Annotated in this window: 117 protein-coding genes, 1 tRNA gene and 1 pseudogene (1 of these 119 cut by a window edge); 52 read left to right on the top strand and 67 right to left on the bottom strand. The window is 64.0% G+C overall.

Annotated elements, in window-relative coordinates; all coding sequences use genetic code 11:
- A protein-coding gene (locus ACFR99_RS00920; RefSeq protein WP_390283401.1) for a hypothetical protein crosses the window boundary here: on the top strand, positions 1-47 show its final stretch. The gene continues 169 nt to the left of window position 1, outside the view; only the last 47 of its 216 coding nucleotides appear in the window; its start codon lies beyond the left edge, outside the window; it ends in the stop codon at positions 45-47.
- Between the two features lie 141 nt (positions 48-188).
- On the opposite strand, the gene gvpM is transcribed toward ACFR99_RS00920, so the two are convergent.
- The 8 genes and pseudogenes from gvpM to ACFR99_RS00880 form a co-directional block, all read right to left on the bottom strand.
- Positions 189-506 (bottom strand): gas vesicle protein GvpM, encoded by a 318-nt coding sequence (gene gvpM / locus ACFR99_RS00915; protein ID WP_390283399.1) that lies wholly within the window; start codon positions 504-506, stop codon positions 189-191.
- A complete protein-coding gene (gvpL, locus tag ACFR99_RS00910) occupies positions 503-1354 on the bottom strand; it encodes a gas vesicle protein GvpL (protein ID WP_390284148.1) in 852 nt (283 codons plus the stop codon). Before gvpL ends, gvpM begins: the two co-directional genes overlap by 4 nt.
- An 80-nt stretch (positions 1355-1434) precedes the next feature.
- Entirely contained in the window at positions 1435-1779 is a 345-nt protein-coding gene (locus ACFR99_RS00905; protein ID WP_390283396.1) for a gas vesicle protein K, read from the bottom strand.
- A 112-nt stretch (positions 1780-1891) separates the two neighbouring features.
- Positions 1892-2207 (bottom strand): annotated as a pseudogene (gene gvpJ, locus ACFR99_RS00900) (gas vesicle protein GvpJ); the annotation flags it as partial.
- 77 nt (positions 2208-2284) lie between these two features.
- Positions 2285-3202, bottom strand: a complete 918-nt coding sequence (locus ACFR99_RS00895) for a hypothetical protein (protein WP_390283394.1) — start codon at positions 3200-3202, stop codon at positions 2285-2287.
- Positions 3199-3789 (bottom strand): Hsp20/alpha crystallin family protein, encoded by a 591-nt coding sequence (locus ACFR99_RS00890; protein ID WP_390283391.1) that lies wholly within the window; start codon positions 3787-3789, stop codon positions 3199-3201. The genes ACFR99_RS00895 and ACFR99_RS00890 overlap by 4 nt, the downstream gene beginning before the upstream one ends.
- Complete coding sequence (gene gvpF / locus ACFR99_RS00885; RefSeq protein ID WP_390283388.1) at positions 3789-4043, bottom strand: gas vesicle protein GvpF; 255 nt, start codon at positions 4041-4043, stop codon at positions 3789-3791. The genes ACFR99_RS00890 and gvpF overlap by 1 nt, the downstream gene beginning before the upstream one ends.
- 3 nt (positions 4044-4046) lie before the next feature.
- Entirely contained in the window at positions 4047-4667 is a 621-nt protein-coding gene (locus ACFR99_RS00880; protein ID WP_390283385.1) for a GvpL/GvpF family gas vesicle protein, read from the bottom strand.
- 380 nt (positions 4668-5047) lie between these two features.
- Here ACFR99_RS00880 and gvpA point away from each other — a divergent pair, with 380 nt between their 5' ends.
- From gvpA to tsaA, 5 genes are all read left to right on the top strand, one after another.
- Complete coding sequence (gene gvpA / locus ACFR99_RS00875; RefSeq protein ID WP_390283382.1) at positions 5048-5335, top strand: gas vesicle protein GvpA; 288 nt, start codon at positions 5048-5050, stop codon at positions 5333-5335.
- Positions 5336-5341: 6 nt separating this feature from the next.
- Positions 5342-6364: a gas vesicle protein GvpN gene (gvpN, locus tag ACFR99_RS00870; protein ID WP_390283379.1), complete on the top strand. Its 1023-nt coding sequence runs from the start codon at positions 5342-5344 to the stop codon at positions 6362-6364.
- Positions 6365-6420: 56 nt separating this feature from the next.
- The gene (gvpO, locus tag ACFR99_RS00865) at positions 6421-6963 is read left to right on the top strand and encodes a gas vesicle protein GvpO, halophile-type (RefSeq protein WP_390283377.1); all 543 of its coding nucleotides are present in this window, start codon (positions 6421-6423) and stop codon (positions 6961-6963) included.
- 200 nt (positions 6964-7163) lie between these two features.
- Positions 7164-7502 (top strand): CHY zinc finger protein, encoded by a 339-nt coding sequence (locus ACFR99_RS00860; RefSeq protein WP_390283374.1) that lies wholly within the window; start codon positions 7164-7166, stop codon positions 7500-7502.
- 147 nt (positions 7503-7649) lie between these two features.
- A complete protein-coding gene (gene tsaA / locus ACFR99_RS00855; RefSeq protein WP_390283372.1) occupies positions 7650-8141 on the top strand; it encodes a tRNA (N6-threonylcarbamoyladenosine(37)-N6)-methyltransferase TrmO in 492 nt (163 codons plus the stop codon).
- 197 nt (positions 8142-8338) lie between these two features.
- On the opposite strand, the gene ACFR99_RS00850 is transcribed toward tsaA, so the two are convergent.
- Positions 8339-9595 carry a helix-turn-helix domain-containing protein gene (locus tag ACFR99_RS00850; RefSeq protein WP_390283369.1) on the bottom strand — a complete coding sequence of 419 codons (1257 nt, stop codon included), beginning with the start codon at positions 9593-9595 and terminating at the stop codon, positions 8339-8341.
- A 131-nt stretch (positions 9596-9726) separates the two neighbouring features.
- Between ACFR99_RS00850 and mutS the strand changes: the two genes are divergently transcribed.
- The 3 genes from mutS (at position 9727) to ACFR99_RS00835 (ending at position 13269) form a co-directional block, all read left to right on the top strand.
- Complete coding sequence (gene mutS / locus ACFR99_RS00845; RefSeq protein WP_390283366.1) at positions 9727-12447, top strand: DNA mismatch repair protein MutS; 2721 nt, start codon at positions 9727-9729, stop codon at positions 12445-12447.
- 98 nt (positions 12448-12545) lie between these two features.
- The gene (locus ACFR99_RS00840) at positions 12546-12689 is read left to right on the top strand and encodes a hypothetical protein (RefSeq protein ID WP_390283363.1); all 144 of its coding nucleotides are present in this window, start codon (positions 12546-12548) and stop codon (positions 12687-12689) included.
- Positions 12690-12813: 124 nt separating this feature from the next.
- Complete coding sequence (locus tag ACFR99_RS00835; RefSeq protein ID WP_390283360.1) at positions 12814-13269, top strand: YbhB/YbcL family Raf kinase inhibitor-like protein; 456 nt, start codon at positions 12814-12816, stop codon at positions 13267-13269.
- A gap of 27 nt (positions 13270-13296) precedes the next feature.
- On the opposite strand, the gene nucS is transcribed toward ACFR99_RS00835, so the two are convergent.
- The gene (nucS, locus tag ACFR99_RS00830; RefSeq protein WP_390283358.1) at positions 13297-14040 is read right to left on the bottom strand and encodes an endonuclease NucS; all 744 of its coding nucleotides are present in this window, start codon (positions 14038-14040) and stop codon (positions 13297-13299) included.
- A 127-nt stretch (positions 14041-14167) separates the two neighbouring features.
- On the opposite strand from nucS, the gene ACFR99_RS00825 reads away from it, so the two are divergent.
- Complete coding sequence (locus ACFR99_RS00825) at positions 14168-14722, top strand: hypothetical protein (protein ID WP_390283355.1); 555 nt, start codon at positions 14168-14170, stop codon at positions 14720-14722.
- A 417-nt stretch (positions 14723-15139) separates the two neighbouring features.
- Here the strand turns inward: ACFR99_RS00825 and ACFR99_RS00820 are convergent, their stop codons facing one another.
- Positions 15140-15634 (bottom strand): hypothetical protein, encoded by a 495-nt coding sequence (locus tag ACFR99_RS00820; RefSeq protein WP_390283352.1) that lies wholly within the window; start codon positions 15632-15634, stop codon positions 15140-15142.
- A 438-nt stretch (positions 15635-16072) separates the two neighbouring features.
- On the opposite strand from ACFR99_RS00820, the gene ACFR99_RS00815 reads away from it, so the two are divergent.
- On the top strand, positions 16073-18007 hold the full coding sequence (locus tag ACFR99_RS00815; RefSeq protein ID WP_390283349.1) for a beta-CASP ribonuclease aCPSF1: 1935 nt from the start codon (positions 16073-16075) through the stop codon (positions 18005-18007).
- 218 nt (positions 18008-18225) lie between these two features.
- On the opposite strand, the gene bluB is transcribed toward ACFR99_RS00815, so the two are convergent.
- From bluB to ACFR99_RS00785, 6 genes are all read right to left on the bottom strand, one after another.
- Complete coding sequence (gene bluB, locus ACFR99_RS00810) at positions 18226-18927, bottom strand: 5,6-dimethylbenzimidazole synthase (protein WP_390283347.1); 702 nt, start codon at positions 18925-18927, stop codon at positions 18226-18228.
- Positions 18928-19111: 184 nt separating this feature from the next.
- A complete protein-coding gene (locus ACFR99_RS00805; RefSeq protein ID WP_390283345.1) occupies positions 19112-19924 on the bottom strand; it encodes an endonuclease III domain-containing protein in 813 nt (270 codons plus the stop codon).
- 73 nt (positions 19925-19997) lie between these two features.
- The gene (locus tag ACFR99_RS00800; protein ID WP_390283343.1) at positions 19998-20411 is read right to left on the bottom strand and encodes a DUF371 domain-containing protein; all 414 of its coding nucleotides are present in this window, start codon (positions 20409-20411) and stop codon (positions 19998-20000) included.
- Positions 20412-20493: 82 nt separating this feature from the next.
- Complete coding sequence (locus ACFR99_RS00795) at positions 20494-21837, bottom strand: alkaline phosphatase family protein (protein ID WP_390283341.1); 1344 nt, start codon at positions 21835-21837, stop codon at positions 20494-20496.
- A gap of 192 nt (positions 21838-22029) precedes the next feature.
- Positions 22030-22164 (bottom strand): hypothetical protein, encoded by a 135-nt coding sequence (locus tag ACFR99_RS00790; RefSeq protein WP_390283339.1) that lies wholly within the window; start codon positions 22162-22164, stop codon positions 22030-22032.
- A gap of 135 nt (positions 22165-22299) precedes the next feature.
- Positions 22300-22833, bottom strand: coding sequence for an inorganic diphosphatase (locus ACFR99_RS00785; protein WP_390283337.1), 534 nt, complete (start codon positions 22831-22833; stop codon positions 22300-22302).
- Positions 22834-23039: 206 nt separating this feature from the next.
- Here ACFR99_RS00785 and ACFR99_RS00780 point away from each other — a divergent pair, with 206 nt between their 5' ends.
- Positions 23040-23399 (top strand): PadR family transcriptional regulator, encoded by a 360-nt coding sequence (locus tag ACFR99_RS00780; RefSeq protein WP_390283335.1) that lies wholly within the window; start codon positions 23040-23042, stop codon positions 23397-23399.
- Here ACFR99_RS00780 and ACFR99_RS00775 read toward each other — a convergent pair.
- From ACFR99_RS00775 to rnhA, 3 genes are all read right to left on the bottom strand, one after another.
- Positions 23396-24013: a DUF7108 family protein gene (locus tag ACFR99_RS00775; RefSeq protein ID WP_390283333.1), complete on the bottom strand. Its 618-nt coding sequence runs from the start codon at positions 24011-24013 to the stop codon at positions 23396-23398. The genes ACFR99_RS00780 and ACFR99_RS00775 overlap by 4 nt on opposite strands.
- A gap of 222 nt (positions 24014-24235) precedes the next feature.
- Positions 24236-26401, bottom strand: a complete 2166-nt coding sequence (locus ACFR99_RS00770) for a PAS domain S-box protein (RefSeq protein ID WP_390283331.1) — start codon at positions 26399-26401, stop codon at positions 24236-24238.
- Positions 26402-26482: 81 nt separating this feature from the next.
- Positions 26483-27076 carry a ribonuclease HI gene (gene rnhA, locus ACFR99_RS00765; RefSeq protein ID WP_390283329.1) on the bottom strand — a complete coding sequence of 198 codons (594 nt, stop codon included), beginning with the start codon at positions 27074-27076 and terminating at the stop codon, positions 26483-26485.
- 162 nt (positions 27077-27238) lie between these two features.
- Here rnhA and ACFR99_RS00760 point away from each other — a divergent pair, with 162 nt between their 5' ends.
- On the top strand, positions 27239-28201 hold the full coding sequence (locus ACFR99_RS00760) for a transcription initiation factor IIB (protein WP_006184711.1): 963 nt from the start codon (positions 27239-27241) through the stop codon (positions 28199-28201).
- An 89-nt stretch (positions 28202-28290) separates the two neighbouring features.
- Here the strand turns inward: ACFR99_RS00760 and gfcR are convergent, their stop codons facing one another.
- Positions 28291-28944 (bottom strand): transcriptional regulator GfcR, encoded by a 654-nt coding sequence (gene gfcR / locus ACFR99_RS00755; protein ID WP_390283327.1) that lies wholly within the window; start codon positions 28942-28944, stop codon positions 28291-28293.
- Positions 28941-30065, bottom strand: a complete 1125-nt coding sequence (locus ACFR99_RS00750) for a glucose 1-dehydrogenase (protein ID WP_390283325.1) — start codon at positions 30063-30065, stop codon at positions 28941-28943. The genes gfcR and ACFR99_RS00750 overlap by 4 nt, the downstream gene beginning before the upstream one ends.
- Before the next feature lie 161 nt (positions 30066-30226).
- Between ACFR99_RS00750 and ACFR99_RS00745 the strand changes: the two genes are divergently transcribed.
- The 3 genes from ACFR99_RS00745 (at position 30227) to ACFR99_RS00735 (ending at position 33429) form a co-directional block, all read left to right on the top strand.
- Complete coding sequence (locus tag ACFR99_RS00745; protein WP_390283323.1) at positions 30227-31492, top strand: HAD family hydrolase; 1266 nt, start codon at positions 30227-30229, stop codon at positions 31490-31492.
- Between the two features lie 198 nt (positions 31493-31690).
- Entirely contained in the window at positions 31691-32371 is a 681-nt protein-coding gene (locus ACFR99_RS00740) for a helix-turn-helix domain-containing protein (protein WP_390283321.1), read from the top strand.
- A 134-nt stretch (positions 32372-32505) separates the two neighbouring features.
- Positions 32506-33429, top strand: a complete 924-nt coding sequence (locus ACFR99_RS00735; protein ID WP_390284146.1) for a dihydrodipicolinate synthase family protein — start codon at positions 32506-32508, stop codon at positions 33427-33429.
- Here ACFR99_RS00735 and ACFR99_RS00730 read toward each other — a convergent pair.
- A complete protein-coding gene (locus ACFR99_RS00730) occupies positions 33426-34259 on the bottom strand; it encodes a hypothetical protein (RefSeq protein ID WP_390283319.1) in 834 nt (277 codons plus the stop codon). The genes ACFR99_RS00735 and ACFR99_RS00730 overlap by 4 nt on opposite strands.
- On the opposite strand from ACFR99_RS00730, the gene ACFR99_RS00725 reads away from it, so the two are divergent.
- Entirely contained in the window at positions 34248-34412 is a 165-nt protein-coding gene (locus tag ACFR99_RS00725; RefSeq protein WP_390283317.1) for a hypothetical protein, read from the top strand. The two genes, ACFR99_RS00730 and ACFR99_RS00725, sit on opposite strands and share 12 nt — an antisense overlap.
- Positions 34413-34705: 293 nt before the next feature.
- Entirely contained in the window at positions 34706-35245 is a 540-nt protein-coding gene (locus ACFR99_RS00720) for an HAD family hydrolase (protein WP_390283315.1), read from the top strand.
- 110 nt (positions 35246-35355) lie between these two features.
- On the opposite strand, the gene ACFR99_RS00715 is transcribed toward ACFR99_RS00720, so the two are convergent.
- Positions 35356-35589, bottom strand: coding sequence for a DUF5822 domain-containing protein (locus ACFR99_RS00715; RefSeq protein ID WP_390283313.1), 234 nt, complete (start codon positions 35587-35589; stop codon positions 35356-35358).
- 101 nt (positions 35590-35690) lie between these two features.
- On the opposite strand from ACFR99_RS00715, the gene panB reads away from it, so the two are divergent.
- Positions 35691-36503 (top strand): 3-methyl-2-oxobutanoate hydroxymethyltransferase, encoded by an 813-nt coding sequence (gene panB / locus ACFR99_RS00710; RefSeq protein ID WP_390283311.1) that lies wholly within the window; start codon positions 35691-35693, stop codon positions 36501-36503.
- Between the two features lie 212 nt (positions 36504-36715).
- The gene (locus ACFR99_RS00705; protein ID WP_390283309.1) at positions 36716-36910 is read left to right on the top strand and encodes a DUF7511 domain-containing protein; all 195 of its coding nucleotides are present in this window, start codon (positions 36716-36718) and stop codon (positions 36908-36910) included.
- A gap of 156 nt (positions 36911-37066) precedes the next feature.
- On the opposite strand, the gene ACFR99_RS00700 is transcribed toward ACFR99_RS00705, so the two are convergent.
- A complete protein-coding gene (locus ACFR99_RS00700; protein WP_390283307.1) occupies positions 37067-37843 on the bottom strand; it encodes an alpha/beta fold hydrolase in 777 nt (258 codons plus the stop codon).
- 234 nt (positions 37844-38077) lie between these two features.
- On the opposite strand from ACFR99_RS00700, the gene ACFR99_RS00695 reads away from it, so the two are divergent.
- From ACFR99_RS00695 to ACFR99_RS00685, 3 genes are all read left to right on the top strand, one after another.
- On the top strand, positions 38078-38326 hold the full coding sequence (locus tag ACFR99_RS00695) for a DUF7127 family protein (RefSeq protein WP_390283305.1): 249 nt from the start codon (positions 38078-38080) through the stop codon (positions 38324-38326).
- A complete protein-coding gene (locus tag ACFR99_RS00690; RefSeq protein ID WP_390283303.1) occupies positions 38323-40584 on the top strand; it encodes a CDC48 family AAA ATPase in 2262 nt (753 codons plus the stop codon). The genes ACFR99_RS00695 and ACFR99_RS00690 overlap by 4 nt, the downstream gene beginning before the upstream one ends.
- A gap of 505 nt (positions 40585-41089) precedes the next feature.
- Positions 41090-41458: a hypothetical protein gene (locus ACFR99_RS00685; RefSeq protein WP_390283301.1), complete on the top strand. Its 369-nt coding sequence runs from the start codon at positions 41090-41092 to the stop codon at positions 41456-41458.
- Between the two features lie 388 nt (positions 41459-41846).
- On the opposite strand, the gene ACFR99_RS00680 is transcribed toward ACFR99_RS00685, so the two are convergent.
- A complete protein-coding gene (locus tag ACFR99_RS00680) occupies positions 41847-42464 on the bottom strand; it encodes a hypothetical protein (protein ID WP_390283299.1) in 618 nt (205 codons plus the stop codon).
- A gap of 427 nt (positions 42465-42891) precedes the next feature.
- Positions 42892-43623: a helix-turn-helix domain-containing protein gene (locus ACFR99_RS00675; RefSeq protein ID WP_390283297.1), complete on the bottom strand. Its 732-nt coding sequence runs from the start codon at positions 43621-43623 to the stop codon at positions 42892-42894.
- Positions 43624-43767: 144 nt separating this feature from the next.
- On the opposite strand from ACFR99_RS00675, the gene ACFR99_RS00670 reads away from it, so the two are divergent.
- The 3 genes from ACFR99_RS00670 to ACFR99_RS00660 are packed head-to-tail and all read left to right on the top strand — an operon-like array spanning position 43768 to position 45953.
- Positions 43768-45171: a selenium-binding protein SBP56-related protein gene (locus ACFR99_RS00670; RefSeq protein WP_390283295.1), complete on the top strand. Its 1404-nt coding sequence runs from the start codon at positions 43768-43770 to the stop codon at positions 45169-45171.
- Between the two features lie 6 nt (positions 45172-45177).
- Positions 45178-45495, top strand: a complete 318-nt coding sequence (locus ACFR99_RS00665) for a 2Fe-2S iron-sulfur cluster-binding protein (protein WP_390283293.1) — start codon at positions 45178-45180, stop codon at positions 45493-45495.
- Complete coding sequence (locus tag ACFR99_RS00660) at positions 45492-45953, top strand: hypothetical protein (protein WP_390283291.1); 462 nt, start codon at positions 45492-45494, stop codon at positions 45951-45953. The genes ACFR99_RS00665 and ACFR99_RS00660 overlap by 4 nt, the downstream gene beginning before the upstream one ends.
- Positions 45954-46024: 71 nt before the next feature.
- Here ACFR99_RS00660 and ACFR99_RS00655 read toward each other — a convergent pair.
- Both ACFR99_RS00655 and ACFR99_RS00650 read right to left on the bottom strand, forming a co-directional pair.
- Positions 46025-46099 (bottom strand) — tRNA-Glu (locus tag ACFR99_RS00655).
- 98 nt (positions 46100-46197) lie between these two features.
- Complete coding sequence (locus ACFR99_RS00650; protein ID WP_390283289.1) at positions 46198-47409, bottom strand: helix-turn-helix transcriptional regulator; 1212 nt, start codon at positions 47407-47409, stop codon at positions 46198-46200.
- Positions 47410-47586: 177 nt separating this feature from the next.
- Between ACFR99_RS00650 and ACFR99_RS00645 the strand changes: the two genes are divergently transcribed.
- Positions 47587-48165, top strand: a complete 579-nt coding sequence (locus ACFR99_RS00645; RefSeq protein ID WP_390283287.1) for an MBL fold metallo-hydrolase — start codon at positions 47587-47589, stop codon at positions 48163-48165.
- Between the two features lie 7 nt (positions 48166-48172).
- Here ACFR99_RS00645 and ACFR99_RS00640 read toward each other — a convergent pair whose 3' ends face one another.
- The 3 genes from ACFR99_RS00640 to ACFR99_RS00630 form a co-directional block, all read right to left on the bottom strand.
- A complete protein-coding gene (locus ACFR99_RS00640; RefSeq protein ID WP_390283285.1) occupies positions 48173-49003 on the bottom strand; it encodes an ATPase in 831 nt (276 codons plus the stop codon).
- The gene (locus ACFR99_RS00635) at positions 49000-49266 is read right to left on the bottom strand and encodes a DUF5827 family protein (protein WP_008012466.1); all 267 of its coding nucleotides are present in this window, start codon (positions 49264-49266) and stop codon (positions 49000-49002) included. Before ACFR99_RS00635 ends, ACFR99_RS00640 begins: the two co-directional genes overlap by 4 nt.
- A gap of 155 nt (positions 49267-49421) precedes the next feature.
- Positions 49422-50549 carry an RNA ligase gene (locus ACFR99_RS00630; RefSeq protein WP_390283282.1) on the bottom strand — a complete coding sequence of 376 codons (1128 nt, stop codon included), beginning with the start codon at positions 50547-50549 and terminating at the stop codon, positions 49422-49424.
- A gap of 102 nt (positions 50550-50651) precedes the next feature.
- On the opposite strand from ACFR99_RS00630, the gene ACFR99_RS00625 reads away from it, so the two are divergent.
- On the top strand, positions 50652-51338 hold the full coding sequence (locus tag ACFR99_RS00625; protein WP_390283281.1) for an RNA ligase partner protein: 687 nt from the start codon (positions 50652-50654) through the stop codon (positions 51336-51338).
- A 13-nt stretch (positions 51339-51351) separates the two neighbouring features.
- Here the strand turns inward: ACFR99_RS00625 and ACFR99_RS00620 are convergent, their stop codons facing one another.
- On the bottom strand, positions 51352-52224 hold the full coding sequence (locus ACFR99_RS00620) for a UbiA family prenyltransferase (protein WP_390283279.1): 873 nt from the start codon (positions 52222-52224) through the stop codon (positions 51352-51354).
- A 193-nt stretch (positions 52225-52417) separates the two neighbouring features.
- Between ACFR99_RS00620 and sucC the strand changes: the two genes are divergently transcribed.
- Complete coding sequence (sucC, locus tag ACFR99_RS00615; protein WP_390283277.1) at positions 52418-53566, top strand: ADP-forming succinate--CoA ligase subunit beta; 1149 nt, start codon at positions 52418-52420, stop codon at positions 53564-53566.
- Complete coding sequence (gene sucD / locus ACFR99_RS00610) at positions 53566-54438, top strand: succinate--CoA ligase subunit alpha (RefSeq protein WP_390283275.1); 873 nt, start codon at positions 53566-53568, stop codon at positions 54436-54438. Before sucC ends, sucD begins: the two co-directional genes overlap by 1 nt.
- Before the next feature lie 375 nt (positions 54439-54813).
- Here sucD and ACFR99_RS00605 read toward each other — a convergent pair whose 3' ends face one another.
- Positions 54814-55653, bottom strand: a complete 840-nt coding sequence (locus ACFR99_RS00605; RefSeq protein WP_390283273.1) for a hypothetical protein — start codon at positions 55651-55653, stop codon at positions 54814-54816.
- Positions 55654-55925: 272 nt separating this feature from the next.
- Between ACFR99_RS00605 and rbcL the strand changes: the two genes are divergently transcribed.
- The 7 genes from rbcL (at position 55926) to bioD (ending at position 63748) form a co-directional block, all read left to right on the top strand.
- Positions 55926-57176, top strand: a complete 1251-nt coding sequence (rbcL, locus tag ACFR99_RS00600; protein ID WP_390283271.1) for a type III ribulose-bisphosphate carboxylase — start codon at positions 55926-55928, stop codon at positions 57174-57176.
- 117 nt (positions 57177-57293) lie between these two features.
- On the top strand, positions 57294-57791 hold the full coding sequence (locus tag ACFR99_RS00595) for a hypothetical protein (protein ID WP_390283269.1): 498 nt from the start codon (positions 57294-57296) through the stop codon (positions 57789-57791).
- Between the two features lie 113 nt (positions 57792-57904).
- Positions 57905-59431: an amidase gene (locus tag ACFR99_RS00590; protein ID WP_390283267.1), complete on the top strand. Its 1527-nt coding sequence runs from the start codon at positions 57905-57907 to the stop codon at positions 59429-59431.
- A gap of 67 nt (positions 59432-59498) precedes the next feature.
- Positions 59499-60602: a biotin synthase BioB gene (bioB, locus tag ACFR99_RS00585; protein ID WP_390283265.1), complete on the top strand. Its 1104-nt coding sequence runs from the start codon at positions 59499-59501 to the stop codon at positions 60600-60602.
- Between the two features lie 27 nt (positions 60603-60629).
- The gene (locus tag ACFR99_RS00580) at positions 60630-61682 is read left to right on the top strand and encodes a Gfo/Idh/MocA family oxidoreductase (RefSeq protein ID WP_390283263.1); all 1053 of its coding nucleotides are present in this window, start codon (positions 60630-60632) and stop codon (positions 61680-61682) included.
- A 147-nt stretch (positions 61683-61829) separates the two neighbouring features.
- Positions 61830-63053 carry an aminotransferase class I/II-fold pyridoxal phosphate-dependent enzyme gene (locus ACFR99_RS00575; RefSeq protein ID WP_390283261.1) on the top strand — a complete coding sequence of 408 codons (1224 nt, stop codon included), beginning with the start codon at positions 61830-61832 and terminating at the stop codon, positions 63051-63053.
- Complete coding sequence (gene bioD / locus ACFR99_RS00570) at positions 63050-63748, top strand: dethiobiotin synthase (protein WP_390283259.1); 699 nt, start codon at positions 63050-63052, stop codon at positions 63746-63748. The genes ACFR99_RS00575 and bioD overlap by 4 nt, the downstream gene beginning before the upstream one ends.
- Positions 63749-63762: 14 nt before the next feature.
- On the opposite strand, the gene ACFR99_RS00565 is transcribed toward bioD, so the two are convergent.
- Together ACFR99_RS00565 and ACFR99_RS00560 are read right to left on the bottom strand one after the other, a co-directional pair.
- Positions 63763-63960 carry a hypothetical protein gene (locus ACFR99_RS00565; RefSeq protein WP_390283257.1) on the bottom strand — a complete coding sequence of 66 codons (198 nt, stop codon included), beginning with the start codon at positions 63958-63960 and terminating at the stop codon, positions 63763-63765.
- A 140-nt stretch (positions 63961-64100) separates the two neighbouring features.
- On the bottom strand, positions 64101-65573 hold the full coding sequence (locus ACFR99_RS00560) for a replication factor C large subunit (protein WP_390283255.1): 1473 nt from the start codon (positions 65571-65573) through the stop codon (positions 64101-64103).
- 209 nt (positions 65574-65782) lie between these two features.
- Between ACFR99_RS00560 and ACFR99_RS00555 the strand changes: the two genes are divergently transcribed.
- Positions 65783-67297 carry a glutamate-cysteine ligase family protein gene (locus ACFR99_RS00555; protein WP_390283253.1) on the top strand — a complete coding sequence of 505 codons (1515 nt, stop codon included), beginning with the start codon at positions 65783-65785 and terminating at the stop codon, positions 67295-67297.
- 65 nt (positions 67298-67362) lie between these two features.
- Here the strand turns inward: ACFR99_RS00555 and ACFR99_RS00550 are convergent, their stop codons facing one another.
- The 4 genes from ACFR99_RS00550 to ACFR99_RS00535 all read right to left on the bottom strand — a co-directional run bounded on the left by ACFR99_RS00550 (position 67363) and on the right by ACFR99_RS00535 (position 72006).
- A complete protein-coding gene (locus tag ACFR99_RS00550; RefSeq protein WP_390283251.1) occupies positions 67363-68025 on the bottom strand; it encodes a hypothetical protein in 663 nt (220 codons plus the stop codon).
- Between the two features lie 126 nt (positions 68026-68151).
- A complete protein-coding gene (locus ACFR99_RS00545) occupies positions 68152-69495 on the bottom strand; it encodes a hemolysin family protein (RefSeq protein ID WP_390283249.1) in 1344 nt (447 codons plus the stop codon).
- A 226-nt stretch (positions 69496-69721) separates the two neighbouring features.
- Complete coding sequence (locus ACFR99_RS00540) at positions 69722-70366, bottom strand: metal-dependent hydrolase (RefSeq protein WP_390283247.1); 645 nt, start codon at positions 70364-70366, stop codon at positions 69722-69724.
- A gap of 71 nt (positions 70367-70437) precedes the next feature.
- A complete protein-coding gene (locus tag ACFR99_RS00535; RefSeq protein ID WP_390284144.1) occupies positions 70438-72006 on the bottom strand; it encodes an ABC1 kinase family protein in 1569 nt (522 codons plus the stop codon).
- A 186-nt stretch (positions 72007-72192) separates the two neighbouring features.
- Here ACFR99_RS00535 and ACFR99_RS00530 point away from each other — a divergent pair, with 186 nt between their 5' ends.
- On the top strand, positions 72193-72903 hold the full coding sequence (locus ACFR99_RS00530) for a helix-turn-helix domain-containing protein (protein WP_390283245.1): 711 nt from the start codon (positions 72193-72195) through the stop codon (positions 72901-72903).
- Positions 72904-73199: 296 nt separating this feature from the next.
- On the opposite strand, the gene ACFR99_RS00525 is transcribed toward ACFR99_RS00530, so the two are convergent.
- The gene (locus ACFR99_RS00525; protein ID WP_390283243.1) at positions 73200-74063 is read right to left on the bottom strand and encodes a 2-oxoacid:ferredoxin oxidoreductase subunit beta; all 864 of its coding nucleotides are present in this window, start codon (positions 74061-74063) and stop codon (positions 73200-73202) included.
- A complete protein-coding gene (locus ACFR99_RS00520; RefSeq protein ID WP_390283242.1) occupies positions 74060-75817 on the bottom strand; it encodes a 2-oxoacid:acceptor oxidoreductase subunit alpha in 1758 nt (585 codons plus the stop codon). The genes ACFR99_RS00525 and ACFR99_RS00520 overlap by 4 nt, the downstream gene beginning before the upstream one ends.
- A gap of 385 nt (positions 75818-76202) precedes the next feature.
- Between ACFR99_RS00520 and ACFR99_RS00515 the strand changes: the two genes are divergently transcribed.
- Together ACFR99_RS00515 and ACFR99_RS00510 are read left to right on the top strand one after the other, a co-directional pair.
- Positions 76203-76841 carry a ferredoxin--NADP reductase gene (locus tag ACFR99_RS00515; protein WP_390283240.1) on the top strand — a complete coding sequence of 213 codons (639 nt, stop codon included), beginning with the start codon at positions 76203-76205 and terminating at the stop codon, positions 76839-76841.
- A gap of 171 nt (positions 76842-77012) precedes the next feature.
- Positions 77013-77903 (top strand): hypothetical protein, encoded by an 891-nt coding sequence (locus tag ACFR99_RS00510; RefSeq protein ID WP_390283239.1) that lies wholly within the window; start codon positions 77013-77015, stop codon positions 77901-77903.
- Between the two features lie 84 nt (positions 77904-77987).
- Here ACFR99_RS00510 and mce read toward each other — a convergent pair whose 3' ends face one another.
- From mce to ACFR99_RS00470, 8 genes are all read right to left on the bottom strand, one after another.
- A complete protein-coding gene (gene mce / locus ACFR99_RS00505; RefSeq protein WP_390283237.1) occupies positions 77988-78374 on the bottom strand; it encodes a methylmalonyl-CoA epimerase in 387 nt (128 codons plus the stop codon).
- A 189-nt stretch (positions 78375-78563) separates the two neighbouring features.
- Positions 78564-78959: a hypothetical protein gene (locus tag ACFR99_RS00500; protein ID WP_390283235.1), complete on the bottom strand. Its 396-nt coding sequence runs from the start codon at positions 78957-78959 to the stop codon at positions 78564-78566.
- 277 nt (positions 78960-79236) lie between these two features.
- Entirely contained in the window at positions 79237-80922 is a 1686-nt protein-coding gene (locus tag ACFR99_RS00495; protein WP_390283233.1) for an acyl-CoA mutase large subunit family protein, read from the bottom strand.
- Positions 80923-81007: 85 nt separating this feature from the next.
- Positions 81008-81337 carry a DUF7967 family protein gene (locus tag ACFR99_RS00490; protein ID WP_390283231.1) on the bottom strand — a complete coding sequence of 110 codons (330 nt, stop codon included), beginning with the start codon at positions 81335-81337 and terminating at the stop codon, positions 81008-81010.
- A gap of 86 nt (positions 81338-81423) precedes the next feature.
- A complete protein-coding gene (locus ACFR99_RS00485) occupies positions 81424-82008 on the bottom strand; it encodes a GNAT family N-acetyltransferase (protein ID WP_390283229.1) in 585 nt (194 codons plus the stop codon).
- Positions 82009-82736: 728 nt separating this feature from the next.
- The gene (locus ACFR99_RS00480; protein ID WP_390283227.1) at positions 82737-83663 is read right to left on the bottom strand and encodes a M48 family metallopeptidase; all 927 of its coding nucleotides are present in this window, start codon (positions 83661-83663) and stop codon (positions 82737-82739) included.
- 111 nt (positions 83664-83774) lie between these two features.
- On the bottom strand, positions 83775-84701 hold the full coding sequence (locus ACFR99_RS00475; protein WP_390283225.1) for a DUF7983 family protein: 927 nt from the start codon (positions 84699-84701) through the stop codon (positions 83775-83777).
- Between the two features lie 111 nt (positions 84702-84812).
- Positions 84813-85466, bottom strand: a complete 654-nt coding sequence (locus tag ACFR99_RS00470; protein ID WP_390283223.1) for an HAD family hydrolase — start codon at positions 85464-85466, stop codon at positions 84813-84815.
- A gap of 120 nt (positions 85467-85586) precedes the next feature.
- Here ACFR99_RS00470 and ACFR99_RS00465 point away from each other — a divergent pair, with 120 nt between their 5' ends.
- On the top strand, positions 85587-87257 hold the full coding sequence (locus tag ACFR99_RS00465; RefSeq protein ID WP_390284142.1) for an aldehyde ferredoxin oxidoreductase C-terminal domain-containing protein: 1671 nt from the start codon (positions 85587-85589) through the stop codon (positions 87255-87257).
- 29 nt (positions 87258-87286) lie between these two features.
- Here ACFR99_RS00465 and ACFR99_RS00460 read toward each other — a convergent pair whose 3' ends face one another.
- From ACFR99_RS00460 to ACFR99_RS00450, 3 genes are all read right to left on the bottom strand, one after another.
- On the bottom strand, positions 87287-87577 hold the full coding sequence (locus tag ACFR99_RS00460) for a MoaD/ThiS family protein (RefSeq protein WP_390283221.1): 291 nt from the start codon (positions 87575-87577) through the stop codon (positions 87287-87289).
- A 61-nt stretch (positions 87578-87638) separates the two neighbouring features.
- The gene (locus tag ACFR99_RS00455) at positions 87639-88148 is read right to left on the bottom strand and encodes a YciE/YciF ferroxidase family protein (RefSeq protein ID WP_390283219.1); all 510 of its coding nucleotides are present in this window, start codon (positions 88146-88148) and stop codon (positions 87639-87641) included.
- A gap of 108 nt (positions 88149-88256) precedes the next feature.
- Positions 88257-88829 carry an FAD-dependent oxidoreductase gene (locus ACFR99_RS00450; RefSeq protein WP_390283217.1) on the bottom strand — a complete coding sequence of 191 codons (573 nt, stop codon included), beginning with the start codon at positions 88827-88829 and terminating at the stop codon, positions 88257-88259.
- 213 nt (positions 88830-89042) lie between these two features.
- Between ACFR99_RS00450 and ACFR99_RS00445 the strand changes: the two genes are divergently transcribed.
- Together ACFR99_RS00445 and ACFR99_RS00440 are read left to right on the top strand one after the other, a co-directional pair.
- Positions 89043-90182: an MFS transporter gene (locus tag ACFR99_RS00445; protein ID WP_390284140.1), complete on the top strand. Its 1140-nt coding sequence runs from the start codon at positions 89043-89045 to the stop codon at positions 90180-90182.
- Positions 90183-90272: 90 nt separating this feature from the next.
- Positions 90273-91820, top strand: coding sequence for an FAD-dependent oxidoreductase (locus tag ACFR99_RS00440; RefSeq protein WP_390283215.1), 1548 nt, complete (start codon positions 90273-90275; stop codon positions 91818-91820).
- A gap of 23 nt (positions 91821-91843) precedes the next feature.
- Here the strand turns inward: ACFR99_RS00440 and ACFR99_RS00435 are convergent, their stop codons facing one another.
- From ACFR99_RS00435 to ACFR99_RS00415, 5 genes are all read right to left on the bottom strand, one after another.
- The gene (locus ACFR99_RS00435) at positions 91844-92581 is read right to left on the bottom strand and encodes a hypothetical protein (protein ID WP_390283213.1); all 738 of its coding nucleotides are present in this window, start codon (positions 92579-92581) and stop codon (positions 91844-91846) included.
- 92 nt (positions 92582-92673) lie between these two features.
- Entirely contained in the window at positions 92674-93507 is an 834-nt protein-coding gene (locus ACFR99_RS00430; RefSeq protein WP_390283211.1) for a ZIP family metal transporter, read from the bottom strand.
- A gap of 166 nt (positions 93508-93673) precedes the next feature.
- Positions 93674-94849, bottom strand: a complete 1176-nt coding sequence (gene dnaJ, locus ACFR99_RS00425; RefSeq protein ID WP_390283210.1) for a molecular chaperone DnaJ — start codon at positions 94847-94849, stop codon at positions 93674-93676.
- A 209-nt stretch (positions 94850-95058) separates the two neighbouring features.
- A complete protein-coding gene (locus tag ACFR99_RS00420) occupies positions 95059-96066 on the bottom strand; it encodes an arsenic resistance protein (protein ID WP_390283208.1) in 1008 nt (335 codons plus the stop codon).
- A 183-nt stretch (positions 96067-96249) separates the two neighbouring features.
- Positions 96250-96492, bottom strand: a complete 243-nt coding sequence (locus tag ACFR99_RS00415; protein WP_390283207.1) for a SelT/SelW/SelH family protein — start codon at positions 96490-96492, stop codon at positions 96250-96252.
- Positions 96493-96634: 142 nt separating this feature from the next.
- Between ACFR99_RS00415 and ACFR99_RS00410 the strand changes: the two genes are divergently transcribed.
- Complete coding sequence (locus ACFR99_RS00410) at positions 96635-97024, top strand: winged helix-turn-helix transcriptional regulator (RefSeq protein ID WP_390283205.1); 390 nt, start codon at positions 96635-96637, stop codon at positions 97022-97024.
- A gap of 215 nt (positions 97025-97239) precedes the next feature.
- On the opposite strand, the gene dnaK is transcribed toward ACFR99_RS00410, so the two are convergent.
- Complete coding sequence (gene dnaK, locus ACFR99_RS00405) at positions 97240-99177, bottom strand: molecular chaperone DnaK (RefSeq protein WP_390283203.1); 1938 nt, start codon at positions 99175-99177, stop codon at positions 97240-97242.
- 178 nt (positions 99178-99355) lie between these two features.
- Positions 99356-100411: a nucleotide exchange factor GrpE gene (locus ACFR99_RS00400; RefSeq protein ID WP_390283201.1), complete on the bottom strand. Its 1056-nt coding sequence runs from the start codon at positions 100409-100411 to the stop codon at positions 99356-99358.
- A gap of 659 nt (positions 100412-101070) precedes the next feature.
- Between ACFR99_RS00400 and ACFR99_RS00395 the strand changes: the two genes are divergently transcribed.
- The gene (locus ACFR99_RS00395; RefSeq protein ID WP_390283199.1) at positions 101071-102591 is read left to right on the top strand and encodes a DEAD/DEAH box helicase family protein; all 1521 of its coding nucleotides are present in this window, start codon (positions 101071-101073) and stop codon (positions 102589-102591) included.
- A gap of 272 nt (positions 102592-102863) precedes the next feature.
- The gene (locus ACFR99_RS00390) at positions 102864-103295 is read left to right on the top strand and encodes an ester cyclase (RefSeq protein WP_390283197.1); all 432 of its coding nucleotides are present in this window, start codon (positions 102864-102866) and stop codon (positions 103293-103295) included.
- A gap of 167 nt (positions 103296-103462) precedes the next feature.
- On the opposite strand, the gene ACFR99_RS00385 is transcribed toward ACFR99_RS00390, so the two are convergent.
- Complete coding sequence (locus ACFR99_RS00385) at positions 103463-104035, bottom strand: hypothetical protein (protein ID WP_390283195.1); 573 nt, start codon at positions 104033-104035, stop codon at positions 103463-103465.
- A 117-nt stretch (positions 104036-104152) separates the two neighbouring features.
- On the opposite strand from ACFR99_RS00385, the gene ACFR99_RS00380 reads away from it, so the two are divergent.
- Positions 104153-105733, top strand: a complete 1581-nt coding sequence (locus ACFR99_RS00380) for a DUF790 family protein (protein ID WP_390283193.1) — start codon at positions 104153-104155, stop codon at positions 105731-105733.
- Between the two features lie 107 nt (positions 105734-105840).
- Positions 105841-106293, top strand: coding sequence for a response regulator (locus ACFR99_RS00375; protein WP_390283191.1), 453 nt, complete (start codon positions 105841-105843; stop codon positions 106291-106293).
- Between the two features lie 32 nt (positions 106294-106325).
- On the opposite strand, the gene ACFR99_RS00370 is transcribed toward ACFR99_RS00375, so the two are convergent.
- The 3 genes from ACFR99_RS00370 to ACFR99_RS00360 form a co-directional block, all read right to left on the bottom strand.
- Positions 106326-106553, bottom strand: coding sequence for a DUF5795 family protein (locus tag ACFR99_RS00370; protein ID WP_390283189.1), 228 nt, complete (start codon positions 106551-106553; stop codon positions 106326-106328).
- Between the two features lie 23 nt (positions 106554-106576).
- The gene (locus ACFR99_RS00365; protein WP_390283187.1) at positions 106577-106720 is read right to left on the bottom strand and encodes a hypothetical protein; all 144 of its coding nucleotides are present in this window, start codon (positions 106718-106720) and stop codon (positions 106577-106579) included.
- Between the two features lie 109 nt (positions 106721-106829).
- A complete protein-coding gene (locus ACFR99_RS00360) occupies positions 106830-107627 on the bottom strand; it encodes a helix-turn-helix transcriptional regulator (protein ID WP_390283186.1) in 798 nt (265 codons plus the stop codon).
- A gap of 142 nt (positions 107628-107769) precedes the next feature.
- Between ACFR99_RS00360 and ACFR99_RS00355 the strand changes: the two genes are divergently transcribed.
- Entirely contained in the window at positions 107770-108099 is a 330-nt protein-coding gene (locus ACFR99_RS00355) for a hypothetical protein (protein ID WP_390283184.1), read from the top strand.
- A gap of 100 nt (positions 108100-108199) precedes the next feature.
- Here ACFR99_RS00355 and ACFR99_RS00350 read toward each other — a convergent pair whose 3' ends face one another.
- The 3 genes from ACFR99_RS00350 to ACFR99_RS00340 form a co-directional block, all read right to left on the bottom strand.
- Positions 108200-108973: an MOSC domain-containing protein gene (locus tag ACFR99_RS00350; protein WP_390283182.1), complete on the bottom strand. Its 774-nt coding sequence runs from the start codon at positions 108971-108973 to the stop codon at positions 108200-108202.
- 214 nt (positions 108974-109187) lie between these two features.
- The gene (locus tag ACFR99_RS00345; RefSeq protein ID WP_390283180.1) at positions 109188-109442 is read right to left on the bottom strand and encodes a HalOD1 output domain-containing protein; all 255 of its coding nucleotides are present in this window, start codon (positions 109440-109442) and stop codon (positions 109188-109190) included.
- 316 nt (positions 109443-109758) lie between these two features.
- The gene (locus ACFR99_RS00340) at positions 109759-110061 is read right to left on the bottom strand and encodes an amphi-Trp domain-containing protein (RefSeq protein WP_390283178.1); all 303 of its coding nucleotides are present in this window, start codon (positions 110059-110061) and stop codon (positions 109759-109761) included.
- 111 nt (positions 110062-110172) lie between these two features.
- On the opposite strand from ACFR99_RS00340, the gene ACFR99_RS00335 reads away from it, so the two are divergent.
- Together ACFR99_RS00335 and ACFR99_RS00330 are read left to right on the top strand one after the other, a co-directional pair.
- Positions 110173-110466: an ArsR/SmtB family transcription factor gene (locus ACFR99_RS00335; RefSeq protein WP_390284138.1), complete on the top strand. Its 294-nt coding sequence runs from the start codon at positions 110173-110175 to the stop codon at positions 110464-110466.
- Between the two features lie 108 nt (positions 110467-110574).
- On the top strand, positions 110575-111807 hold the full coding sequence (locus tag ACFR99_RS00330; protein ID WP_390283176.1) for a sodium:calcium antiporter: 1233 nt from the start codon (positions 110575-110577) through the stop codon (positions 111805-111807).
- Positions 111808-112034 lie beyond the last annotated feature (227 nt).

Here is a 112034-nt window from a genome sequence, read left to right as displayed (position 1 = left end):
TCACCGGCGACGTCGAGCACACGACGGAGCGTCCGAAGTACGCCTGACTGGTGGCCCCCGTCCGGGGGCACAGGAACGACACATTCAGTGGTGTGGTTCGCCCGGTCGTTTTCGTTTGGCTCTCGTTCGTAGTCCGTCTTCGAGTACACAGGTCCCATCGCTTTTTTCGTCGTCTCGAGTCCACGTGATCACTGCGTCGCGTCGTCCCGCTCGTCGACACCCTCGTGAGAGCGACCGACACCGAGTTCGTCGACCGTGGAGCGGTCTCGATCGGGCCGTTTGTACTGGCGGCGACTGACGGCGGCGTTTCGGCGACTGGTATCCCACTCCTCGAAGAGACCGTATTCGGTCATCGTCTCCATGCCAGCGATGGCCGCCGTGAGTTTGATCCCGACCAGTGGAATCTCCGCGACCGAGACGATCACGTCCGCACGGAGGATCGCACCGTCTCTGAGGAGGACGTCGAGCACGTCGACGAACGCGTCGTCATCCTTTCGCGGTCTCATGACTGTGGATCCGGGTCGGTCGCGGTCGCGGTTCCGTCGCCCTCATCGCCCAGTTCCGGTGCGAACGTATACGGCGGCCACGGCCCCGTGAACCTGACCTCGAGTCCGTCGTTTGCCGCTACGTCGTCGAGTATCGATCCAATCGCTCCTTCGTCGTCCTCGTGTGCCAACAGTGTGAGCCGACAGAGGGTGTCACCGCCGTCCGAACTCGAATCGCCGACCACGTCGTTGGCCAGCGACGCGCTCGGCGAGCGCTCGAGCGCGTGGACTTCCCGCGCCTCGACGGCCAGCCGCTTCTCGAGGTCGGCAGTCAGTGACTCCCGTCGCGCCGCCCGGCGTTCCGCCAGGCGCTGGTCGAACTGTTTCTCGAGCAAGAACGCCGTCCCCTCCTCGGCGTCGCCGATCCGTTCGTCGAGCTCCTGCAGTCGCTCGTCGCGTTCGATCAGCGCCTCGTCATCGATCGGATCGACTTCGACGACCTCGACGCGGTACTCCCAGTGGTCGGCTAGCCCGGTGAGGGCGCGCTCGAGGGTCGCGGACTCCTCGCGAAGCCACTCGCGGACGGCGTCGTCGTCACCCTTGAGTATCGTATCGAACTGGAATGGGATCGGCGTGCCAAATGCCTGTCCTGCCTCGTCGACGACCGTCTGATGGCGAACGAGCCAGCGCCGGATCTGTGCGAGATCCGCCGAGTCGTAGATCCCGTCACAGGCGTGGACGACGGCTCCGATACCGTCTGCGACGACGATCGAGACGGATTCGCCGTCGACGCCGGTCGTCTCGAGGGTGGCGTCCTCGTCTGCCTGGACGAGACAGTACAGGTAGCGCCCTGCCTCGATATCCGGCAGTTCGGCGTGTTTGCCGGCCGGCCGATCGTCGAGTGCCTCGAGCTGCTCGTCGGAGCCGGGACCATCAGTACGATCGTGGCTCACTCTCCCTCACCTCCGAACACGGAGTAGCCGGGTTGCTGGACGGTCGTCGGTTCGCCGTGTAATTGTTCGATCGCGTCGGAGACCAGCCCGTCCAGATCGCCCCGAAGATCGTCGACGCCGTCTTCGATCCCCTCGTCGTTTTTGAGCTGTTCGATCTCGGCCTCGATCGTCGCGAGCTGGCTGCCGAGCCGTTCGATCTCCTCGTTCGAGAGGTTCCCGGACTCCATGCGGCGGACCCCCTCCCGCTCGAGCGCGTCGATCAGGATCTCGACGACGGTGACGACTAGCGTCATCAGTCCGTCCCGGGCATCCTCACCGTCGCCGACGTCGATCGCCGTCACGTGTCGTCCCCCTCCGATTCCGCCTCCGGTGTGGCCTTCGATTCCGCGTCGGCCGATTCCGCCTCGTCGTCGTCACTCGCGCTGTGTTCGGCGTTTCGATCATCGCTGTCCGTCCCGTCCTCGTCCGCGGTGACGTTGACGCCTCGAGTCGGGTCGATCACCGGATTCGGCCGGTCCATCTCTGCGAGTTCGGGTTCGTCGACCGCCTCCGCGACCCGGCGCATGTCCGTCCCTTCGGGGAACTCGAGGCCGTACTTGGCCGCGGTCTCGAAGGAGGCGATCGCGGCCCGGACCTGGACGCCGAGCAGTTGGGTGTCACCGATCGAGACGGCGATGTCGGCGTTGATGACGATCCCCTTGTCCAGCAGCATCTCGACGACTTCCGCGAGATCGGTCTTCTGGCGGCTGGGCTGGAAGTCATCGACCATCGTGATCACCGCCGGTGAGCCGGGGCCGCAGGTTGATCGACTGTGCCTTGCAGCCGTTTAGTCGTCGCGTTGGTGGGTCAATCATGGTTGTTTCTCCGCTGTCGTTCCCGCTCGAGTTCGAAGCGGCGGCCGTAGATCCGTTTCCGGGTGGGTGCCGTCGAGAGCTTGACGTCCTGTGGGACCGTCGAATAGCGGGCACCACTGCCGAGATCGCGCCGTTCGGTAGGGATCGTCGCTGCCGCCGTCGGGTTCCGAGAGTTCGTACTCGTGTCCTGGCGGCGCATCTTCTCGCGATTGAACTCGTAGAGTTGCTCGAACGTCTCATGGGTCTCGAGCAGCGCCGTCCGGAAGGCGTCGATGCCGGCCATCGCCTGCTGCTGGATGGCGACCTGGTAGGCTTCGGGGTCCTCCGCGACGTCGATGTCGCCGAGCGCTTCCTTCGTCGCGGACGCCGTGTCCATGCCCGTCTCGATGAGGTCTTCGTCGTCGTCGCCGACCAGTTGCCCGTCATCGTCGTCGTCGATATCTGACACCGCGTCTTCGACCATCCCAGCGTCGTCGCCGTCCGCGAGGTCGTCGACGGCGTCGTCCAGTTCGCCTTTCTCCTGCCAGATATCGGTCAGATCCGCAGCGTTCCAGGCGTTCAGCAGATCGATCGCCTCGAACACCATCGTGAAATCGACGACGTCGGACACGCCTTCGTCGTCGTTTGCCATGGCGTCGGGAATCTCGCCGACGTCGATCGCGTCCAGGAGTTTGTCCCCGTCGACCGCATCCGGCAACTCACTGAGGTCCAGCTCGTTGAGCAGCTCGACGGCCTCCTCGGCGACCCGGACGAGGGTGTCGACATCGCCGATCACCGTCTCGACGGTCTCACCCTCGAGTTCGTCGATCGCGTCGACGTCCCCGAGGGTGTCCTCGAGTCGCTCGAGGCTCGCGTCCGCCTCCTCGAGGAGGTCGTCGAACGGCTCGGCAGAAGATTCGGAGTCGCTCATTCGTCGCCCTCCGTTCCGTTCGGGTCCTCAGTCTCCGTCGATTCCGCCCCCTCGTCCGCCCTCGTTTCCGGCCGGACCTGGACAGTGAGTACCCCGTTCTTGATCGTCGCCTGTGAGTCCGTCTCCCGCCAGGGAACCTCGATGCGATCGAGTTCACGCCCGTCGACGGCGATGACGAGCGTCGAGTCGTCGAAGCCGACCGTGACGTCGTCCGGGTCGGCCCCGGCGATGTCCGCCGTGACGAGCAGTTCGTCGTCGTAGGTCCGCGTCGCCACGTTGTGGTCGCTCGAGGGGCCCGACGATCGAATCCGTCGCGTCCGTGTTCGACTGTCGTCGTCGAACGGGCGCCGTCCGTGCGGCGAGTCATCCGCCGAGAGATCGTCTCCCGTGCGGATCGAGATGTCGTAATCGAAGACGGCCCGATCGCTCCGTCGTCGGCCCGAGTTCGACATCGATCCGCTCTCGAGCGATTCGAGCGCCGAGAGCAGGCTCGAGAGCCAGTGGTCGTCCTCGTCGATCTGACTCTCGTCGGCTCGGTGGTTGTCGTCCGATTCGTCGCGGTCGTCGGTCGGGGGCTGGTCGCTCATTATCGTTTTACCTCCACGCGGCCGCTCGTGAGTCGCTCGTGGACGTCGCGGGCGATCTCGAGTTCCGCCTCGAGTTCCTCTTTGCGGCGCTGGTACTCCGCCTCGGAGCGCTCGCCGAGTTCGTACAGCAGCTGGTTTTCCTTGAGTTCGTCCTCGAGGGCCTCCACGTCGTAGAGTTCGTCGAGCGCAATCGAGTGGAGTGCGTCGATGATGCCGACGAACGGCCGGAACAGGAGGTCGTCGAGAATGAACATGGATTACTGGGCTCCGATTTTCACGTCGACGAAACTGTACGGCGCGAACGGCCCCGTGTACTGGACCATGAGCTCGTCGTGGTCGGCCTCGAAGTCGGCGATCGCGTCGTCGAACGCCTCGCGCTCGTCCCGATCGACGAGATACGAGCGATTGAGGACGAGCCGATCGCTGAACAGGTCGTTTTCGACCGACTGTGCGGCGACCGGCTCGAGGCGGTCCGCAACGTCCCCCTCGATCTCCTCGCGGTCGACGTCGGCGTCCTCTTCGCGGACGAGTTTGAGGCCGAGTTCGAACCGACCCTCGATATCAGCCATCGCGCGTCGGAACGCCGGTCGCGCTCCGCGCAGGACGTTTTTCAGTTCTCGATCACCCTCGAAGGCCATGCCGAACTGCATGGGAACGACCGTCGTCCCGCCGTCGTAGTTCATGATCTCCCGGAGGACGTCGTCGTGGAGCTGCGCGTCCTCGTCGGTCTCCTCGGGATCGGTCGTGTCGATGTCGGAGACGACGGCACCGAGTCGCCGGTGAGAGATCGTATAGATGCGCTCGGCACCGGCGACAGCCTCGGTCTCGAACTCGACCGTGTCGCCGTCGACGATGCCGTAGACGTATCGGTTGGTCATCGATGGATCACCTGCCGAGCGGGCAGAGATCGGTCTCGGTTCGGCAGTGAGTCTGGTCGCCCGTTCCGATCACGTCGAGAGCCGCTGAGGGAGACACGCGACCGTAACACGTCGCTTCGCTCGGAGATGGGACAGCGTGGTGACATGTGGCTGCGATAGTTCGTGCTCTGTGCGGACACCGCGACGAGCACTCGAGTATCGTCACGAGTGGTTCGTTGTCGCAGGGGGTTACGGTGGTGCTTGCAATCGCAGTCGACATGATTGGCCGGAGACGCCGCTGAGCACAGCGGCGGATCGAACCGAGAAGGAATGGCGGAACTCCTTTGCTTGCAACCGCAGTCCAAGTCGTGTTACGAACCGGCGGTCAACGTTCGGTCGCTATGGCACAACCACAACGAAGACCCGACTCCTCGAGTCTCGCGGAAGTACTCGACCGCGTGCTCGACAAGGGCGTCGTCATCGACGTCTGGGCTCGCATCTCGGTCGTCGGGATCGAGCTGCTGACGATCGAAGCCCGTGTCGTGGTCGCGTCCGTCGACACCTTCCTGCACTACGCGGAGGAGATTGCAAAAATTGAGCAGGCCACGGCGGAGGGCGATCTCGAGGAACTCGAGGAGCTCGAGGTCGAGCCCCGTGCCGAATCATCGCCGAAGTCCGCAACGGAGTAATTACTCGTGGGTGACGCCTCGCGCAAGCGCAAGGTCCGCGGCCGGAAGATCAGGGCCAGTCGCGAACAGAAGGCAGGCCGGCGAGCGAAGAAGGAGCTCACGCGCAAGGCATCGAACGCCGGCGACCGAACCGGCGACAGTCCCCTCTCCGATCCCGAGGAGGTCCGACCCGAGTCGTTCGTCGAGACCGACGCCGTCGAAGCACTGCAAGAGCGCATCACGGGCTGGCTCGAGGCGAAGCAGCCTGTTCATCTGATCGGTCCAACGGGCTGTGGGAAGACGGCACTCGCGCTGTCGGTCGCCGCCGAACGCGGCCGCCCGGTCGTCTGGATCAACGGCGACGACGCTGTCGATACCGCAGCGCTCGTCGGCGACCACGCCGGGGGCGAACGTTACATGGAGGACGACCGGTTCGTCAGCGGCGTCAGCAAGCAGACCGAGATCGTCCGCGAACGCTGGGTCGATAACCCCCTCTCGGTTGCCGTTCGCGAGGGTGCAACGCTCGTTTACAACGAGTTCTCGCGCAGCGATCCCGCCGCACATAACGTCCTGCTCTCGGTCTTCGAGGAGGGCGTCCTCGAGCGACCCAGCAAGCGTGGCGAGGACCGGACGATCGACGTCCACCCCGAGTTCCGGGCGGTCCTCACGTCCAACGACGTGGAGTACGCCGGCGTCCACGAACAGCAGGACGCGCTCCTCGACCGGTTCGTCGGCGTCCACGCCGACTACTACGACGCCGAGACCGAACGCGAGATCGTCCGCGCACACGTCGACCTGTCGGACGACGATATCGCGACCGTCGTCGAGACGACGCGAACGCTGCGCGACGACCTCGAGGTCGTCGTCGGCACGCGGGCGGCGATCACGGCCGCGAAAGGACTCGCCGTCTTCGACGGGCACGACGACACCGGCGCGTTCGCCGAGGAGACGCTGGCGAACGTCTTCACCGACGTGCTCGCACCGAAGGTCGCGGGCGAAGACGGCGGCGACATCGACGAGCTACGATCGCAGATCAGCGAGACGATTTAACCCACAGACGGCAGAATCGAATCAAACGACGTACAAAGCACACCGAACGCAGACCAATGGCCGAAGCCGACACCCATTCACAGGAGCAGTGTAGGGCCCGCACCGAAGACGGTGAGCGCTGCTCACGGCCGGCCCAGGACGACGGCTTCTGCTATCAACACGACGAGAGTGATCCAACAGTGAGCGACAGTCAGACAGCCGAAGCGGAGGAACAGGCCGACGAACAGGGCGAGAGCGACGATGTCGAGCAGCCCCGATCCCGCGGCACGACGACCATGACCGCGGAGGAAAAGACCGATCCCGACGCAGTCGACGCGGACGTCGACGCCGAGGAGGAAATCGCAGGGATCCTCGCCGTTCGAGAGACCGTCCAGTCGACTGCAGGCCAGCTCATCGGCCACGAGTTCGACGGCGTCAGCGAGATCTCGCCGACCGACGAGGGCTGGCGGGCCGTCGTCGAGGTCGTCGAGCGACGGGCCGTCCCCGATACTCAGGACATCATCGGCCGCTACGAGATCGAACTCGATCCCAGCGCGACCGTCCACGGTTACCGGCGCGTTGACCGCTACCGGCGCGGCGACACCGCCCAGTTCGAGTAGCGACTCGACGCCAGTCGGGTTCGCTCGAGGGCGCTCGAGTCGCGACGCCGTCCAGCGCGTCGCTCCCGATCACGCTCACTCTCGCCGTCCCGTTCTCGACGTGTTTCTGGCTCCTGCTGACCGACATGGTTTTTCCCTCGGTGTGGTGTTCGACCACAACCACGAAGGCACCCCGGCGCGTCGACTCGACCGACCACGCCATGTCGAGCTCGCCCGTCCGCGGCGTTGACGTTGACCAGGAAACCCGGTGTGCCCACTACCACACCGACCGCGACGTCGTCGCGTTCAGATTCGCGTGTTGTGAGCACTACTATCCCTGTTTTCGATGCCACGAGGAACGCGCGGACCACGAAACGGTGCCGTGGCCGCGCGACCGATTCGACGAGCCGTCCGTCCTGTGTGGCGTCTGCGAGACTGAATTAACTGTTCCCGAGTATCTCGCGGCCGACTACCGCTGCCCGGCCTGTGATGCGGCCTTCAATCCTGGCTGTGCGAACCACGCGGCGCTGTACTTCGAGACGGCGGGGGCCGATCCGTAACAGGTGGTAGTGCGGTACCTCCGTTCAGTCTCGGACCCAAAACGGCGTTCGGTATATCAGGCACAGGTGGTGTTCACGGATGGGGCCTGATACAGGACGCGTATCGGCTACGACACTGATTTCTCATTCAAAGCCTAAGCTACAGATGTGCCAGAAGATCAGTTCAATTATGAGCCAATCGGGATGATCCGAACCCCGTTCGAATCACCGGATGGAATGCCGATCCAACCAGTCGGGGAAGCTGCCACAGAGGGGACTGTCGAGATCGAGGAGTCGTACACGGATGGGCTGCGGGATCTCGACGGGTTTACTCACTGTATCCTGCTGTATCATTTTCATGCATCTGGCGATGCTGCTCCCCTGCAGGTCGAACCATTCCTTGACGACGAACAAAGAGGTGTCTTTGCCACACGAGCACCACAGCGACCGAATCCAATCGGTCTCTCTGTTGTCGAGATTGTCTCCGTCACAGACCACGAAGTGACTGTGAGCGGTATTGATGTGATCGATCGGACACCGTTGCTGGATATCAAGCCATTTGTTCCCAACTTTGACGTCCCGCCCGATGCGGACACGGGGTGGCTCAACGCATCGAAGTCGACAATTCAATCAAAACAGGCCGACGAGCGGTTTCTCTGATAGATTTACCCGCCGTATTTAGCACACAGTCCTTGACAAGTAGCAGATATATAGATGGCTCTGCTGGTAACGGTTTCTCCTGTACTATGCAGCTATTTCAGACTATCTTCTGATTAAAGCAGCCACATTCCTCCCTACTGGAAAGCGTTAGCGCTGAACCGCGCACGTGAGAAACCGCCCTCGAGCGCTCGAGTGAATCAGTCGTCGGCCGGCACGGACCGCGACGGGGTCTCCGAGTCGGGTCCGCCGAGAGCCGCTTCGACCCGGGGCGAGAGTTCGTTGACGATCGAGCGGCCGTCTCGCTCGCGAATCACCAGCCCGTCCTCCTCGAGCGCGCCGAGGTGGTGTGAGATCGTGCTCGGGTCCCGGTCGAGCACCTCGGCGAGCCGGCCATTGGGCGCTCGCTCGAGGTTGGCCAGTGTCTCGAGCACCGCTCGCTTCGCGGGGTCTTCGAGGGCCGCCTGCAGTTCGGCGTCGGCCTCCTCGAGGACGTAGCGGCGCTTCCCGTTGATCGTGCGCGTGGAGATCAGGTCCTCGTCTTCGAGTACGCGGACGTGATGGCGGACCGTCGAGAGGGGGATGTCGGTCCGGTCGCTGATCGCAGACAGGTAGGTCCCGGGCTGGTCCCGGATCGTTTCGTAGATCGCACGGCGGCGGTCGTGCTCGAGCGGGTCGGAGTCGTCGTAGCGGCTGTAACGAAAGATCGGCAGGACTTTCCAGAGGTCCGCGCCCGCGCGTCGCAGCTGGTCGGTGCCAAGCCGCCGAAGCTGGGCCCCCTCGCGGAGATGGCTCAGCCAGCCGGCTGCCGCGGTCCCTGCGCCCCCGGCGGCGCCGGACGTCCCAGCCCCGGCCGCGCCACTCGCTGCGGTGCCGGACGCAATCGCACCTAACAGTCCGACCAGGACGGCGTTCGCCGCCGCTTCGCCCGTACTCGGCGGGTCGACGGGACCGCCAGCGCCGTCACCACTGCCGGTCGTCTCACTGGTTCTCTGCTCCCTGTTATCGGGGTCGTCGGGATCGGTGCTCGAGGCCCCCGCCTCCTGCGTCGAGTCCGATCCCACCTCGAGAGAGGCGTTGACAGTCCCGTTGACGCCGTCGACCGCCTCCGTCGTTTCGGTGACGGTGCCGTCCACGGTTTCCGCAGTGTCGTTGACGGTGCCGTCGACCGTCTCCGTCGTGCTCGAGACGGTGTCATCGACGGGTTCAGTCGTGTTTTCCACCGTCTCGGTCGTCTCGGTGGTCGTGGACTCGAGGCTCTCAGTGGTTGGTTCCGTCGTGGACTCGAGTTCGTCGGTCGTCTCGTTGAGCGCGGGCTCGAGTGCGGTTGTCGATCCGACAGTCCCCACACCGGTGGTCGACTCGCCGGCTGCGACGCCCGTCATCGCACCGCTGAGGAATCCGGCGACGAGGATCACCGCGACGACGCGACTCGCGATCGACGACGCCCCTATCATAGCTCTCGTCGACCTGTCTGCGGTCGACCGTTATACGCTTTTCTCGTTACGTGACAGTCTCGTGATTTGATTACTACCTACACCGCGTGGATCCAGCAAGCTATTTCCGCATCGGACGGTCGAATCCGGGTATGGATCCGGCGCTTGGCCCGCCAGCGGCGATGGCCGAGAAACGCGACGAGCTGACGCCGATGATGCGTCAGTATCACGACCTCTGTGCGCGCTATGACGACGCGATCGTCCTCTTCCAGGTGGGGGATTTTTATGAAACGTTTTGTGGCGCAGCCGAACGCACTGCTCGCTTGCTCGAGATCGCCCTGACCAGCCGCGAGGACTCCACCGGCGAGTACCCGATGGCTGGTATCCCGATCGACAACGCCGAGTCGTACATCGAGGACCTGCTCGAGGCCGGCTACCGTGTCGCCGTCGCGGATCAGGTCGAAGAGCCCGGCGAGACCTCGGGCGTCGTCGAGCGGGCGGTTACGCGCGTGATCACGCCGGGGACGCTCACCGAGGACGAACTGCTCGCCAGCGACGACAACAACTTCGTGTCGGCGCTGGCCCGCGAGGACGAGCGTCTCGGCCTGGCACTACTCGACGTCTCGACCGGCGACTTTTACGCGACGAGTGCGACCGCGAGCGAGTCAATCGCCGACGAGCTGAGCCGCTTCGCCCCCTCCGAAGCAGTCGTCGGTCCCGACACCCCGGCCGACCCCGTCCCTGACGACTGTATGGTGACGCCGTTCGACGCGCGTGCCTTCGACCGCGAGCGGGCCGGTGAGAAGCTCGCGGCGTACTTCCGGAACCCCGACGCCCTGCTGGCAACCGACGCCGAGATCCGGGCCTGTGGCGCGTTGTTGGCCTACGCCGAGTACGTCCGCGGCGGCGAACACGAGGGCGAGCGTGGCGACGACGAACGCGTCGACGCCGTTTTCGAGGGCGACGCGGAGCAGCGCCTCGAGTACATCACACAGCTCACCCGCTACGATCCTCGCGAGTACCTCTTGCTCGACGCCGTCGCTCTGCGTAGTCTCGAGCTGTTCGAGCCCCGAACGGTTCACGGCCGCGACGACGCGACGCTGATCGGCGTGCTCGACGAGACCGCGAGCGCCCTCGGCGGCCGCCGGCTGCGCGACTGGCTCCGCCGGCCGTTGCTCGAGCCCGCCCGAATCGAGGCGCGCCACGACGCGGTCGCGGAACTGAAAGCGGCCGTCCAGCGGCGCGAACGGCTCCACGACCGCCTGCGAGAGGTCTACGACCTGGAACGGCTGATCGGACGAATCTCTCGCGAGCGGGCCAACGCGCGGGATTTGCGCTCGCTGCGGGATACGCTCGCGGTCGTCCCCGAGATCCGTGACCAACTCGCGGACGCCGACTGCGAGCGCCTGCAGGACCTCCACGCGGCCCTCGATCCGCTGGCGGACGTCCGCGGACTGATCGAGGACGCGATCGTCGCGGAGCCGCCGATCGAGATCACCGAAGGCGGGATCATCGCGGAGGGGTACGACGACGATCTCGACGAAGTGCGCGCAACCGCCCGGGACGGCAAACAGTGGATCGACGACTTAGAGGAGCGCGAACGCGAGCGCACCGGCATCGACTCGCTGAAGGTCGGCCACAACTCGGTGCACGGCTACTACATCGAGGTGACGAATCCGAACCTCGAGGCCGTCCCCGAGGACTATCAGCGCCGCCAGACCCTGAAGAACTCCGAGCGGTTCGTCACTCCGGAACTGAAATCGCGCGAAGACGAGATCGTCGGCGCCGAACAACGCGCGGACGACCGCGAGTACGAACTCTTTTGCGAGGTGCGCCACGAGATCGCCGCCGAAGTCGAACGCGTCCAGTCCCTGGCCGACGCGCTGGCGACCCTGGACGCGCTCGTCTCGCTTGCCACCGTCGCCGCCCAGTACGACTACTGCCGGCCGGAGCTGCTCGAGCGCGAGGGACGGGACGGACTCGTGATCGAGGTCGAGGGCGGCCGCCATCCGGTCGTCGAGCGCACCCAGGAGTCGTTCGTCCCTAACGACGCTCGCCTGACGAGCGACCGACGGCTGGCGGTGATCACCGGCCCCAACATGTCCGGCAAGTCGACGTACATGCGCCAGGTAGCTCAGATCGTTCTGCTAGCGCAGGTCGGCAGTTTCGTCCCCGCTCGAGCCGCCAGGCTCACACCCGTCGACCGGATCTTCACCCGCGTCGGGGCCAGCGACGACATCGCCGGCGGACGCTCGACGTTCATGGTCGAGATGGACGAACTCGCGACCATCCTCCGAGAAGCCGACGCGGGCTCGCTCGTGCTCCTCGACGAGGTCGGGCGGGGCACCTCGACCGCAGACGGGATGGCCATCGCGCAGGCGATCACGGAACACCTCCACGACGCGGTCGGCGCGACGACGCTCTTCGCGACGCACCACCACCCGCTGACCGAACTCGCCGACGACCTCGAGTCTGCCTTCACGCTTCACTTCGAGGTCGACCAGGACGACGGCGAGGTCGTCTTTCACCACGAGATCGCGCCCGGCGCGGCGACGGGCTCGTACGGCGTCGAGGTCGCGACTGCGGCCGGCGTGCCCGAGGGCGTGGTCGATCGGGCACGGGAACTGGTCGCCGACGCAGCCGCCGAGGAGGTCCGGACGGACGACGGTGCAGACGCGGAGACTACCGGCACTGGCTCGAGCGACGGATCGGCCCCCGACTCCGACGAGGACGCGCCCGCGCCGGCGACGGCGGACGGCGGGGACGTGCCGGCGGACGTAGCGGCCGAACTCCGTGCGCTCGATCTCGCGCACCTCACCCCCGTCGAGGCGCTGACGGAACTCGATCGGCTCAAACAGTTGCTCGAGGAGTGACGCGACGGCGCGTCGCCAACGGGTGCCGCCGACGGAAAACTCGCCTGTACGGCAGCGTCCGGCACAACACACAACTGCGTCAGCGGCGATATCGTCCTATGACGTATCGAACGACGGTCGGGTGGTCACTCATCACGTCGGGAATCGTCACGCTGCTACTGAAAGCACTCCCGGGTGACTCGTTGTGGTGGGGAATCGGGCTGCTACTACTGGGGATCGCGATCTTCACGGTTCGCCGGTAGCCGGCCGCCCGACCGGGACCCGGATCGGTCGCCCTTCCGGTTGACGTCAGCTGGTCCTCGAGCCGGCTGTAAGGTTCTTCTATCCTGCTGGTGAACGGCCGATACGCGAGAGGTGGTCATCGAAATGGGAGAACTTACAGTCGAGAGTCCGGCGTTCGACAATGGGGAGCGAATTCCCGCGGAGTACGGCTACACGAACGACGACGTCAACCCGCCGCTCGAGATCGATGGCGTCCCCGACGACGCCGAGTCGCTCGCGCTGATCGTGGACGATCCCGACGCGCGGGAGCCAGCCGGAAAGATCTGGGACCACTGGGTCGTCTGGAACGTTCCCCCAGAAACGACGACGATCCCCGAGGGCTGGGACGCCGCAGATGCGACCGAAGGGATGAACGATTACGGCGACCACGGCTACGGCGGCCCGAACCCGCCGGACAGGGAACACACCTACCGATTCGAACTGTACGCACTGGACGCGCCGCTCGAACTCTCCGGCGACGCCGGCGCGGACGACCTCCGGTCGGCGATGGAGGGCCACGTCCTCGAGCAGACGCGCCTCGAGGGGACGTACCCGGCTTGACACATCGCTGCTAGAATACCCAACAGCTCACTCGGCCGGTGGCTCGAGCGAGACGAATTCGAGGCCGTGTTCGGTCAGCAGCCGATTCGCGCGATCGGTCACCGACGGCGCGACCAGAATCCCGCGAACGGCAGCATTGGCGTGTAAATCCCGCTCGAGCGCATCGACGTACCGCCGAAGCTGGCTCACCGCGTCGGGGCCGACCCGGCGACGTTTCAGTTCGACCACGACTGCCCGGCCCGCGGCGTCCTCGCCGTAGATGTCGACCGCACCTGCCGGCGTGTCGCGCTCGGTCGCCAGCGGTGTAAAGCCGGTCTCAAGCAGGGTCGGCTCCTCCAAGATCCGCTGGCGGAGGTCTTCCTCGGTACCGACGAGGGCGAGGTCGTTCTCGTCGGAGCCCGACAGCGCGGAGACCTGGAAGAGTTCCTGAAATCGGACGGTGAGTCGTTCGTCCGGCGTCGATCGACGGCTCTCGAGGACGAGTGCGCCGTCGTCCGTGAAGACATCGTGGTCACAGCCCGGCGGCTGCCAGTTGACCGGCTGCTGGCCCTCGTCGGTGTGGACCAGCGCCGCGCCGTCGGGTTTGAACATGACGTGGCGGTCGCCCGCCTCGAGATAGCTCGTTGCTCGACCGTCGTAGTCGACGGTGCAGCGCCCGAAGACGGTCACGATGGCGCCGCGCTCGAATCCGCGGGCGATCACGTCGCGGGCCGCCGCCGGCGTCGGCCGCTCGACGGTCTCAGTTCGCTTGCCGTGCTCTGACTCCGTCACTGGCAGCGGTAGTGTTGGGACGAATAAAAGCCCCCCGCTGTCGGGTGGATCCACTCTCGAGCCACCGGCTCCGAGCCGGGATCGACACAAAAGATATATCATGGATCGACTACTCGCTCGAGGCACAATGTCGAACCTTTCGAGCCGCCGTGGCCTCCTCGCGCTTGCCGGAACCGGCCTCGCCGCGTCGCTCGCCGGCTGCTCCCAGCTCGACTCGATGAGTGGATCGTCGGACGACGAGTCGTCAAACGCCGTCACGCTCCAGATCAGACCCGACGAGGACGAAGAGGCGAGTCTGAGTGAGGAGATCCAAGAGGAGATCGACAGCGGGAACATCAGCCAGCAGGAGGCGCAACTGGAGTATCAGGAACGGCGACTCGAGTTGGTCGAAGCGGCCGCGACTGATTTCGAGGAGTCGACCGCGGACACCGATATCACGATCGAAGAGTCCGAAACGGCGTACGGCCTCTTTCTCGCCGCCGGCTCTGACGAGGCGATTCTGGATACGCTCCGCGATGGGGCCGCCGGTGCGATCTATTCCGGCGAGCAGTACGACGCCCTCGTCCAGCAACAGCAACAGCGAGCCCAACAGCGCGAGCAACAACGAGCACTGCTCGAGCAACAGCAAGCTGCCGGCAACGAGACGAACGATTCGACGACAGGGAACGAGACGGACGGGTAACTCGAACGCGATCGCCGTCTTTCATCCAGCTACTCAGTGTCATCGACTCATCACACTGGTCAGTGGATCTGCGAACTGATCAGTCACCGTCAGTAGCTTCATCAAAATCTTCTTTGTCTACTTGGGAGAACGATTTCCCGCCACACCTGCAACCATTTCGAGCCCCAATCGGGAGTATTTCTCCATCATCAGTGATTATGGCTGCATATGCGTTTCCGCATTGGTCACAGATGGCGAGAAGATTTCGATCTTCCCCCATGCGTTAAGAATCGCTGACTCCGCCAGACTACTTAAGTCTGACAGGGAGCTAAAACAGTTCCCGATTGATCACACCCGCGCCTGTACTGATCGTTTTTAAAACCCGTACGAAGCTTTCTCCGACACGTTCCATTTTCACAGGTTGATTGCGCTCGCGGCTTAGCGCTCTCGTCGTTCGAGCGCAAACGGACTCTCACGTTCGGTCCAGTCCCAGCCCGGCAGTCGTTCCTGAAAGCCGGCGGCCAGTGCTGCCTCGCAGTCGTCGATGCCGGCGTTTTCGTCCGCGTCACCGTGGACGTGAACGTCGGCGTAGTGGAACGTCGCCTCGCCGAGCGTCCGGAGCGGTTGGTCGCCGGCGATCGTCCCGGCCAGTTCGCGACCGAGGAGTTCGTCGACGACGAATCCTGGATAGTCGCCCTCGACATCGAGATCTCTGAGGATGGCGACCAGGGCAGCGACGTTGACTGCCAGACCGCCGTCGGCGAAGACATCGTCGACCGCCGCGCGGTACTGTGCCGTCGTCACGGCGTCGACGTCGGTCTCGAAAATCTCCCCGAGTTCGTCGCGGACGTCGTTGATGATCGGGACGACTCGATCGGCACGGGCCGCGATCCAGTCTCGTTCCTCGCTGACGCGAGCGGGCGTAACGTGCATGGGGTATCGACGACGACCACGGCTATCAAAGCTCTGAACATCTATCGCACCCGAACCGTCGATTCGGACGATTACAGCGCTCCTGGTGGCCATCAGGGGACCGGCTACGGACCCTGTCTTGCGAAGGCTTTTATACTCCGCAAAGAGTAGCCTCGAGTAAGCGGGTTCTCCCTGGAATCTTCCCGCACGAACCAGGATAACCGATCCGGGAGCGTCTTCGTCAGGCATGGAGTAGGATACGATGATCCAGGAGACGAGACGGAGTGTGAGCTACGTTGTCCGCTCTGGACGACACTCACCATCGGCGTCGACACGGCGGCCGCCGGGTGGCGGTCATCACGACACCGAATCCCGTCAATCGTCTCCGATCGCTTCCGCCCGGCCCGGCAGCGTCCTCGATCCCGGACGGCGAGTTCACGCAAGCCACATTCGGCGATTATGAGCACTGTAGAGCAGCAACTCGACGATCTCAAAGCACAGATCACGAGCGAGTTACCGAGCGATATCTCGGTCTCCTCGGTGAAATACGAAGGCCCCGAACTGGTGGTCTACACGCGCGATCCGAAGAAATTTGCCCAGCAGGGCGATCTCATTCGCCAGCTCGCGAGCAAGCTTCGCAAGCGGATCACCGTCCGGCCCGACCCCAGCGTTCTCTCGCGACCCAAGCAGGCCCGCGAGGAGATCATGGACGTCATCCCCGACGAAGCAGGGGTGACCGATCTCGACTTCCACGCCGACACCGGCGAGGTCGTCATCGAGGCCGAAAAGCCCGGTATGGTGATCGGCCGCCACGGGTCGACGCTCCGCGAAATCACGAAAAACGTCGGCTGGACGCCCGAAGTCGTCCGCACGCCGCCGATCGAATCCTCGACCGTCTCGAACGTCCGGAGCTTCCTCAAACAGGAACGCGACGAGCGCCGAGACATCTTGGAAAAGGTCGGCCGACAGATCCATCGCGAGGAGATGTCCGACGACGAGTACGTCCGCATCACCACGCTGGGGTGCTGTCGTGAAGTCGGCCGGGCCTCCTTTATTCTCTCGACGCCCGAAACCAGGATTCTCATCGACTGCGGTGACAAACCCGGCGCGGAAGGCGAAGTGCCCTATCTCCACGCACCCGAGGCACTCGGCGCTGGCCCCCAGACCATCGACGCCGTCGTCCTCACGCACGCTCACCTCGACCACTCCGCGCTCATCCCGCTTTTGTTCAAGTACGGCTACGACGGCCCCATCTACTGTACCGAGCCCACACGGGACCTGATGGGGCTGCTGACGCTCGACTATCTCGACGTCGCGGCCAAGGAAGGCCGCACGCCACCGTACGAGAGCGAACAGGTCCGCGAGGCGATCAAACACACTATCCCGCTTGAGTACGGCGACGTCACCGACATCGCGCCGGACGTCAAACTCACGTTCCACAACGCCGGTCACATTCTGGGCTCGGCCGTCTCGCACTTCCACATCGGCGACGGCCTCTACAACGTCGCCTTCTCCGGCGACATCCACTACGAGGACACCCGCCTGTTCAATGGCGCGACAAACGACTTCCCGCGGGTCGAAACGCTCGTGATGGAGTCGACCTACGGCGGTCGCAACGACTACCAGACCGATCAGGAAGACTCCGAGGAGAACCTCAAGCGAGTCATCAACGAGACCTACGAGAAAGGCGGCAAGGTCGTCATTCCGGCGTTCGCAGTGGGTCGCTCCCAGGAGATCATGCTCGTCTTGGAGGAGGCGATGCGCGAAGGGGAGATCCCCTCGATGCCAGTCCACCTCGACGGCATGATCTGGGAGGCGACGGCGATTCACACCACCTATCCCGAGTACCTTCGTGACGACCTGCGCGACCGGATCTTCCACGAGGACGAGAACCCCTTCCTCGCCGAGGAGTTCAACCACATCGACGCCGGCGAGGAAGAACGGCAAGAAGTCGCCGATGGCGACTCCTGTATCATCCTCTCGACCTCGGGGATGGTCACTGGCGGTCCGATCATGTCCTGGCTCAGCCACATCGGTCCCGACCCGGACTCGACGCTCGTCTTCGTCGGCTACCAGGCACAGGGTACCCTCGGCCGGCGCATCCAGAACGGCTGGGACGAGATTCCCACCAGCGAGGTCGGTGCCATGGGCAACGGTGGCGGCCGCGGCACCCTCTCGTTGAACATGGACGTCGAAACCGTCGACGGCTTCTCCGGCCACGCCGACCGCGCCGGCCTCGAGAACTTCGTCAAGACGATGAATCCACGCCCCGAGAAAGTCCTCTGTGTCCACGGCGACGAACGCTCCACGCAGGACCTCTCGAGTGCGCTCTATCACAACTACGACATGCGGACCTTCGCGCCGAAGAACCTCGAGACCTTCCGCTTCCTCTGAAAGCCCTCGCGAGCGCTTGGCAGCGCTCGCTCGCCCTTTCAATGTCCACCAGGCCTCCACCTGCCCTCCCCCGTGACTCGAGCGCTCGCCTCCTACTCGAGGCGAGCGCTCGAGACGGCCATGGTGGTTGATCGGTCACTGGAACAGCCGCCAGCGCTCGGGTATCTGAAACTGCGATGACAGACGGTCTACTCAGATGTGTGACGACTGCCACATAGTTATGAAGAGTCGACCGACGACACGGTTTCCTCCTGATCGGCCATCGTCGTTCCGTCACCCTCCCAGCGTTCTTCGTGGACGAGCGTCTCCATATCGAGTCGGTCGCGCCACCCTTCTTGCTGAAGGACCGGTTCCTCGGGGAAGCCGTCTTCCGGATACCCCAGACAGAGGTACGCGACCGGCTTGACGTGGGGCGGAATGTCGAGGACTTCCTGTACCTCGTAGGGGTAGAGGACGCTCACCCAGCCGACGCCGACGCCTTCGGCGCGCGCGGCCAGCCAGAGGTTCTGGACCGCGAGACACGTCGAGTAGACATCGGTGCGCTTCATCGAACTGCGACCCAGCACGTGTGGCGCGCCACGAGTCGGATCACAGGTCACGCAGATGTTGATCGGTGACTCGCGAATTCCCTCGAGTTTCAGCGCCGCGAACTCGCTTCGGCGTGGTTCCTCGTAGCCCTCGCGGGCGGCCGCGATAGCGCGCTCTGCGATCGACGCGATCTCGGTTTTGGTCTCCTCGTCGCTGATGACCACGAGGTCCCACGGCTGTGAGAAGCCGACGCTCGGCGCGTGGTGGGCGGCCTGTAGCAGTCGCTCGAGGATCTCGTCAGGAATCGGGTCGTCACGAAACCGGCGGATGTCGCGCCGGGCGTAGATCGTCTTGTACACCGCATCCCGTTCCGCGTCCGTGAATGCAACCATTGTTTCACAACTGAAACCAATATTGTATAAATCCGATGACTGGCCGCCGACGAGATGGCTCGAGCGGGACTGGCTAGAAGACACGCTACCCCCGATGAGCAGTCAGACTGTCCGGCAGCAGTCAGGAGACCACTCGAGCGCTCGGGTCGGGTGCGCTCCTTGTGAGTCGGTTTTCCGAGATGTCTTACTCGGGGGCGTCGGCCGGATCGACGACCTCGCCCGTCGCAGGATAAACGCCGACTTGGTCGCAGCTGTCGGCCACCGGGCATGCCTCAGGATCGTCCAGACAGGCTGGTTTCCGCGCGGTGCAGTACTCGCGGCCGAACTGAATCGTCGCCGTGTGGCCGAAGCCACACTTGGCCGCAGGCACGTCGCGCTCGAGAACCTCGCGAACCGTTTCGTGATCGGCGTCCGGTGGCGCGATCCCCAGCCGCCGGTAGATCCGGTGGACGTGGGTATCGACGGGAAAGACGCCGCCACGGCCACCGGCAAAGAGCAGGACGCAGTCGGCAGTCTTCGGACCGACGCCCCGAACCTCGAGGAGGGTGTCACGGACCGTTGCCGGGTCCTCGTCCTTGACGAAGGCGTCGAACGCGGGGGCGGAACCGAACGCCTCGAGCACCCACTCGGCGGTGTCGATGATGGTCTCGGACTTCTGATTGTAGAGCCCCGCCGAACTGATAGTCTCGGCGAGCGTCGACTGCTCGGCGCTGGCGAGCGATTCGGCGAGGTCGACGTCATCGCCATCGTACCGCTCGAGCAGTGCATCGTGAGCCGGCTGGCTCGCCTTGTCGCTGGTGTTCTGGCTCAGGATCGTCCGGACGAGACAGGTGAAGGCGTCCTGGCCGCCGTAGGTCTTCTGCCAGTATAGCTCGCCCAGTCGGTCGACGACCGCCTCTGCGTGAGTGTCGGCCGTCGCGGGATCGAACTCGGCGGCCGCACCGCCGCCCGCCGCGCCGCCACTGATGTTGACGGCTGGCTCCGGATCGTCGCTCATACCCAAACGGTGGGGCGGACAGGACAAAACGGCGACGGAACCGGTGGGTCTCGAGCGAGCGCTGCCAACCCGGTCACTCGACGGTGATCGTCACCGTCGCCTCGGCACCATCGGCCAGCGCCGCGACAAGGTTGCGGTCGAACCCCTCAGCCGCGAACTCGGCGCCCACCATGATCGTCCGGTCGTCGACGTAGTCGCTCGTCCGGCCGACCGCGCTTCGTTCGTTCGTCAGTTCGAGGTCGGGGTGTCCCCGTCCGGAGACCGACTCCGTGTAGCCGTCGGCCTCGACGGTGACTGTGATCGTCGCATCCGAATCCCGACAGGCCGCGACGAACTCGGGATCGAAATCAGCCGGGGCGCGATCGGCTTCGATCGCGAGAATACAGTCGCCTGCGGGCGTGAGATAGTCGTCGGTCGTCACTTCGAAGGTACTCGCGTGTTCGGCACTGACGTGCTCGTGGCCGCGAGCGTGGATGACCTCGTCCATGCGACGGAGTTCGGTGCCGGGCGGAAAACGGAATCGGATCGCGCTCGGCTCGCGCGGAATGGGAACGCAGTCTGCGAGTCGCTCAGACGAGACTCGCGCCGTCGAAGTCGCCGCGGCTGTAGTCGATCTCCAGCAAGTCGAGGATCGTCGGCGTGATATCGAAGAGGTCAGCGTCCTCGATCGCCGCCTCAGGATCGTCGATATACAGCGACGTATTATCGAAGCTGTGCATCCCGTTGCGCGGTCCCGTGGTGAAGATCTCGGAGTCGGCTTTGAACCCGGACTTCAGATCGAAGCCCTTGTTCGGAATCGCGACCAGATCGGGTGCGATGTCGTCGTGGTCGCCACGGAAGGCCGCTTCCTTCTCGACGACGCGGTCGACGACTTCGTTGCCGTCGGGTCCTTCGAGGGCCTCGAGGTCGGCTTTGAGCTGGTCGCGGACCTCGTCGTACTCGGATTCGGGAACGGAGCCGCGGGGCTCTCGTCCCTCGAGGTTGATGTAGAAGCGACCGGGGATGAACGAGTAGGCTTTCGTATCGGTCGAGATGTCGCCCAGTTCCTCGGGCTCGTCAGTCTGGAAGGAGAGCCAGCCCTCCTCGCGGAGCCACTCGTTGAAGTGGACCTCGTAGTCGAGACTGGTGAAACCGTGGTCGGAGGCGACGATCATGGTGACGTCGTCGGGCAGCGCCTCACGCAGCCGGCCGATGTAGTCGTCGACCTTCTGGTAGAACTCGATGAAGTCGTCCTTGTACTCGCCGTCGCGCTCGTAGTCCTTAAAGAGGAAGTGGTTGACCCGGTCGGTCGTCATGAAGACGCCGAAAAAGAGGTCCCAGTCGTCTTCCTCGATGTAGTGTTTGAACGCCTCGAAGCGGGCGTCGACCGTCGCGTGGGCGTCCTCGATGAACTCGGCTTTGTCGTCGTGGTGGCCGAGTTTCGGGTTGACGTCGATCCGGTAGTCGAGCGTCTCGAGGTAGTCACGAACGTCGTCGGGGTAGGCGGCCTTCTCGAGGCCGGGTGAGAGGAAGCCCGAGACCATCCGCTGGACGTCGCGCTGGGGTGGGAAGGTGACGGGGACGTTCAGGACTGTCGCCTTGCGGCCGGCCTCCTGGACCTGGTCCCAGACACGGTCGGCCTGGACGTCGCGCCCCATCGGGACGTAGGTATCGTAGGTGCCGACTTCCCGGTCCTGGAAGCCGTAGACACCGGTCTCGCCGGGGTTCTTTCCGGTCGTCAGCGACGGCCAGCAGGCGCTGGATTCCGGCGGCACGATACTCGAGATCTCGCCAGCCGTTCCGTCCTCGGCGATCGCCGCAAAGTTGGGAAACAGTTCCTCGTTCTCTGATAGGAGACTATACGGCACGCCGTCGACCCCGATAAACGCGACCCGGGGGTCGCCGTCGCCCCGTAATCGGTCGAACAGACCCATGGACGGACGTAGTTCGACCGGATACAAGAAGGTTCGTTTCCGGACAGTGTTTTGCAAATACCTGCGACAGCAACTGCCGGTTGGACAGTCGTCGCCGACTGCCGACGGGAGGACTGCTCGATCAGTGGGGGCAATAGCGGACGACGGGCACCGTGACCGGCCCGTGAGTCAGCTTCGAACCCGCTCACGGGGTTACTCGTCGCAGTCGCTCGAGTCCGCGGGCTCGAAGTTGGTCGGGACGACCGTGAGGTGGGCCATGCCGACGGCGGACTCGGCTGCGTCGTCGGCCGACGATCCCGATCGTGGGGCGGGGTTAGATGCTGCCATACAGGACTGACTACGGCAGGAGTGGCCATAAAATTACCCATGCTCATAACGCATCCGGAGACCGGCCGGAGATAACTCTGGGGAATCGACCGGTGGAGACGACGACAGAAACGAGAAACGCCGCTTTCGCGGTCGTTACTGGAAGTTCTCTTCGTAGAGGTCCTGGGCGTGCTCGATCGCGTCGTAGGCGGCCTGCTTGTCCTCCCAGCCCTGCGTCTCGACTTCTTTGCCCTCTTCTAGGTTCTTGTAGGTCTCGAAGAACTCGTCGATCTCGTCGAGTTGCTGCTGTGGGATGTCTTCGAGGTCCTCGATGTGGTCGTAGCGTGGGTCCTCACTCGGGACGGCGATGACCTTGTCGTCCTGTTCGCCGTCGTCGTCCATCTTCATCAGCGCGACGGGACGGGCCTCGATGACACAGCCGGGGAACGTCTGATCCTCGACGAGAACGAGGACGTCGAAGGGGTCCTCGTCGTCGTAATAGGACTGCGGGATGAAGCCATAGTCGCTCGGGTAGTGGACGTTGCTGTGGAGCACACGGTCGAGGACGACGCCCGGCACGTCCTTGTCGTACTCGTATTTGTTTCGCTCGCCTTTGAGACACTCGACGACAGCGTAGATCTCTTCGGGTGCGTTCGGTCCAGTCTCGAGGTCTTCCCAGAGGTTGACCATGTACCGGAACATCCGCAGTCGATCAAAAAGTACTTTCGTAATCGACTGTCAGTATTCGAGTGACGGTTGCCAGATACCCGACAGACACCGCGAAGGCCCGTTACACCCGTTTCCGGCCTCGTACCGGTCGGTCGCCGGGTGTCCGACCGGCTGATACGAAGGGATAGTTGACAAGTCTTAAATAGTCTGGTGACAATTGCACAAGTATGTCAGAGGCACAATCAATCACCGGCGAACAGAGTATTGCACGCGAACTCACGGCGTTCCAGAACAACATCCTCGTCATCCTCGCGAAAGAGCCGATGTACGGCCTCGCGATCAAACGCGAACTCGAGGACTACTATGGGACGGAAGTAAACCACGGACGTCTCTACCCCAACCTCGACGAGCTCGTCGAGCTGGGGCTGGTCGAGAAGAGCGAACTCGACAAGCGAACCAACCAGTACTCGCTGACCGACGACGGCTACGACGCCGTCCTCGACGGCATCCAGTGGACGCTCTCGAAGGTCGTCACGGGCGACGACCGCGCCGACGAGATCCGCGAGATCGTCGACGAGAGCTACTAGAATCTGCGCTCCGGGACCCGCTCTCCGGCAGCTTCGAAGACCAGCTCGATCGATTCGTCGATCATCTTCTGTTGTTTTTCTGACGGCCAGGCGTTCCTGACGAAGTACTCCGTCCGAAACTCGCCGAGTTCGTCGCCCGTCAGTGACTCGATCGGCTTCGCGTAGTGATTGCCCGCGAAATCGGCCAGAGTCGCCGCGTTATCGCCGTGGACCTCGCCGTGGGCCTCCCGCACCGTCGCGACCAGGTCGCGGTTGTGCGCCTCGACGTCGTCCCAGTCGTCCGGATCGCCCGTACCCTCGAGGGGGATCTCGACCGCGCGGTCGATGTCCTCGATGCGGTCGGTCCGGATGACGCCGTCCTCGTGCCACTCCTCGGGATGGAGAACGAGGACGTCGTCACCCTCGTCGTCGCGGATCCGGGACGTGAAGTCGTGTTCGTCGAGGAGGTCGTCGCGCCGCTGCTCGTAAGCCGTTGCCTCGTTGTCGTCGACCGCGGTGCGCTCGAGACGAGTCAGTCGCTCGACTTCGTCGACGACATCGCGGGGGAGCTCAGCGTCGTCGCTTTCGCTCGTATCATCATCCTCACCGGCGTCGATCGCGTTCGGCTCGGTCATAGGAGCGTCTACGCACACGGCCGTTTTCCGCTTGCCGATCCGTTCCGACGTGCCGGGCTCGGCGTTTCCGCGTCGCGTTCGACTGTGCCGTTCAACACACGAAACGGCTCGCGAATACTACTGGACAGCAGTCAATACGAAGCCGATCGCGAATTCACGGCCGTCACCTATGGGGACGGCCGCATACGTGCGACCGGCTTCACGTCGTTCTGTCCGGCAGTATCAATCGTCAGTGGGTTCGGGTCCGACGATGTCGAATCGTGCGCCACCGTGCTCCCCGTCGGTCAGGTGGACCGTCCAGCCGTGTGCATCGGCGACCTGTTCGACGATCGAGAGACCGTAGCCGGTCCCCGCTGTCGCCGTCGAGTAGCCGTCGCGGAACACGTCTTCCCGTTCTGCCTCGGGTACTCCCGGTCCGTCGTCCGCGACGTAGAACCCGTCCGGACGGCCCCCGACGCTGACCGACACGTCGTCGCCACCGTGTTCGATCGCATTGCGAAACAGGTTCTCGAACAGCTGCGCCAGGCGGCTTCGGTCGGCTCGAATCGTTCGATCGGTCTCGATACGCACGGTTGCGTCAGCCGTGGCGACGTGTCGCCAACAGGTCTCGGCCACCGCTTCGAGATCGACCGGTTCCAGTTCGCCGATTCCATCGCCGTCGCGTGCGAGCGTCAGGAGGTCCTCGATCAGGACGGTCATCCGCTCGTGGGCGCGACCAACGTGATCGAGGTGCTCGCTGTCACACTCCTCGCGAGCCAGCTCGAGTCGACCCTGAGCGACGTTGAGCGGGTTCCGAAGGTCGTGACTGGCGATGGACGCGAATCGCTCCAGGCGCTTCTCTCGCTTCTTCCGGCCGGTGATATCCCGTGCGATGCTCAAGACGGCCGTGTCTCCGCGGTACGGAATCAGACTGGAACTGATTTCGACGGGGATCCGCTCGCCGTCGCTGGTCTCGTGGACGGTTTCGAAGACCTGTATTTCGTCCGTCGGCATATCCGTAATGCGCGTTGTGATTTCGGCCGCCTCGAGACCGACGTCGAACTCGTGTGGCGTCATCGAGCGGAGTTCTTCCCGTGAGTACCCCATCGTCTCCACGGCGGCGTCGTTCACGGCGAGGATCGTCTCGTCGGTGTCGATGACCCACGCGGTATCGTTCATCCCATTGATCAGCGCTTCGTACTCCTCGCGGGCCCGCTGGAGCTCGCGTTCGCGCGCCGTGCGCTCCGTGATGTCCCGGCTGATGGCGACGAACCAGTTGTTCGCCTCGAGATCGAGCCGTCGTAGATGGATTTCGACCGGGAACGTCGACCCGTCCTTCCGCTGGTATTCACCATCCACTCGATGGCGGTCGCCCGGTTCCATCGCGTCCCAGATCATTCGCGCTTTCTCGGGGTCGACCTCCTGATCGAGGTCCCAGACGTTCATCTCGGTCAGTTCGGACTCGTCGTAGCCCGTCTGCTCGCACAGGCGAGGGTTCGGATCGATGATAGTGCCGTCCGTATCGTGGATGTTGATCATATCCGGCGAGTTTTCGAACAGCGCCTCGAGCCGGGCCGTGGTCTGCTCGAGTCGTGTTTCGCGCCGTTTGCGGTCGGTGATGTCCGTGATGACCCCTTCCAGTGCCTCGGGCCGCCCGTCGCCCGCGTAGAGACCGCGCCCGCGTTCCCACACCCACTTCGTGGTTCTGTCAGCCGTCACGATCCGATACGTCACTTCGAAGGTATCATCCCTCGCCAACGATTCCTGTACGGCCTCCCACGTCTCCTCTCGGTCGTCAGGATGTACCACCTCCGCGCCCCAGTTTACCTCACGTTGCTCCAGCGTGCGGGCAGCATAGCCGGTCAGCGATTCGACCTCGCCTTCGACGGTCTCCATCGGCCAGTCCGATTCGTTCCGACACCGGTAGATCATCCCCGGAAAGTTGCGTATCAGCGTCTCGAGTCCGCGCGTGCGCTCGCTTAGCAACTGCTGTGAGCGATAGGCCTCGACGGCGTTTTCGATTCGGTTCACGAGGACGGTGTACTGTCCGGTCCCGCTCTCCTTCTGGAGATAGTCGGTGACGCCAGCGGAGATCGCGTCGCTGGCGACCGCTTCGGATCCCGTTGCCGTGTAAAGGATGAACGGGAGATCCGAGTCCTCGTTCCGGACGGCCTCGAGGAATTCGATGCCGTCCCGGCCGGGCATCTCGTAGGCGGAGACGATACAGTCTACGTCGTTCTCGGCGAGGTATGTCAGCCCTTCGCTGACGTTCACAGCCGTTTCGACGTCGAAGCGGTCGTCCGCGCGCTCGAGGAACGTCCCGGTCAACTCGGTACTGTTCGAATCGTCGTCGACGTGGAGAACCCGAATCGAATCATGTCCGTCGCCCATCGTGGTGCGCAGTGCCATACGCGCGTGACGCTTAAATCGATACTGGGTCCTTACTTTCAGGACGACTGATAAATAGCCGCCGAACGGGCAATCGAGGTTCTAGGCCTGATCCAGCGCCTCGTTGACGAGGCCGTCCGCGCGCTCGTTGACTTCCCGGGGGACGTACTCGAGGGTCCACTCGTCGAACCCGGACAGCAGTTCGTGGACGGTTACGCGTTTCTCGCGGAGTTCGGGGTTGTTGGTGTCGTACTCGCCTCGGACCTGTTTGACGATCAGTTCGGAGTCGCCGCGGACGTGCACCTCGTCGTAGCCGTAGTCGCGGGCAGCCTCGAGTCCCGCGATCAGAGCCTCGTACTCGGCTTGGTTGTTCGTCGCCGTCCCGATGGTCTCGCCGTCCTCGGCGACGATGCCATCGCCCGTGACGATCACCCAGCCGATCGCGGCCGGGCCGGGGTTCCCGCGAGAGCCGCCGTCGAAGTAGACGTGGGCGCGGCCGCCGTCCTCGCGCAACAGGGCCTCGAGGTCGCGCGGGTCCGAACCCTGGATCACGATCTTGTCGTCGTAAGCGACGGCTGTCGCCCCACCACGGCTGGCCCGCCAGCGCTCGTGGTCCGTGTTCCCGGATTCGATCGTCACGTCCGCATCCTCGAGTCGCTCGCGAGCCGTCTCGACATCGCATTCGATAACCGGCATTCGTGTCCGGCATCGACCGGAATCGGATAAAGGTTTTCCGGTTCCGAATCGTAAACCTCGGGTTTGAACGCTCGTACGTGCCGTTTTCGGGCAGTACTGGTCAGGTCGGCAAAACGCTTACCAAACGTTTATATATCGTGGTGATACTACTATAAAAGTGCGATGACACGGTCCACCCGCCAGCGGGAGCGAACGCGCGAGACGGACGAGACCGAGGATCAGGAAGGGGTACGTGCCTGCCCCGAGTGTGAATCGGACAATCTCGTCAAGGACTCCGACCGGGGAGAGCTCATCTGCGAAGACTGTGGGCTCGTCGTGGAGGAGGAACAGATCGACCCCGGCCCGGAGTGGCGGGCGTTCAATCACCAGGAACGGCAGGAAAAGTCCCGCGTCGGCGCGCCGACGACCCAGACGATGCACGACAAGGGGCTGACGACGACCATCGACTGGAAAGACAAGGACGCCTACGGTCGCTCGATTTCTTCGAAAAAGCGCAGTCAGATGCACCGGCTGCGAAAGTGGCAGGAACGGATTCGAACCAAAGACGCCGGCGAGCGCAATCTCCAGTTCGCGCTCAGTGAGATCGACCGGATGGCCTCCGCGCTGGGGGTCCCACGCTCGGTCCGTGAGGTCGCGTCGGTCATCTATCGACGCGCGCTCAAAGAAGACCTCATCCGCGGGCGCTCGATCGAAGGCGTCGCGACGTCGGCGCTCTATGCCGCCTGTCGCAAGGAAGGGATCCCGCGAAGCCTCGAGGAAATCTCGGAAGTCTCCCGCGTCGAACGCAAAGAGATCGGTCGCACGTATCGATACATCTCGCAGGAACTCGGCCTCGAGATGCGTCCCGTCGACCCGAAAAAATACGTCCCGCGCTTCTGTTCTGAACTCGAACTGTCCGAAGAGGTCCAGACCAAGGCCAACGAGATCATCGAGAAGACAGCCGAGGAAGGGCTGCTGTCGGGCAAGTCACCAACGGGGTACGCTGCGGCTGCGATCTACGCTGCCTCCCTTCTCTGCAACGAGAAGAAGACCCAGCGCGAGGTCGCCGACGTCGCACAGGTGACCGAGGTGACGATCCGGAATCGGTATCAGGAACAGATCGAAGCGATGGGCATTCACGGCTAGCCGAGCGTCGTTTTCACTCCCGATTTTATCGCACAACGCCAATCGTAGCGACCGCACCGTCGCAGTAGCCGATTGCCGAACCTGGTTGACTAGTCGTCTTTTCCGACGCTGATGACCTGCAACAGTGAGTAGACGGGGACGCCCTCGAGTTCCTCGACGCCCTGTTTGTCGGCGAGGACGACGCACGCGAGCGGTTTCCCGCCTTCGGCGCGGATGGCCTCGATGGTCTCGCGCATGGTGGTCCCGCTGGTGACGATGTCGTCGACGATGTAACACTCGCGGTCACGGATACCGGCAAAATTCCGGCTGAAGGTGCCGCCGAGTTCCTCGATGTCGCCTTCCTCCCACTGGTGTTTCGCCGGCGTGTAGGTCCCGAGATCGGTCTCGAGTTCACGCGCGACCAGCGTCGCGATGGGACCGCCGGCTTTTTCGATGCCGATGGTCAGATCGACGTCTTCGCCGTGTTTGGCGAGCATGTCGGCCATCGCCGAGGCGATGTGGTTCATTCGCTTGCTGTCCCGGCCGATCGCCGACCAATCGACGTGGATGTCCTGTGGGCCGCTCACGCCGTTGGCCGGCGGCTGGGTTGGTTCCTCGGTTTGCTGGGGTGTCGTGCCGCTGCGCTCGACGAGCCAGCTCGCGGTCTCCCGCGAGACGTTCAGCTCGTCAGCGATTTCGCCCTTGGAGAGCCCCCGAGATGCGAGCTCGGCCGCGCTCTCGATGAGGTCGTCGACGTTTTTCATATAGCTGTGAATTCGACCGCCGTTTTTATAGTCGTATCGTCATCGGGGATCGCTGCCGACCCGTCGCCGGCGGCCGGAACACGCGCAGCTGCCTTGGGGAACGCCCGGTCGACCGCCTCGAGGCCATAGATCCCGGTCACGATCGCCTCGAGCAGCCAGTCGGGAAGGTCCTCGAGGGTATCGATAGCCGCCTCGAAGTGGGCGCGATTGGAGTTGACGCTGCCCACGACGGCCTTGTTCGAAAGGACGAGCTCGCGGTGGAGGTGGCCACCGTCGACCTCGAACGCCCAGTCGCCCGGGACGCCGAGGAGAGCAGCGACGCCGTTGGGTGCGAGCGCGTCGATGGACTCGAAGGCATGTTTGGCGTAGCCGGTGGCCTCGTAGACGAGATCCATCGGCTCGTAGGCGGCTGGGATCTCGGCGACTGGCGTCTCCCGGGAGTCGATGTAGGTCGCGCCGAGTCGCTCGATGACGTCGATCACCGGATGTGGCCGATCTTTCCGGCCGAGACAGTAGACGCGCTCGAAGTCGTCCGTAGCCGTGAACATCGCGGCGGTCAACAGCCCCAGCGAGCCAGTGCCGAGAACGAGTGCTGAGTCGGGTTGCCAGTCGAACGCCGACCGGGTCGCACGGGCGTGTTCGACAGCCTTCTCGGTGATACTGAGCGGCTCGACGAGAAAACCCCACTCGGCGAGGTCGGCAGGAATCGGGACGAGGTACTCGGCCGGACTCGTGATATACTCGGCCATGAACCCGTGTGCGCCGACGATCCCGCGTTCGACGTATGCACCCTCGGGAGCCATGTCGGGCTCGCCGCGCTCGAAGTACTCGTTGGTCTCGGTCCCCGGCGGCGGCCGGCGGACCGTCGGAACGACGTGCTGGCCCGCCTCGAGTCCGGTTTCGTTTGGGTCGTCGACGACACCGACAGCCTCGTGGCCGAGGACGAGCCGGTCGTCGCCGCTGGGGGGTCCGCCGTGGCTCCCTTCGATGACCTCGTAATCGGTTCCATCGACGCCCACGCGGAGGATCCGCACGAGCGCCTCGCCGGGAGCTGGTTCTGGAACGGGCCGCTCGACGACGTCTGGGACGCCCGCTCCGGGCTGGACTGCGATGGCTTTCATACCTATCCGGTAGGAACCGTGAAGGTAAATATTTATTCCTCTCCGAGTTAATCGATTCATATGAACAGTTATGACAGTCAGATGCGCTTGAACGCCGACCTAGCGTCCCGAACCGACCGCCAGCGGAAACGATTATCCGGCTGCCAATGCCTGTAGCTCACATGGAACGGTACGATCTCGTCTACCAGCTCTACGACGAGTACGACACGAAGACGCTACGAGAGTTCCAGGAGTTCGTCGACGTCTTCCCGGCCGTCGACTCCCGGGTCGCCCTCGAGCACTGGCAGGGGGCAACCGAGGAACTCGAGGAACGCAAAGACGAGATCCGGTCGTCGTTCGCGGCCGGCGAGACGTTCGCGGAGATCGCCGCACGGGCGACCCGCGACCAGGCCTTCACTGCGCTTGACCTCGAGGCGAAGTACGGCCGGGCGGTCAACGTCCTCGTCCTCGACGTCGACGAGACGCTGCGTTCTGCGGGCGGGACCGACAACGAGATCCCCCGCGAGACGCTGCACCTGCTGACCGAGTTCTACGACGCCGGCGTCCCGATCGTCATCTGTACGGGCCAGACCCTAGAGAACGTCAAGGGCTTCGCGATCCAGGGGCTGGGCAGCGAGATCGTCCACTCGGGGAACCTCTCGATCGTCTACGAGGCGGGGACGGGTGTGTTCACGCCGGGCCACGGCGCGGATACGAAACAGTTGCTCTACGAGGATCTAGAGGAGGAGATCCGAACCGTCTTCGACGACGTGCGCTCACGCGTGCTCCCGGAGGCACCGGAGGAACTCCGACGCGGCTGTCACCTGCAGGGCAACGAGTTCAACGTCACGATGAAGCCCAACTACGAGACCGGCTCGGCGGACGCCCGCGAGATCATCGACGAGGCGCTGGTCTATCTCATCGATCTGCTGGCCGACGCCGTCGGGGACACACTCGAGAACGGCAACGGCGAGTCGGCGCTCGACGACGAGACGATCACCGACTGGACTCGCGCCTTCTACGCCGCACAGGATCCCGAGCTCAGGGCGGTCCTCGAGAGCGAGGGTTCTTACCCCGACCTCGACGCCGATGCGGTGCCCGACGCACTCACGGCGGTCCTAGAGCGGATCGACGTCGCCTACTACGAGGCCGACGCGGCCGAAATCGGCAGTCTCGAGCTGAATAAGGTGGTCGGCGTCGAGCGCGCGCTGGACGTCCTCGGGGTCGACGACCCGTTCGCGCTCGTGATGGGCGACTCCAAGAGCGACCTCCGCGTCATGGAATGGGTTGCCGAAAACGACGCCGGCATCGCGGCTGCCCCCGAACACGCCTCCCAGGACACCCTGGAACACGTCCTCGAGACGGACGAACTCGTCTTCGATCGTGGGAAAAGCGTCGACGTGCTCCGGACGGTGTACGCGCTCAACCGGCTGGCCCGGCTCAGCTAAGCAACACCCCAGGTCGCAACCGCCGGCATCCCCGTTCTACAACGGTCTCCAGACCGTCACGAGCCGTGACGCGCTGTTTTAAACAGCCGGCACACAAAGGCCCGCCCATCAATCCGATTCGAGTCCTGTATATTCCCAGCGCGACCACGACAGGAGCGTCGTTCGCGACCGGCTTCGACACCACGAGGTGCATTACTGATGACGACGATCGCAGAACTCTCACTTTCAGTGGCCGAGTTCGCACTCGCACAGACAGTCGAGCAACGGCCGACCCTCGAGGTTCGCGTCGAAAGCGTCGTCGCGGAGGGGCCGACGCGGACTGCACCGCTCGTCTGGTTCTCGAACGTCGACCCCGACGAACTCGAGCCAGCCCTCGAGTCGGACCCGACCGTCGCCGAATATCGACAGTTGCTCGAGCGCACCGCCGAGGGCAACCTGTTCTATCGGCTCGAGTACGCCGAGACCGCCGAGTCAGTCTGTCGGTGTGTCTACAGCCACGACGGAACGGTCCTCGACGCACACGTCCGCGACGAGCGCTGGACGCTCCGGCTGCTCTTTCCCCATCGTGAGGAGCTGGCAGCAGCCGTCACAGCGATCGAAGACCACGGCGTCAGTATCGACGTCAGACGCATGGTCGAAGCCGGGCAAGACGAGCAGTTCGAGACGACGGCGGCGCTGACCGAACCTCAACAGGAGGCGATCGCCGAGGCCTATCGCCAGGGCTACTACGACGTGCCACGCGAGATCTCGCTCGAGGAACTCGCGAACGAGCTCGACATCTCCCATCAGGCGCTCTCCGAGCGGCTGCGACGGGCGAACCGCGTCCTCGCGGGCGAACAGGTCGACGAGTCGGCAGGCGAGGTCGCAACGCCGGACTGAGACGGTCTGCTGTCCCGCTGTCCCGGTGGCAGGACGGGTCGCGGGTGCGCCGGAACCGACTGACAGGAGTCCGTACGACGGCGAGTACGATAGTCGGCGGGCGTTTTTTGGCCATGCTCGACGGAGAAGGCGATATGTCGCATCACGATCCCGGCGCTGCCGATCCATTATCGCTTCACGGCGTCGTGCCGCCGACCGTCACCGCGTTCGAAAACGACGAGTCCGTCGACTACGAGGGGACGGCCGCCCACGCCAGGTTCGTCGTCGACCGCGGCGCTCACGGCGTCTTCCCCCTGGGGACCAACGGCGAGTTTCCGCTACTCTCGGGCGAGGAACGCGACCGGGTCGTCGAGGCCGTCGTCGACGAAGTCGGCGACGAAGTACCGGTCATCGCCGGCGTCGGCGCACCGAGTACCTACCGAACCGTCGCCCACGCCGAGCACGCCGAGTCCGTCGGCGCGGACGGGATCGTCGTCGTCACGCCGTACTACTACCCGCTGGACTACGAGGGAGCCATCGAACACTACCGCCGCGTCGCCGAGGCCGTCTCCGTCCCGGTCTACATCTACCACATTCCGAGCAAGACCGGCAACGAACTCTCGCTCGAGACACTGTCCGCCCTCGCAGAGCTCGATACCGTCGCAGGGGTCAAAGACTCGAGCAAGAACGTGCCGTGGCTCGCCCAGGCGATCGACGCCAATCCCGACCTGACCTTCCTTGCGGGTTCTGACTCGCTGGTCTTCACCGGGCTCGAGGTGGGCTGTTCGGGCGCAGTCAGTGCCATCGCGAACGCCTTCCCGGAACTCGTCGTCGACTGCTACGAGGCCTACGATGCGGGCGACGAGGACCGCGCACGCGAGCTCCAGAGCACACTCTTCCAGATTCGAGATGCGTTCAAGGCCGGCGGCGCGTACATGTCCGGCGTCAAGACGGCCCTACGGCTCCGTGGCTTCGACGCCGGCCCGTTGCGCAGCCCGCTGCGGCTGAAAGACGAGGCCCACACCGCAGAACTCAAGGACCGGCTCGCGGAACTCGACGTCGACCTCGACGGGCACTAAGCGTCCGGTACCGGGCCGCGAGAACGGGTGATCGCGCTCGTTCGCGCCGTTCCCGTGAGCACGAGGACGGTCTCGGCGTCGTCCGATCGCTCGACCGTGTACGTATCGAGCGTGGGAAACGCGTCGTCGGCGACGTCACGATTCGTTTCGACGAACCCCTGCAGCGCCTCGAGATCGGCGGCGGCAGCCGACTCGTAGCAGAATGCGTCGGTGACCTCGGTCGTTGCACCGTCGACCGTGAGCGATCGCGTCGTTCCGACCAGCCCGGTCTGCCACTCCCAGTCGTACGCCGGTTCCCGGACTGGATCTCGCGGCGGCAAGACGGTTCCGTTCGCGAACTGGCCCGATCCGCGCTCGGCGAGGAGGGGCGCCGCGTGTTCGTCGTTGCCCCACCGACGACCGCCGTCGGTCCCGCCCTCGCCGTCTCGTGCCCAGCGGGCCTCGAGGACGTACTCGAGCATCTTCTCGGGGTCGATCCAGACGTCGCCGACCGTTCGCACCAGGTAATCGTCCCGAACGGCAAACCTGAAGCTTCCGAGTTCGTACAGATCGAACCCGCGTGCCGTCCCCGTGACAGCCACGTCGCCGTTCGAGTCGTCCTCGAGGTGGGCTTCGACCGCGTCGGGGTCGAACGATCCCGCGAGGACGTGGACCTCGGGACGGAGCGTTTCCTCGACGTCCGCGCCCGCCTCGGGATTGTAGACGTCGAGCCACCAGTCGACGTGCTGGACGAGTTGCCAGTCGAGGTCCATCGCTGGCACGTCGAACGCGTCCCGCACCAGTCGTCCCCAGAGGTCCTCGTAGGAGAGCCGGTCGTCGTGTTCGAACACGATCGCCGGCTCCTGATACCGAAATCGCCGTTCGCGGAACTCACGGTCACGAATCTCGTAGGCGTCGCGGACGAGATCCGACGGCTCCGGATCGGCAAGCCACGCTTCGATCGACGGGTCCGGTTCGTCCTCGTCATCGCCGAGCAGCGGTAGGTTGCTCGTACACCCGCACAGGCCGATCGTTCCGAGCGTCGTCAGTCCAGCCCCGCCAGTTCGAATAAATTATCGTCGTGACGAACAGTTCTTCATCGATCGCACCACATTATTGAAAATCGAAAAGTGTTGTGATAGTAATCAGTTCTCCGGCTGCCGTGAAGAACTGCCTCGCTATCTCCCGAATCGAGGCGTGTTCGCTCGCCGTCCGAACCGTGAGCGGTCGGCGAACTCATCCGCCACCTCGGAACCGGGTCCGAAACCGTCACGTTCTCGCAGGCGTACTAGCACTCGTGACCGGATACGACGCCGTCGTCTACGATCTGGATGGAACGCTCGTCGAGCTCGACGTCGACTGGGACGCCGTCGCCGTCGACGTTCGCGAGATCTATCACCGTGCAGACGTCGAGCCGCCGGGCGACGGGCTCTGGGGAATGCTCGAGGCTGCCGGTGACGTCGGGTTGGCATCGGACGTGGAGTCCGCCATCGCAGCCCACGAGCACGACGGGGCGCGGACATCGAATCGACTCGCCCACGCGGACGACCTTCTCGAGCGGTCGCTGCCGGCGGGCGTCTGTTCGCTCAACTGCGAGCGGGCCTGTCGGATCGCGCTCGAGGAACATGCCCTCGCCCCGGCGGTCGATGCCGTCGTCGGCCGCGACACGGTTGGGACGTGGAAACCGGACCCGGAACCGTTGCTCGCGACCGTCCGTGAACTCGACGCTGATCCAGAGCAGGCGCTGTTTATCGGAGACTCAGCACGAGACCAGCGGACCGCAGAACGAGCGGGTGTCGACTTCGAATACGTCGGCGAGGGTCCATCTGGCGTGTGATGCAGTCCGTTGTCACTGGTACCGGGGCACCCCGCACGGCGAGTCGCGGGTGCGCCGGAACGGACTGACAGGCGCTCGGATGAGACCAGCGGATCATGGACGCGGATCGACTACGTCTGTTTTCGTTTCGCGTAGGCGAACACGATGAGCGACGTGACCAGCCAGACGGGCGCACCGACGCGGATCGCGAACTCCGCGCGGTCGGTCCACGTCGGCAGGGTCGCGGCCGTCGACAGTATGGCGACGATCGGCGCGCCGATCAGGATCGTGATGACGAAGGTCATCTGCATGACCCAGCCGTAGTCGACGCCGTCGGGTGTGGTCGTTTCGACACGTTCAGGCACGCTCGAGTATGGCAACCCGGCCCTCTTAAGCGCCGCGGGTGTGGCCGCAGGTGGCGCGAGAAGAACAACGACGTTTAATCACGCGCGACCAACCTGTGTGTATGCCTACCGTGCGGGATATACGAGAGAAGGCAGGCGAAGAGCCGATCACGATGTTGACGGCCTACGACGCGCCGACGGCGGCGATCGTCGACGCGGCCGGCACCGATATCATCCTCGTCGGTGACAGTCTCGGGAACACGAGTCTGGGATACGAGACGACGCTGCCAGTGACCGTCGACGATATGATTCGTCACACCGCCGCGGTCGCGCGCGCGACAGACGACGCCCTCGTCGTCGCCGACATGCCCTTCCTCTCGATCGGGGTCGACGAGTCGGACAGCATCGAGCACGCCGGGCGGATGCTCAAGGAAGCTGACGCCCACGCGGTCAAACTCGAGTGTGGACCTCACACCGTCGAACTGACCGAGAAACTGGTCCAGCTCGGGATTCCGGTGATGGCACACCTCGGACTGACTCCCCAGCACGTCAACCAGTACGGCGGCTATCCACGGCAGGGAACCGAACAAGAAGCCGCCGAACGGATCCTCGAGCTGGCTGAAGCTCACGCGGACGCCGGGGCGTTCTCGCTCGTACTCGAACACGTCCCCGCGAATCTCGCAGCGGACGTGACGACGGCGCTGGATATCCCGACGATCGGGATCGGTGCCGGGCCGGACTGTGACGGACAGGTACTCGTCATCGACGATGTCGTCGGTCTGAGCGAGTGGTCGCCCTCGTTCTCGAAACAGTTCGGCAACGTCCGCGCGGAGATGGAGTCGGCCGTCGACGACTACGTCTCGGCCGTCGAAGACGGTGCGTTCCCCGCCGAGGAACACAGCCACGAGGAAGCCGATCTCGAAGATCTCTACTGAGAGTGCCGATCGTCGTCCGCGAGCCTGCCCGACTGCGCGGGGTCTCCTGACGGCAGGCCAGCCGTGAATCGGTCGCCAGTACCACACGGTCGGATTGCTCTCGCATAACCAATAATATGTGGTAATATAGCATATAGGTGTAGTGTCGATATAGGGCCAGTGTTTATATATTCGGACGGTGGAGGTGCAGCCACAACGCGAGGATCGCACCCATGCACGATTCACCGATGGGAGTTACGCCCGAATCGACCACCGAACACGCGTCGCGGCTTCAGCACATTACCGTCGAACAGGACGACGTGGCGGCGTGTACGATGTTCCCACAGCACGCCGACGAAAACGCGGCCGCGACGCAATGGATCACCGCGACTGCCGATTCGTTCGTCTCCCTCGAGGACCGGCGGTAACTCATACGGTTTGCTGTTCCGATATCCCGAGCATCCGCAAGGCAGGTCGCGGGCCCGCCAGCACCGACTGACAGGAGTATCACAGCGCGGGCTACAAGTCGACGGGTAGTCCCGACGCATGTGACACACCGCTCTCCCGTGTGCTGTCCGACCGCCCTACTCGACGGTCGCCGTGAGAAACTCGTCGATAGCTTCGTTGAACGCCGCCGGCTGTTCGACCATCGCCAGATGTGCCGCGTCGTCGAGTTCGGCCAGCTCGCATTCGTCGATCTCGTCAGCGAGATACTCGTGGAACCACGGTGGCGTCAACTGGTCGTACTCACCGTACACTGCGAGCGAGGGGGTGTCGATCTCCCCGAGGCGATCACGAACGTCGAACTCGTGGCTCGTAAGGAAGTCCCGCTGTGTGACCCCCTGCCCAGTGTCGTACATCTGCGCCATCGAGCGCTCGCGCAGTTTCGGGTCGGGATCGTGAAGGAGCCGATCCGGCCCGTGCAGGAACTCGACCGCTCGCTCGAAGTCGGACTCGAGCCACCGCAACAGATCCTCGAGAACGCCGAGGCGAGCCCCCGTCCCTGCCAGGACGGCCGCTGCAGGATCGAAGTCGCGCTCGAGCAAGATCTGTAACACGACAGCGCCGCCAAGCGAGTTCCCGACGAGGACCGCCGCATCAGTGTCGTCGACGACGGCCAGCACGTCATCGGTATACGCCGACAGTGCGGTGTAGCCGGCACTCGCGTCGACATCGTCCGAGTCACCGTGGCCGCTCAAATCGAGCGTAACGATCGGATAGCGATCGGCGAGTGCGTGCTGGCCGTTCCAGACGTCGCGTGTTCCCCCGCTTCCGTGGACGAAGCAGATCGGCGGTCCGTCACCGCCCCGGTCGACGACCTCGTATGCCGTCTCCCGATCGTTGTGTGATACCGTTTCCATACATGATGAACGAGCGGAACGGATATAAAGGCTCGAGCCACCACACACCGGCGACCGCCAGCAGCGACGATTTATCTGGGCCTGGGTAATCAGTAGATAGCTCGAGTCGACCGGAAATCGCTATGCCTCGCTGTGAACCACAAACAGAGTTCTCTCGGAGTGATTCGCTCCCGTCTTGCGATTGGCGGCGAAGCATTTATATATTCCTGGTGCTTACCTTGGGTTAGTTGAAGCATGACTCTCGACCAATTCACCCGTGAAGAGGGGCAGTTAGCCCGTCGGTACGAGTACGACGATACGACGGTCATGGCCGTCGACTTCGGCACCGAGGCGACTGACGCCTCGGTCGATGTCGTCGACGATACCGTCATCATCGTCGTCGCTGACGACCAGTACGAGATCGATCTTCCCGCCAGCGTCGAAGACGCGCACACGTTTATGAAAAACGGCGTGCTCACTGTCGAACTGGAGGACGAACGATGAAACTCACCGTCAAGCCACTCAAGCAGAAGGATGCCGGTCGCGGACTGGCCGCGATCGACCGCGTCTCGATGAACGAACTCGACCTCGAGAACGGCGACTACATCGTCATCTCGGGCAACGGTGACGGGCAGGCTGTCGCGCGCGTCTGGCCCGGCTACCCCGAAGACGAGGGACGCGGGATCGTCCGGATCGACGGTCGCCTCCGACAGGAAGCCGACGTCGGGATCGACGACACCGTCAGCGTCGAGCCCGCCGACGTCAAACCCGCCAAATCGGTTACCGTCGCGCTCCCGCAGAACCTCCGTATTCGGGGGGACATCGGCCCGCTCGTCCGTGACAAGCTAAGCGGCCAGGCCGTCACTGAGGGCCAGACGGTACCGTTCTCGCTGTCGTTCGGGCCGATGGCCAGCTCCGGTCAGTCGGTCCCACTGAAGATCGCGAGCACCTCGCCGTCGGGCACCGTCGTCATTACGGACTCGACGAGCATCGAGATCTCCGAGACGCCGGCCGAACAGGTCAGCGCCGGCGGCGGCCCGTCGGCCGAGGGCGTTCCAAACGTCACCTACGAGGACATCGGTGGGCTCGACGACGAACTCGATCAGGTCCGCGAGATGATCGAGCTGCCGATGCGCCACCCCGAGCTGTTCCAGCAACTCGGTATCGAACCGCCGAAAGGCGTCCTCCTACACGGCCCACCGGGCACCGGGAAGACGCTGATGGCGAAAGCCGTCGCCAACGAGATCGACGCCCACTTCGAGACGATCTCCGGGCCGGAGATCATGTCGAAGTACTACGGTGAAAGCGAGGAGCAACTCCGCGAGGTCTTCGAGGAGGCCGAGGAGAACGCTCCCGCGATCATCTTCATCGACGAACTCGACTCGATCGCCGCCAAGCGCGAGGAGGCCGGTGGCGACGTCGAACGGCGCGTGGTCGCCCAACTCCTCTCGCTGATGGACGGCCTCGAGGAACGGGGCCGGGTCACCGTCATCGGCGCGACCAACCGCGTCGACGCGCTCGACCCCGCACTGCGGCGTGGCGGTCGTTTCGACCGCGAGATCGAGATCGGCGTCCCGGACAAGGAAGGCCGCAAGGAGATCCTGCAGGTCCACACTCGCGGGATGCCCCTCGACGAGTCCATCGATCTCGAGCACTACGCCGAGAACACCCACGGCTTCGTCGGGGCCGACCTCGAGAGTCTGGCCCGCGAGAGCGCGATGAACGCGCTCCGGCGCATCCGGCCCGAACTCGACCTCGAGAGCGAGGAGATCGACGCCGACGTCCTCGAGTCGCTGGAGGTCAACGAGGCGGACGTCAAAGAGGCGCTCAAGGGTATCCAGCCCTCCGCGATGCGCGAGGTCTTCGTCGAGGTCCCCGACGTCACGTGGAACGACGTCGGCGGCTTAGAAGACACCAAAGAGCGCCTGCGCGAGACGATCCAGTGGCCGCTCGACTACCCCGAAGTCTTCGAGCAGATGGACATGGAGGCCGCCAAGGGCGTGCTCATGTATGGCCCGCCGGGCACCGGGAAGACCCTGCTCGCGAAGGCGGTCGCTAACGAGGCCCAGTCGAACTTCATCTCGATCAAGGGCCCCGAACTGCTCAACAAATACGTCGGCGAGTCCGAGAAAGGGGTCCGCGAGGTCTTCGAGAAGGCGCGGTCGAACGCACCGACCGTGATCTTTTTCGACGAGATCGACTCGATCGCGGGCGAACGCGGCCAGCGCCAGGGTGACTCCGGCGTCGGCGAACGCGTCGTCTCCCAGCTGCTGACCGAGCTCGATGGGCTCGAGGAACTCGAGGACGTCGTCGTGATCGCGACGACCAACCGCCCGGACCTGATCGACAGCGCCCTGCTCCGTCCGGGTCGGCTCGACCGCCACGTCCACGTGCCGGTCCCCGACGAGGACGGCCGCAAGAAGATCTTCGAGGTCCACACCCGCGGCAAGCCGCTGGCCGACGCGGTCGACCTCGAGTGGCTCGCGAGCGAGACGGACGGCTACGTCGGTGCCGACATCGAGGCAGTCTGCCGTGAGGCCTCGATGGCCGCCAGCCGCGAGTTCATCAACTCAGTCGACCCCGACGAGATGGCCGACACCGTTGGCAACGTCCGCATCAGCAAGGAGCACTTCGAGCACGCACTCGAGGAGGTCAACCCGAGCGTGACCCCCGAGACGCGCGAGCAGTACGAGGAGCTCGAAGAGGAGTTCCAGCAGGCCGAACCGACCCAGGACGAACAGCTCGGTCGGACCTTCCAGTAAGGTCGATCGTCGCGGCCCGCGACACTCACTTGGGTCCGTTTTTTCGCGATCACGTTCGGCTGATCTCTTTCTCCGCAGACGGTCTGCCGTAACTGTTTGGTCGTGCAAAACGATCTCGAGTTTGCTCTCAGCAACTCATACGGATTCCTCTCAGTCATTACCGGGGCACCCGCGACCCGTCGCGGGTACCCCAGGATACCGCGATAGCAGACCGTATCAGACCACGTGAATTGGAACGCTGACTGACCGTCAATCGCGTCGACAACGTACCAGCTACCAGACGTAGGCAGTATCGTCGACGCGACAGGCACCCGCCTCGCCAGTCGTGCGACCGACGTCGCAATCGTAGACACACAGACGCAGTCAGCGTATCGTTCCCAGTATACACCCGGGCGTCCTCAGGCCCGAATTTCGCTGGATGCGGACCGGCCATGCGTCACGGTCCAGACGGTCCTCCCTTCGAGAAATAAGAAAAGCTACATCGATGGGGGCGCTGCACTTTCCCGTGCCTACGCGCCGCCAGTATCTCACGGGTCTTGCGGGAGGCCTCGCTGTCGGCACCATCGCCCGCGCAGACGACATCCGCCGCTATAAAAACCGTTCCTCACTTCGATTTCTCACCGCCCCTGAACGATTCGTCCAACCGAAGAAAACAGAACACACTCCCGACCTCCGATACTTCATCCGCCACTTCACCCAGCGAACCGACTCAGCATATGGTCTGTACGATGTCGTCACCGATGTTGAAACCGTCCAGCGGACCAAAGAGGGGGACTGTGCAGACCTCGCAAATTTCATCGCAAGTTGGCTCCTCCATCGCCGAGACACCGACGTTCAATTGCTCGTCCTCCGACCAACAGCAGAGATCGCATAGGCACACGTCGCCGTGATCAACGAGAGTCACGTGTACGACGCCACGGGGCACTATCGGTCGGTCGATCAGTATGTGGACTACTCCTCGATGAAACCCGTCGCACGAACAACCATCCGCCAGACCGGGTAGGTCCCGTTCAGAGCCGCAGGACCGTCTTCTCGACGGCTCATATGTGGATGTAGCCCGCGAACGTGGCTATGAGTGCCGTACACAATCCTACCGAAAACCGACGAAACCTCGCAACGTTGCCGAGCGACTTCGACAGCAACCAATGGGGAACGAGTACGATGCATCCGATACGTTCCTAGCGCGGAGGATCGGTGAACGAATCGGAGATGATGCGTTTGTCAACCCCTCACAAAATGAATAGATTTCGATAAGATCGGCCTCAATCAGGACGGTTCGCTATGCCGATATTGAGAGTCGTGTTGCTCGTGGAGAATCCTGCAATTGACCCCGTATACCAGAGTGTGCGCTTCTCGCCGGGTTGTAGAGTAACCTCCACTTCGGGAAGATTGCCACCACCGCCACCAGACATCGACTGGTCTTGCCCAATAATCACGGTCTGTGTCTGCTCTGCGGTGCCGCCCTCAGTGTCCATTTCCTGTCCCTGCGTTACAACGATGCGCTGGCTCTGATCCCCTTGAGCAGATTGTCCGCCGGCAGTGCCGCCTGACTGTTGCGGTTGGCCGTAGCGGTCGTATCCGAGTCGCCCGGTGACTCGCAGCGTTGCTGTTCCGCCTGTCCCATTGGGACACGCTTGAATCGTAACCGCGCCACTTGACCAGTCTTTTCCGGTTAGGCTTTCGTCACTACAGCCGCGCGTTCGCACCCGTCCGTCCGCACCGCAATCGACGTTCTGGGTGGTCGCCGTGGCAGTTCCGGTCAGCGTGGAGAAACCAGTCGCTACTCCGAGCGCGCCGAGCAGGTTGCGGCGGTTGACAGGGGAGTCGGTGACGCTCGTATCATCGTTTTTGGTCGTGGAATTGGCTGGATTGGGCGTCATAGGGTTGGTCTGGATTCATCGCGGTCGCTCGCGCGTTACAGGAGAAACCTGTTCACGAACGACTGTTTATAGCTTCCCAGCAGATAGAACGGTTAACAATCGCCTCGAGTGATACATTCCTGCAGCGTGTCATAAAAGGGCACTCACACGGTGATCACGATACTTCCTGGATCGTCTGAAGTGTTCAGTCGGTTCTATCCGTTCGAGTCGACTCCTCGTTTCACGTGGGGCGATGACGAGACGGCTGCCAGAATCTTTCGCCACGATAGATGGTGCACGATCGATTATGTCATCCCTCTGTGAGGATTTTCATCCGATAGTTCTGAGACAGTAGTGTGATGCTGCCCCTCATGTGATAGCCGACTCGAACGAGACCCTTCGACCGGGAATTGGAAGTGTTAATCTCCGAAATGGGGCTTTCGAGCAATTACTCGTGGGTAGATGACACGCCGTTCAAGTACTCCATGACGAGCTGTTCTTCGGCGCGTCGCAGTCGGTACGAGAGCGTCGACCGTGGCATGTCCAGTTTCGACGCCAGTTCGTCGAGCGTGATCTCGCTCGGCGCCCGGTAGTACCCGTGGCGGGCGGCCGCGCGTAACGCCGTCCGCTGGTCGGGGTCGAGCGAGACCCTCCCGAGCGAGTCGTGTCCCCATCGGTCGGCGTCGCGGAGGTGACCCATGTGGAAGGAGAGTTCGGACCGCAAGTTCGCGCTGAGGGCGTCGTAGAGCAGGCCGATATTCTCGTCCGACCGCATCAGGATGCGCCACTTGTGCCGGCCCTTCAGCCGGCGGGAACAGAGAAGCGACCCTCGCGGGAGATACCGACCGGCGAGCATCTGGATTGATTTGCCGCCGCTGATTCTCTCGACGTATGTGTAGAACACCCGCTCCTCGTCGGATCGCTCCAGGATCTCGTGGTGTCCCGTGGTGAGACAGTCCGTCTCGGTCACCGACTCCGTTCGTGCGTCCTCGTCGAGGTGGAGCCGTTCGGCAGCGTCGAGCGCCGCCGTCGGCCCGCTGAGACGCTCGATGCGCCAGAAGCCTTCGTCGTTCACACAACCGTGTAATCCCCGTGCGACGAGCGACGGATGGTCGATGAACACATCCATCATTGGATCGATGCCGGCCTCGTAGTCGATGCTGAACGTGAATTCGCGCATCACGCATCCTCCGGTTCGTCATAGGGACTCGACAACACACCATCGAACTCCGCTGACGAGCGCAAAAGGATTTCCACAGGTGTGGATTGTCCTTCGACAACCTAATTATTATTTATGTGGGTATTGGCCATGTTGGCACATACCATGAGCACCGACGAACCCAATCAGTCGACCGACGCACATGGGCACGAACATCACGAGGTAGAGGGGCCGGGGTATCCGACGCCAGCGGCGATGCGCACCGAGTCGGAACACGAGAAGACTGCCTTTGTCATGGGGCTCCGGGTCGGCATGGACGTGGACGAACCCGACTTCGTCGGCGTCGTCGATGTCGACCCGGATTCCGAGACGTACAGCGAACTGATCGACACGGTCGAGATGCCGAATAAGGGCGACGAACTCCACCACTTCGGCTGGAATACCTGTTCCTCTTCCTGCCACGCCGAGGGGCTGGTCCGGGACCATCTGATCGTCCCCGGCCAGCGCTCCTCGCGCATCCACATCATCGACGCCTCTGACCCGCGCAGCCCGGCAATCGAGAAGGTCATCGAACCGGAGGAGGTGTTCAAGCACGACCTCTCGGCGCCGCACACGGTCCACTGCGTTCCCGAGGGAAAAATCGTCATCAGTATGCTCGGGAACGCCGACGGCGAACTCCCGGGCGGGTTCCTCCAGCTCGACCAGGACGACTTCTCCATCGACGGCCACTGGGAGATCGACCGCGGCGACATGGAGATGAACTACGACTACTGGTATCAGCCCCGTCACGGCGTGATGCTGTCGACGGAGTGGGCGGCGCCGGAAACCTACTACCCGGGCTTCGACTTGGACGACGTCGAAGACGGTAAGTACGGCGACAGCATCCACGTCTGGGACTGGGAGACAAAAGAACACCAGCAGACGCTGACCTTCGGCGAGGAGGGGCTCATCCCGCTTGAGATCCGGATGCCCCACAACCCCGAGGAGACTGAGGGCTACGTGGGCGCCGCGCTCTCTTCAAACATCCTCCGATTCTGGGAGGCGGAGGACGGCCGCTGGGAGTGGGAAAAGGTCATCGACGTTGAGGACCGCGAACATCCCGACTGGGACATGCCCGTGCCGGGACTGGTGACGGACATCCTCCTATCGCTCGACGACCAATACATGTTCTTTTCGAACTGGCTCCATGGCGACGTGCGGATGTACGACATCAGCGACACGGGGAACCCGCGATTGGTCGACCAGTGCTGGGTCGGGGGCAACTTCGCCGAGCGCCGGTCCGTCGGCGGCCACGACGTCCGCGGCGCGCCCCAGATGCTCCAACTCTCCCGGGACGGCCGACGGCTCTACTGGACCACCTCCCTGTTCTCCTCGTGGGACAACCAGTTCTACCCAGAAATCGGGGAACAGGGGTCGCTGATGATGAAAGCAGACGTGTACCCCGAGGAGGGGCGGATGGAACTCGACGAGGAGTTCGTCGTCGACTTCGGAGACGCCCCCGGCGGCCCGGCCCGCGCCCACGAGATTCGCTGGCCCGGTGGCGACTGTACCAGCGACGTCTGGCAGTAGTTGCCGATGCCCCACACAGTCACTCTGGAGTGGCGCGACGGCCGGGAGGCCACCGTCGAGGTCCGGGAGGCCGAGACGGTCATCGACGCTACTGAGCGTGCAGGCCTCGGCGTCCCCTACGGCTGTCTGTACGGTGCTTGCGCCACCTGCACTGGACGCCTGCTGGAGGGAGACCTCGTCCACGTCAAACGGCCGCGGGGGTTGAAACCCAAACACCGCCAGGACGGTTACGTTCTGCTCTGTGTGGCCGAACCACGCTCCGACTGTCGGATCGAGGTGGGTGCGGAGATGCAGGCCGACCTCGTGCCGAATCCGTGGAAATGAGTTCGATCGCCCGACGCGCGGCCGCTGCCGCACTCGGTGTCGCCCTCCCGTCGACGCCAGCGACCGCCCACGGCGCGACCACCGCCGCGACGGGTCTCTCCTTCCCGCTTGTCGTCGCTGGCGTCGTCCTTGTCAGTCTGCTCGGCGGCGGTTTCGTCTTGGGCGCGTGCGACCGACTTCCGTGGTCGCCGGGGCGAGCGGCTCTCCCAGTTCTCGTGTTCGCGCTCGGCGCTGCGGCGCTGGCGCTCGCCGCCACGCAGGAAACGGCAGCGACCCTCGTCGGCACAGCAGCCGGCGTTGGCGTCGTCTCTGTCACCCGCGATGCGGCGATCACGGACTGCGGTACCTGTGAGTTGCCGATTCAGATTTCAGGGAGATCTATCTATTTGAGGATTATTGATCGAACGATCTACAACAAAATAGCGAGACCTGAGCGGCCACACTTGAGACGAGTTTGATGCTCACCGACGTAACTTAACCGGTTTTCGGGGAGCGAAACCTTCCGGTAGAAGGTCTGAAAGTGGGAAAATGCTCCGACAGGGATTCGAACCCTGGTCATTGCCGTGAGAGGGCAATATGATTGGCCGGACTACACCATCGGAGCGGGCTTCGTCTTCACTCAATCGTAGAGCGGTGTTATGTTTAAGGATTCCGTTTCGATAGCGGAGTGGGAAATAGTCGCACGAGAGTGACTGTCAGTTCTCACTCTTCGAACGGCGATTTCGTGGCCTCGGGCTCGAAGCCCTCGAGACTAATGATGTTTTCGCGGCCGACGCGGAGTTTGCTGATGGTGCCGTCGTCTTCCATATCCGAGAGCAGCATGCTGACCTTGGATTTCGACCAGCCGGTTTCCTCGACGATGTTGACCTGTTTCATCCGGCCGCCGTTCTCGCGGATGAGTTTGACGACGCGGTCTTCGTCCGTCAGGAGTTCCTCGTCGGTGACCGAGTCAGCGTCTGCGGCGGACTTGTCAGCCGCGTCGACTGGGGCTGGCGCGGGCTGTGGCGATTCGGCTTCGACGGAGGAGTCTCTGTCGGTTGGCTCACCGGCCCCGGCCCCGGGTCCATACCGTCGATACCAGATCACGGCTGCGGCGGCGAGGCCGAGCCCGAAGAGGGCTCCGAGGAGATACCAGCCGGGACCGATGCCGCCGATCGTCGTGATCAATCCTGTATCCTCACTTCCGGGGCGGTCGAACACTGCCCGGGGGCGGCCGTCGATGAACTCTCGCGGACCATCCCACCAAACGGACGCTGCGTCCTCGAGCGAACTGCCGGCGTACTGTCCATCGGAGGGCTCGATCGATTGGAACGTGAGATCGCCGCCGGCCTCGATCACGATCGTCTGGGTGGGGCCGAGCGGGAGGTTTTCGAAGACGTCGCCGACGACGATTCGGTCGCCGTCGACGAGTGCAAAGTTTTCCCACGTGAACGACATTTCGACGACACCCGTCGCCGTGAACTGATCTTCGATCCGTGTGGTGCGGCGGAAGTTCGTCGCTTCCATCTCCCGACCGGTCTCCTGCTGTCCGGATTCGACCATTCGCTCCGACTGGTCGGTGAATTCTTCGTAGAGATCCGTCTCGTTGGTTTCGAACTCCGTGCGCCACTCGTTGAAGTTCTCCCTGGCAGCAGTCGCGTTGTCTTCGTTTGCGAACCGCTGTTTGTATCGGAACGTCCACGTCGCGCTGCCGTTTTCGTGAACGACGATCTCGAACGTCGTGTTGTCGAAACTCTGTCGCTCCTGGATGGCGAACTGGCTCTCATCCGGCGGGGTGGCTATCGCCGTGGGTTGTGTCTCCGCGGCCGGCGGAGCGGCATGCCCGGTGTCGGCCACCGCGATCGGTCCGCTGACCCCGGCAACGAGCGTCAAGACGATGAGAACGACGAATCCGACGGTGCCCGGCCGGTTCATTCGTCTACCCACTACGTGTCGGAGCTAAAAATGCTTGTGAATAGCGAGACGGATGGCAGAAACGGCCGATAGTGGCTGTACACGTGCGACGAGTACCGTCTCGCTCGGTTGCGGCGGTTCCCGTCACGCTTGACCTGTGTCGACACCCACAAATCGATCGACTGTGTAGCAGGGCTCATGATCTCGAATCTCGCACAGGGTGTGCAGGCGTTTACCAGCAATGTCTTTCTCGTGACCGGCGAGCGATCCGTCCTCGTCGATACGGGCGCGAACTTCGACGTCGTCGCGGCCGTTTCCGAGCGCGTCGACGACCTCGAGGCCGTTATCCTGACCCACACGCACCGCGACCACGTCGGGAACCTCGAGGCAGTCAAAGACGCCTTCGATGTCGACGCCTGGGGGTACGACACCGCGGTCGACGGCGTCGACCACGCGATCGCGGACGAGGAGACGGTTCAGCTGGGAGATCACGACTACGTTGCGCTCCACACGCCCGGGCACAAAAACGACCACCTCTGCTTTTACTCGGACGACGCGAGCGTGCTGTTCGCGGGCGATTTGATCTTCCAGAACGGAAGTTTCGGCCGTACCGATCTCGAGGAAGGCGATCGGCCGACGCTAATCGAGAGCATCGACCGCGTGCTCGAGTGGATCGATCCTGACCTCGAAGAGATGCACACGGGCCACGGACCGAGCGTGACGAGCGAGCCCTACGGGCACGTCGAACTCTCGGCGCAGATGGCTTGCCAGGCGTAAGCGAGCGTCAGACCCGTCCAGCGGCGTCGAGAAGTGAATCGTACGCGTCCGCGTACGCGCGAGCGATCCGCGCGGGATCGTCCCGGTCTGCCTTGCCAAGAGGAGGCAGTCGAACGCGCGCGAGCGGCTCGAGATAGTCGAGGACGTCAGGGACGCGCTTCTCGATGGCCCCGTCCCTGGGGCTCGAGCTGGCGATCTCGCAGGCTCGACAGTAGCGGTCGCCGTCGTAGACGCGGACGCGGCCGGGCTCGACGGCAGCGACGGCGGCGACCTGCGCCGGATCGAGCGACGACAGCGGCAGTGCGATGTCGCTGTAGGACTCGACGACGGCGACATCGGCGTCCTCGATCTCGGTCGCCAGGCGGTCGAACGCCGGGACGTACTCCCGCTCGGCGAGGTCGTTGAACTCCGCGACGGTTTCGACGGGAACGGCGTCTGAAAGGGGGAGCGCGTCAGCGACTGAATCCGGGATCTCGACGGTCGCGTTGCGGACGAACAGCGCATCCCCGGGATCACGGCCGATCCGGTCGACGACGAACTCGCGGTCGTTTCGGCCGAGGAGGCCGCTGCCGCCGCCGGGGCTAGGCTGCCAGAGCCGATGGACGGGGTTGAGCCGTTCGGGCGGTCGGTCGCGGCCGTCGGCCGCCGAGAGCCGCGCCGCGTCTTTACCGTAGAGTCGCCCATCGGCGAGGGCGCGTCGACAGTCGTCGTGGTCGAACCAGAAGTCGTTGCCGGCGCGGGGTTTGTAGCCGACCGCGCCGGTGCGCTCGAGCAGGCCGGCCGAAAACGTCGTCTTGCCGGCGTCGACGCGGTCGGCACCGACCACGAGGAGGATCATTCTTTCAGGCCGTAGTAGCCGGGTTCGTCCTCGTCGCGGGGCTCGGCGACCACGAGGTCGTCGGCGTTGGTCATGATCCACGGGATCGCCCAGTCGAGCAGGATGTCCTCGGTCTCGCGGTCGATATCGGCATCGGGCTCGAGACCCTGCAGCAGTCGTGCGATCTCGTAGACGGTGTACATCTGGTCGTCTTCGAGCAGCTCCGCCGGCGTGTAGAAGTCACACGGCGGGAGGTTCTCGAACTCGGATTTGGGAACGGGCATACACGTCCGTACCGGCGGCCGGTGCCTAAAGGGTTCGTTCGCGCTCGAGCGCGAGCGGTGATGTGACCCAGCGCCATACGGCCTACTGTACGTCAGTACCGGTGCAACCGCGACCGCCCTGCGGTTGTACCGGTAAACCGGTACACCAAACCGTCTCACTCGTCTCGCGTGCCCCCCTCGAGGTAGTGTTTGATGCGGTCCCGGCTGGATTCGGCCACCTTGACGAACTCGACGACGCGCTCGCCGTCTTCGCGACGGTCGGCCTCGACATCAATCGTCATCGACTGGTCGTGCAGGTGGTCGAAGAGTGCGTCGATCGATTCAGCGTCGCCCCTGACCGTGTGTCGGTGGCCGATCGTCTCGCCGTCGTCGACGTCCTGGATGGCTTCGACCATCGGTCGAAGGATCGATTCACCGAGGTCGTGTGCGCGCTCCTGGAGTCGATCCTCGTCTTCGTCGAACTCGGCGGCCTGAAACGCCTCCCGGATGAGCCGCGAGAAGACGAAATCCCGGCCGTGGTCGAACGGCAGCGAGAACGCGTAGGCGAGTTCGTCGTGGTGCTGGGCTTCGGTCGTATACTTGACCATCGCATCACCGGGTTCCGATTTCATCACGACGCCCTCCCGACTCGCCGCGTCGAGTTCATCGATGGCGTCGCGAACGGTCTCGGCGGCGGATTCCGGCGGTGCCCGTCCGAACAGCCGCGGCTGGTTGAAGTCGTACATCTCACAGATCGCACGACGATCGGCCACGGGAAGCGGCTCGCCCGTCTCGCGGTCGCGAACGCCAAAGACACGGAAGTCGTGGGTGTCGATCCCCTCGTAGTCGGTGGTCGTGTAGGGTGTCTCCGGCCCGACGAGCTCGGCACAGAGGGTCTTCTCCGGATGCTCGTCGAAGAAGGCCTCGAGCGACAGCAGTTTCCGCGCCCGCGCGGTCGTGTACGGACAGATGTAGCCGCTTCTGGTAAACGCAAGCGGCTCGCCGACGTCCGCGATCCGGACGTTGAACCCGTCGAGTTTCTCCTCGACGACGACGGTCTCGCGATCCTCGAAGAACGATTGGACCCCCGGCTCGAGCACGAGCAGCCGTGGGATGCTCGGATACCCCCTGATAATGGCATCGGCGTCCTCGACGATGACGGTCCCGCGCTCGAGGCCGTGGCGTGCGTCCGAGAGGACGTGATACGTTCGACCGTCGAACGACCGCTGCTCGAAGTGCTCGAAGAGATCGGCCGACTCGTCGGTCGTCGCACCGAGGCGCTCGAGGTACGCGTCGCGGTCCATACATCGACTCACACCGCTGACCGTCAAAAACACCGGGTTGGCCCCGCTCAGTTCGTCGGAACCGGGGTGAGGCCTATGTAGCTCACGGTCCAATCGAGACGTATGTCCGGTGACCTCCCGCGCCAGCGGTTCGTCCTCGATACCTCGCTGTTCATCACCGAGGAGATCCGTCGTGACGACGAGTCGCTCGAGGCGGCCGTGCTCCGTCTGCTCGATCTGGTGGCGACCGCACGTCTCGAACTCAACATCTCCTGTTACGTGCCGCCGTCGATCCACGACGAACTGGGGACGATGTTGCGCGAGCGCGACGTCGACGATACCGTGTTCTCGCGGCTCGACACCTGGGTCGTCCGCAAGAGCCCCGACCGCTACGGCGTCACGATTCCTGCGAACGTCGTCTACAACTTCATCGACGAGATGAGCGACCGGGTCGACCGCGGCCTGCGGGTCTCGGAAGAGGCCATCCGCGAGGTCGAACAGCTCGATCCGGACGACCTCACGCGAGACGCCGATGACGGCGAACGGGAGGCATACATGACCGAAGCCGATCGCGTCCTGTCGAATCTGCGTGACAAGTATCGCCGCGCGCTCCGGCAGGGCGTGCTCGACTCCCGCGAAGATTTCGACTTGCTCATTCTCGCGCGCGAACTCGATGCCGGCGTCGTCACGGAGGATCGGGGCATCATCTCGTGGGCCGACGAGTTCGGGCTGCGCTACGTCCGTGGCGGACAGTTCCCGACGTTGCTCGAGGAGTACCTGCGCGCGACCGGGGCCACGGACGACGAGTGATCACACCACCACGTCACCAGACGAGCCACTCGAGTGCGAGCACGACCGCGGCGAGGAAGACGTGTTCGCCGTCGACGACGAACCCGTAGTACAGCGGGCCGCGGTCGGGTGTCGCGAACGGAATGTACGCACAGACGTAGGCGTTCATCGCGAGCACGACGAGAAATCGCTGTGGAACCACGTCCGCCACCACGAGAGCGACGACCGCCGCGGCGACGGCAACGGTCGCGACCAGCGACCAGACGCGCGTCGCGTGCGGGCCGAACTGGTTCGGGACCGTCGGAATGTCTTCCTCGCGGTCGCCCTCGATGTCTTTGACGTCGAAGATCACCGCGGCGATGGTGATCATGACCGTCACGTAGGCGAAGACGAACTGAATCTCGAGCGTCCAGAGTTGCTGGTAGTAGTAGCCGACGCCGAGCGGCAGCATGCCCCAGGCGAGCCCGACGAAGAGGTTCTTGACGAGAAAGATCTGTTTGACGCCGCCGACGGAGTACAGCAGTGCGACCGCAAGCGGGAGCAACAGATACACAGCCCCCGAGAGTCCGAGCGCGACGGCGCTCCCGATCGCGGCGAGGTAGAGCGCGATTCCGGCTGCCAGCCAGACGCGGCCGTACCGCTTCGTAAACGCCGCGCGATCCGGAACATTTTGTTCGTCTTCCTCGAGATCGGTAAACCGGTTGACGGTGTAGACGAACATTGTCGCCGCGAAGACGATAAACAGCGGCAGGGGCTCGAGGGGAAGCTCCGCGAGGACAACGGTGGTGACGACGACGCTGACGGTCGCCAGTGAGATAAAGAGGTTACTGTGGACCAGCAATCGGAGCGCGGTCGTGATCGACGACGCCCACCCCGAAGGACGACGGATTGTGCTCGGGTTGGTCACGAGGGAGCCCTTGCCCAAAGTAGGGACAGCCGAAGTTTGAATGCTGTGTCGGATGGCGGACAGTGGCACCGGTCGCGCAACGGATAGATATGGCGATAAATCGTTATATATGCGCGAATATGGCTCCATGGGGGCCAGTAGCGAGCGGAAACTGGCAGGATTTAAGCAAGGGCGGAACGGCCCTTCGAATGGTATGAAATTACACGAGTACCAGGCGAAGCAGGTCTTCGCCGATGCCGGGGTACCGACGCCGGACTCGCAGCTGGCGTCCGACGTCGATGGCGTCGTCACCGCGGCCGAGGAGATCGGCTATCCAGTCGCGGTCAAGGCGCAGGTACAGGTCGGTGGTCGAGGGAAAGCCGGCGGGATCAAACTCGCCGACGACGAAGACGAAGCCCGCGAGGCAGCCGAATCCATTCTCGGAATGGATCTCAAAGGCTACCACGTGGACCGCGTCCTCGTCGAGGAAGCGGTCGACTTTACCGACGAACTCTACGTCGGCATCACGATGGACCGCGGCGAGGGCAAGCCCGTCGCGATGGTCTCGACCAAGGGTGGCGTCAACATCGAGGAGGTCGCCGAGGAAGATCCCGACGCAATCGCCCGCGAGCACATCGACCCCGCCTTCGGGATGCATCCCTACCAGGCCCGCAAGGCCGTCTACGACGCCGGTGTCGACCAGTCGGTCGCCCGTGACGTCTCGAGCGTGCTCACCACGCTCTATCAGCTCTGGGACGACAAGGACGGCGCCGACGCCGAGATCAACCCGCTGATGGTCACCTCCGACGACGAGGTCATCGCGGCCGACGCCGTGATGAACATCGACGAGGACGCGCTGTTCCGCCAGCCCGAACTCGCCGAGATGGAAGAGGAAGCCGCCGGCGGCGACGAACTCGAGCAGAAGGCAGACGAGTACGGCTTCGACTACGTCCGCCTCGAGGGCAACACGGGGATCATCGGCAACGGTGCCGGCCTCGTGATGACGACGCTGGACCTCGTCGACTACTACGGCGGCGAACCAGCCAACTTCCTCGACGTCGGTGGCGGTGCGAAAGCCGACCGGATCGCGAACGCACTCGACATGGTCTTCTCCGACGACAACGTCGAGAGCGTCGTCTTCAACATCTTCGGCGGCATCACCCGCGGCGACGAGGTCGCCAAAGGGATCAACGAAGCACTCGAGCAGTTCGACGAGATTCCCAAGCCAGTCGTCGTGCGACTGGCCGGCACCAACTGGGAGGAAGGTATGGAAATTCTCAACGAGGACCTCGTGACGGTCGAACAGACCCTCGAGGATGCGGTCCAGCGTGCTGTCGAGTACGCTGAGGAGGTGAGCGAATAATGAGCGTACTAGTCGACGACGACACGCGCGTCGTGGTACAGGGCATCACCGGCGGGGAAGGCAAGTTCCACGCCGAACAGATGATGGAGTACGGCACCAACGTCGTTGCCGGCGCGGTCCCCGGCAAGGGCGGCCAGGAAGTCAGCGGCGTGCCGGTCTACGATACGGTCCACGAAGCAGTCGAGGAAGAAAACGCCGACACCTCGGTCATCTTCGTCCCGCCGGCGTTTGCCGGCGACGCGATCTTCGAATCGCTCGACTCGGGCCTCGACCTCGCGGTCGCGATCACGGAAGGCATCCCGACCCAGGACATGGCCCGTGTCAACAAGCGCCTGACCGAGACCGACACGCGACTTATCGGCCCGAACTGTCCTGGCCTCATCACCCCCGGCGAGGCCAAACTCGGCATTCTCCCCGGGAACATCTTCTCGGAGGGGAACGTCGGTCTCGTCTCCCGCTCGGGCACCCTGACCTACCAGGTCGTCGACAATCTGACCAACCGTGGCATCGGGCAGACGACCGCCATCGGCATCGGCGGCGACCCGATCATCGGCACCGACTTCGTCGACGCCCTCGAGCTGTTCGAGAACGACCCCGACACCGACGCGATCGTCATGTGCGGTGAGATCGGTGGCGAAGACGAGGAAGAGGCAGCCGCGTTCATCGACGAGCACGTCGACACGCCGGTCGCCGGCTTCATCGCCGGCCGCACCGCGCCGCCGGGCAAGCGCATGGGCCACGCCGGTGCGATCGTCTCCGGCTCCGGCACCGGTACCGCCGAGAGCAAGATTTCGGCACTCAACGACGCCGGCGTCCCCGTCGGCGACACCCCCGAGGAAGTCGCCGACCACATCGAAGAGTTCCTCAACTAACGCAGTCGAGGAGCGTTCGAGGCGGTTCTGACTCGACGACTCTGACTGACCGCCTCTCCGTTCGCTCGGTTCGATCGCGCTCGCGTCACGAACGTGTCCGGTCACCGGTATGGCGGCCATGACCCGACGCTCGCTTGCAGCAGGATCATAGACGACTTCCTGGTACCGACAGGCATGCCTGCGTGGCTCGAGTGTGACAACTGCGGAAATGAACATACGATTCCGGATCGGGCCGACACACCCGGCGGCGGCACGTGCTGTCCCGAGTGCGGCGAGCGCCCGTACACGGTTCGGAGAGAAGGACTCGCGTGGCACCCGGATCCGTAAGCGAGCAGATGGGAAGGGGAGACGCTCGACTATGCGTAGGCGCGGTTCCTAGAGCAGTCCGCCCAACGTTTTGCGGAGTTTCGAGAGCGGGCCAGTCGCGTCGTCGGGACGATCCGAGTTAGCTGCTGCGTCGTCGCCCGTCGCGGATTCGGACGCAGCGGAGTCATCTCCCAGTTCGGATGCTTGGTCAACGGAGTCGTCTTCGTCGGCGTCGATGGAGCCGTCGTCATCACTCTCGACGGGTTCGTCATCGTCACCATCGATAGAGTCGTCTTCGTCACTCTCGATGCCGTCGTCCCCGGGGATGTCGTCACTCGAGACCGGTCGCTCCGCGGAACTGTCGTTCTCCTCGGTGTCGGCCGTCGATGGCGAGGACGCAGTCTGTGGCTCGTCAGCAGGCGTGTCTGTCGCGTCGGGAGCGGACGCTGTCGTAGCGTCGTCGGTGGGGACCTCACTGTCGACGTCGGTTTCAGTGTCGTTTTCGCTCGAGGACGGTGAGTCGGTGTCGCTCGTGGCCGACTCGTCCGTCTCGGAGCTGCTGTCTGTCTCCTGTTCTCCCTCGTCGGCATCGGGATCGATCCAGAGGAACTCGCCGTCGTCGTCCTTCGAGCGGCCGGTGAGCAGGAGATCGGCGAGTTCGTCATCGTCGGCCAGCAGGTCCGCATCGACCGGCGTATCGGGTTCGGGATCGGGCTCGTCCGCACTCGCGATGATATCGTCCGGGCTCTCGTCGGCGAGGATCGTGTCGGTATCGTCCTCGTCGCCGGTCTCGACCCGCGGCTCGTCCCCCGACTCGACGTCCGATTCGATCTCCCCGAACAGGTCGTCGCTCGAGCCCACGTCGAACCCGGCGTCGCCCGCTTGTGTGTCTATCGTACTATCTGTCATGCGCTCGCTCTGTAGTAGTGGATTATCACGAGACTTTAATTTTTGGAATTTTTTCAGTCCAGTCAAATTACATCGATGACGTATTAGTCTACTGGCCGTCAGCGGGGGATGGCGGGTGCGAAGGTTGACAAACGCCCAGTCGAACGGCAACGAAGCAGTCGATCCAGCGAATCGGACTTGGTGCGGGAAAACTGCGTTTGCCTTCCCGATCCCGGCCAGCTGGCGATCGGCACAAACCCTATTAGTTGGCGCGGTGAATGCGATCCGGTACCATGACTGGAATCGAGTACGACGACTTTCTGGACCTCGGGTACGAGCCAGCGGCGACAGATCTGACCTGTGAGTTTACGATCGAACCCGCCGCGGACATGTCGATGGAGGCGGCGGCGAGCCGGGTCGCCTCCGAGTCCTCGAACGGCACGTGGGCAGCGCTCCACGTCGACGAAGACGAACTGACGGACCTCGGCGCGGTGGCCTGTGAGATCGACGGCACCGAGATCACCGTCGCATACCCCGACGCGCTGTTCGAGACCGGCAGCATGCCCCAGATCCTCTCGTGTATCGCGGGGAACATCCTAGGGATGAAAGCCGTCGACTCGATTCGGCTCGAGGACTGCCACTGGCCCGAGTCGATCGTCGACGGCTTCCCGGGCCCACAGTTCGGCACGGGCGTCGCCCGCGAGAAGCTCGATGCCGGCGAGCGGCCGGTCCTGGCGACGGTCCCGAAACCCAAAGTCGGTCTCTCGACCGACGCCCACGCCCGCGTCGGCGAGGAGGCCTGGCGCGGCGGGATCGACCTGCTGAAAGACGACGAGAACCTCACCGATCAGGACTTCAACCCCTTCGAGGACCGCCTGACGGAGAGCCTCGCGGCTCGCGACCGCGCACAGGAAGCCACCGGGGAGCGCAAGGATTACCTCGTAAACGTGACCGGGGAGACCGCCGAGATGTTAGAGCGCGTCGATCTGGTGGCCGAACACGGCGGCGGCTTCGTCATGGTCGACGTGATTACCTGCGGCTGGGCGGCCGTCCAGAGCGTCCGCGACCGGTGTGAGGACCACGGCCTGGCGATCCACGCCCATCGTGCGATGCACGCCGCCTTCGATCGACTCGAGCACCACGGCGTTTCGATGCGGGTCATCGCACAGATCGCCCGGCTCTGTGGCGTCGATCACATCCACACCGGCACTGCAGGACTCGGCAAACTCGCAAACGAGGACACGCCGGGGATCAACGATTGGCTCACCGGCGAGTGTCATGGCCTGAAACCCGTGCTCCCGGTTGCCTCAGGTGGGCTTCACCCTGGCGTCGTCGATCAGTTGCTGGAGGCGCTTGGCACCGACATCATCGTCCAGGCCGGCGGCGGCGTCCACGGCCACCCCGACGGCACCCATGCGGGCGCAAAAGCGCTCCGGCAGTCCGTCGACGCGTCGATGGCGGGCGAGTCACTCGAGGACTACGCCGACGACCACCCGGAACTGGCGACGGCCCTCGAGAAGTGGGGGGCAGAGACGCCACGGTGACGCCGTCGGGTTCGGCGCGTTTCGCGACCTCGCCGACGGATCCGGTAACACTCATGTAACTAGACATTCTTCTAGAATTCAGATAAATACATATAAATCTAGCTGAGAGATACAGTAATGGCGTATAGACAGTCACGTCGTGGTGGCAGTCCGTCGCCGACGAAAGTCCTCACCGCGGTGACGACTGCCCTGATCGCCGGGGCGGCGCTTGGCGGCGTGTTGCACGCGACCGGCAGTCTTCGGTCGGTGGCAGACGTCTACGGACTCGAGGGGGTGGTAAACGAGTGGACGCTGGTCTTCTGTCACAGCCTCGTCGCGGGCGGACCGTTCGTCGCGCTCGTCACCCGGCTTTCGCGAGGGCGATACGTCCCGCGACCGCTCGCCGAGAGCGACCGAAGTCCGTTTCTCGGTGCCTGCGTGGGTCTCGCATACGGTGTCGTGCTCTGGGTGACCGTCGTCGCCTACGGTGGCCCGTTCTTGCTCGGACTCATCACGGCGGACGCGTATCCGGTTCCCGTGCGCCACTGGGGGAGCTTCGTCGGGCTGTCGACGTTCGGGGCCGTCTTCGGCGCGTGGTACCCGCTGCTCCAGGCGTTTTTCGACGAGCGGCGCTGATCGCGGTCGCTAATAGAAACGATTTCCACCACTCGGCGGGGGATCTGATCGACCCTCGAGCGTCGACGTTCCGGCGAACCCTTTTGTCTATTGGTATCGAGGCACACAACTGTATGTCAGAATCGCCACCAAACGTCCAGCCGCCGACGCCGGCGGAGATCCGCGAATACGCACGACGCCATCACATCGACCTGACCGATCAGGAGGTCGAAGACTTCGAAGCCGCCATCGCTGAGGCGCTGCTGGGCTACGAGCGATTGGATCAACTGCCTGACTATCGACCCCGCGTCGAATACACCGACCGCGATCCCGGCTACCGACCGGGGCCCGACGAAGATCCGCTCAACGCCTTCGTCACGAAGTGCGAAGTAAGGGGCGCGGACGACGGACCGCTCGCGGGCTACGAGGTCGGGCTCAAAGACAACGTCAATCTGGCCGGCGTCGAACTGACGCTCGGGTCGAAGCTCTTCGAGGGCTACGTCCCGTCGACCGACGCGACGATCGTCACGCGGCTGCTCGACGCCGGTGCGACCATTACCGGGAAACTCAACATGGAAGACATGGCCTTCTCCGGGAGCGGCGAACTCTCCGCGACCGGGCCGGTACTGAACCCCGTCGATTCGGACTACATCGCGGGCGGGTCCTCGTCGGGGTCGGCAGCAGCCGTCGGCAACGGCGACGTCGACGTCGCCATCGGCGGCGATCAGGGCGGCTCGATTCGAATCCCCGCCGCGTGGAGCGGCCTCGTTGGGCACAAGCCTACCCACAGTCTGGTTCCGTACACCGGGATCGCCGGTCTCGGCCGGTCGTTCGACCACGCCGGACCGATCTGCTCGACGGTCGACGACTGCGCACGAGTCCTAGATGTGATCGCCGGGAAAGACGACCTCGACCCACGACAGGGCGTCGTCCCGACCGACGACTACCGCGGGGCGCTCTCGGACGATCCGTCGGACGTGACCGTCGGCGTCGTCGAGGAGGGGTTCGGACACGAGGTCAGTGAGTCGGGTGTCGACGACACCGTTCGCGACGCGCTCGCCGCGTTCGAGGACGCCGGCGCGACGGTGACGGAGGTCTCCGTGCCGATGCACCAGGACGGACTCACCATCTGGAACGCGATCGCCCTCGAGGAGACGGCCGCGACGGTCGACGGCGAGGGTATCGGCCACTACGGGAAGGGCTTCTACGATACGCAACTGGCCGACGCGTTCGGACGGGCGCGGCGGGCGGACGCCGACGACTACATCACGACGCTGAAGCTCACGCTCGTCCTCGGCGAGTACCTCGCGGACGAGTATCATGGCCACTACTACGCGAAAGCACAGAACCTCAGCCGACAACTGGCGGAAAAATATGACGATGCGCTCGCTGACGTCGACGTCCTCGCGATGCCCACGACGCCACAGACCGCCCACGAGGTCGACGAGTCGATCTCGCGCCTCGAGGCGATCGACCGCGCGCTCAACATGCTTCACAACACGTCCCCGTTCGACGTGACCGGCCATCCGGCGACGTCGGTGCCCGCCGGGACGGCGGACGGATTGCCGGTCGGGCTCATGCTGATCGGGGAACAGTTCGACGACGCGACGGTGCTCTCGAGCGCGCACGCGTTCGAACAGAGCGTCGAAACCGGCCTGTGATCGACGGACGATCACGGAATCGTGTCCGTCCAAAAACATTATATACTCGTTAACCGCCATTCTGAGTGTGGTTTACGAGACTGGAAACGAGACGGTCGACGACGCACTCGAGCGGGTCGTGGCTGGCGAGCGACTCGACCGGACCGACGGGCTGGCGCTGATGGCCCAGCCGGTCGACGTCCTCGCCGAAGCCGGTGCGGCCGTGCGCGATCACTTCGGTGACGGCACGGTCGACGCCTGCTCGATCGTCAACGCGAAAGCGGGCAACTGCGCCGAGGACTGTGGGTTCTGTGCGCAGTCGGTCCACTTCGACACCGGCATCGACACCTACGGCTTCCTCGGCCCGGAGAAGATCCTCGAGGCCGCGAAACGCGCCGAACGCGACGGTGCCCAGCGCTTCGGGATCGTCGTCGCGGAGAAAGGCGTCTCGAAGGAACACCGGCCCGAGGAGTGGGCGGAGGTCATCGAGTCGATCCGCCTCGTGCGCGACGAGTGCGATCTCGAGGTCGACGCCTCCCTCGGCATTCTCACCGAGGAAGAGGCTGCGATTCTCGCCGAGGAGGGGATCAACCACTACAATCACAACATCGAAACCTCGCCGAACTACTTCCCCGAGATCGTCGACACCCATAGCTTCGAGGACCGGGTGAAGACCCTTGAGGTCGCCAAGGAGGCCGGTATGGACCTCTGTGCCGGCGTCATCCTCGGGATGGGCGAGACCCCAACCGACCGCGTCGAGGCTGCCATCGCGTTGCAGGATATCGGCATCTCCTCGCTGCCGGTCAACGTCCTCAACCCGGTCGAAGGAACGCCGCTGTACGAACAGGGGGCCGACATCTCGACCGAAGAGATCGTGAAGACGGTTGCGGTGTACAAACTCCTGCATCCCGAATCGCGGGTCCGCCTGACCGGTGGCCGCGAGGTCAACCTCGCACCCGACGAGCAGCACCTGCCGCTGGAAGCCGGCGCGGACGGCCTGCTCACCGGCGACTACCTCACGACCGAGGGCCAGTCGCCCGGCGAAGACATCGAGATCATCGAACGCGCGGGCCTCGAGCCAAACCAGGAGACCAACGACTTCGATCCCGACGAGGTGAAAGCTCGCCACAGCGACGCCGCGGAGTCGACCGAGCCAGCAGCGAGTACAGGCGCAGAACCGAGCGACGACTGATTCAATCAGCTACATATCACGACAACTATGGACGAAGTTACGTTTGCGGTACTCGGAACCGGCGGTATCGGCCGACGAGCACTCGAAGTGAGCCAGCACAAAGACGCCCTGACACCTGTCGCGGCGTGTGACCGCCACGGGGTCGCGATCGATTTCGACGGCCTCGACGTCGACGAACTGCTCGAGGCAACTGAGGGCAATATCGACAACGAGGTCGCGACGGACGGTGGGACAGCCGCGTCCGAGGGTGGCGTCAAACAACACGGCGAAGAGCTCGGTGTCGTTGCCTCCGAACAGGCCCGTCCCAGCGAGGATTCGATTCAGGACATCATCGATCACGGCGACGAGATCGACGCCGTCCTGCTCGCGCTGCCCAACTACGAGCACGACTTCATCCCACGGACCGCCGAGCGGTTCATCGAGGGTGACTACTCCGGGGTTATGATCGACGTGCTCAAGCGCTCGCGCGTGATCGGCATGCTCGACGATCGCCGCGAGGCGTTCGAGGACGCCGGCATCACCTTCATCTGTGGCGCGGGCGCGACGCCTGGCCTGCTGACCGGCGCGGCGGCGCTGGCCGCCCAGTCGTTCGTCGAGGTCACCGACGTCGACATCCACTGGGGCGTCGGCCTCAAATCCGGCTACGAGGACAACCGCGGCACCGTCCGCGAGGACATCGCCCACCTCCCAGAGTACGACATCGAGACCGCGCGCGACCTCTCCGAAGAAGAGATCGAGGAAATCATCGACGATCACGACGGTGTCATCGAGTTCGAGGACATGGAACACGCAGACGACGTCTTGCTCGAGCGCGCAGGTATCTGTGACGCCGAGGACGTCACGGTCGGTGGGGTCCTCGACGTGTACAACGACGAGAAGCCGACGACGACTACAGTGCGTGTCACCGGCCGAACCTTCGATGGCGAGACCGCGACGAACACGTTCCAGCTCGGCGACGAGACGAGCATGGAAGCAAACGTCAACGGGCCCGCACTGGGCTATCTGAAAGCCGGCGTGCGACGGAATCGTGCGGGCGAGTACGGCGTCTTCGGCCCCGCCGAATTGATGCCTGGCTTCTGACGACGCTGAGACGACTTTTCATGAGACCTATGCACATGATGGCCCGGAACCGTCGCGTAACAGCCACAAACCGGCCGAAACGAGTCGAATCAGCCGCTCGATCCGAATCGTGAGAGTCAAACCGTGGCGCTGAGTCCGTTTAGCCGAATGGCCGACCGTGGGTTCGACCTCGAGGACCGACTCGAGACCCTCGAGGAAAACGATTTGAAACGCTCGCTCTCGCCCGTCGATCGGGTCGCCGAGCGGGGCTACTTCGCCGAGCCCTCGGGCGGCGACCTGCCCGTCCTCGATTCGGCGGAGGCGCTGGTCTTTGCCTCGAACAACTATCTGGGGTTGACGGACGACCAGCGCGTCCAGGACTCGGCTCGGCAGGCCGCCGCGACCGTCGGCACGGGTGCCGGCGCGAGCCGGCTCGTCACCGGCGATACGATGGTCCACCAGGATCTCGAGCGGCTACTCGCCGAGACGAAAGGAACCGAGCGCGCGCTGGCCTTTTCCTCTGGCTACGCCGCGAACGTCGGGACGATCACGGCGCTCGAGCCCGATGTCGTCTTCTCCGACGAGTTGAATCACGCGAGTATCATCGACGGCTGTCGGCTGTCGGGTGCCGAGACTGTCGTCTACGACCACTGTGACGCCGCCAGCCTCCGATCGGCGCTTGCAGAGCACGCCGAGCAGGCGAGACGGGACGGCCGAGCGCCGGCCGACGAATCCTGGCTGATCGTCACCGACTCGGTGTTCAGCATGGACGGCACCGTCGCTCCGCTCACGGCGATCTGTGATGCTGCCGAGGAATACGGCGCGTGGGTGATGGTCGACGAGGCCCACGCGACCGGCCTCTACGCGAACGGCGGCGGCGTCGTCCAGGCCGAAGGTCTCGAGGACCGGGTCCAGATCCAGATGGGCACGCTCTCGAAGGCGCTGGCCAGTCAGGGCGGGTACGTGGCCGGCAGCGCGGAGTTGATCGAATGTCTGATCAACGACGCACGCTCGTTCGTCTTCTCGACCGGGCTCGCACCGCCGGCCGCCGCCGCTGCGAGCGAGGCGTTGCATATCGCTCGCCACAGCGACGTTCGCGAGCGCCTCTGGGAGAACGTCGCGCATCTCCGCGACGGCCTCGAGACGATGGGCTTCGAGGTGTTAGGAACGTCGCAGATCCTGCCCGTGCTCGTCGGCGACCGACAGGACGCGCTCGCACTCGCGGATGGCATCCGCGAACGGGACGTCGTCGCACCGGCGATTCGGCCGCCGACAGTTCCCGAAGGAACCAGTCGAATTCGTGTCGTCCCGATGGCGACACACGATCAAGACGACGTCATCACCTGCCTCGAGGCGTTCCGTGCCGCGGGTGAGGAGGTCGGGCTCCTGTGACCGCGACGCAGCCGATCGCCGTGGTCGGCACCGGAACCGGCGTCGGGAAGACGGTCATCACGGCTGGACTCACGCGCCTGCTTCGCGAGGCGGGTCAGGACGCACGGGCGATCAAACCCGCACAGACTGGCCATCCGCCCGACGACGACGCCGCGTTCGTCGCCACGGCCTGTGACGACCCCGAGGCCGCGACCTGTCCGCGCTATCTCGAGCCAGCGCTGGCCCCGCGGGTCGCAGCCGAGATCGCCGACGAATCCCTCTCCTACGAGGCGATCCACACCGCGTGTGAACGCGAAATCGACGCGACTGCAGTCCCGATCGTCGAGGGAATCGGCGGGCTACGGGTGCCACTGGCCGGCGATCGCGAGGTGATCGATCTCGTCGCCGACCTCGAGGCTGCAGCAGTCGTCGTCACACGGTCGGGACTGGGGACGCTCAATCACACCGCACTCTCGATCGACGCCCTCGAGGCCCGCGGGATCGATATCGTCGGCATCGTCTGCAACGAGTACGCCGACGAGACGGTCGCAGAGCGGACCAATCCCGCCGAACTCGAGCGGATGACCGGTTACGCCGTCGAGACGGTGCCGCCGCTGACTGACGATGACACTGTGGATCCGAGCGCGATGGCTCTCGGCGTCAGCGATGCACTGTCACCAGCGTTTTGCGAGTTACTGCCGGTAGAATCCGAGTGAGCGGATACCTCAACTCAGGCCGGCGGCGTTGGCCGCTCTTCGTCCACTGTCGACTGCTCGCTCTCCGATGAAAGTGGTTCGTCCTCGACGTAGCTGTCGACGAGGTGCGACACCACTTCGGACTTCCGATGTTCGACCTCAAGGTGGACCCGAAGGTCGGTTCGGTCGGTGTACGTTTCCGTACAAAGCGGGCAGCGACGTGATTCTGTCATTCGGGTGGTCACCAACAGCCACTCTCACCGTTCATCGACGTAAGAGTGTCGATTAATAAGAAGTCCTACATTTCTGCTACGAACGCAACTCGAGCACCGGCCGCTGACCGACTGCCAAAAGGTTCGATGAAACCGCCAGCTCACATGAAATCGCTTAGTCCGGATTGATCTGCGTCCGGCTCGTCGCTTGCCGGGTCGGCAGCTGCTGTGTCGTCTGCCGAGCCCGTGAGCGTCTGCTGTCCGCGTTCGTCACTGTCGTCATCACCGTCGGTTGGCTCGTCAGTGTCTCCGCTCGAGCGCTCGGCCTCGAAGAAGGCGTTGCCCGAGTGTTCGACCGCCTGCTCGGTTTTCAGTTCGTCGGCATCCTCGACGATCGACTGGACCTTGTTGGTATCCTTCCCGCTGCCGGTGACGAACGAGACCTCCGACTCGTCGAGTTCGTAGGCTGCGGCCATACGAACCGTGAGATCGCGGTTCTTGCAGTGGTGGGTCATCGCCGAGAGGAACGGAAGGATCTCCCGGCGGGCGGTGGCGACGCTCGCGCCTTCGCGTTCGGCGATGCGCTCGGCGATCGCATCGCGGGTGTTCCGGGTTCCTTTGGTACGGCCGAGTTTCGACCAGTAACTCGGCGGACCGTAGCGCGTCCAGCCGCCCTTGTTGCCCCGTCGAGAAGCGGCGACTCCGGCGGTCATGTTGTCCGTCGCGTACCGCCAGTACGAGTAGTCCTGGGTGGCCCGCACCCGGCCGAGCCAGCGGTCGGCGTTCGAGAGGAACTCGTAGGCATCGGCCAGTTCAGCGCCCTCGTAGTCCTTCGGGACGTTGTCCTCGATCCAGTTCAACAGGTCGTCGGGGGTCTCGTCGACGTCGTAGGAGGCTCGCAGCGCGCCCTCGGCGTCTTTCTCCTTGATGAGATCGTCGAGGAAGTCGAAGATTCCCTCCGTGGTATCTCGCTCGCTCGTCACCACGTCCTCGACGGTCAGCCGCTCGGTCTCCTCGGCGACCGCCTGCAGGTCGTTGACCGCCGAGCGCAGGTCGCCGCTGGTCGACTCGGCGATCTTCTCTAAGGCTTCCTCCTCGAACTCGACGCCCTCGCGCCGACAGATGTCCCGCAGGACGGGGACGATCGAGCGCTTCGAGACGTCGCGGAACTCGATCGTCTCGCAGGCATTGCGCAGCGACTGGCTCATGTCGTAGAACTCGTTTGCCACGAGCACGATCGGCTGATTGGCGTTCTTGACGACGCGGGTTACCTCCCGCGAGCCGCCGTAGTCGGCGTTCCCGTGGAAGTTGTCCGCCTCGTCCAAGATGACCAGTCGGCGGCCCGCCTCGCCCCCAGTCAGCGTCCCGCTCTTTGCGGCCTCACCAGCGATCTTCTCGATGACGTCCGCCCCCCGGCTGTCGCTGGCGTTGAGTTCCATCACGGGCCAGCCCATATCGTTGGCCAGCGCGTGGGCGGCGGAGGTCTTCCCGACGCCCGGACTGCCGTGGACGATCACCGCCTGTCGGTGCTCGTCCCAGGTTTCGGCCCACTCCTTGAGCTTGTCACGGGCCTTGTTGTTGCCGCGTACCTCCGACAGCGTCGTCGGGCGGTACGTCTCCGTCCAGTCGGTCATTGCACCGTAGTTGGTGCGTTCGGCGTTTAGGGATTGCGGAGCGTCACTCCTCGCTGACCGTTCTCGAGTCGAGGCGAGGTATGACCACCCCGCCGCTGGCTAGTCGTTTCGCGCGCCAGTGTCCGAGAGCACCAAGTCATGGCGGCAGGCACCGCACGTGGTGCGGTCGCACCATACCTCTAAGCGACTGGGGTAGCTTTGTGCAGGTGATGGCGGATCACATCGACCTCGTCAAGCGCTCACTTCGGGACACGACGCGGAGCGAATTCGACCGGCGCGTCGACGAGCAAGCCGCCCGTCTCACCGACGCCCTTCGTGCAGGCCGGCTCGACAATCCCAGTTTCGCCCTCGGAATCGAACTCGAGGCGTACGCCGTCGACGACGATCGGCGGCTGACTCGCGTGCCCGAGCCCGTCCTCGAGGGGCCCTGCGAGAAGGAACTCGGACGGCACAACGTCGAATTCAACACCAGTCCGAGCCCCTTCGACGATGAGGGTGCCGTTGCCCAGGCCGCACAGCTTCAGCGCCACTATCGGCGCGCTCAGCAAGCGGCCGACCGAGCCGACACGGAGATCGTTCTCGACGCCATGTGGACGATCCCGCCCCAGGACGGAACGCACGCGTACCTTGCGGACGTCCACGAGAGCGAGGGGATCACGATCGCCGAGAACATGACCCCGTCACCTCGCTACGCCGCGATCGACAACGACGTCTTGGAACGAACCGGGGGGTCGATCTCGCTGACCGTGCCGGGAGCCGAGTGTCAGTTCCCATCGATCCTCTTCGAGTCGCTTACGAGTTCGATTCAGCCCCACGTCCAGGTGCCCGACGCCGGGGCATTTCCCCGGTATCACGACACTGCCGTTCGGACGCTCGGGCCGGTGCTTGCAGTAGCGACGAACTCGCCGCTTCTCCCGCCGGATCTATACGATATCGAGGACCCATATCGACTGCTCGAGGAAACGCATCACGAACTCCGAATCCCGGTGTTCGAACAGTCGATCAATCAGGCGTGGGAGAAGGTCCGCTTCCCCGATGAGATCGGGAACGCAGTCGACACGATCGACGAACTCGTCGCCGACCCGACGTGTGCACCGTTTCTCCGCGAGTGGCTCGAGGGCGGCGACCGCGAGACGTTCGCTGACCGGTTCTGGGAGCTCAACCACAAGCGGGGGACCTACTGGCGGTGGCTCCGCGCCGTCGTCGGCGGCCAGCCGGTCGGCCAGGGCGACCACTGGTCGATCCGCATCGAATACCGGCCCCTGCCCACGCAGCCGACGATCGCCGAAAATATCGGCTTGCAGTGGCTCGTCGCCGGTCTCGTTCGAGGCCTGTGTGTAGCCGATCACCCGCTCGCGAGCCTCGATCGTGACGCGGCCGAACGGAGCTTCTACAGTGCGGTCGAAAACGGGCTCGAGGCCGAGTTCGTCTGGATCACCGCCGACGGCGATCGGACGACCGATCGAACGGTGATCTACGAGGAACTCTTCGAGTTCGCTCGTCGCGGCCTCCGCGAACAGGGCGTTCCCGACGACGCGATCGAGGAATATCTCGCCCCGCTCGAGACGCGCTGGACCGACCGGCTGACCCCGAGCCGGTGGAAACTGGACCGCGTCAGAGACCACCTCGATGCAGGCATGCGGTTCGCCGACGCCGTCGGCGAGATGCAAACCGAGTACATCCGTCGGTCGGGGGCCGGTGACCCGATCGGCGAGTGGACCTGAGCGCAGCGGTAATCCGGTCTGTCCGTACTTACTCGAGCCACGATGACCGGCACGGTTGTCCCGAATTACCCACCCTCGAGCGTCGCGTCGGCGCTGTCGGATTCGAGCTCGCTGAGACAGTCGCTGGCGTGTGGGTTTTCGTGTGTCGGAGTGACCCGCTCGTAGTCAGCTCGCTGAGTCGTCAGCGACGAGATGACCGTTCCATCGCTGCCGTATTCCGATATTTCGACGACGATCTCGTCGTCGCGCTCCCGGACGGTCGAGCCATCGGCGATCTCGAAGACGACCGTTCCCGAAAACGGGGCGTCGACGTCCGTTCCGAAGACGACACCGTCCTCGAGGAGGGTATTGCCGTAGAGCCCATCATCGTAGAATCCCGTACTTGCCAAGGCGACGTCGCCGTCCTCGAACGACCCGGTTACCGTCGCTCGAGTACAGGAGTCGAACGCCACGTCCCGTTTCGAATCGGTGCTCCCATCACCGGGGTCGTCCGACTCGTCGGGTTTCGCGTCGGCCTCGCCTGACCCGTCGGAACTCCCAGCAGTGTCGTCCGACTCGGTGGTCTCTGTACGGCCCTCGCCGGTATCGGTCGCTTCGTCGTCCGAATCGCCCGATTCGGTGCCGGCGTCCGTTCCGTTCCCGCCGCTCGAGCCGATGCGATTCGTGTCGAGACAGCCCGTTACTCCGACGCCGATACCTGTCGCGCCGATGAACGTCCGGCGATCCATATCCGGTCCAGTCCGCCTTGCACCATAAAGTGTCTGGAATATGTCACTTTCGATTACAGTCATCGGATCGGACGTGACTGTCCAGAGTGTCAACCAGTCGACTCGAGCCGGCGATCACGGGCCGGCTCAGTCCGATGACTCCTCGGCCTCGGCTGTCGCCTCGTTGACAATCACGCTCGCGATACGGGTTCCTTCGACGGCGTCGACGGTCAGCTCGTAGCCGTTAGCCTCGATCGCGTCGCCGACCTCGGGTGCGCGGCCGAGGCGGCTCAACACCAGTCCGCCGATGGTGTCGAACGCCTCGCTCTCGAAGGTCGTCTCGAACTCCTCGTTGACGTCGTCCAGCGAGACGCCCCCGTCGACGGCGTAGCGGCCGTCCCCAAGCTCGTCGATCGAGGGCTCGAGTTCGGCGACGTCGAACTCGTCTTGGATCTCGCCGATGACGACTTCGACGACGTCTTCGCCCGTCAGGATTCCCTCGAAGGCACCCCACTCGTCGATGACGACGGCCAGTTGTACGTTTCGCCGGCGAAACTCCGTCAGGACCTCGTCGATCCGGCGGGTTTCCGGGACGAAGATGACGTCTCGAGCGAGGTCTCGAGCGGTCGGCTCGATCTCGGCGTCGGCCGCCGTTTCGATCGCGTGGAGTACGTCTTTCGCGTGGACGAAGCCGATCACCGGATCCTCGGCGTCCTCGTCGACGACGGGAAACCGAGTGTAGCTCCCGCTTGCGGCGACGGCGCGTAGCTCCGAGAGAGGCATGTCGGCGTCGACGGTGACGACGTCGGGCCGGGGAACCATCACCTCGCGGGCGGGCGTCTCGCCCAGTTCGAAGACGGACTCGATCATCTCGACTTCGTCCATATCGACGGCTCCCTGCTGGCCCGACTGCGAGACGATGCGGATGATCTCCTCCTGACTGTGGCTTTCGTCGCGCTCGGAGGCCGGCGCGACGCCGATGAGCTGTGTAAAGAAGTTCGCCGTCCCGTTGAAGACGATGATCCCCGGAATGAAAATGTAGTAGAAGAACTTCATCGGCGCGGCGACCAGCAGCGCGATCCGCTCGGCGTCCGCGATGGCCAGCGTCTTCGGCGCGAGCTCTCCAAAGACGACGTGCAGGAACGTGATGATGCTGAACCCGATCGCGATCGAAACGAGATGGATCGAGCCCGCGGGAAGGAGCGAGCCGAGCACGGGCTCGAGCAGCGAGGCGATGGCCGGTTCGCCGACCCAGCCAAGCCCCAGCGAGGCGATCGTGATCCCGAGCTGGGTGGTCGCGAGGTAGTCGTCTAAGTTCTCCTCGGCTTCCTGGACGAGCTTGGCCGACGACCGCCCCTCCTCGACGAGCGTTTCGATCTGTGTCGATCGGATGCGGACGTACGCGAACTCCGCGGCAACGAAAAAGCCGTTCAGGAAGACCAGAAAGAGGGCAAAGAGGAGCCGCCCGAACGAGAACGCGAGGTCTACCATCGTCCGATCACCGTCGGTCGTCCACGCCCCAGTGCGATCGTTGGTTCGGCGGCGGCGAGCCGTGATCGGCGATCGGATCGATTTCCCCCGTGGTCCGATCCGACAGCGCGAGAGACATCGTTCGACGGCGCGGCTGACACGACCGCCCGTTCGCCAACACACGCAATCATATGCACACTTGGCACACAACTTACAAAACAGTGGCGCTGGCGGTCGCCGCGCCGTCTTACTCCGCTCGTCGTTCCTCGAGGACCCGTACAAGAACTGCCGCGAAGCCGGCGACGGTGAGGACGAACCGTTCGCCGGTTGCCGCGATTGGGAAGATCCGCTCGACGCCGGTCGCAGGCTCGTCACGTGTCGGATCGAACCCTGTCCGATAGTGCGTGTTCTCGGTCGTCCCGCGGGTCGTCGACGCGGCGACGTCACCGGCGTCGAGTTCGACGAACGTCTGGACGAGCCCCCGCTGGTCGGTCACGAGCAGTGTGCCGGAGAGATCATAAAAGCGGTCGTGAAGCGGCCAGAAGAGGTTGACGCCGTTGAAAAAGGCGTCGAGCAGGATATGTGCAAACAGCAGCGCCGCCAGCGTGACCCACGCGATGCGCGGAGCGTCGTCGCCCCACCGGGTGCGGACGAACGACTCCTCGCGGATCGCACCGTCCCACAGCAAGAGGGTAGCGGGGACGAGGACGATCCAGACGTTGTGCAACGCCGCCCGGTGCGTTCCGGGAACGACGATCCCGAGCAACGTATCGAGATCGAGGAGCGCACTCGACCCCATCACGACCAGAATCGTACGGATATCGAACGTGTCGGCGAGCAACGCAGTCCCGAGCAGGCCGGCGAAGGCGACGTGAACGACGGTCGATGGCACGTTCGGGCGACTCGAACCGCGAAGGCTTGACTGTTGGGGGCGGCACGTGACAAAGAGCTGTCAGCTACGATTCAGCGCTGGCGTCGCTTGCGGACGTACTGTCCGAGAAACAGAATCCCGAACAGCCCAGCCGCGAGTGCCAGCGGTCCCTCGTAGAGGGTCAACACTGCCGCGGCGACGAACAGCGCCCCAGCGAGGATGGCGTAGCCGACCGCCGGATCACCGCCGCTTGCCGGCTCGAGGGGATCGGTCCGGACGACGAGGTCGCCGCGCTCGAGCTGGCCGAAGACGGTGTCAAAGCGGGCCGGAGCCCGCGCGAGGACGGGTAGTGACTCGCGTAGATCGCCGCGCACGTCCGAGACCAGCGTCTCGAGTTCGCTCTCGATGAATCCGTGGTCGACGAGAAACGAGCGCGTCACGCCGATGAAGTCGAACTCGGGATCGAGGGTGCGACAGACGCCCTCGCCGACCGTGCCGACGCGCATGAGCAACATCACGTTCGGCGGGATGCGAAACGGGAACTCGTGGAGTCGTGCGAACAGTTCGGTGATGATCTGTCGCCAGGTGATCTCCGAGCGCCCCTCGAGACTCTCGATGACCAGCTCGAGCACCCGTCGGACCTGGACCCGATCGACCGACGGATCGAGCACCTCGAGTGCGATGAGGGTGTTCAGAAGGCCGTCGACGTCACGACGGACGAGCGTCCGGTAGAGTGCCGTGATGTCGGCTTGCTCTTTGTCCGTGAGCCGTTGGCTCATGCCGTAATCGTAGATGACGACCCGGCCGTCGTCGGTCACCGAGAGGTTGCCGGGATGGGGGTCTGCGTGAAAGACGCCGTCGACGAGCCCCATCTTCAGGTAGGTGCGGGCGATCAGCGTCGCCATCTCGGTGGGGCCGGTGCCGGCATCGGCCAGCGCGCGCTCGTCGGTGATCTTCCGGCCCTCGACGTACTCCATCGCGACGAGACGCTCCGAACACAGGTCGGGATAGGTGTCGGGGACGACGATCCGATCGTCGTCGGCGAAGTTGTCGTCGATCTCCGCCATGATCGACGCCTCGCGAGCGAAGTCGAGTTCCTCGAGGATGATGTCCTCGAAGTCGCCGGCGAGGTTCTCGATCGAGTAGCGCTGGCGCTCGTCGGCGACCAGCAAGAGTAGCGGGACGAACCCTCTGATGACCCGCAGGTCGCGCTCGATCAGCGCGACGATACCCGGCCGCCGGACCTTCAGGGCGATCCGTTCGCCCTCGTAGTCGGCGGTGTAGACGAACGCCAGCGAGCCGCCGGCGACCGGTTCGAGCGTCTCACGGTCAATCTCGTCGCCGAGTTCGGCGTCGACGACGGTCAGCGGATCGCCACCCGCGTCTTCCGGCACCTCGTCCTGGAGCGTCGCGAATTCCTCGACGTACGTCGGCGGAACGATGTCCGGCCGCGTCGACAGCACCTGGCCGACCTTGATGAAGGCGGGCCCCAACTCGAGCATCGTCTCCGTGAGTCGCTGGGCGCGGTCACGGTGGACGTCGGTCGAGACCTGCCGAGATGGGCCGAACAGCAGGAACCGCCGACGATCCCTGAGAAACGCGATCGCGAGGGGAAAGAACCGCAAGAGGACCTGCACGTAGCGGAGATAGTACCCCCTCATCGGTCGTGGGTACTGAGACACTCGATCGGGTGACCGTCCATACGGTCCCTTCGGACACTGGCCACAAATACGTCAGTGATCCGGCTGGAGAGACCGCCACGACGGTTGCCGAACGCGTCATCGGGCGTCGACCGGTATCCGACCGTCTCCGGTAGCTACTTGAGTGGACCGGATAACCGACAGGTAATGAGCGGACGCGGTCCGAAACGAGAACTCGCGGAGAAGATCGCCGGCGAGATCACACTGAGCGACGACCCCGGCGCGACGCTGCGGAAGTGGCGCACCGACTTCGACGTCTCACAGACCGACCTCGCGGCCGAACTCGAGGTCTCCTCGTCGGTCATCTCCGATTACGAGAGCGGCCGCCGGGAGAGCCCCGGCATCGGCGTCGTTGGACGACTCGTCTCTGGACTGCTCGCGATCGACGAACGCCGTGGCGGCGAGCGCATCCGACAGTACGGTCGGGTCCTCTCGGCGGGCTTCGAGAGCGACGTAGTCTACGACCTCCGCGAGTACGCGACGTCGATTCCCCTCGCACAACTGTACGACGACCTCGAGGCGACCGAAGTGGCCGCCAGCGGCACCGATCGCGTCAGCGGCCACACCGTCATCGACAGTATCGAGGCGATCACGCGCCTCTCGAGCGAGGAGTTCTTTCGTCTCTACGGCCAGAGCACGAACCGCGTCCTCGTCTTTACTGGCGTGACCCGCGGGGAATCGCCGCTCGTGGCGCTGCGGGTCGTCAATCCCACGCCCAACGCAGTCATCCTGCATGGCATCGAGGAAGACGACCTCTGGGATCACGCGGCCGATCTCGCGCGGATCGACGGCTACTCGCTCGCCGTCACGAACACGCCGCTCGACGAGATGCTCGAGTATCTCGTCACCCTCGAGTGAGACGGTCCCCTGACGGTCCAAGCGAGCTGCTCGCAGGACATCGTTTTGCACGAGTTCGGATCGATACTGATCGGCAGTTCTGAGACGGTACTCGCGTCCTCTATGTTTCGATGGTTGATGCCCGATAGAACCGCTGTCACTCCGACTGCAGGGCCGTCGTGCGACCGAGTGTGTGGTGACAGGTAGTAGCGACTCGAGTGTGATCGAACGCAGGACGAGCCATGGGCTGCTGTGGGTTCGAATACCGTCCAAAAAGCGAGTAAACGAGTCAGTGCTGACGGACTCGATCGGTCGTCTCAGTAGAACTCGCGAACGAGGTCCATCGCGTCGTCGGGCGCACCGTCGGGAATCTCGGACATGTCCTCGGTGACGCCGTGTTTCTCGTGGTACGGCACGGAGTTTTCGTCCTGGTACAGGACACCCTGATACTCCTTGTCGCTGTCGAGGATGACTTCCTTGGCGGCCTCGTAGTCGGTCGGGTCGTGGCCTTCCTCCTCGAGGTCGACCAGGTTGTCGCGGAAGTAGTCGTAGGTGTCGACGTCGTTGAACGTGACACATGGGCTGAAGACGTTGACGAAGCCGAAGCCGTCGTGTTCGATCGCTTTCTGGACGATTTCGGCGTGGCGCATCGCGTCCGAGCTGAACGACTGGGCGATGAAGGACGCGCCGGAAGCAAGCGCCAGCGCGAGCGGGTTGACCGGCGACTGTTTGGTGCCTTCGGGAGTCGTCGAGGTCTCGAAGTCGGATCGCGAGGTCGGGGAGGCCTGGCCCTTGGTCAGCCCGTAGATGCGGTTGTCCATGACACAGTAGGTCATGTCGACGTTTCGGCGGACGGCGTGGACGAAGTGACCGGCACCGATCGAGTAGCCGTCACCGTCGCCACCGGCGACCATCACTTCGATGTCGGGACGGGCCATCTTGACGCCGGTGCCAACCGGGAGCGCACGGCCGTGGACCCCGTGGAGGGCGTAGCTGTGCATGTAGGTCCCGATCTTGCCGGAACAGCCGATCCCGGCCACCACGAAGGTGTTGTCGGGGTCGTTGCCGGTGTTCGCGAGGGCTTTCATCATGCCGTTCATCGTCCCGAAGTCGCCGCATCCGGGACACCAGGTCGGCTGCTTGTCGGATTTGAAGTCGGTGAATCGTACGTCGGAGCTCATTGTGCTGGCACCTCTTCGGAGAGTTTCGCGGTAATCTCGTCTGCGAGTTCGTCCGCCTTGAAGCGGACGCCGGTGTACTTGTTGATGCGCTTCACGCGGGTAAGTACGTCGTGTTCGATCAGGTCGGCGAACTGTCCGTTCGCGTTACACTCGACGACGATCGTCTCGTCGGCGGCTTCGATCTCGTCGGAGAGATCCGGTCGCGGGAAGATGTAGGGCACCGAGATGACGCGAACGTCGATGTCGTCTTCCTCGAGATACTCGAGTGCTTCGGCGAGTGCGCCCTCGTTGGACCCCCAGGAGATGACGAGATTGTCGGCGTCTTCGTCGCCGAACTCGCGGTAGTCCCAGTCCTCCCGTTCGCGGGCCGTCTCGACCTTGCGGTTACGTTTGTCGACCTGCTGGACGCGCTCGTCTTCGTCTTCGGTCCGGCGACCGAGTTCGTCGTGCTCGAGACCCGTGCTCATGTGGGCACCGTCAGTCATGCCGGGGATGGCACGCGGGCTGATGCCGTCGTCGGTGACGGCGTGAGCACGGAAGTGGCCCTGTGCGTCGAGCCACTCGTCGACCTCGTCCTCGTCGACGAGTTTGCCGCGGTCGATCTCGACTTCGTCCATGTCGAAGGTCTCCGGTGGGAACGTCTGTTCGGTGACGGACATCGCCAGGTCGGAAACCAGGAACACGGGCGTCTGGTACTTCTCAGCGAGGTTGAACGCCTCGACGGTCTTCCAGAAACACTCGTCGATCGACGTCGGGGCGACGACGAAGCGCGGGACTTCGCCGTGGCCACCGTATAGGGCCATGTTGAGGTCGCCCTGTTCCTGTTTCGTCGGCATCCCCGTCGAGGGGCCCGACCGCTGAACGTCGGCGATGACCAGTGGCGTCTCGCTGGTCGCGACCAGTCCGAACGTCTCGGTCATTAGGTCGATCCCAGCGCCGGACGTCGCAGTCATCGATCGGGCACCGGCACGTGCGCCGCCGAGGGCCATGTTGATCGCCGAGAGTTCGTCTTCGGCCTGCACGACGTGGCCGCCGTACTCTTCGATCCGGCCCGTCAGGTACTCCATGATGGAGGTCGCGGGCGTGATCGGATAGCCGGCATAGAACCGGCAGCCAGCGGCGAGTGCGCCCATGCCGACCGCCTCGTTGCCGTTGAGGAGAACGTAGTCGTTGTCGGTCGTCTCGAGGTTGTAGCCGAGGTGATCGAGGTCGTAGTTCTCCTGGACGTACTCCTGGCCTACCCGAGCGGCTTCCTTGTTGTTCTCGACGATCTTCGAGCCCTTGCCGCCGAAGCGCTTCTCGAGGGCTTCGTCCAAGTACTCGACGTCGAAGCCGGTGATCTCACACGCAGCACCGAGCGCGACGATGTTGCGCATGATCGCGCCGCCGGCCTCCTCGGCAAGCGACTTCAGCGGGACGTCGACCGCCGTCATCTCGTCAGGAATCTCGGCTTCCCAAGAGCGCTCGCCGTCGTAGATGATGGCGCTGCCCTCGTGGAGTTCATCGAGGTTCTCGTCGATGGTGCGCTGTGTCAGCGCGACGAGGATGTCGAGACGGTCGACGACGCTCTGCACCTGGTCGACCGACGTGCGAATCTTGTAGGCGGTGTAGCCGCCCCGAATTCGCGATGCGAAGTCTTTCGACGTGAATACGTGCCGTCCTGCTCGGGCAAGTGCCTGAGCGAAGATTTTCCCGGTGGAATCGATACCGTCTCCGGCTTCGCCACCGACCGCCCAGTTGAGATCCTCAGCCATGTTGTCCTGAGCCTTGCCCCCCATAAATGAAAAGGCTTCTGAAACCCCAGGCGAACCACCGCAATAGCGCCCGAGGCGTTTGGGATCGAACACCACTATATTAATTGTTTAGTACTATTGCCGAAACATCTGTTGAGAGAAAGAAATAGCCAATGGAATGGGACCAATACTGTTTCACGGCACGCATTCCAAGACATATGGCTAATACTGACTGACAGCCGTCCGTATGAGATGTCGGTCGCAAAAGGCGGCCGTCTCCAACGGCAACGGTCAAGGACAGGCGGTCGATCGTCAACTCGTTCCGTTCGCCCGTCCGAAACGAGGGATAGGTAGACGCTGTTAGTGAAACGGAACGCCTTTTCAACCGGCTGACGAACCGATTGGCATGGAAGGGACGCCAGTCACTGTCGCATCGGTCAGCGAAGTCGGTCCCGGTACCGTCGCACTTGAGCTCGAAACACCTGCGGACTTCGATGCCAAACCGGGACAGTTCGTCTTGCTCCGGGCCGAGCCCGACGACGAGGTGCTCTCACGCCACTACACGCTCTCGTCGTCGTCCGTCGAGGAGACGTTCGAACTCACCGTCGGCATCGATCCCGACGGCAACCTCTCGCCGTGGCTGGCCGATCTCGAGGGCGGCGAGACCGTCCACATCGAGGGACCGTTCGGACGGATCACCTACGCCGGCGAGGACGACGTGGTCGCCGTCGCCGGCGGTCCCGGCGTCGGTCCGGCGGTCGCGATCGCCGAAGCGGCCCACGATGCGGGCCACGACGCCGTCGTGATCTACCAGGACGACGAGCCCGCACACGAAGACCGCCTCGAGGCACTCGAAGACGCGGGCGCGACGGTCACCGTCCTCGACGAAAGCGCGGACGAGGATCTGGCAGACGCTGTCGCGACCCACCGCGAGGACGGCCAACTGTACGCGTTTGGCTTCGACGACTTCGTGACGTTTGTCGCCGACGCGATCGACGACGCTGGTGGCGACCCCGACGAGGCACTGATCGAGAACTTCGGGTGACGTTCTCCCACCGTCCGGTCGTTCGGCTCGAGGGGTGGTCCACAGAATCGCCTGATCACAGGCAGCGGTTCTACTGTTTTCCGTACCGTCATCGAGCGACGAGAATCGGGCTCAGAAACGGGTCAACGGCCGTGACAAAGATGTTTAGTCCACATCGTGGTGGCGTCGACTATGCGACGGCGTCATCTCATCGTCGGAGCGGCCGGGACGCTCGGCGGGTTGGCCGGCTGTGTGGACTCGGCACTCGAGCGCGGCGAGACGGGACGAAACGGCACCGCCAGCGACCCCGACTCCGGCTCGGACGAGCCGATCACCGTCGGTGATCCCGACGCCATTCCGTTTCCGTCCGCACATCCCCCACACGAGCTCGAGCTGCGGAACGAAAGCGACACGGAACGCATGGCCACCGTCGAGATCAGAGCCGACGAGACCGAGACGCTCCTCGAGCGCGACGTCGCAGTACCCGCGGGCGAGACGATCACGTTCGTCCTCGTCGAGCCACGCTCGTACACCGTTTCGATAACGCGGAGCGATCCCGACGACGGCAGCGAATCGCGCACGAGCGTCGGTGCCAGCCGCCATCCCTTCGACTGTACGCGGTCGCGGACGACCGCCACGCTGCGCGAGAACGGAATCGAAACGGAATCGACCTCGCGCTCGGCGTCGTGTCCCGAGCCAGCGGTTACGGAGACGTCGCTCGAGATCGGCGCGCAGGACTGTACGGACGGGACGGACGGGAGCGCGACCGTCGAATTCGCGGACGAGGCCGTCGCCGTGACCGGACGGATCACGACACCGACACCGTGTTACGAGCCGTCGCTCGCCGACACGACGTACGACGACGGGCGCGACGTGCTCACGGTCGTCGTCGACAGCGGCGAGCAAACGGACGACACCTGCGCCACCTGTCTCGGCGGCGTCGACTACGAGGCCACGATCGACTTCGACGGCCGGTATCCCGGCCGTGTGGAGGTGCGCCACGAAACGCGCGGCGAGAGCCGACAGGTGGCGACAGCCATGTATTCGATGTCCGAGTGGCAATCCGAAACGGACGACCGATGACCGTCCTACGGACTCCTGTCAGTGGGTGCCGGCCGGCCACGACTGCCCTGCGGGGCCACCGGTCACTCGTGCCAGCAGCCCGTCTCAGTGCTCGACGAACTCCACCAGAATACCGCCGGTATCTTTCGGATGGAGGAACGCGACCGAGTGACCCCACGCGCCCGGCCGTGGCTCCTCGTCGATGAGCGTCACGTCGTGGTCGCGTGCCGTCTCGAGCGCGGCCTCGATGTCGTCGGTCGCGAGCGCGAGGTGGTGGATCCCCGCGCCGCCGTCCTCGAGATAGCGGGCGATCGTGCCGTCGTCCTCGAGGGGCTCGAGTAACTCGAAGTAGCCGTTTCCACAGTCGAGAAAGACGACGCGCATGCCGTCGAACTCCTCTTCGTGGGCGACCTCGAGGTCCAAGAGATCGCCGTACAGCTGTGCGAGTGCCTGTGCGTCGTCGGTCGCAATGCCGGCGTGATCGAAGTGCATCAGGCTGTGTTCCTCGTGGCGACTGCGTTATTGTTGTGATTTGGTCTCGAATGGCCGACCACGAGCGGAACTGAATACGAGTATTAGATTCGCGCGTGCTCGCAACGGCGAGACGATGCACAACAGCCGTGAGACGAACGTGCCGGTGCGGACCGACGCCACCGCCGTACGGCGCGGCCAGTTACGGCGTCATTGGTAGTCCGGATCGATCCCGTCGACCAGCCAGTCGACGGCCTGCTGGTGCCAGTCGTCGGTCGTCTCGGCGTTGATATACCGCTCCCAGTCGTAGATCCCCGACTCTTGGGCGAGGCGACGAAACTGCAGCGTCAGAATCGCGGAGTCGAGAATGACGCTCGAGCGGACCATACCCGCGTCCTGATAGTGTTGCTGTCCGTCCCGCATGAGTTGCTGTTCGTCGTCGCTGAGCAGTTTCAGGTCCCGCATATCGACGAGAACGCCGAACTCGTCGGGCGAGTCCCGAAGCGCCGCTCGTGAGTCGTCGATCCACTCGTGTAACTCTTCCTCGTCTATCTTCCCGGCAAAGGTGATTTGAAACCCGAATTCCGTCCGTTCAATGGTATACATTAGTGAACTATGCTGGCGTGACGAAATATCACAGTATTACCGTTGCGGATCCGCTTCGCCGTATTCGGATAGCTGTAAACTGTCGTGAGAGCGTCTTCGTAGATCCCGATCGACTCGGCGAGTCCGACAGCGACCGATACTATCAGATGAGGGTCAGAAAAGACGAGTTCGTGTCTCGCGCGTACTCGGCGATGAAACCGGAACTGCAGGTTCCGACTGGATAGCCGCCGGCCGGTGGCAGTTCCGACCCGGGTTGTGGCTGCTCGAGAGCAGCCGCTTAGACGGCGCTGCCGGGCTGGTACTCGCCGAACTCGTCGCGCAGGACGTTACAGATCTCGCCGACCGTCGCGTAAGCCTTGACGGCGTCGATGATGTAGGGCATCAGGTTCTGGTCGCTCTGGGCGGTGTCCCGAAGCGCCTCGAGTGCCGCATCGACTTCCTCGTCGTCGCGGTTCGCACGGGTCTCCTCGAGCCCGTCGATCTTCCGCTGCTGGTCCTCCTGAGTGACCTCTTCGACGTCCATCTCGGGCTCTTCGTCTTCGATTTCGAACTCGTTTACGCCGACGATGATCCGGTCTTTCTCCTCGATCTCGCGCTGGCGGTCGAAGGCCGTGTCCTGAATCTGGCGCTGGACCCACTGTTGCTCGACGGCCTCGAGCATGCCGCCGCGCTCTTCGACTTCGTCCAGAATCTCGTAGGCTTCTTCCTCGACCTGGTCTGTGAGGGATTCGACGTAGTAGCTGCCGGCGAGCGGATCGATGGTGTCGGCAGCGCCGGACTCGTGGGCGAGGATCTGCTGGGTCCGCAGGGCAGTACGGACGGATTCTTCGGTCGGGAGCGCAAGCGCCTCGTCCTTGCCGTTGGTGTGTAGCGACTGGGTGCCGCCGAGGACGGCCGCGAGCGCCTGGTAGGCGACGCGGACGACGTTGTTCTCGATCTGCTGGGCGGTCAGCATCGAGCCGGCGGTCTGGGTGTGGAACTTGAGCTGCTTGGACTTGGGGTCGTCGGGGTCGAAGCGCTCCTCGATGATGTCGTGCCACATCCGACGGGCTGCGCGGAACTTCGCGACCTCCTCGAAGATGTTGTTGTGGCCGTTGAAGAAGAACGACAGCTGGGGCGCGAACTCGTCGACGTCGAGGCCGGCCTCGATCGCCGTCTCGACGTACTCGATGCCGTCCCCGAGCGTAAACGCCAGTTCCTGAGCGGCTGTCGAGCCGGCCTCACGGATGTGATAGCCCGAGATCGAGATCGTGTTGAACTTCGGCGTCTCCTCGGCACAGAACTCGAAGATGTCCGTGATGATCCGCATCGACGACTCCGGCGGGTAGATGTAGGTGTTGCGGGCGATGTATTCCTTCAGAATGTCGTTCTGGATCGTCCCTCGGAGTTCCTCGCGGTCGACGCCCTGCTGGTCGCCGACGGCGATATACATCGCCAGCAGCACCGACGCCGGCGCGTTGATCGTCATCGACGTCGAGACTTCATCCAGCGGAATGCCGTCGAAGACGGTCTCCATGTCCTCGAGCGAGTCGATCGCGACGCCGGCCTTGCCGACTTCGCCGGCGGCCATGTCGGCGTCTGAGTCGTAGCCCATCTGGGTCGGCAGGTCGAAGGCCATCGAGAGACCGGTCTGGCCCTGATCGAGCAGATAGTGATAGCGCTCGTTGGTGTCTTCAGGAGTCGAGAAGCCAGCATACTGGCGCATCGTCCAGAGACGACCCCGGTAGCCCGTGGAGTAGACCCCGCGTGTGTACGGCGGCTCGCCGGGATTGCCCAGATCCTCCTCGTAGTCGAGATCATCGACGTCCGCCGGCGTGTAGAGGCGATCGACCTCCTGGCCGCCCGTATCGGTCGTAAACGTTTCCTTGCGTTCGCCGAAGCGGTCGAGGACGGGTTCTACCTCCTCCTCGTGCCACTCCTCCTTGCTGGCACGGATCTCCTCGAGTTCGTCGGGATCGAACATTATCAAAAGCGTGGACGGCACGGGGCTTGAACTTTGATGAACACGGCCGACCACCTGTCGCATCGATGAACAGATCGGCGCGAATCTAGACGCTGTCGTCCGGATCGTGCCGGGCGGCCATCCGCGAGGCTTCCTCGGCGTACCGCGCTCGCGTGTCCGGATCGTCGACGGTTCCGAGCGATTCGGGCGGGACGCACAATCCGGCTTTGGTCTCGCGTGTTGGGCCCGAAAAACTGGTCAGCGCTCGCTCTCGGCGGTGGTACTGCCGGCCGTCTTCGGTCGCGTACACGAGGATGATAATGTTGAGTTCGTCGTCCCCGTACGTTCGCTCGACGAGCCAGACGCGAACGTCGTCCTCCTCGTCGCGGTCGGCGTGCTCGGTTCCGGTCGTCCCCTCGGATCCGTTCGCAGTCATGACTGTTGATTCTACTTCCGCATCCGGTTATGTGTTGTGGCGTCGACGATCCAATAGGACCAACGCCGCTGTCGGCGTTTCCATCGCTACCGGCCCGTATCGTACTTGTACGTCGCCGAGTCGGGATCGATGCCGAAGTCCTCCGGTGACTCCTCGTCTCGTGCGTCCTCGCGTCCGTCCGGCGCGCGCTTGAACGCCTCCCGGAATCGCTCGGGCATCCGGAACTCGTCGACGTCGATCGACAGCGGGACCGCGTCCGGATCGGAGCCCTCGCGTTTGTCCTCGAGTCGGTCCTGCAACACGGCCGGGAGATCCGACTCCGAGACCCGCTGGAAGCCGAACTGGGCGAGATAGGCACCCTCGCCGGTCAGGGCGTAGACGGTGTCGAACCCCTCGTCACCGGCGTACTCCACGAGCCGTTCGACGACGTGAGCCCCGACGCCCTGCCCGCGCCAGTTCTCGAGGACGCCGATGCTGGTCAACTCACAGACGTCGTCCGAGTCCTCGGGCTTGTGGACGCGGATGCGGCCGAAGCCGGCTTTTTCGCCGGATTCTTCGTCGACAGCGACGACGTAGTCTCGAGAGCGAAACGCCGTCTCGTCGAGTCCCATCGCCTCGATGTGATCCAGCAACCAGACCTCCTCTCTGTTTTTCGCGTCCCGAACGTACATGATTCGACGTAGGCGACCTGCAGTCAAAAGGGTTTGTGGGTTGCCATACCGTCGATCAACAGCCCGTGTCCCTCACGCCGTCTGTCGGGCCGGTCGGTCGGCACCTCGACGACGCTGATCGCATGGCCCTGTTCCAGACTCGAGATCCACTTTCGCCAAACGAGTTTTGATATATACTGTATTATACTCCTGTCTAAATCATGAACCGTGACTAATACACTGGAGAATGGTTCGATACGTCCAATCGATACGGCAATAGACAACATATGGCAAAGACTTATACGCTGCTATGACAACAGATATCCTACCATGGTAGAATGCGAACGTTGTGGCGATGACGTTTCCCAGCTCTTCACGTATCGACACCGATCCGACACCATGACTCACCGCCGAACCCGGGAGGTCTGTGCGACCTGTCATCCGTCCGTTCCGAAGGGAGTCCGATCCGATCATCCCTCCGAGAGACCCGTCGCCGACGGCGGAACGTACGCCGACTGTCCGATCTGTTCGGGAGCCACGATCGCCGTCGATGACTCGTCTACAGGCTGAGTAGGGCGAGTGCCTCGGGGTTTGTCCCCGAGGTACTTCACGTGCGTCGACTGTGGGTGGACTGGCAGACGGTATAGTAACAACTGAAACGATTTACACGCCGAGCGCACAGCAGTCGTGCGATCGGGTGTGCACTGATTTTCAGTGGCGACTATAGCTGTGCGTTCGTCGGCTGTCGCTCACTCAACTTGTATCCGCGTCCGGTCGTCGCGTTCCCCTGCCCGCTCGAGCAATCGTTCGATCCGGTCGTCCGTCGAGGGATGTGTCGAGAACAGTCGAGTCAACGCGTCCTCCTCGGGTTCGGTGTGGACGTACAGCGTCGAGAGTAACCCGCGCGTGGGGTCTGCGGCCCGCTGGATCGTCCGCAGCGCGCGAGCGAGTGCGAGCGGCTTGCCGGTGACGTCGACAGCCCGCTCATCGGCGGCATACTCCCGCCGGCGCGAGTGAGCACGGACGGCCAGCGTCACGAGCAGCAGGGCAACCACCACGCCACTCTCCACGAGCCGCAACAGGCGGCCAAAGGCCGTCTGCGACCACGACTGGGGATCCCCGCGGAGCCACGCAAGCGCTCGTGCAGCCCCCACGATCGGTAACAGAACCGGCGTCACCACCACGAAGACGACGCCGGCGAGCGTCCGGAAGACGCTGTACGCGAGCGTCTGTACGAACGCGTCGTACCCCTCGAGGTGCGCGAGTTCGTGGGCCACGAGTGTCTCGAGCCCGTCGAGGGACAGCAGCTGAAAGAGCGAGCGATCGAGCACGATCACGCCGTCGCGGCCACCACCCAGCGCGAAGGCGTTCGGAACCGGCAGCCGCGCGATCATGATCGTCGGTGTATCGACGTCCATGCGCGCCTCGAGGCGGTCGAGTCGCCGGTAGAACGCGGGCGCGTGTGATCGCGGCAGTTCGACCGCCTCGAGACGCGAGAGCAACTGGCTGGTTCCGAACCGATAGCTCAGATAGCCGCCGACGAGGCCGACCCCGACGAGGGCCACCAGCGTTATCACGGGGTCGGGTGCCGAGGCGCGAAGCACCGACAGCGCCCAGTAGCTGACGGCGGCAAGCGAGAGATACCACAGCAACAGCAGACTGCCGATCACTGCCATCAGGAGACGGGTTCCCGTCCTCGCTCGACGAGCGCGCATCGTTCTCGTGTCGAACTAGGACCGGCTGACTCAAACGGGTGTCGGCAGGCCGAACCGGTGCTCGTCGAGGGGCTACCCCGCCGAGAGCGCCTCCTCGAGTCGATCCTCGATGTCGTCCAGTTCCTCGCGCAGGGCGTCGCCCTCAGCATCGTCGAGATCGTCGATCCGGTTGGCGAGTCCCTGGAGCCGCGAGTACTTCTCTTCCTCGTCGACGCTCGTTTTCTGGACGTAGACGTCCTCGCCGACGTCGTAGACCTCGTCTTCCTCCAGTTCGGTCACCGCGAGGACGACGTCCAGTTTGTCCCGGTCGATGCCGGTGACCCACTCGCGGGGGATACCGCGGTCGTCGAGCGCGGCGAACACGGTCTCGGCGTCCTTCGGCCGGCGTCGCTCCCGCGTCGTCCGCCGGACGGTTCCGTACCGACCGTGAAGTTGCTGGTCCGGCCCCAGGCGCTCGAGTAACGGCGCTCGCGTCGAGCGGCGCAGCCGGTCGGCGCCGTGCTGGACGTCGGACGCGAGGACGTACAGATCCGTCAGGGAGTCGGTCTCGAGCGCCGTAGGATCGTCAGCGTCGAGGCGCTCGAGCAGCGCCGCCAGGAGCAGCGCGTCGTCGTGGACGCGTTCGGGCGGGGCTCTCGCGTCCGCCGCCGGGACGAGAAACGGGCTTTTCCCGCCGGCAGCATCGGTGTCGTAGCTGATCGCCCCGTCGTCGACTGCGTACTCGTCGCTGAGGGTCACGACACTTGCGTACGGCTCGACTCCCGGCTGCAGGTCCTCGATGGCAACCGCCCCCTCGTCGAGGCGCTCGAGAAAGACGACGAACTGCTCACGCCAGAGCGACCGACGTTCACCGCTATCCTCGAACCGGACGACGATCCGGTCGGCCGCGGTTCGTTCGATGCCGAACGGCCGCTCTGAGACCGGCGTGACCAGTTCCGCACCCGGCTCGAGGTCCTCACACTGGGTCCGGAGGCTCGTCCAGGTGTCGTCGGGTTCCATACGCCACGTACGGTATGCACGCGCAAAAACCGCAGCCACGAATCTGCAGCGATCCCGTCTCGTCGCGGCCCGATCGACGAGCGGCGGGCCGTGTGTCGGAGAGGGTGCCTTCTACCGGAGCACAGCCGGGAGCTGCGACAGCGACGAGAGCTGATAGGTGGGCGTGACGTCCAGGTCGGCCCCATCGTCGTCAGCCCGCGAGACGAGCACCGAATCGATACCGGCGTTGTCGGCCGCGCGGACGTCGACGGCCCGGTCGCCGACGTACAGTGCGGTCTCGGCCTCGAGGTCGTCGATCGCGGCCTCGATGTTCGTCGGGTTGGGTTTGCGTCTGGCCAGCCCGTCGGCGGTCAGCGGACAGCCGTAGACGGTCTCGAACAGCGAGCGGAGCCCGAACCGGTCGAGTAGCGTCGAGACGACGGTCGGATGGTTGTCGCTGACGATCCCGAGGGGGGCCTCGAGCGATCGCATCGTGGTGACGTCGTCGTAGACCGAGCGCAGGCCCCGTTCGACTTCCTCGCGCTGGACGCGGACCATCTCCCGGGCGGCCTGGGCACAGAACGTGTCCGTCTGGATGCCGAGGCTGCGACACCGCTTTGCGATCGACTCGAAGTCACCGCGCATGAGCTCCTGAAACGTCTCGGTCGCCGGCCCGGTGCGGCCGAATTTCTCGTACGTTCGGCCGAGCGCGTCGTAGAGTCGCTGGGACGAGGGGGTCTCGACCACGACCCCGTCGAAGTCGAACAGGACCGCGTCGTAGTACATTGCTACCGGGCCATATCGACTCCGAAGCAATAACCCTATCTGATCGTCCGACGCGCTCGGAAACCGCCAGCCATCTCCGGTGGACCCAGAGCTAAGGTTCTCGGTATGGAACCTCCACGTATGTTACACGCGGAAGGGCCACTGCTCACCGTCGACGTCGGTGAGCGAACTGCACGCGAGACGACCATCGACGAGTTACTCGAGGCCACGGTCGGCGGCCGCGCGACGGCAACGGCGCTCGCTCACGAGCGGATTCCCTTCGACGCCGATCCGTTCGGACCGGCGAACCGGGCGTACGTCTCGACCGGGCCGCTCCAGCAGTCGACGATGTCGTTTACCGGCCGGATGAACATGACCGGTCTCTCGCCGCTGACCGATGGCCTGGTCTCGTCGAACGCCGGCGGCTATCTCTCACGGAACTTCGTCGGGACCGGGATCAGCGTCCTCGAGCTCACCGGCGAGAGCGACGACTTGCTCGCCGTCCACGTGACGGACGACGGCGTTACGTTCGAAGCCGTGCCGGAACTCGAGGGTGCGACGGTACCCGAGACCTCCGACTACATGAGCGAGCATCACGATCTGGGGCCAGAACACTGCCTCGCGATCGGTCCGGCGGGCGAGAACCTGGTGCGCTTTGCCTCGGTCATGACCTTCGACTCGCGGGCGTTCGGCCGTGGCGGGCTGGGTGCCGTCCTCGGGTCGAAGAACGTCAAGTGCGTCACGTTCGCAGGTGACGCCGACCCGCCGGTCGAGATTCCCGACCCGCCCGAAAGCGAAATCCACCGGGAAGCGGCCACGGCCGACGACCGACAGCGCCGCCAGGGGACGACCGGCAGCACGGAGTTCATCAACGACAACTTCGCGCTGCCGACGCGATACTTCCGGGAATACGAGTTCGAGGACGTTGCAGGCATCGGTGGCAACGCTGTCGAGGCGAAAAAGTACAAGAAAGGAGCCTGCTCGGCCTGTGCCTACGCCTGCAAGCTGCCGACGCGGGACGAGGAAAGCGGCCTCGAGACGGAAGGCCCCGAGTTCGAGACCGTCTACGCCTTCGGCTCCCAGCAGGGCGTCGGCGACATCGTCGACGTCATGCAGGCGAACGAACTCTGTGATACGCTCGGTATGGACACCATTTCGGCAGGCGTCACCGTCGCGGCCTATCTCGCGAGCGAAGACGAGTTCGGCAACGCCGACCTCGCCCAGGAGGTAACCGAGCAAATCGCGTATCGCGAGGGGATCGGTGACCGGCTCGCGGAGGGCGTCGCCCGCGTCCACGACGACCTCGGCGTCGACGACTACACGGTCAAGGGCATGGAGTTCGCCGCCCACGACGGCCGCGTCCTCCACGGGCAGGGCCTGTCCTACGCCGTCGCGAACCGCGGCGCGGACCACCTCTACGCGAGCATGCTGAGTCTCGAGTACAGCGGCGACCTCGACCCCCAGGGAACCAGCGGCAAGGCAGCGACGCTGGTCGAACGGGAGAACTACAGCGCCTTCCTGGATACGGGTATCGTCTGTGTGTTCGGCAGTGACTACGTCACCGAGGACCGCCTCGAGACGCTGTTCGACGCCGACTACGACGACCTGCTGGCCGTCGGCGCGCGAACGGTCGCACTCGAACGCCACTTCAACAACCAGCGCGGCTTCGACCGGGACGACGACGGGTTGCCCTACGAGATCCCCGACCTCGAGGACTCGATCGCCGAGTACTATGCAGAGCGGGGCTGGAACGACGACGGGATGGTCCCGACGGAGGCGCTCGAGTCGCCGCCCGCACCGTCAGCCGACTGAACCCTCGTCAGATCGTCTGAGACAGGCCATCAGCCGCCGTACACCGACGGCACCAGGCGGATCACGGCATCCGCCTCGAGGTCGGTCTCGAGCCCGTCGATGTGGACGACGTTGCGTTTGTCTTTCGTGACGACTGTGTCTCCCGCCAGCGACGGCTCGTCGCTCTCGCAGTCGGTCACGAGGTCGCCCTCGAGGGCCGGGAACTCGGCCTCGAGTTCGCACAGGAGATCGCCAACAGTGTCAGCGTCCGTTCGATAGGGAACCGTCTTCTCGCCGACGGCGTCGCGAAACGGACCGAAGAAGACACACTCGATTTGCACGGCGCGACGTTCGACGCCACGGGTCTTGTAATCGACGGCCCTGGCGCTCGAGAACGAGGTGTTACGACGGCGTCAACCGATCCCACAGCGACTTCATGTCTTTGGCCGTCGCCAACGTCTCGAGTTCGCGGAAGGCCGATTTCTCCTCGTCGTAGTTGGATTCGAGCGGCTGCTGAACGTCGTTGCCGAGTTCGAGTTGTTCCGCGATGGTCGTCAGCCCCTCGTAGGCCGTCATCTCGAGCCGTTCGGTCATCATCCCCGCGTTCAGGTAGACCATATTGAGCAGCTCGTCGTCCTCGATCTGGGACTCGAACTCGCGTCGCTCCTCCTCGAGGCCGTCGAGGACGGCGCTGTCGCGGACTTCGGCGGGCCGGTCGAGCGCCGCGAAGACGTCCTCGAGGCGCTGGACCTGCGTTCGGGTCTCGTCGCGGTGATCGGCGAAGCCCTGGCTCATCCGGTCGTTGGTCGTGTTGCGAGCCATCTCGTCTAACGTCTCGACGAGTTCTTGCTCGATGTAATACTGTTGTGCGAGCTTGTGGACGAACAGCTCGTGGAGATCGGTCATCGACATACCGGAACACCGCCAGCCAGCGGCTTAATCGCGCGGCCCGAGCACGCAGGCGCGGCGCTGTCGGTTGTCTCTTCTGCCGCTCTGCCGAGTCCGGCTGGTTCTTCCGACTTATTTCGACTCGAGCCCCGGCACGTCATCAGGGACGTCGAAGTCGTGATAGTGTTCGCCTTTCTCCTTGCTCAGGATCGACAACGCCGCTGACGCGCCGTCGCCCGCAGCGATGACCGCCTGCCACTCCTCGGCTCGGACCATCGCACCCGTCGCGTACAGGTCGTCGATGCTCGTCTCCGTGTCGAGATCGACGTCGACGGTACCGTCGTCGTCGAAGTCGACCCCGAGGTCCTCGGCCATCGAGCGGTCGGCACCGGTCGCGAGGACGACGTAGTCGGCGTCGTACTCGTCGTCGTTGGTTTCGACCCGGAAGCCGTCGTCGCCCGACTCGACAGCGGTTACTTCCTCGCCGACGCGGACGTCCGCGCCGCGGTCGCGGACCTGTCCGCGGGTGAGTTTCATGAACTCGTCGCCGCTGATGCTCCGGATACCGGGATAGTTGAACAGGTGGGCCTTGTGCATCCACGTCTCGTCGGAATCGAAGACGATAGTCTCGAGGCCGTTCTTTCCGGTAAACAGCGCTGCGCTCAGGCCGGCGGGGCCGCCGCCGACGATCGCGACATCTGGCATGGACGAACGCACCACAAATGCTCTGATAAACAATTTCGACAGATTGCATGACTCTCTCGACCGGCAACACTCGCCGAGGGTGGGCAATCGTCCGACGGCGGCCGACCGCAACCCTGTTGGAACTCGTCTGCCGAGGAGCGAGCAGTGGCACCCTCGAGACAGCAGCTCCGACGGACGCTCTGGGTGTTGGTGGCGGCAGCGACGCTGACGGTCATGGCGGGTGCGATCCTTGGCCCGGTCGTGCCGCGGATCCAGCGAGAACTGGGCGTCTCCGGGCTCAGAGCCGGGCTCATCGTCACGACCCACGGCGGTGTCATCGTCCTCGCGAGCCCGCTCGTGGGGTCGCTCGTCGATCGAATCGGTGCTCGCCGACCCTTCGTGGGCGGGCTCGTCGTCTACGGCCTCGGCGGCGGGGTTGGACTGGTCGTCGACTCGTTTTACCCGCTGCTGGCCTCCCGCGTCGTCCTCGGACTCGGCACCGCCGCGGTCTATACGTCGGTGACCGTGCTCATCTACGATCTCTACGAGGGACAGGCGATGGAGCGAGCGCTGGGGTATCGCAGCAGCGCGAACAGCGCCGGTGCCGCGGTCTGGCCGCTGATCGGCGGCGCTGCTGGGGCGATCGCGTGGAACCTGCCGTTCGGAATCTATCTCGTCGCGGTGCCACTCGGCGTCGTCGCCGCGCTGACGGTTCCCGAGACCGACCCGGCCGACGATACCGGCGGTGCGGCTGCGGACGGGAGCAGGAACGAAGACGGGAACGGCGATGTCGCGGCAGTGCTTTCCGTGTTCCGCGACCGACCGGCGCTCCCGCTCGTGTACCTGCTGTACTTCGGCGCGAACGCGTTGCTGTACGTGATCGTCGTGTTCTATCCGCAGTTCCTGGCCGGCATCGACGTGACCGACTCCCTGCAGATCAGCCTCTATCTCGCGGCAAACGGCGCTGCCGGGGGCGTCTCAGCGATCGCGTACGACCGCCTGCTGCGGTACGTCGACCGGTCGACGCTCGTGCTAGCGGCACTCGTCCTCTGGACCGTCGGGTTCGGGATCGCGACCGCCGTCGGAACCGCCGTCGGCGCGGCGATTCCGGTCGTCCTGTTCGGCCTCGGCATCGGGCTGGTCTTCCCCTCGACGTTCGCGTGGGTCGAAGCGTTCGCACCGCCGGCGCGGCAGGGCCAGTTCAGTTCGTACGTCGCCTCCTTTGGCTACACTGGCCAGTTCCTCTCGCCGGTCCTGTTCGGGGCGCTCGTTCCGCTCGCTGGCATCAGGGGCGTCTTCGTCGCCGCTACTGCGGTCGCCGGCCTCGCCGCCATCGGACTCGGCACGAGCCAGCTCCGCAGGGGGACCATCTGATTCGGTCAGTCCCGGGGATTCCGGTGTGGTCGGCGATTCCGCCCCTCGTTCCTTGTAACTGGGCGTGGACAGCCAGACCCACTGTTCCCTATGTCCAACCAGCCCTCATCGGAGTCCCCGCGCGAGAAATCGCTATGGCTCGCCACGACGCCGACAACCGAGTACGGCCCCCTCGAGGACGGCATGGACGTCGACGTGGCCGTCGTCGGTGGCGGTATCACCGGTCTGACCGCGGCGATCGAACTGCAAGAGGCCGGAAAGACCGTCGCGGTGCTCGAGGCCGATCGGATCGTCGAGAGCACCACCGGCCACACGACGGCCAAGCTCACCTCCCAGCACGGGCTGAAATACGACAGGCTCGTCTCGCAGTTCGGCGAGGAAAAAGCACGACAGTACGCCGACGCGAACGAGGCAGCGATCGACGCTGTCGAGCGACGCGTCGAGACCGAAGATATCGACTGTGACTTTCAGCGGACGGCGGCCTACACCTACGCCAGCACCGCCGCGAACGTCGATCAGCTCCGCGACGAGGTCGAGGCGGCTCAGCGGGTCGGCCTCCCGGCCTCATACGTCGAGGAGACGCCGCTGCCGTTCGACATCGCCGGCGCGGTCCGGTTCGATGCGCAGGCGGAGTTCCACCCGCGGAAGTACCTGCTCGCGATCGCCGAATCAGTCCACGGGAACGGCAGCTACGTCTTCGAAGAGACGCACGCAGAAGACATCGACCCTGGTTCGCCGTGTCGCGTCGAGACGGACCGCGGCGCGGTCGTCGCCGACGACGTGGTCGTCGCGACGCACTTCCCCGTCTTCGACCGCGCAGGGTACTTCGCGCGGATGCATCCCCACCGCGCGTACCTGCTGGGCGTCCGGGTCGCGGAGACGCCGCTTTCGGGAATGTACTACAGCACCGACTCGCCACCGGCGACGATCCGAACGCATCCGACCGACGACGGGGACGACGAACTCCTCCTCGTCGGCGGTCAGAGCCACAAACCCAGCGTCGGTGGCGTTCCGACCTCCGAGCGGTACCGGCGCTGCGAGGCGTTCGCCCGCGAACACTTCACCGTCGAATCGATCGAATATCGCTGGTCGACGATGGACTACTCGCCAGTCGACGGCGTGCCGTTCGTTGGACGGATCGATCCCCTGGCCAAGCATGTCTACGTCGGCACTGGGTTCGGCGGCTGGGGGATGACCGGCGGCACCGCCGCGGGGATGATTCTCACCGATCTCATTACCGAGGACTCGAGCCCCTGGACCGACGTGTTCGACCCACAGCGGCTCACGCCCGGGGCCTCAGCGAAGTCCTTCCTCGAGGAGAACGCCAAAGTCGGCGGCAGCTTCGTCGCGGACCGGATCAGGGCGCTGCTCGCAGGTCTCGAGAAGGGCGGTGCGGCCGCCATCCCACCCGGCGACGCCCGCGTCATCCGGCGTTCGAATCGGCCGATCGGCCTCTACCGCGATGCGGACGGCACGACCCACGCCGTCTCGGCGACCTGCCCGCACATGGGCTGTCTCGTCCGATGGAACGACGCCGAGCGGACCTGGGACTGTCCCTGTCACGGCTCGCGGTTCACCTACGACGGTGACGTACTCTCGGGGCCTGCCGTCGAAGGGTTGCTGTACAGACAACTCTGACCGCGGTGGCGAGAGCGGCCGGTCTACGGGAGTGACACCGACGCGAGGTCGACTCGGGTCGGTTCCGGAACCGGCTCGCTCGAGACGGCGTACGTCCCCCGTTCGGTCGGCTCCTGGTCTCCAGTGGGCAACACGATCACACCTCTTGCCAGCAGCGGCGCGATCACGCCGGCCGCGACGGTCCGGGGATCCGACAGGGGCGCGCGGACGACCACGCGGTCGCCGGCCTCGAGTCCAATATCGTCGACGACCTCGCGGGCGGCGTCCAGCACCTCCTCGTGGGTCACCGTTTGTTCGCCGTCGGTCAGGATCGCCGTGTCGGGGTCGATCGACAGCGGCGGGAACGACGGGTTCTCGGTCCAGACGCCGGCGTCGAAGTGGTGGACGTCCGGTGCGTCGGGTTTGTCGCCGTAGCCGACCCGCTGTGCGCCCCGCGGCAGGTCGTATTCTTCGAGTTCCTCGACGGGGGCAACGAGCGCCCGGAATGCGTCGTCGTCGGCGAGATCGGTCGGTGGCTCGAAGCGGGTCCGGCCCTCAAGCAGCGTCGTCCCCAAGAAGGCGAGCAGGGCCAGCGGACCGTCGCCGACGACGCCGACGGTGACGCCCTCGCGGACGCCCGCGTGGCGCAGGAAGTTGCCGGACTTCCAGGCGGTGGTACACAGCCAGTGGTAGTCGTACTCCCGGCCCGTCACGTCGACGAGCCCGGTTCGGTCGTCGCGGAGTTCCCGGGTGAGTAGATCGTCGACCGTCGCGGCGTTCATACTCGAACGTGGGAAGCGCGGCGAAAAAAGCGCGCCGACTCGGCTCCCCGCGGCTGTCATCGAACGCCGTCATACGACGGGATCGAGGGCCGTCACCCTAAGCTGATGTCGAGATAGAGCATCAAGATCACGCCAGCCATCACGCCGAGCGTGGCGATTCGCTCGTACCCTCGGGTGTGTGTTTCGGGAATGATCTCGTCGGAGATCACGAACAGCATCGCCCCTGCAGCGAAGCCCATCGCGTAGGGAAGTAATGGCTCGACGACGCTCACCGCCAGCGCACCGAGCACCGCCAGCGGAATCTCGACGATTCCCGACCGAATCCCAGCGAAGACAGCGTAGAAGCGCCGATCCAGTCCGGCGTTGATCGCCGCCACCGAGACGGCGAGGCCCTCCGGGATGTTCTGGATGCCGATCGCGAGCATGAGCGCGATCCCGTTCTCGACGTCACCGGAGCCGAATGCGACGCCCACGGCCAATCCCTCGGGCATGTTGTGGAGTGTGATCGCCAAGATGAATAGGACGACGGGAACCAGGCGCTCGTTATCCAGCGGCAGCGACGTGCTCGGATCGGCTTCGTCCGTCCGCCGTCGGCCGGTCAGGAGGTAGTGTGCGTGCGGAACGAGCACGTCGGCCCGATCGAGAAAGAGCGCGCCCAGTGCGACGCCCACGAGCGTCGGGATCGGGTCACCACCGGAATACTGCTCGATCCCGGGGATGATGAGACTCGTAAACGCCGCAGCGAGCATGACGCCGGCCGCGAATCCGAGCGCGCCGTCGAGCGCCCGCTTCGAGGGGTCCCGCCAGACGAGGACCAGCAACGCGCCGAACAGATTCAGCGTCGCGATGACGATCCCGCCGACGAGTCCCTGTATCACCGGGTTGCCGCCGGCGACCTGTACGAACAGATCGACGATCGACGTCATGTCATCGTCCCTCGAGTCGGGAGATCGTGTCGTCGCTCACCAAACCCCATTTCCTCGTGTATACTGACGACCAGTATATAAAGCCACCAGCAGGTGCGTCGACCGGTCACTCGAACCGGATCGAAAGACGCGCCGTGTATACCGTACTCGAGCGTGGACGCCGCGTCTAGAACGCGCGCTTGATCTTCTCGAAGAAGCCTTCCTTGACCTCGATCTCGTCGCCGCCGGCCTCCGCGAAGGCCTCGAGCGCCTCGCGCTGGTCCTCGTTCAAGTTCTCGGGGGTGACGACCTGCACCTGCACGTAGAGGTCGCCGTGACCGCGGCCGCGCAGGCGGGGCATGCCCTTGCCCTCCAGGCGGAACGTCTCGCCGCTCTGGGTTCCTTCGGGGATCTCGAACTCGACGGCACCGTCCAGCGTCGGCACGGAGACCGTATCGCCGAAGGTCGCCTGCGGGAACGAGATCGGCAGCCGATAGCGCAGGTCGTCGCCCTCGCGTTCGAACTCCTCGTGTTCGCGGATCGAGACGTCGATCAACAGGTCACCGTGGGGACCGCCCTCGGGACTGGGCGCGCCCTCGCCTTCCATCCGCAGCGTCTGGCCGCTCTGGATGCCCGGCGGGACCTCGACGGTCAGGGTCGCCTCACTGCGGACGTAGCCCTCGCCGCGACACTCATCACAGGTCTCGGAGTAGAGCGTCCCCTCGCCTTCACACCGGGGACAGGTCGTCGTCTGCTGGACGCGACCCAGCGGCGTCTGCTGGACCTGCGTCACCTGGCCGCGACCCTGACACTCCTGACAGGTCTCGGCGTCGGCCTCAGGTGGGTGGCCCGCCCCGTCACAGACCTCGCACTCTTCGGGCCGTTCGACCGTGAACTGCTTTTCGGCCCCGTGGTAGGCCTCCTCTAAGTCGATCTCGAGTTCGGTTCGCAGATCGCGTCCTTTGCGGGGGCGACGGCGACCGCGGCCGCCACCGCCGCCGAAAACCTGCTCGAAGAGGTCGCCGAGGCCGCCACCGCCCATTCCGCCGCCGCCCATGCCACCACCCATGCTGCCGAACGGGCCGCCACCCATGCCGCCGGCACCGCCAGCCTCGCTGGCGTCGAAGCCGTGTTTCTCGGCCTGTTCGTAGCGGTCGTGGCCCATCTGGTCGTAGGCCTGGCGCTTTTCCTCGTCGGTCAGGACTTGCTTCGCCTTCTGGATTTTCTTGAACTTCTCCTCGGCGTCAGGGTCGTCGCTGACGTCGGGATGGTACTCGGTGGCCTTCTTCCGATACGCCTGTTTGATCTCCTCGGCAGACGCGTCGGGGCTCACGCCGAGAACGTCGTAGAAGTCCTCGCTCATTCGTTGTTCCACCGATACTCGGTTGAGACACTTGAAACGAACGTTCCCACGAGCGCCTGTCTCTCAGGAAATAGGAGCCGATTTTCGAGTCCCCGTGAACGATGTCGGACGTACGACGTCGCCACACTCATACGGACCGCTGTCAGTCAGTGCCGGTGCAACCGCGACTGTCTTGCGGGTGCACCGGTCACTCGGTACAGGGGACCGGATCAGTCGTTTCGTGTGCCAGCAAGGCTCAGGAACTGATCAGGAGACCCGGGGACAAGCCAACTCGGGACGATCCGCGTGAGAGCCACCATCCCCGATAGTTCAACAAGTGTTTGGGTCACGACGACCGCCGGCGCGAGCGCGTATTCTGACGGCAACGCAAGCGCCAGGGGAAGGATCACCAGCGAGTTTCGCGTCACGGACGTGAACACGAGCGCCCGGCTCTCTCCCACGTCCATCTCGAGGAGGCCAGCCGCAAGTCGCCCGAGGAGCGGCATGATCACCAGAAAGGCGACGTAAATCGGGATGACAGCAGCGATCTGTCCGATAGAATCCTGAACGCGGGGGAGTTGAGACGCGATGACGACGAACAGCGTCACACCCATCATCGGCACTGGCAACCACCCCATCGCGTCCTGCCACGTCTTGCCGCGAGTGGACCGCTCTGCCCAATATTCGGTAGCCCACGCGAGCGTCAGCGGAAGCGCGATGATGACGACGAACGCTTCGATGAACGGCCCTGCTTCGATGAACCCGGCCACCTGCTGGCCCATAAACAGCCAGAGGTACAGAGGAAGCACCAGCAACTGGATGAGCATCAGCGCCGGCGTCGCGGCAGTGATCTGCTCGGCGTTCCCCCCGGCAAGTTCCGTGAACGTGATGACGTAGTCGATACACGGCGTCAGCAACACCATGAACACCCCCACACGGATCACCGACTCCTGTGGCAAGAACCGCGTGAGGCCGAACACGACGACCGGGACGAGCAGGAAATTCATCCCGAGGGCGGCCAGCATGAATCGTCTGTTACGGAACGCCCGCCGAATCCGGACGAACGGGATCTCGAGGAACGTCACGTACAACAACACCGCCAAAACGGGATTCACGAACAGTTCCAGACTCGAGCTCGCCCCCGGTTGACCGAGGCCGATCACGATTGCGAGAAGCACCGCGACGGCGTACACCCCGACTTGATTGTGTTGAATCCACCGTTTCGAGAGTCGTGTCATGATGTGAGTACGGTCGTCAGTGGAGTCGCCTCCCGAGGCGAGATCGCAGCCACGGACGATCACAACTGGCGTTCTGACGTCTCGAACGAGGTGCTGGCCAGCAAAAGCACTGTTGGGATTCCGGTCGGACAGACACGATCGCCATGGCTGGTGTGCGCTGACGGGCCACTCGTTGAGCGTGGCTTAGGCGGGAATCCGGTCGTGGATGGCTTCGGTGATAGCGTCCACATCGATTTCACCGCCGTGGTCGTCTTTGTCCCAGACGAGGTCGTCGTCGGCAGAGACTTTGAACACCCCACCGTGACCGGGCTGGAGTCGAACCCCGTCGAGATCCTGTCCGAACGCTTCGAGCAGCGTTTTCTGTGTCTCGATCGCGTCCTCGAGCAGCCCACACGGCACGCAGTATTCGATAGTGACTTCCGTCATTGCAATTCGACCGAGGGGCGCTCGAGACATAACGATCATGTACCTGCCAGGAAACGAAGTTTCGGTAGCGAAACCGGGATCGTATTTGAAGATGACGTCTCTTCAAGGAATGCCTTTCTGTCTGCCTACTCAACGTAGAATCATGGGCGAAACAGGAAAAATTCCGGAAAACGAGTGCCTGGCGGCATGGTGTGCAGGCGACGACTGGTGTGCAGTCACGTGTACGATGGACGTTATCGGAAAGAAGTGGCATCCGGTCATCGTCCATCGGCTGCTACACCATGGCCCACTGCGGTTCAACGATCTGAGCGACGAGATCGGTGCCATCACGAACAAGATGCTGTCACAGAGCCTCGAGGACTTAGAAGCGACGAACGTCGTTGACCGAGAGATCGTGAGCGAAAAGCCCGTTGCCGTCGAATACTCGCTCACTGAACGCGGCCAGTCATTGAAGCCGGTGATCGAATCGCTCGAGGAGTGGGGGAAAACGCACCTCCACCCTGCCGAGAGAGCAGGCGAACCGACCTGTTGAGGAAGTACTCACCGCTCGACAAGCACACGCGCTTGCCGAATCAAGCGGTTCAGTTCGCTGCTCGCATCGACTACCGAAGTCGTGGCCTACGTTTCTGGAGCCAAAAACAGCGAGTCACGGAACCGCCGGCGAGCCAGTGGGCGGTATCAGGAACTCCCCGGCGCGCCGCCGGACGAGTCGCGGTCGCGCCAAGAACTGATCGACGGGGGTTCGTCTTATTCGTCGTCTTCGTCCTCGTCGAAGCTGACGTCTTCGAAGTCAGCGTCGACGAACTCCTCGTCGTCATCGGCAGCGCCCGCACCGGCGTCGGGACCGGGGTTCGGGCCGCCGCCCATGCCGCCCATGCCTGCACCGCCAGCGCCTGCGCCTGCTGCGCCGCCGGCAGCGCCGCCAGCACCCGCGGCACCAGCTTCCTGGTAGATCTGCTTGCCGATCTCCTGGAGCTGCGTGCTCAGCTCTTCAGTCGCCGTTTCGATGGCCTCGGCATCGGCATCGTCGTCGTCGATCGTCTCCTCGAGATCCTCGATCGCGGCTTCGATGTCCGCACGGAGGTCGTCGTCGACCTGCTCGTCGTTCTCCTCGAGGAGCGTCTCGGCGCGCTGGATCGTGGCCTCAGCCGTGTTGCGGGCCTCGATGCGCTGGCGCTTTTGCTGGTCTTCTTCGGCGTGTTGCTCGGCCTCGCGCTGCATCTTCTCGATCTCCTCGTCGGAGAGGCCGGCACCGCCTTCGATGGTGATCTCCTCGGTGGTACCGCTGCCCTTGTCCTCGGCGGAGACGTTGACGATGCCGTTTTCGTCGATCGAGAAGGTGACTTCGATCTGCGGGGTGCCCGCGGGTGCCGGCGGGATGCCGGTCAGGTGGAACTCGCCGAGTAGTTCGTTCTCGGCGGCCAGTTCGCGCTCACCCTGGAAGACGCGGACCTGCACCGTCGTCTGGTTGTCCGCCGCGGTGGTGAAGATCTTCGACTCCTCGGTCGGAATCGTCGTGTTCTTCTCGATGAGCCGTTCGAAGAGGCCACCCTTGACCTCGATCCCCAGCGAGAGCGGCGTGACGTCGAGCAGGACGATGTCGTCGACCTCGCCACCGAGGACGCCACCCTGAATCGCCGCGCCCAGCGCGACGGCCTCGTCGGGGTTGACGTTCTTCTGGGGCTCCTTGCCGGTCAGTTCCTCGACCTTCTCGGAGACCTGTGGCATGCGGGTCGACCCACCGACGAGCAGGACTTCGTCGATGTCGTCTTTGCTGTAGCCGGCGTCCTCGAGCGCCTGCTCGGTCGGCTCGACGGTGCGGTCGATCAGGTCCTGGGTCAGCGACTCGAACTTGGCGCGAGTGAGCGATTCCTCGAGGTGGATCGGACCGTCGTCGGTCGCCGTAATGAAGGGCAGGTTGATCTCGGTTTCCTTGCGCGAGGAGAGTTCGATCTTGGCTTCCTCGGCGGCGTCTTTGAGCCGCTGGAGGGCCTGGCGGTCCTCGCGGAGATCGATGCCGTGTTCCTCCTCGAAGTTGTCGGCGAGCCAGTCGATGATGGCCTCGTCCCAGTCGTCGCCACCGAGGTCGTTGTCACCGTTGGTCGCGACGACCTCGTAGACGCCGCCACCGAGATCGAGAATGGAGACGTCGAAGGTGCCACCACCGAGGTCGTAGACGAGAACGGTCTGATCGGAGTCGTCGTCGAGCCCGTAGGCCATCGACGCGGCGGTCGGCTCGTTGATGATGCGCTCGACCTCGAAGCCGGCGATCTCGCCGGCGTCTTTGGTCGCCTGGCGCTGTCGGTCCGAGAAGTACGCGGGGACCGTGATGACGGCTTTCTCGACCTCGTCGCCCAGGTAGTCCTCGGCGTCCCGTTTGATCTTCTGGAGGATCTTCGCCGAGATTTCTTCGGGCGTGTACTCTTCGCCCTCGATCTCGACTGTATAGTCATCCTCGCCGATGTGGCGCTTGATCGAGGCGATCGTCTTTTCGGGGTTCTGGATCGCCTGATTCTTCGCCGGTTTGCCGACGAGCCGTTCGTCGTCGTCGGTAAACGCGACGACCGAAGGCGTCGTCCGCTCGCCTTCGGCGTTGACGATGATCTCCGGATCGCCACCTTCCATCACCGCGAACGCGCTGTTCGTCGTCCCAAGGTCGATTCCGAGAATCTTGTTGCTCGCCATCGTGGACGGCTATTGTGCGCACTTTGTTTTAAAGGTTACTAGGAGCGTGCGGGATGCGAATAAAACGGGATTGTAGCCCCTCACGCGCCAGATCTCTCCAGTTTAGCGACAGTAAAAACGAGTGTTTCGGACCGATCGTTCTGCGAACGATCGTGTGCCAGACAAGCGGAAAGGGAGATTACGAGTCGGCCACGTCGTCGTCGACTTCGCCGCCGAGTTCGATCGCCTCGTCGTCCTCGGCTGCAGTGTCCGCCGTATCGGCGTCTTCGGAGTGGTCGTCGTCAGTCGATGCGTCCGCATCGGCGTCGTTGCCATCATCGGCGTCACTGGCTGGCTCGTCGGTCCCGTTCTCTTCTCCCGCGAGCTCGCCGTTCGAGACGGTCACCTGCGCGTTCTGGATGACCTTCTCGCCCATCTCGTAGCCGGGTGTGTAGACGTCGGCGATGGTTCCTTCGGGCTGGGCGCTATCGATCTGCATCATGACCTCGTGGCGCTGTGGATCGGTCTCGGTACCGGGCTCGGGATCGATCTCGGAGACGTTTTCGTCCTCGAGGATGCGGTCGAACTCCCGCAGCGTCATCTCGACGCCCTGCTGGAGGCTCTCGGCGTCGCCGCTTTCCTCCTCGAGTGCACGTTTGAGGTTGTCGCGGACGCCGATGAGTCGCTCGACGAGGTCCTCGGTGGCGCGGTCTTTGATCTGCTGTTGGCGCTTTTTGGCCCGTTTCTTGTAGTTCTGGAAGTCCGCCTGCTTGCGCTTGAGCCGGCTTTTCAGATCTTCGATCTCGGCTTCGTACTCCTCGATCGTCGTTTCGGCCTCCTCGAGTTCGTCCTGGAGGTCGCCGATCGTCTCGGCCTGGGACTCGATACGTTCCGTGAGGTCCTCGAGTTCCTCGCGCTGGTGGGTCACGGTCCCGTTTAGCTCGCGGGCCTCGTCGACGATCGAGTTGACCTTGTGGGCGAGTTCGTCGTCGAACTCGGTGATGCGATCGAGCACACGCTGGATGTCCTCGCTCGTTTCTGGAGCGCCACCGGCTTCGTCTTCGTCGGGGGTTTCGGTCTCCGCGTTCGAGTCAGTACCCACAGCTGCGTTCGATTCCGAGTTGACCGATTCGGCTGCCGATTCCGAATCCTCGGTCGCCGTCTCGGGATCGACGTCGGCCGTCTCGCCGTCGTCGGATTGCTCCTCGGACGGGACACCCTGGGCTGACGCGTTCGTGCCCTCGTCTTCGCTCATATGGCAGTCAACGAACAGCGGTAATAAAAGGATTGAGGTACCCGGCTATCGCGCACTCTAGTAGCCACTGAATATCACTGCGCACCCCGATCGCACGACTGCTGTGCGATCGGTGTGTAAATCGTTTCAGTTGTTACTATTACTGCTATCCTTTAACAGCGAGAGAATCCCCCGCCAGTTACGGCGGACGAGGATGTCACATAGCCGGGCCTAAACGCCGTGTTGCTCTCGACACTCGTCACAGATCAGTGCGCTGAACCACTTCCGTCTCCCACACCCGTGACAGAGCCGATACCACTCGAATTCCAGATCTATCGGACGCCGTGTTCGTACTACCGATTCAGTAGCCGATGACGATCCGTCCGGCTCGACCCAGACGAACTCGGTCCCCGATGGTGTCTCTTTCCCCTTCCCCCGCATCGATACTCGTGTTATCACATACCATGCTTGTAACTACTGACCGCCTACCAACAGGAAATATCGTATTATTATGTTTTATTCGTGAGTGTATGGATTGATATTCTACAGCCGGTAAGCAGTACAATGCAGTCTGAAGCGAGTTCTACCGGACGGCGTCGGTATCAGTACCGCTTGGACAGACAGGCACCCTGAATACCAGCGACACGCCGGGTACGCGTCCACCGAACACCCGACCGTATATGTGTATCCTGCCCCGACTGTGTTCCGTGACGCGGGCTTCGACGGATGATACTACGGCGATCGAACTCCGCTACGAGGACGGCACGGTCCGGATCGACGGGTTCGAGGCGTCGTCTGTCCCGCCGTCGTCGCTACAGGCGACCGTGCCCGAGCTCGAAACGGATCCACGAACCGACGGTTGGCGGCTCCCGGCCGGTCGATACGCCGCCCTGCGGGCTGCGCTGGCCGGGACGAGCGCCCCGATCGACGATCGCGTCCTCGAGCTCGAGCCGATGCCATCCCTCGCGTCAGCGTACGAACTCCGCGACTATCAGCAGACGGCGCTCGAGGCGTGGCTCGAAACCGACCGCTGGGCCGACGGTCCGACCCCCGAGTCGGTCGGCCAGGCGCCCGCCGGCGTGCTCGAGCTGCCGACCGGGAGCGGCAAGACCGTCATCGCGCTGAAGGCGATCGAACGGCTCTCGACGCCGACGCTGGTCGTCGTGCCGACGATCGACCTGCTCGAGCAGTGGCAGCGCGAACTCGAGCGCGAGTTCGGGATTCCGGAATCGAACGCCGATTCGGGAGCTCGTCGGGCAACGGCGTCGTCGGACGGGGTGCCGATCGGCCGCTTTGGCGGCGGCGAGCAGCGACTGGAGCCGATCACCGTCTCGACGTACGATTCGGCGTACCTCAAGGCCGATTCGGTTGGGGACCGCTTTGGCTGTGTGATCTTCGACGAGGCGCACCACCTCGGCGGCGAGGGCTACCGCGAGATCGCACGACTGCTGGCCGCTCCCGCACGGCTGGGACTGACCGCGACCTTCGAGCGCCCCGACGGCGCACACGAGGTGATCGAGGAACTCGTCGGCCCTCTGGTTTACCGCGTCGACGTGGATTCGCTTGCCGGCGAGCACCTCGCCGACTACGACATCAAGCGACTCGAGGTTTCGCTCACTCCCGAGGAGCGCCAGGAATACGAGCGAAATCAGAACGTGTTCACGAGCTACCTCGCGAAATCGGGCATCGACATGCAGAGCGGGTCGGACTATCAGGAACTCGTCAAACGCTCCGGAAACGACCCCGAAGCCCGCGAAGCATTGCTTGCGCGCCAGCGCGCACGCGAGATCATGCTCGGTAGCGATGCCAAACTCGAGGCCCTCGCCGAGGTCCTCGACGAGCACCGAGACGAGCGAATTATCGTTTTTACGGCCCACAACGACCTCGCGTACAACGTTAGCGAACGGTTCCTGATCCCGACGATCACTCACCAGACCGGGGCCACAGAGCGCCGGGAAATCTTAGAGCGCTTTCGCGAGGGGACGTACACCCGAATCGCGACCTCGAACGTGTTAGACGAGGGGGTCGACGTGCCCGACGCGAACGTCGCGGTTGTCCTCTCGGGCAGCGGCAGCGAGCGGGAGTTTACCCAGCGACTCGGACGGATCCTGCGGCCGACGGCGAATGGCAACCGTGCGCTGCTCTACGAAGTGGTGAGCCAGGGGACCGGAGAAGAACGTGTCGCCGACAGGCGACGCTAACGTGGGGGTTTCTCGAGTAGACTCGTGACTTGATATAATAGCGTGTCATAGAACTATCCACAACATTTAATTCTAATCCAAATGAATTTGAACTATCTGTATGCGGGTATTCGGACTGACCTCTGGAAATCCGACCAGATACAGATGATGTTCGTAACCTCGTGCAAGATACAGGGTGTGTATCTGTCATCGACCGGTCCCCTTGCAGCCTTGCCGATTTTTCACTGGGTGAAAATATGACACTGTGTCACGTACAGATGTGTAGATATCCCATGGCCGAAGCCACACCGTTCAAGCACAAACAGGTGATCCAACAGTATCTTGAGGCGTTCAACCAACAAAACGTGGACGCGTTACCGGAAGTAGTGACTGAAGATGTCCTCGTTCAGGGGTTGATCGGTGCGGATGGAGATGTGAACGGTATCGAGGAGTACGGCGAATGGTGGACGGAGACGTTGTCTGGTTTCCCTGATGCCCACATCGAAGTAGACGATTACTTCGAGTCCGAGGACAGGGCTGCTGCACGCTGGACCTTCACCGGAACCCACGAAAACGACCTCTTTGGTCTTCCTGCGACGAACCGGTCCTTCAAGATTACAGGCCTGGCGCTCTTCCGGATGAAAGACGGGAAGATCGCCGAAAAGCGGTATCAACAGGACGATCTCGGCATGCTCCAACAACTTGGCTTCGTCGAGGAACACTAACACTCTCCCAAACGTTCTTACTCGTAGACTGGTCTCAGCGACAGATTCGTATCGAGATCATCAACACCCTACGGTAACTTTCGATGCCCCGTCGATGATGACTATACTCTCTGTACTGATCATTCGTCGGCTACCCGTACAGAGGATGTGAGTACTCTTCTGTAATACTAGTCGTAACCCTCCACGTTCCACTCGCCGCCGAGGGCGGCCCGTTCGCACGTCTGAAAGGACCCGCGCTGGAAGGTCGTCACGCGACCGGTCTCCTCGCTGAGCGTCACCGTCGCGACCACGTTCGGCCGCCGTGAGGTATCCAGCGCGCTCATGTGACGTGCCCCCATCCAGTCTTCGTACTCGACCGACTCGGCTGCGGCCGCGAGGTCGTCGGGGGTGAGGTCACGGAATCGGACCAGCTGTTTCTGGACGACGCCGTCGACGCTGACCACGACCGCACCGTCGCGAGTCATCGCCACCTCGCGAGCCGTCTCGAAGAAGCTGTCTAAATCTCGATTGATCTCCGGACAACGATCCGTCGGCCAGCGGTTGTGCCCCATCGGATCCGCGAAGTCGGCGACCGACGGACCGGTGACGACGGCGAGGTACAGGCCGGGACCGCTGACGTACTCCTCGTCCCAGCGGTCGAACGCGAGGCTGATCCCCTCGAGTGTGTAGACGAGCCGTCCGATCAGTTCCCGGACGCTGTCGTGGGTTTCGTACTCGATCCGAAGGTCCAAATCATCCATACCGAGCCGTTGGACCGGAACCGTCGTAATCCCGGCGACTGCACAGCGGCCGTGTGGCCAGTCGCGAGACGCCGCCGTCCGGGCCACTTTTGCCGTCGCCGCCCCGACTCGAAACCGATGCTGACGAAGGACCTGCTGCGCGTTTCGCGGGCTGGTGGGGGGTACCACCCGCAGTTCGCCGGTCGCGAGCATCGCCCACTCGCCGCCCGCGTCATCGGCACCTACCAGGGTCACGTCGGCGAGCCGCGAGCGGCGCTGGAGGATGCACTCACGGGACTCGAGCGCGGGACGCCACGCGTCCCTGATGACTCGAGCGGGCGATCGCGAGAGCGCGAGGCCGACGATTTCAAACTCGTCCGCGGGCTCGCCGCGCTGGTCGACCGAGAGGCGACCTTCGAGACCGACGCAGCGATCGAGCCCGAACGCGCCCGTCGGGCCGCCTTCGAGGCCGCTGAAGCGGTCGATGTCGTCACCGAAGACGAGCGTGCGATGGCGCTCATCCGGGCGAGCGAATCGCTCGACGTGTCGGCGGACGATCTCGAGACGGCGCTGTACGCCGATCTCGAGGAGCGACAGGTCCTGACTGCGGTCGAGCCCCGCTGGGACCCTGACGGACTGCTCGCCCAGTACAACCTTTCGGTAGCGCAGACGGCGCTGTTCGACGCGACCGAGCTGCGGGTACGCTCGAGCGACCCGAAGGCGCTGATTTCGGCGATCAAGCGCCTGCGATTGATGTACGAGATCCGCCGGCTCGACGGTGATTCGGCGGCCGAAGCGCCGGGGCTCTCCGAGCGCGAGGTCATCGTCACCGGCCCGACTCACCTCTTTCGTGCGACGCGGCGGTACGGCACCCGGTTTGCGCGACTCTTACGGACCGTCGCGAAAGCCGACGCGTGGCACCTCGAGGCGACGATCGACGACCGGGGGACCGAACGCACGCTCGCCCTCTCCCACGAGGACCCGATCCGGGTGCCCGACGCCGAGCCGGTCGCCGAGGTCAGCTTCGACAGCGGCGTCGAAGCCGAGTTCGCCGCCCGCTTTTCGAACCTCGATCTCGACTGGAACCTCGTCCGCGAACCCGAACCGCTCGCGACGGGAACGCGGGTGATGATTCCCGATTTCGCCTTCGAGTACGCCCACGACGACTTCCGCGTCTACTTCGAGATCATGGGCTTTTGGACGCCCGAGTACGTCCAGAAAAAACTCTCTCAGCTCACCGATCTCGAGGACGTCGCCATGCTGGTCGCCGTCGACGACTCGCTGGGCGTCGGCGAGGAGATCGCTGCCCGCGACCATCGGGCGATCCCCTACTCGGGGACGGTGCGGGTCAAAGACGTCGCGGACGTCCTCCGGGAGCACGAGCGACAGCTCGTCGCCGACCACGCGGCACGGCTTCCCGACACGCTGCGGCCCGACGACGACGTCGTCACGCTGGACGCCCTGGCCGAGCGCCACGGTGTGAGCGCGGACGCGCTCGCGGACACGGCCACGCCCGACCACGAACGGGTCGGCCGGACGCTGGTTCGGCCCGCCGTCCTCGAGTCGATCGCCGACGATCTCGAGGCCGGGATGGCGCTCGAAGACGCCGAGGCGGTGCTCGAGGAATACGAACTCGCCGACGCGAGCGCGGTCCTCTCACGGCTCGACTACCGCGTCGAGTGGGAAGGGCTGGCTGGCGGGACGATCGTCGAACGGTAGCGGACGACGCAGTGTGGCAGCCGTCATCGACGTGATCGATGTGGATCCAACGTGCTTTGTGCGTAGCCTTAAGGCCGTAATTCCCCTCCATCTGAACGAGTCCACCTGTGTCCAATCAGTCAACCACCGGGTCAGTGTCCATCCTACTCGTCGAAGACAACCCTGGTGACGTTCGCCTGATCCAGGAAGCGTTCAGAACGGCCGGATTCGAGCCGGCGTTTCACACGGTCGTCGACGGGGACGCGGCACTCGAGTTCCTTCGGGAGGGAGTCGGCTCCCCGTCCGGCCCCAGCGTCGATCTGGTACTACTCGATCTGAACCTTCCCAGAACGGACGGCTTCGAAGTCCTCGAAGCCATCAAAGACGAACCGGAGTTGACCTCCCTGCCGGTCATCGTACTGACGAGTTCGGAAGCGCCTGAAGACATCGTCAAGAGTTACGAGCTGTGTGCGAACGCGTATCTCACGAAACCGAGCAATCCGGACGAGTTCGCCGAACTCGGGCAGGCCGTCGAAGCCTTCTGGATCGACGAGGCGGTGCTGCCGTCCATTTTTCCGTGAGGTCTCGGCGAAGAAAGGGGGTTCGCGGCTGCTCAGTTCCGCTCGGTCTCGCTCCACTCGCAGTCCTGACACTTCCAGCCGGTGACGAGTTCGGTCACGGACGGCATATAGGTCACCGTCAGGACGGAGCCGCCACACGCCGGACACTCACGGTCGGCCTCTTCGATCGAGTCGACTTCCATCACGGAGTCGCCTTCGACGAGTTCAGCGAGTTTGTTTGCTGTCACCATGCGCCCTTCGACGACGCGATTTTCGCTCACACGCGGAGTGTCGGACTGGACGCTCAAAGCGTTTCCTCCCTCTCGAGAAGGGTCGATCCGAGCCGGGCCGAAATCGGGGCCGAGGTCCGGTCCGCCGAACCGACGCGGCCGGCCAGGAAGACAGCCCCCCATCCGGAGTTCGCACCGAGGTGACGCTGTGCGGCCATCGACCAACCACCACCTACCGCATGCTGTACGGTGATCCGAGACGATATCAGTGTATCCCACACAGCGTGTGCACGGCGTGCACACCGTCGAATGCCCACGAATCCCACGCTACTGGTCGCGTTCGAACGCGCTCGCACGTCGCTGGAACGCGTCGAATCGATCGATCGCCCACTCTCGGACACGGTCGTCGGCCGACTCCAACAGTGCCGCCGGGACGCCGCGTTCGTCGTGGACACCGATCTGGACGGTGTCGTCGACGATACCGAGATACCACTCGATCTCGTCGGTCACGACCGAGACGGAGACGCTGTCGTCGGCGGCGATGGGTGCGAACACGTCCGCGATCGGTGACGACGTTCGTAGCGTCTCGGCGACCGATGTCGTCACGACCAGCTCGAAGGTCGCCCCCGCGTCGATCGCTTGCTGTGTCGTCTCGAGCGGCTTCGCTCCGGCCGCCGGCAACAGCAGCCGGGCGTGCGTCGCGTCGGCGAGACTGGCCGCGTGACGATCGACCGGCGCGTAGGGGTTCGCCGTCGTCGACTCGACGACGGTCGCGTCGGCCAGCCGGTCGATATCGAACGTGAACTCCTCGGCTGAAATCCGTTTGAGAACCGGCTCGAGACGGTTCGCCGAACTGACCCGCTCGAGCGCCGCCGACAGGCCACGCGTCACGAGCGCACCGGCCGACGTGAGCTCGTACTGTCGCCCTCGTTCACGGATCAACCCGCGGTCGGCCAATCCCCGCAGGCTTCGTTGCAGCGTCGTCCGCACGACCTCGACCTCGGCGGCGAGCGATTCTCTGGATGCGACACCTTCCTCGGCGAGTGTTTCGAGGATCAACACGCGACTCGGGGATCGGGCCACGAACTCGAGTGTCCCGATCGCCTCTCCCCGTCGATCGACCATCACACATTGGCTCTCCTGGCGAATCCACTTTATCGCTCTGGCCCCGCCAGTCGACGACAGCGAGGCAGGAACGGCCCCGATGTACGATCGGCCTGTGTCTGCGGGCACAATCATATAGATGCGCGTCGCCGACTACTGCTGTATGGAGACGCGATGGGCGACTGTCGACGGCGTCACTCTCGAGCTACCGGTCGACTGTACCACCTGCGAACTTCGAGAGGCCCTGTACAAGCCGAACGACGCCGTCCTGATTGCGGTGACTGGCGATCTCGTTTCGATCGTCCACGACGAGGAGCGGCCGCTCTCGGAGTTGATCGCCGGCTGTGCACAGACGTACTATTTCCACCGGCCGGCCGAACCGGCGCGGAACGACCTGGTTTCGACACTGGACCTCGAGACGGCCATAGAGGAGTCGGATGGTGAAGAGTCGGACGCGGAGACGACGTTCCAGCGTCCCGAGATCGACCACTGATCCGAGTCGACCGACAGTCGCATACGGACACCTGTCAGTTGGTTCCGGTGCGCCCGCAAGACGGGTCGCGCGCGCCGGCACATCGGAACAGCAGACCGTTTCAGTCCGTCACGACCGCGACCCGATCGTCCACGCGGAGGGACTCGCCGCGGTCGCGATCGGGGACGCGCGTAAGGATCATCAGCGAGTAGAAGTGATTGAACGCGTCGGCGTCCGCCCAGTCGGGAAGCGTCGCTTCGCGACGGCGAACGAACTGCTCCCGAAAGTCCGGCGTCGGCTCGCCGGTATCGGGATCGCGCTGGGGGACGACACACCGGGCACACGGTTTCACTCCCTCGAACCGGACGCCACCGATCTCGAACGCCGGCGCGTCCGCGCCGACGAACTGATCCTCCCAGAACGGCTCGACGCCGCCGACCTCGACGTTCGCCCGGAGCCGCCGGCGCACACCGTCGACAGTCGTCTCGTCGAACCAGTCGGCGACGGTCCGCAGCGTCGCCGTACTGACCACCGACGGACCCATCTCGCGTCGGTCGACGAACCCCAGCGACCGATCCCGCTCGAGCGACAGCTCTTCGTCGAAGAACTCGCCGAACCAGGCCGCGGCAGCCTCGGGGTCGGCCTCGAGATCGAACCGCCGGTGCTCCCCGTCGGGCGTCGTGACCGTGAGTTCGGTCGTCGACGGATCGAAGTCGGTCTCGAGATCGTGCACGCGGGCGGTTCGTTTCCCGTTGATCACCTCGCCGTCGGCGTCGAACAGTGCGAACTCCCGGTCGTAGGCGATGGTGCCGCCCTCGAGGACGGGTGCCGCCTCGAGATCGATACCATCCAGTCCTTTCACCGGATACGCCCTGAGCCGCTCGAGTCGTGCCATTGATCGATCGTATCGGGCCGATGGAGCATTACAGTAGCGACTGGCTCGAGGGCGTGCGCTCGCGCGGTCGCCGCGCAGTCGGCCGTGTCACGCCGAGAACGGCGCCCACGGCGTCGTTCGGCCATCCAGTCGCCGAGCGCTCGCGAGCGAAGCCCTACCGGTCCGGCTCCAGAGAAAAGGCAGCAAACAGTGACGGTCGGAGATCGGTATCCGATCAGTCGATCGTCACGGTGGTGTCTCCGGACTCGTCGAACGACACCTGGATCTGATGGTCTGCGTACGTAAACTGGATAGAGCCGGCGCGGCGTATCCCGGACTCGGTCGTCGCGAAGATCGCCGCGAGTGCGTCGGGATCGACCTCGTCGAACAGCGGCGGTAGCTCTACCGGTTCGGTTCCCTCGAGCGCTGCGACCCCGGAGACGATTCGTTCGTGCACCTCGTCAGTGTCGACTGCGAGTGTTGGCTCCATTGCCACCTATCGCCACATCACACCATTAGTAGCTTTCGGAAGTTTTACAATTAACAATTATTATATATAGCCACTCACGTTCGAATACGGGCCGTAGGAGGGATGAAAGCGGATTCGAGGCCTCATCGACTGCCACACTCACACGATAGGAGACACAGCGCGATCCCAAGATAATTGTGCAGTTTTGTGTGTAACAAACACAATAGGTGACGTGACCGCCGGCGGCACGTTGGCGCGACGCTCGAGGGACGACGAAAAAGGAAAGATCGACTCGGTCCGAGTGTATCGAGCGACCCGGATCGGCGACGGGGCGGTCCTATCGAACGGATAGGTCGTCGCTCCCCGAGGGTTCCGTAAACTCGAGTTCGACTTCGAGTTCGCGGTCGCGTTGCTCGGAGAACTCGATCTCGACCTCGACGGGATCGGCGGCGTCGAAGGGGATCTCCCACTCCGCCGCGGAGATGGTAAACGACGAGCCCGCCTCGAGCTGGTCTGCGAGGTCGCGAAGGAACGTCGCCGTCTCCGCTCGCGAGAGATACACCTCCCGTTCGAAGAACCCGCTCGTGATCGTTCGTCGATCGTCAGTTCGGTCGTCGGGAAAGTTGACCCGGTCGCTCATAGGTACTCGTCCCACGACGACGAGGATAAAGCCCAGTTCACCGCAGTCGATACGTCCAGTGGCGTGCGAATCGGCGAAACGCTTCTGCATCCGGGCGTCGAACCGGCTGTCGTGACCCTCATCGACGCGCTGGGGAACGGAACGCGCCTGACCATTCTCAGGGAACTCTCGGAGGGGCCGATGTACGTCTCCGAACTCGTGGAGACGGTCGGTATGGACGGAAAAACAGCTGTGCACCACCTTTCGACGCTCGAGGAAGCTGGACTGGTCGACCATTACCGGCGCGGGAACCGCAAGTACTACGAGCTCGCCCGGCGGATCGAGTTGCGAATCGCGCCGCCGCCCGAACGGACGTTCGTGCTGCAGGCCGACGATCCCGAGGGTGACCCGCCGGGCCACCAGTAGCCGATCACGGCTCGGTTGCGGCGCGGCCCGTGTATAGATTTCCAACGAACGTCTCTCCTCGGCCTGTTAGCTATATGCCACTGCTTCACATACGGGTTTCGCATACGCATGTCCGACACCGAGACTCCCATCACCTTTCGACGGCAGTCGCTCGGCCGATTATCCGGCCGGTCACGTCGATGGATTCTCGTCGCAGTCCTGGTCGCAGCCCTCGTCCTCGCGATCCCGGTTACGCCGGCAATCGCACAGGACGACGAGGCCGGCGATGAGGGTGGTCTCGAAGGACTGATCGAAGGGGTCGTCGAGTCACAGGGACTCTTCGGTGCGATACTCGCGCTCGTACTGGGAGGGGTCTTGCTGACGGTCTGTGTCGAAAAATTGATCGACTACCTCACGCGTGCGGCGTTCGGCTTGAAACTCTCGTTGTTCGCGCTCGCGATCGTCTTTACCGGGATCGAGTTCGACGACACGATCCTGGCGCTCGTCCTCTCCGCCGGCGACCTCGAGGGAGCGGCCCTCGGGACAGCCCTCGGGACGGGGCTGGCGATCATCGGCGTGACGCTCGCACTCGCGGCGATCATCAGGCCGTTTCCGGTCGACGTTCCGTCGGACTACGTCGTCCTCTTCGCGCTGGCACCGCTGCTGTTGGTTCCGTTCGTCCTCGTCGGGACGCTGACGGTCGTCCACGGCGTCGTGCTCCTCGGTGCGTTCGTGCTGGTGTTCGGCTACATCATCGTCCGGGAGTACCAACGCGACACGCCGGTCTTCCGCAACTCCGAACTCGGGGCGGAGATCCAACCGGACGGCGGCGTTGCCTTACCGAGCACTGTCGACGAGATCCCCGAAGACCGCTTCGTCGCCGGTCGGTCCACAGTGGGCTGGGTGTGGCTCCTCCTGTCGGTCATCGCGCTGGCGGGCATCGTACTCGCGTCGATGGTCCTCGAGGCGGGGTCGGAGGTCGTCATCGACGGGTTCGGACTCGAGGAGACCGTCTTCGGGGCGACGATCCTGACGGTGATCCTCACCTTCGAGGACGTCATGCTGACGATCGAGCCGGTTCGTCGGGGCGTCCCCGAAATCGGCGTCGGGAACGTCATCGGGAGCGTCCTCTTCTCGGTGACCGGCAACGTCGGCGTTATCATGCTCGTCAGCGACCTCGAGATCTCGACCGCCGTGCTGACGTTTCACCTCCCGTCGGTGATCGTCGTGACCGCTCTCGCTGCGTACTTCCTCTCGACGGGCCGACTCGAGCGGCGACACGGCTACCTCCTCGGCGGGCTCTACGTCGGCTACTGGCTGGTCGCGATCCTCGTGTTCGGTGGCGTTCCAATCGGGGGATAAGACGGTCTGCCGTCACGAGCCCCGGCCGGCTATCTTTGAACAGCGAGAGAATCCCGGCGTTTACGCCGGGCGTGAATCGCGTCACTCGACTACACAATCCACAGTCGATGGCAAACTGGAGATGCAACGTGAATCCACACCTCTAAGTTGGATTATTTACATAGGCTATGTATGGCGATCCAGGTCACTCGCACCTCTGTTGGTTCCATTCAGAACCAGCGACAGGT

Origin of the sequence: Haloarchaeobius amylolyticus (genome assembly GCF_042678045.1) — an archaeon.
Taxonomy (GTDB): Archaea; Halobacteriota; Halobacteria; order Halobacteriales; family Natrialbaceae; genus Natrinema; species Natrinema amylolyticus_A.
Note: the sequence above shows the minus strand (reverse complement) of the source record. Positions and strands in the feature narration are given on the sequence as shown.

Bases quoted from the DNA above. Each gene is read 5' to 3' on its own strand.
- gvpM (WP_390283399.1), bottom strand. From the start codon at position 506: ATGAGACCGCGAAAGGATGACGACGCGTTCGTCGACGTGCTCGACGTC.
- ACFR99_RS00895 (WP_390283394.1), bottom strand. From the start codon at position 3,202: ATGAGCGACTCCGAATCTTCTGCCGAGCCGTTCGACGACCTCCTCGAG.
- ACFR99_RS00890 (WP_390283391.1), bottom strand. From the start codon at position 3,789: ATGAGCGACCAGCCCCCGACCGACGACCGCGACGAATCGGACGACAAC.
- gvpF (WP_390283388.1), bottom strand. From the start codon at position 4,043: ATGTTCATTCTCGACGACCTCCTGTTCCGGCCGTTCGTCGGCATCATC.
- ACFR99_RS00880 (WP_390283385.1), bottom strand. From the start codon at position 4,667: ATGACCAACCGATACGTCTACGGCATCGTCGACGGCGACACGGTCGAG.
- gvpA (WP_390283382.1), top strand. From the start codon at position 5,048: ATGGCACAACCACAACGAAGACCCGACTCCTCGAGTCTCGCGGAAGTA.
- gvpO (WP_390283377.1), top strand. From the start codon at position 6,421: ATGGCCGAAGCCGACACCCATTCACAGGAGCAGTGTAGGGCCCGCACC.
- ACFR99_RS00860 (WP_390283374.1), top strand. From the start codon at position 7,164: ATGTCGAGCTCGCCCGTCCGCGGCGTTGACGTTGACCAGGAAACCCGG.
- ACFR99_RS00850 (WP_390283369.1), bottom strand. From the start codon at position 9,595: ATGATAGGGGCGTCGTCGATCGCGAGTCGCGTCGTCGCGGTGATCCTC.
- mutS (WP_390283366.1), top strand. From the start codon at position 9,727: ATGGATCCGGCGCTTGGCCCGCCAGCGGCGATGGCCGAGAAACGCGAC.
- ACFR99_RS00840 (WP_390283363.1), top strand. From the start codon at position 12,546: ATGACGTATCGAACGACGGTCGGGTGGTCACTCATCACGTCGGGAATC.
- ACFR99_RS00835 (WP_390283360.1), top strand. From the start codon at position 12,814: ATGGGAGAACTTACAGTCGAGAGTCCGGCGTTCGACAATGGGGAGCGA.
- ACFR99_RS00825 (WP_390283355.1), top strand. From the start codon at position 14,168: ATGTCGAACCTTTCGAGCCGCCGTGGCCTCCTCGCGCTTGCCGGAACC.
- ACFR99_RS00820 (WP_390283352.1), bottom strand. From the start codon at position 15,634: ATGCACGTTACGCCCGCTCGCGTCAGCGAGGAACGAGACTGGATCGCG.
- ACFR99_RS00815 (WP_390283349.1), top strand. From the start codon at position 16,073: ATGAGCACTGTAGAGCAGCAACTCGACGATCTCAAAGCACAGATCACG.
- bluB (WP_390283347.1), bottom strand. From the start codon at position 18,927: ATGGTTGCATTCACGGACGCGGAACGGGATGCGGTGTACAAGACGATC.
- ACFR99_RS00805 (WP_390283345.1), bottom strand. From the start codon at position 19,924: ATGAGCGACGATCCGGAGCCAGCCGTCAACATCAGTGGCGGCGCGGCG.
- ACFR99_RS00800 (WP_390283343.1), bottom strand. From the start codon at position 20,411: ATGGACGAGGTCATCCACGCTCGCGGCCACGAGCACGTCAGTGCCGAA.
- ACFR99_RS00795 (WP_390283341.1), bottom strand. From the start codon at position 21,837: ATGGGTCTGTTCGACCGATTACGGGGCGACGGCGACCCCCGGGTCGCG.
- ACFR99_RS00790 (WP_390283339.1), bottom strand. From the start codon at position 22,164: ATGGCAGCATCTAACCCCGCCCCACGATCGGGATCGTCGGCCGACGAC.
- ACFR99_RS00785 (WP_390283337.1), bottom strand. From the start codon at position 22,833: ATGGTCAACCTCTGGGAAGACCTCGAGACTGGACCGAACGCACCCGAA.
- ACFR99_RS00780 (WP_390283335.1), top strand. From the start codon at position 23,040: ATGTCAGAGGCACAATCAATCACCGGCGAACAGAGTATTGCACGCGAA.
- ACFR99_RS00775 (WP_390283333.1), bottom strand. From the start codon at position 24,013: ATGACCGAGCCGAACGCGATCGACGCCGGTGAGGATGATGATACGAGC.
- ACFR99_RS00770 (WP_390283331.1), bottom strand. From the start codon at position 26,401: ATGGCACTGCGCACCACGATGGGCGACGGACATGATTCGATTCGGGTT.
- rnhA (WP_390283329.1), bottom strand. From the start codon at position 27,076: ATGCCGGTTATCGAATGCGATGTCGAGACGGCTCGCGAGCGACTCGAG.
- ACFR99_RS00760 (WP_006184711.1), top strand. From the start codon at position 27,239: ATGACACGGTCCACCCGCCAGCGGGAGCGAACGCGCGAGACGGACGAG.
- gfcR (WP_390283327.1), bottom strand. From the start codon at position 28,944: ATGAAAAACGTCGACGACCTCATCGAGAGCGCGGCCGAGCTCGCATCT.
- ACFR99_RS00750 (WP_390283325.1), bottom strand. From the start codon at position 30,065: ATGAAAGCCATCGCAGTCCAGCCCGGAGCGGGCGTCCCAGACGTCGTC.
- ACFR99_RS00745 (WP_390283323.1), top strand. From the start codon at position 30,227: ATGGAACGGTACGATCTCGTCTACCAGCTCTACGACGAGTACGACACG.
- ACFR99_RS00740 (WP_390283321.1), top strand. From the start codon at position 31,691: ATGACGACGATCGCAGAACTCTCACTTTCAGTGGCCGAGTTCGCACTC.
- ACFR99_RS00735 (WP_390284146.1), top strand. From the start codon at position 32,506: ATGTCGCATCACGATCCCGGCGCTGCCGATCCATTATCGCTTCACGGC.
- panB (WP_390283311.1), top strand. From the start codon at position 35,691: ATGCCTACCGTGCGGGATATACGAGAGAAGGCAGGCGAAGAGCCGATC.
- ACFR99_RS00705 (WP_390283309.1), top strand. From the start codon at position 36,716: ATGCACGATTCACCGATGGGAGTTACGCCCGAATCGACCACCGAACAC.
- ACFR99_RS00700 (WP_390283307.1), bottom strand. From the start codon at position 37,843: ATGGAAACGGTATCACACAACGATCGGGAGACGGCATACGAGGTCGTC.
- ACFR99_RS00695 (WP_390283305.1), top strand. From the start codon at position 38,078: ATGACTCTCGACCAATTCACCCGTGAAGAGGGGCAGTTAGCCCGTCGG.
- ACFR99_RS00690 (WP_390283303.1), top strand. From the start codon at position 38,323: ATGAAACTCACCGTCAAGCCACTCAAGCAGAAGGATGCCGGTCGCGGA.
- ACFR99_RS00680 (WP_390283299.1), bottom strand. From the start codon at position 42,464: ATGACGCCCAATCCAGCCAATTCCACGACCAAAAACGATGATACGAGC.
- ACFR99_RS00675 (WP_390283297.1), bottom strand. From the start codon at position 43,623: ATGCGCGAATTCACGTTCAGCATCGACTACGAGGCCGGCATCGATCCA.
- ACFR99_RS00670 (WP_390283295.1), top strand. From the start codon at position 43,768: ATGAGCACCGACGAACCCAATCAGTCGACCGACGCACATGGGCACGAA.
- ACFR99_RS00665 (WP_390283293.1), top strand. From the start codon at position 45,178: ATGCCCCACACAGTCACTCTGGAGTGGCGCGACGGCCGGGAGGCCACC.
- ACFR99_RS00660 (WP_390283291.1), top strand. From the start codon at position 45,492: ATGAGTTCGATCGCCCGACGCGCGGCCGCTGCCGCACTCGGTGTCGCC.
- ACFR99_RS00650 (WP_390283289.1), bottom strand. From the start codon at position 47,409: ATGAACCGGCCGGGCACCGTCGGATTCGTCGTTCTCATCGTCTTGACG.
- ACFR99_RS00645 (WP_390283287.1), top strand. From the start codon at position 47,587: ATGATCTCGAATCTCGCACAGGGTGTGCAGGCGTTTACCAGCAATGTC.
- ACFR99_RS00640 (WP_390283285.1), bottom strand. From the start codon at position 49,003: ATGATCCTCCTCGTGGTCGGTGCCGACCGCGTCGACGCCGGCAAGACG.
- ACFR99_RS00635 (WP_008012466.1), bottom strand. From the start codon at position 49,266: ATGCCCGTTCCCAAATCCGAGTTCGAGAACCTCCCGCCGTGTGACTTC.
- ACFR99_RS00630 (WP_390283282.1), bottom strand. From the start codon at position 50,549: ATGGACCGCGACGCGTACCTCGAGCGCCTCGGTGCGACGACCGACGAG.
- ACFR99_RS00625 (WP_390283281.1), top strand. From the start codon at position 50,652: ATGTCCGGTGACCTCCCGCGCCAGCGGTTCGTCCTCGATACCTCGCTG.
- sucC (WP_390283277.1), top strand. From the start codon at position 52,418: ATGAAATTACACGAGTACCAGGCGAAGCAGGTCTTCGCCGATGCCGGG.
- sucD (WP_390283275.1), top strand. From the start codon at position 53,566: ATGAGCGTACTAGTCGACGACGACACGCGCGTCGTGGTACAGGGCATC.
- ACFR99_RS00605 (WP_390283273.1), bottom strand. From the start codon at position 55,653: ATGACAGATAGTACGATAGACACACAAGCGGGCGACGCCGGGTTCGAC.
- rbcL (WP_390283271.1), top strand. From the start codon at position 55,926: ATGACTGGAATCGAGTACGACGACTTTCTGGACCTCGGGTACGAGCCA.
- ACFR99_RS00595 (WP_390283269.1), top strand. From the start codon at position 57,294: ATGGCGTATAGACAGTCACGTCGTGGTGGCAGTCCGTCGCCGACGAAA.
- ACFR99_RS00590 (WP_390283267.1), top strand. From the start codon at position 57,905: ATGTCAGAATCGCCACCAAACGTCCAGCCGCCGACGCCGGCGGAGATC.
- ACFR99_RS00580 (WP_390283263.1), top strand. From the start codon at position 60,630: ATGGACGAAGTTACGTTTGCGGTACTCGGAACCGGCGGTATCGGCCGA.
- ACFR99_RS00575 (WP_390283261.1), top strand. From the start codon at position 61,830: ATGGCCGACCGTGGGTTCGACCTCGAGGACCGACTCGAGACCCTCGAG.
- ACFR99_RS00565 (WP_390283257.1), bottom strand. From the start codon at position 63,960: ATGACAGAATCACGTCGCTGCCCGCTTTGTACGGAAACGTACACCGAC.
- ACFR99_RS00560 (WP_390283255.1), bottom strand. From the start codon at position 65,573: ATGACCGACTGGACGGAGACGTACCGCCCGACGACGCTGTCGGAGGTA.
- ACFR99_RS00555 (WP_390283253.1), top strand. From the start codon at position 65,783: ATGGCGGATCACATCGACCTCGTCAAGCGCTCACTTCGGGACACGACG.
- ACFR99_RS00550 (WP_390283251.1), bottom strand. From the start codon at position 68,025: ATGGATCGCCGGACGTTCATCGGCGCGACAGGTATCGGCGTCGGAGTA.
- ACFR99_RS00545 (WP_390283249.1), bottom strand. From the start codon at position 69,495: ATGGTAGACCTCGCGTTCTCGTTCGGGCGGCTCCTCTTTGCCCTCTTT.
- ACFR99_RS00535 (WP_390284144.1), bottom strand. From the start codon at position 72,006: ATGAGGGGGTACTATCTCCGCTACGTGCAGGTCCTCTTGCGGTTCTTT.
- ACFR99_RS00530 (WP_390283245.1), top strand. From the start codon at position 72,193: ATGAGCGGACGCGGTCCGAAACGAGAACTCGCGGAGAAGATCGCCGGC.
- ACFR99_RS00525 (WP_390283243.1), bottom strand. From the start codon at position 74,063: ATGAGCTCCGACGTACGATTCACCGACTTCAAATCCGACAAGCAGCCG.
- ACFR99_RS00520 (WP_390283242.1), bottom strand. From the start codon at position 75,817: ATGGCTGAGGATCTCAACTGGGCGGTCGGTGGCGAAGCCGGAGACGGT.
- ACFR99_RS00515 (WP_390283240.1), top strand. From the start codon at position 76,203: ATGGAAGGGACGCCAGTCACTGTCGCATCGGTCAGCGAAGTCGGTCCC.
- ACFR99_RS00510 (WP_390283239.1), top strand. From the start codon at position 77,013: ATGCGACGGCGTCATCTCATCGTCGGAGCGGCCGGGACGCTCGGCGGG.
- mce (WP_390283237.1), bottom strand. From the start codon at position 78,374: ATGCACTTCGATCACGCCGGCATTGCGACCGACGACGCACAGGCACTC.
- ACFR99_RS00500 (WP_390283235.1), bottom strand. From the start codon at position 78,959: ATGTATACCATTGAACGGACGGAATTCGGGTTTCAAATCACCTTTGCC.
- ACFR99_RS00495 (WP_390283233.1), bottom strand. From the start codon at position 80,922: ATGTTCGATCCCGACGAACTCGAGGAGATCCGTGCCAGCAAGGAGGAG.
- ACFR99_RS00490 (WP_390283231.1), bottom strand. From the start codon at position 81,337: ATGACTGCGAACGGATCCGAGGGGACGACCGGAACCGAGCACGCCGAC.
- ACFR99_RS00485 (WP_390283229.1), bottom strand. From the start codon at position 82,008: ATGTACGTTCGGGACGCGAAAAACAGAGAGGAGGTCTGGTTGCTGGAT.
- ACFR99_RS00480 (WP_390283227.1), bottom strand. From the start codon at position 83,663: ATGGCAGTGATCGGCAGTCTGCTGTTGCTGTGGTATCTCTCGCTTGCC.
- ACFR99_RS00475 (WP_390283225.1), bottom strand. From the start codon at position 84,701: ATGGAACCCGACGACACCTGGACGAGCCTCCGGACCCAGTGTGAGGAC.
- ACFR99_RS00470 (WP_390283223.1), bottom strand. From the start codon at position 85,466: ATGTACTACGACGCGGTCCTGTTCGACTTCGACGGGGTCGTGGTCGAG.
- ACFR99_RS00465 (WP_390284142.1), top strand. From the start codon at position 85,587: ATGTTACACGCGGAAGGGCCACTGCTCACCGTCGACGTCGGTGAGCGA.
- ACFR99_RS00455 (WP_390283219.1), bottom strand. From the start codon at position 88,148: ATGTCGATGACCGATCTCCACGAGCTGTTCGTCCACAAGCTCGCACAA.
- ACFR99_RS00450 (WP_390283217.1), bottom strand. From the start codon at position 88,829: ATGCCAGATGTCGCGATCGTCGGCGGCGGCCCCGCCGGCCTGAGCGCA.
- ACFR99_RS00445 (WP_390284140.1), top strand. From the start codon at position 89,043: ATGGCGGGTGCGATCCTTGGCCCGGTCGTGCCGCGGATCCAGCGAGAA.
- ACFR99_RS00440 (WP_390283215.1), top strand. From the start codon at position 90,273: ATGTCCAACCAGCCCTCATCGGAGTCCCCGCGCGAGAAATCGCTATGG.
- ACFR99_RS00435 (WP_390283213.1), bottom strand. From the start codon at position 92,581: ATGAACGCCGCGACGGTCGACGATCTACTCACCCGGGAACTCCGCGAC.
- ACFR99_RS00430 (WP_390283211.1), bottom strand. From the start codon at position 93,507: ATGACGTCGATCGTCGATCTGTTCGTACAGGTCGCCGGCGGCAACCCG.
- dnaJ (WP_390283210.1), bottom strand. From the start codon at position 94,849: ATGAGCGAGGACTTCTACGACGTTCTCGGCGTGAGCCCCGACGCGTCT.
- ACFR99_RS00420 (WP_390283208.1), bottom strand. From the start codon at position 96,066: ATGACACGACTCTCGAAACGGTGGATTCAACACAATCAAGTCGGGGTG.
- ACFR99_RS00415 (WP_390283207.1), bottom strand. From the start codon at position 96,492: ATGACGGAAGTCACTATCGAATACTGCGTGCCGTGTGGGCTGCTCGAG.
- ACFR99_RS00410 (WP_390283205.1), top strand. From the start codon at position 96,635: ATGGGCGAAACAGGAAAAATTCCGGAAAACGAGTGCCTGGCGGCATGG.
- dnaK (WP_390283203.1), bottom strand. From the start codon at position 99,177: ATGGCGAGCAACAAGATTCTCGGAATCGACCTTGGGACGACGAACAGC.
- ACFR99_RS00400 (WP_390283201.1), bottom strand. From the start codon at position 100,411: ATGAGCGAAGACGAGGGCACGAACGCGTCAGCCCAGGGTGTCCCGTCC.
- ACFR99_RS00395 (WP_390283199.1), top strand. From the start codon at position 101,071: ATGTGTATCCTGCCCCGACTGTGTTCCGTGACGCGGGCTTCGACGGAT.
- ACFR99_RS00390 (WP_390283197.1), top strand. From the start codon at position 102,864: ATGGCCGAAGCCACACCGTTCAAGCACAAACAGGTGATCCAACAGTAT.
- ACFR99_RS00385 (WP_390283195.1), bottom strand. From the start codon at position 104,035: ATGGATGATTTGGACCTTCGGATCGAGTACGAAACCCACGACAGCGTC.
- ACFR99_RS00380 (WP_390283193.1), top strand. From the start codon at position 104,153: ATGCTGACGAAGGACCTGCTGCGCGTTTCGCGGGCTGGTGGGGGGTAC.
- ACFR99_RS00365 (WP_390283187.1), bottom strand. From the start codon at position 106,720: ATGGCCGCACAGCGTCACCTCGGTGCGAACTCCGGATGGGGGGCTGTC.
- ACFR99_RS00360 (WP_390283186.1), bottom strand. From the start codon at position 107,627: ATGGTCGATCGACGGGGAGAGGCGATCGGGACACTCGAGTTCGTGGCC.
- ACFR99_RS00355 (WP_390283184.1), top strand. From the start codon at position 107,770: ATGGAGACGCGATGGGCGACTGTCGACGGCGTCACTCTCGAGCTACCG.
- ACFR99_RS00350 (WP_390283182.1), bottom strand. From the start codon at position 108,973: ATGGCACGACTCGAGCGGCTCAGGGCGTATCCGGTGAAAGGACTGGAT.
- ACFR99_RS00345 (WP_390283180.1), bottom strand. From the start codon at position 109,442: ATGGAGCCAACACTCGCAGTCGACACTGACGAGGTGCACGAACGAATC.
- ACFR99_RS00340 (WP_390283178.1), bottom strand. From the start codon at position 110,061: ATGAGCGACCGGGTCAACTTTCCCGACGACCGAACTGACGATCGACGA.
- ACFR99_RS00330 (WP_390283176.1), top strand. From the start codon at position 110,575: ATGTCCGACACCGAGACTCCCATCACCTTTCGACGGCAGTCGCTCGGC.